This is a genomic window from Micromonospora sp. NPDC049374 (assembly GCF_040677165.1).
Classification (GTDB): domain Bacteria; phylum Actinomycetota; class Actinomycetes; order Mycobacteriales; family Micromonosporaceae; genus Micromonospora.
Genome location: NZ_JBFAQH010000007.1, coordinates 1 through 115,343 on the forward strand (window position 1 = coordinate 1; position 115,343 = coordinate 115,343).

A 115,343-nucleotide genomic window follows, 5' to 3' on the forward strand; every position below is an offset into this window, starting at 1 on the left:
TCGCTGGCGACGATGGGGTGGGCACGGGCCGGAGTCGGGCCGGCGATGGCCACGGTGCCGGCTGTCACGACCAGGAGCAGCGGGGGGTATCGAGCCGCGTGGCGGATGTGGGGCGGTGGTGGTGGGGGGTTACGGTCTGCGCGTCCGTTCCTGCGAGGAGGTTTCCGTGGCGTTCCCCGAAGACGTGCTCACCGAGGATGAGCACGTCGTGCTGCACCTGCATCCGCACTGGAAGGCGCTGATCCGGCCGGTGGCGGTGCTGGTGCTCGCCATCGCCGCAGTGGTGGTCGGCGTGCTGTTCCTGCCCTCGGGCGGGGGCGGTTCCGTGACGCTCGCAGTGATCGGCGGGCTGGCCCTGCTGGCCGTGATGGTGCTCGCGGTGTGGCCGTACGTCTCCTGGCGCACCACGCACTACCTCTTCACCAACGAGCGGGTGCTGCTTCAGCACGGCGTGTTCTCCCGGGAGCGCCGGGACATCCCGTTGAGCCGGGTCAACGACCACTCGATGAGCCAGCAGTTCGCCGGTCGGGTGCTGGGCTACGGCACCCTCACCATCGAGTCCGCCGGTGAGCGTGGGCAGTCCGTGCTGCACGACGTGCCCAAGGTCGACCGGGTCCAGACGAAGCTCTACGAACTCGTGGAGGCGTTCCACGACCGGCACTCGCTCGGTGACGGTGAACTACGCGAGATTCTCGGCGAGCGCGACAAGAGCGCCGGAGCGTAACCGCCGGGGGCTGGTCCGGCACCGCCTGCCCGTACGGGCGACAGGTCAGCGGCGGCGGGGACGGCGGGGGGCCGGGGCAGGCTGCAACTGGGCGGCCAACTCGGCCTCCAGTTCGGCGTCCAACGCCGCCGTCAGTCGGGCCTCGTCGGGCAGCAGTCGGGCCTCGTCGGGCAGCGACGCGGATCTCGGCTGGAGCGGGCGGGGGGTCACGCCGGGCCGGGCGGGTGGTTGCTCCTCCTCCAGTTCCGTCACGGACTCGGCGAGCTCGGCCACCGGGTCCATGCCGGCCATCGTGTCCCACTCGTCGCGGGGCAGGCCGTGCCACCGCTGCGTCGCCTCGACCGGCGCGGCGGGCTGGAAGACGAACGTCCGGTACGACCAGAAGCGGAACAGGGTCGCCAGCACCACGCCGCCGGTCTTTGCGATGTTCAGCGCGAGCAGCCCGGTCACGCCCAGTCCGTACTTGGCCGCGGCGAGCACACCGAGTTCGATCAGCAGCCCGGCTCCGTTGAAAAGGAAAAACAGGGCGTATTCCCGCTGCATCGCGGATTTCGGGCGATCACGGTACGTCCAGTGCCGATTCATCAGATACGACGTGATGGTGGCGACGATGGTGGCGACGACTGTCGCCTTCAGTTGACCGTCGACGAAAACCGTGAGTGCGAGCGCGTTGAACACGGCGTAATTGATGACCGTGTTGATGCCACCGACCAGGCCGAATTTGAGTGCCTCGTGGATGAACTTCTGCCAGCGCTCAGGCAGCAGACGGACGAGAGGCATGCGCAACACCTTAAGACAGTGGGTCGGGGTCGGCTGGCTCCGACCGAACGAGTGGGCGGCAGGTCACGCCCGGCGGTCCTGGTTCGCTTCCGCGACGGTTGGCGTTCCCGCTTCGACGAAGACGAACCGTCGGTACGACCAGAATCGGAACAGCGTGCCAAACCCGGTGCCCACGATGAAGCTGGCGACGTTGTCAGCCAGACGGGTCTGGAAGACGGACGGCCAGATGCTGCCGAGCCCGTAGTGGCTGATGGCGAGGCAGGCCACCGCGATGCCCAGCCCCACTGCGTTGAAGAAGAAGAACAAGGCGTACTCCCGGGCCGGGTGGGAGCGCTTGCGGTGCCGCCAGGTCCAGAACCGGTTGCCCAGGAAAGCGAAGGTCGCGGCGATGACCGTCGCGATCGTCTTCGCGGTGATCTGCTCCACGCCCTGCGGACCGATCAGGTAGTTGAACAGGGCGAAGTCGATGAGGAAGGCGACCCCGCCGACGGTCGCGAACTTGCTCATCTCCCGGACGAGGTGACCAAAACGGTCGATCAAGGATCGAACAAGACCCGGGCGGGTCTGCCGGGAGCCTGGCTCCCCGGTCATCGTGGCGGCCACCGTGCGAGCGTACCGGTTGGCGGCCTTGGGAGCGGGTAGCAACGGGCACCAGGGTGCACCGGTGCGGCGGCACGGACGGGCACGAACGGAGCGTAACCGGATCCGTGCAATCGGGTGTTGTTTTCCGCTTCGGTACTCCCGGTCGCAAAACCCCCGACGCCGTCTTGGCGTGGGTGCCGCCAGCAGGAGGTCCGCCGAAGGATTTGCGTGAAACTGCGCGTGAAAGCGGGTAAAGGCTCGTGATGCCGCAGCGTGACCGCACCTTGTGCAGTTCTTCACAACCAGTCCCACTGACTGGAGAGGTCCCTCGGTTTACGCTGAGGCCAATCCCAGGTTTCCACGAAGGCGACGTGCATCGCGGCGCCGAGACTCGTGCACTCCATAGACCGGTCAGCGTCGACCACAAGGAGATGTGTCATGGTTGCTCCGGCCACCGTTCGGGGTATCGATCAGGCCCCTACGTCCCACCCGAAACTCCTCGCCTGGGTCCGTGAGGTCGCTGAACTGACCACCCCTGACCAGGTCGTCTGGGTGGATGGGTCCGACCAGGAATGGCGTCGCCTCACCGATGAGCTGGTCGAAGCGGGCACGCTCATCCGACTGAACCCCGAGAAGAAGCCCAACTCCTTCTACGCGCGTACCGACCCGACGGACGTCGCCCGGGTCGAGGAGCGCACCTTCATCTGTTCCGTGGACGAAGCCGACGCCGGGCCCACAAACAACTGGATGGCACCGGCCGAGATGAAGCGGACCATGACGGAGCTCTACCGCGGCTCGATGCGCGGCCGGACGATGTACGTCATCCCGTTCTGCATGGGCCCGGTCGAGGCCGAGAACCCCATGTTCGGCGTCGAGATCACCGACAGCCCGTACGTGGTCGCCTCGATGCGGATCATGACCCGGATGGGCGCCGCCGTCCTACAGGCCATGGGCGACGACGCCGACTTCGTGCACGCCCTACACTCGATCGGCGCGCCGCTGGCCCCCGGCCAGCAGGACGTGGTCTGGCCGTGCAACGAAACCAAGTACATCTCCCACTTCCCGGAGACCCGCGAGATCTGGTCCTACGGCTCCGGGTACGGCGGCAACTCGCTGCTCGGCAAGAAGTGCTACTCGCTGCGTATCGCCAGCGTGATGGGCCGTGACGAGGGCTGGCTCGCCGAACACATGCTGATCCTGAAGATCACCTCGCCGGAGGGGCGGGTCTACCACATCGCCGGTGCCTTCCCGTCGGCCTGCGGCAAGACCAACCTGGCCATGCTGGAGCCGACCATCCCCGGTTGGAAGGTCGAGACGATCGGCGACGACATCGCCTGGATGCGGTTCGGCCCGGACGGACGGCTCTACGCGATCAACCCGGAGTACGGCCTGTTCGGCGTCGCCCCGGGGACCGACTGGAAGACCAACGCCAACGCCATGCGTACGTTGGACCGGGGCAACTCCATCTTCACAAACGTCGCCCTCACCGACGACGGTGACATCTGGTGGGAGGGCATGGGCGAACCGCCGGCCCACCTGATCGACTGGAAGGGCAACGACTGGACGCCGGAGAGCGGGAACCTCTCCTCGCACGCGAACAGCCGGTTCTGCACTCCGATCACCCAGTGCCCGATCCTGGCCGAGGACTACTACGACCCCAACGGCGTACCGATCGACGCGATCCTGTTCGGTGGCCGGCGTCGCGACACCGTGCCGCTGGTCACCGAGGCCCGGGACTGGGTGCATGGCGTCTACATGGGTGCCACGCTCTCCTCGGAGACCACGGCCGCCGCCTCCGGCGCGGTCGGTGTGGTCCGTCGCGACCCGATGGCGATGCTGCCGTTCATCGGTTACCACGGTGGCGACTACTTCCGGCACTGGATCGAGATGGGTAAGGGCGCCGACGGCGACGAGTCGAAGTTGCCCAAGGTCTACTACGTCAACTGGTTCCGCAAGGACCCGGAGGGTGGTTTCCTCTGGCCGGGCTTCGGCGAGAACTCGCGGGTACTCAAGTGGATCATCGAGCGGATCGAGGGCCGGGCGGACGCCGTGGAGACCCCGATCGGCATGGTGCCGACCCTGGACTCCCTGGACGTCGAGGGGCTGGACATGACGCCCGAGGACGTCCGGATCGCGCTGAAGGTGGACCCGGACGAGTGGCGGGACGAGCTGCCGCTGGTCACCGAGTGGTTCGAGAAGTTCGGCGACAAGCTGCCCGGTGTCCTCTGGGCCGAGCTGGACGCGCTGCGGGCCCGACTCGACGCGGAGCAACCGCAGCGGGGGGTGTGATCGACGACGGATCCGGGCATCATCGGATCCCATGAGGACGGCCGCCGAGACCGAGGTCCGGCGGCCGTCCGCCGTCCGGACGCTTACCGCACTGTTGGCGGTGACGGCCGCGGCCACCGTCGTGGTCGAGGTGCTCAACTGGTGGTACGCGCCGGAGCAGGGCTTCGGACTCGCCGTACGCACCGGCTGGGCGATGCTGCGTTCGTTCGGTTTCCTGCTGCTCATCGGGCATGTGCGCCGCGGCCGGACGGTGGCCCGCCCGTTCGGCCTGATCCTCGCCGTCACCACGGTCTTCGCGGTCGGTCGGCTGATCGTGCCCCGTCAGGGCGTACCACCGTTGCCTGGCCTGCTCGGCTTCGCCCTGCTCACCGCGCTCTGCGCGACAGTGGTCTGGCTGTTGTACCGGTCGCCGGTGCTCGCCGAGCACCTGGTGCGGCACCGGCCCCGACTGGTGATCGACCGCTCCGGCATCTCCTGGCGGGAAACGCCACCGCGCCGCCCGGAGGCGAGCGCCTGGTTGCTGACCGCCCGGGTAGCGGCCTTCACCTACAGCCCGCTGATGCTGGTCCCGGCCCTGGTCGCCACCGCCGCGATCCTGGACGGCCAACTGCTCGCCGTGCCCGCCGTGCTGCTCTGGCTGGGAGCCGGCATTGCGACCAGCTATCTGGTGCTCTTCTGCACGGCGTTCCTCCTCCGCGGCCGACGTTGGGCGGGCACGCTGCTCATCTTCGTCACGGTCGCCGTGCTCGCCGTCGACCTTCCGTTGTGCTGGTGGCTGCTCGGCCTCGACGGTCTGATCCGCGACGGTGCACCCCTGATCGTCGCCGCCGTGCTCACCGTCTACGGCATCCGCCGCGCCACCCGAGCCACCCCCACCTGATCCCTCCCCGCGCCCGCCGTCCCGCCCCTCCCGTCCCCCCGCGCCCCCGTCCCAAGATCCGGGCAACTTCAGGGTTGCTGCTGCTCAGCCGGGCCTGGGGCAGCAGCAACAGGGGCTTTGCCCGGATCTTGAACGCGACAGGCCCTGCCGGAGCGGCGCATTTGCTCTGCTTCACCTGGCGCACAGGATCCGCGACGATCGCAGTGCGTTGGGTGAAGCAGAGCAAGCGTGGCCGGTGTGAGGCCGGGCGGGTACGTGGTGGTCACCGCGCCCTCGCCGTGCCCGCCGGGTGCGGGGGCGGACGGGTGAGGTCGTCCCACCGGGGCGGTGGTGGGTTGAGCGGGAGGAGGGGGCTGTGCGCGACGAGTTTGACGTGGTGGTGGTCGGGGCGGGACCGGCGGGGGCGGCCGCCGCCCTGGCGGCCCGTCGGGCGGGTGCCGAGGTGTTGCTGTTGGACCGGGCCGAGTTTCCCCGGGACAAGGCCTGCGGTGACGGTATCGCCGCGCACGCGTTGGACGTACTCGCCGAACTGGGTGTGCGCGACGCGGTGGCCGGTTTCGCGCCGGTGCCGGCGCTGCGACTGGTGGCGACGGACGGTGGTGCCGTGGCGCGGGCGTTGCCCAGACCCGCGTACACCGTGCCGCGGCAGGTGTTCGACGCGCGGCTGGTGGCGGCGGCCGTCGGGGGCGGTGTGCCGCTGGGCCGGCGGGCGGTGCGCCGGGTCGAGGTTCGCGCCGACCGGGTCGTGCTGGACGGGGAGATCTCCGCCGGGGTGGTGGTGGGTGCCGATGGCGCCGGGTCCGTCGTGCGTCGGGCGTTGGGTGAGCCGGGCAATCCGGACCGTCACCTGGCGTTGGCCATCCGGGGGTACGCGCCCGCGCCGCCCGGCCCGTCCACGCAGCTCATCGTCACCTCGGCCGCCCGCTGGCCGGCGTACGCCTGGTCGTTTCCGATCGGTGACGGCCGAGCGAACGTCGGGTACGGGGAGGTGCTGCGGGGCGAGTCCCTGACCCGCGGGCACCTGCTTGACCGGCTGGCCGCGTTGCTGCCGGGCACGGATCCGGCGACGGTCAGCTCGCTGCGCGCCCATCATCTGCCGCTGTCCACGTTCCGGCCGGTGCCGGGACGGGGCCGGGTGGTGCTCGCCGGTGACGCGCTCTCGCTGATAAATCCGCTGACCGGCGAGGGGATCTTCTACGCGCTGCGTTCCGGGGCGCTGGCCGGGTACGCCGCGGTCGGTGCTCCGGAGCACGCGGCGCGGCGGTACGGGACCGCCCTGCGCCGCCGGCTCGGCACCCACCTGCGGCACAGTTCGGCGGCGGCCTGGCTGGCCCGACGCCGGTGGGTGGTGGACGCGGCGGTGCGGGCGGCCGGCCGTGACGGACGGGTCTTCGGCAGGGTGACCGAGCTGGGACTGGGCGATGGTCTGCTGGACGGGCGTACGCTCGGCCTGATCGCCCTCGGCCTGTCGGTGCGGCATCGGCCACCGGCACACTGATCCGTACGGCGGCTCGCTACCCTGCTAGGTGATGAGTCTGCGGAAACTTCTCTACTCCGTTTACGAGCGGCGGCTCACGGCCAAGCTCGCGGGTCGGCCGGTGCCTCGCCACGTGGGTGTGATGTGTGACGGCAACCGCAGATGGGCCCGGGAGATGGGCTTCGTCGATCCGAACGACGGGCACCGGATGGGTGCCGAGCGGATAAAGGAACTGCTGCGTTGGTGTGACGCCGCCGGCGTGGGGCACGTGACCCTGTGGCTGCTCTCCACCGACAACCTCACGCGCCCGGCGGCGGAGCTGGATCCGTTGCTCCAGATCATCGAGGACCTCACCACCGAGCTGGCCGAGGAGGGCAATCCCTGGCGGCTGCGGATGGTCGGCGCGCTCGACGTGCTGCCGACGCGCCTCGCGACGGCGCTCAAGGCCGCGGAGGAGCGGACCCGGGAACGCGCCGGCAGCGCTCAGGTCAACATCGCCGTCGGGTACGGCGGGCGGCGGGAGATCGCCGACGCGGTGCGCTCGTTGCTGTTGGAGCACGCGGCGAACGGCGGCACGCTTGAGGAACTGGCCGGGTCGCTCGACGTCGACGACATCTCCGAGCACCTGTACACCAGGGGCCTGCCGGATCCGGATCTGATCATCCGGACCAGCGGTGAACAGCGCCTCTCCGGCTTCATGCTCTGGCAGTCGGCGCACTCGGAGTTCTACTTCTGTGAGCTGAACTGGCCCGATTTCCGCCGCGTCGACTTCCTCCGCGCGTTGCGCTCGTACGCCACCCGCCAGCGCCGCTACGGGGTCTGAGACCCGGCGCGGCGCGGGACGGGAGTCGGTCGCTCAGGCGAGACGGTGGGTGGCCTCGGTGAGGAAATCGCCCAGGTCGGCCGGGGAGTCGATGGTGAGGTCGGCGGCCTCGGCGACCTCGTCGCCGGTCTCCGGGTTGGCGACGGCGACGCAGACACCGAGGAAATCCGGGTCGGCTGCGGCGCGGGCCCGTAGCGCGGCGAAGGCCTTGATGTCGGAGACGTCGTCGCCGAAGTACCAGGCCGCGCGCACTCCCTGGACCAGTTCGTCGATGACCATGCCCTTGTCCCGGTCGACCGGCGGCTTGATCTCCAGGACCATCCGTCCGACCTGCACCCGTAGGCCGAGGCGCTCGGCCTGATCCCGGCCCCACTGCTCGACGGTGGCGGCGAGTTGCGGGGCGGTACGCCAGTGCAGGGCCACCGACAGCCGCTTGTACTCCACGAGGGTGCCGGGTGGCAGTTCGTCGCGGCCACGTTCGGCGAGTTCGGCCATCGTGGGCACCCACGGCAGTGCGGCCGGCTCGGTGACCGTGGCGCCGCCGGAATGGCTGTGTTCCAGGCCGTAGAGGCCGTACAGGTCGACGCCGCTGAGCCCACCGAAGTGTTCGCGCAGGAACTCCACCGGCCGGGCCGAGACGATCGCGATGCGCCGCACGATCGGTGCGAGTGTCTCGATGGCGGCCAGCACCTTCGGCGCGGGCTGTACCTGTGTCGGATCGTCGGCGACCGGCGCGAGGGTGCCGTCGAAGTCGAAGAAGAGGACGGTCTCGGCCGCCCGGTCGGCGGTTGCCCGCCAGGCCTGGTCGGCGTTCAGCGGGGTCTTCGGCTGCTGGTTGCCCAGATTCAACGGCGGCACGCGCGACAGCGTACCCCGGGTTCGACCGGTCAATCCCTGACGTGAATCCGGTGTGGGCGACAGGTGTGATTCAGCGTTCGGCGGCCCCACGTCCCCGGCGTCCGAACGGCACCACCGCCGCCTCCTGGCCGTGGCTCAGCAGGTAGCCCTCCACGAAGCCGGAGTTCCGGTCGCCGGTGTGTGCCTCGATCTCCCGCAGCCGCTCCACCAGGAACTCGGTGAGCGCGGTGAGCCGGTCGTTGAGCCGGTCGTGCAGTTCGGCGACGACGGCCAGGACGATCGCGGTGCCAGCGGTGGCGAGCGCGAAGAGGTTGACGAGCAGCGGAAGCTGCCCGCCGTTAAGGGTCAGGGTCACCGCGTTGCCGGTGATGCACAGCGTCACCGAGACCGTCGCGACCACGACAGCCAACCATTTCAGGGTCATGGAGAGACCCCTTTCTGTCCCGCAGGGCTGGGTTCGGCCTTGTCCCGTCCCCCCGCCGACGACGAGCCCAAGCAGTACGAATACGGACGCTAGCGCGCCCGATCCCGCCCCGTAGCGAAACGAATGAGGCTGACCTGCCGTTCTTTCGCCATCTGAGAACTAGCTGGCTGCGTCGCCTCGTTTTCGGACACCGAGCGGCAGCGTCGGGCGATATGCGAGGTAACGAATGGTTTCTCGGATGTGGAACTTCTCCGCGTCCGAGACGTCAGGGTCGACCAGTCGGCGGAGCAGTGCCTCGACGTCGGGGTCCATCGGTGGTGGCGCCGGTGCGGTTCGGCGGGAGGCCGTCCGGTCCCAGCCCAGCGCCGCGAAGGCCACGGCCGGGTCGAGCCCGAGGCCCTCGCAGAAGGCCACCACCCGCTCGGCTTCCGGGTCGCTGGCCCAGTCGCCGCGTACCCACCGGTTGATGGTCTGCCGCGAGACGCCGGTACGCCGGGAGACCTCGGTGCCGCTCCACGCCCGGGTCGCGCGGGCCTCGTCGAGGGCGCGCCGGACGAAGGTGGCGAAGGCGATCTTCCGCGCGTTGGCCGTCTCGGTCACCTCGTGACCGTACGACCGTTGAGCCTGGGTGACGGCGCCTGCCACGCGTCTGTCACGCTTGCGTGACGCCATTGCGGTGTGGCCGGAAGGGGGTCCGACACTCTTTCTGAGGGGTGTCACCTGGGCAGGATAGATGTACGTAGGTGCGGAGGCAAACGAACGAAAAGCTGATACTGTCACGTTCATGGGACAACCTACGGTGTGTCACGTGCATGAGACGATCAGTGCTCACCTGCGTCACGCGCCCGGTGCGAGGGGGACGCGGTGACCGAACTCGCAACCCGTGCTCAGGCGTTCAGCCTGGTGGCCGAGGGGGTCGCCGCCGGGCTGAGTGCGCCGTGGCGCCTCTACCTCGCCCGCGGCTGCCGCTACCTGTCGCTCAGCGTTGGTGACCGGGCCGAGTGGAACGCCTGGCGGACCCATCTCGGCTGCCCGGAACTGAGCGTGCGGGTCTACGACGCCGGCGGCGAGATCCGCCGCTCCTCGATGGCCGAGGTGGTCATGGACGGCTGCCGGATCAGCGTGGAACTGGTGGAGGAGATCGGCACCGACGACCTCGACCGACTGTTGGTCGCCGACCCCACCACTGTCGAACCGGAGGAACGATGAGGGCCGCGCGGCGCACCGGAGCCGCCGGATGAGCCCGTTCCTGGCGATCTTCCTGGTGCTCGTACTCGCTGCCACGAGCTACGCCGCAGGGCGGCTGCACGGGCAGCTCAGCTACCGGATCGGTTACCGCTTCGGCTACCGGCAGGGCTACTTCGACGGGGACCGTGGGGCATGGAACCGGCGTCGTCGGGAGGCTCAGGCGGCCATCGCCTCAGCCCTCGCCGTCACGGCACCCTCGTCACCTCCCGCTCGGGTCTCGGCCACAGTGAACCCGCTCCAGCCGCGCGGCGCGTGCGCACCAGCTCCAGCCCTGCGCGCCGACGGTCCACCGGGGGAGATCGAGAAGGCTGTCTCAGCTCGCCCCGGCACCACGTACACCGGTTCGTCCTTCGCGGAGCCGGCCGCCTCGGTCACCGGGCGGCACCCGACCGGCACTCTCGTCCGACGGACCGGCTGAACCGGTCGACGGGCTCCGGCCCGTCCACAGGCGCGGCGCACCCCCTCGCGGGTGGCGTCGCCGGGGCCACGTCAGACCGGTGGCGGTGGTCCCACCGGCCGGGATGCGCGCAGGGGGCATGCATCCCGGCCGGTTCATTCCGTGGTCCGCGCAGGTTACGGAACTTCTCGCCCGGTCGGCAGGGCGTTCATGAACGACCACTAGCCGGGACGGGTGCGGGGAGCTAGCGTCTAGGCATGGCGCGGGGTTGTCCCGAGCCAGCCGGCCCGCCCGGCCTGCGACCTCGCGCACGGGGCCCGCATCCGACCCCGTGTCAGCCGGGCATCCGGAGGAGGCGGACCGCGGGTGGCCGGGTGCCCATCCGCCGGAGCAGGCCTGTGACGACTCGCCGTACGACCGCCGGTGCCGACCAGGGCCCGGCCGCGACTACCACGACCCGCCGCAGCACCCGGAGCCGCCGTACGGCGGCCGCCGGTTCGGCCGACCCCAGGGAGCCCCGACCAGCGGGCCAGTCCTTCGTTCTGGACACCTCGGTACTGCTCAGCGACCCGGCGGCGTTCCACCGCTTCGCCGAGCACGAGGTGGTGCTTCCGCTGGTGGTGATCTCCGAGCTGGAGGGCAAGCGGCATCACCCGGAACTGGGCTGGTTCGCCCGCCAGTCGCTGCGCATGCTGGACGAGCTGCGGGTGCGCCACGGCCGGCTCGACCGGCCGGTGCCCGCCAACGATGTCGGCGGGACGCTGCGCGTGGAGCTGAACCACACCGATGACGGGGTGCTGCCGCCGGGCTTCCGCAACGAGTCCAACGACGCTCGGATCCTCTCCGTCGCGCTGAACCTCGCCGCTGAAGGGCGGGAGGTGACCCTGGTCAGCAAGGACATGCCGTTGCGGGTCAAGGCCGCCTCCGTGGGGCTGTGCGCGGACGAGTACCGGCACGGCCAGGCCAGCGACCCGACCTGGACCGGGATGGCCGAGCTGGACCTCGCCGAGGACGAGATCGCCCGGCTCTACGCGGGAGAGGTCATCGACGTGGACGCGGCGGCCGGTCTGCCCTGCCACACCGGACTGGTGCTGCACTCGTCCCGGGGCTCGGCACTCGGCCGGGTGCTGCCGGACAAGACCGTGCGGCTGGTTCGGGGCGACCGGGAGGCGTTCGGTGTGCACGGGCGCTCGGCCGAGCAGCGGGTCGCACTCGACCTGCTGCTCGACGAGTCGATCGGCATCGTCTCGCTCGGTGGCCGGGCCGGCACCGGCAAGTCCGCCCTGGCGCTCTGCGCGGGGCTGGAGGCGGTGATGGAGCGTCGCCGGCACAAGAAGGTGATCGTCTTCCGTCCGCTGTACGCCGTCGGCGGGCAGGAGCTGGGCTACCTGCCCGGCTCGGAGTCGGAGAAGATGTCGCCCTGGGCACAGGCGGTCTTCGACACCCTCGGCGCGGTGGTGCACGAGAACGTGCTGGAGGAGGTCACCTCGCGCGGTCTGCTGGAGGTGCTGCCGCTGACCCACATCCGGGGCCGCAGCCTGCACGACGCCTTCGTCATCGTCGACGAGGCGCAGTCGCTGGAGCGCGGAGTGCTGCTGACCGTGCTCTCCCGGATCGGTCAGGGCTCCCGGGTGGTGCTGACCCACGACGTGGCTCAGCGGGACAATCTGCGGGTCGGACGGCACGACGGTGTCACGGCGGTGATCGAGGCGTTGAAGGGTCATCAGCTCTTCGCGCACGTGACGCTCAGCCGTTCGGAGCGGTCTCCGATCGCCGCGATGGTGACGGACCTCTTGGAGGATGTCCCAACCTGACGGCCGTTTTGGGCGTGTTGCGGCGATATTTTGAGTGACCCACATCACAATTGAGGTTGCCCGTTTCCCATCAGCCTCACTGTGCGCGATGGTGTCCCACGGGCGCCCACGCACCCGACGCATCGTTGGTGATCGTTCGTCACTCCGACACCGGAGGCGGACGACACTGGGAGGCGACGCGGTGCGTCCACGTGGCCGGCATGCCGGCCACGGGCGCCCGTGGCGCGCTACGACCGCAGTGCGGTCGCGGCACGCCGCGTCCCTGAACCCGACGAAGGGATCACTTCGTGAGTCGGCCGTGGAGCCGGTTCGCCGCCCGCACCGCAGCCGTCGCGCTGCTCTCGGTGGGCGTAGCCGGCGGTTTCTACCTCAGTGAGGACCGCCAGTCGCAGCGCTCAGGCCCCGGCGCTCAGGTGGCCGGCAGCGTCAGCGAGATCGACGTCAACGTCGAGTACCGGCAGAAGGAGACGGTCTCCCGCCAGGTCCGCACCGCCCGGCAGCAGGCCACCGAGGTGCGGAAGCAGGCCAAGGCCGCTGCCGAGAAGGCCCGCAAGGCCGAGGAAGCGGCCCGCAAGAAGGCCGAGGAGAAGGCGGCCAAGGAGGCCGCGGCCCGGGCCGCGAAGCCGTACGACGGCCCGATCCCCGAATCCTGCGAGGAGTACAGCGGCAACCGGAAGGTCGGCTGCGCGCTCATGATCGACGCGGGCTTCAAGATCGACCAGTTCCCCTGTCTGGACAAGCTCTGGAACAAGGAGAGCGGCTGGAACCACAAGGCCCGCAACCCGTCCTCCGGGGCGTACGGCATCCCGCAGGCGTACCCGGGGAACAAGATGTCCTCGGTCGGCGCCGACTGGGAGACCAACCCGGTCACCCAGATCAAGTGGGGGCTCGGCTACATCAAGGGCCGCTACAGCACCCCCTGCGCAGCGTGGAACCACTCGCAGGCCAAGGGCTACTACTGAGCTGAACGACAGCGGCGGGGCGCGGACAACCGACCGCACCCCGCCGCTGTGCGTCTCGTGCCCGGAAAAGTGGCGGCTGCCGGCGTTTACTGATAGCTGTTGACGGGTGACCCTGCTCCCCGGGAACGGCGATCCCCACCGGTTCGGCACCGTGGCCTTCTACGCGTCCATCGGCCGGGCCTTCGTCGCCATGTGCGCGGTGGTTCCGGTGCTCTTCCTGATCGAGGGCCTCGACGTCTGGCTCGGCGCCGGCTTCGACTCCGCCGCCGGGATCATCCCGCAGCGCATCGACGGGCTGGACGGCATCTTCTTCTCGCCGTTCCTGCACCATGGCTTCGACCACCTCTACAGCAACAGCATCCCGCTGATCCTCCTCGGCACGTTCGTGCTGGCGGCGGGTGGCCGGCGCTTCCTCTGGTCCACGCTGGTGATCGTCCTGGTCAGCGGGCTCGGCGTGTGGTTCACCGGCTCGTCCAACACGATCGTGGTCGGCGCCAGCGGGGTGATCTTCGGGTACCTCGGCATCCTGCTCACCCGGGGCATCTTCGAGCGGAGCTGGTGGAACTTCGCCGTGTTCCTGCTGGTCGGTCTCCTCTACGGCGGCCAACTGGTCGGCGTCCTGCCCACCGACGAACGGATCTCCTGGCAGGGGCACCTGTTCGGGCTGCTCGGCGGCATCGTGGCGGCGATCATCTTCCGCCGTCGTCGGACCGACCTCGACGGGCCGTACCGCTCCGAGTCGCCGATGACCATGCCCTGACGCGCCCGCCTAGCGCGGCAACCGCCACGGCGACCAGGGTCAGGACGGCACCGAGCAGGGTGGTCGGGTCCGGGCGCGAGGCGGCGGACGGCATCAGCACGTCCAACAGCACCGCACCGACCACCTGACCGGCGACGGTGGCCAGGCCGAGCAGCAACACGCCGGTGAGGCGGACCACCGCAGCGGCCACCGCGATGAACATGACGCCGATCGGCCCGCCGAGGTAGAGCCAGAGATCGGCGGGCAGCCCGCCCGGAGGCCGACCCCGCAGCGCGAGGCTGACGACGAACGCGACCAGCAGCACCGCCGTACCGGCGGCGAAGTTGACAAGCGTGGCGGTCAGCGTGCTCTCGGTGACCACCCGGACCCATCCGTTCACCGCCTGCTGCCAGGCCACCGCCACCCCGGCCAGCAGCGGTAGCACGGCCAGCCCGAGAGTCGCCGGCTCGCGGAACCGGTCGCTGACCGCCAACAGCACCGCGACCACGGTCAGCGCCGCACCGGCCAGCCGGGCGCCGGTCACCGGTCGCCGGCCGCTCGGGCCGATCCCCGCCCGGTCGACGAGCAGGCTGCTGGCGGACTGGCCGGCCACGACCGCCACCGTGAACACCGCGACTCCCAGGGTGCCGACGGTGGCGCCCTGAGTGAACACCAGGAACGCACCGCAGGCGCCGCCGAGGCACTGCCAGGGCCGAAGCGTGCCCCGGCGGAGGGCGGTACGCAGCGTGGTCAGCCCGCGTCGCCCGGCACCGGTGGCGGGGACCAGCACCAACAGCAGCAGCAGGCCCGAACCGAACGAGATGACCGCGGCGGTGAGCCCGTCGCCGAGGCGTACGCCCAACTCACCGTTGATCCGCGACTGGGTCGCCACGGCGACCCCGGCTAGGGTGGCCAGCGCCACCGCGCCGAACCGGCGACCCGCCGACACCGCCGGCCGGGTCGCCGTGGGGGCACTCAAGCCTGTTCGTCCAGCGGCCGGCCGTCGAAGTCCACCGCCGAGTACAGCGCCAGCTTCTCCAACCGGTGGTACGAGTCGATCACCCGGATGGTGCCGCTCTTGGAGCGCATCACGATCGACTGGGTGTACGCCCCGCCGGCCCGGTACCGCACCCCGCGCAGCAGGTCACCGGAGGTGATCCCGGTGGCCACGAAGAAGCAGTTGTCGCCGGTCACGAGGTCGTCGGTGGTGAGCACCCGGTCCAGGTCGTGGCCGGCCGCGACCGCCTTCTCGCGCTCGGCGTCGTCCCGTGGCCAGAGCCTGGCCTGCATCATTCCGCCCATGCACTTCAGCGCGCAGGCGGCGGTGATCCCCTCCGGGGTGCCGCCGATGCCCATCAGCACGTCGACGTCCGACTCGCCGCGGGCGGCGGCGATCGCACCGGCGATGTCGCCGTCGGAGATGAAGCGGATGCCGGCCCCGGCGCGGCGGATCTCGTCGACCAGGCCGTCGTGCCGGGACCGGTCGAGCACACAGACGGTGACCTCGGAGAGGCTGGTGCCCTTGGTCTTGGCGATGCGTCGCAGGTTTTCGACAGTGCCGGCCTCGATGTCCACCACGTCCGCGTACGCCGGGCCGACGGCGAGCTTCTCCATGTAGAAGACCGCGCTCGGGTCGAACATCGCGCCCCGTTCGGCCACCGCCAGCACCGCGAGGGCGTTCGGCATCCCCTTGCTCATCAGGGTGGTGCCGTCGATCGGATCCACCGCGACGTCCACCTCGGGACCGTCGCCGTCGCCGACCTCCTCGCCGTTGAACAGCATTGGGGCGTTGTCCTTCTCGCCCTCGCCGATCACCACGATGCCCTTCATCGGGATCGAGTTGATCAACTTGCGCATCGCGTCGACGGCGGCCCCGTCGCCGCCCTCCTTGTCACCCCGGCCGACCCACCGGCCGGCGGCCATCGCCGCCGCCTCGGTGACCCTGACCAGATCGAGGGCGAGGTTGCGGTCGAGATTCTGTGGAATTCGCGTCCTGATGGTGGTCATGTAAACGGCTCCTCCTCGCGGCGGTGCGGGGCGGGCCGGCGCTGCCGGCTTCGTTCCTGATCCTCACACGATGGCGGACGCGCAGCCGGGTCGGGGCGGTGATGGCACGGATACCGCCGGTCGGGCTGCTGCGAGAATGGTCCGGTGGAACCTGCACAGCCTGCCGACCGCACACCCGCCGACGAGCCCGTGCCGCCGCCCGCCGCCGCCGCGAAGTCCGAGCGGTCGCCGCGGGACATGGCCATCTCGCTGCTGGTGCTGCTGATCCCGATCGCCCTGCTGCTCGCCTTCTACCGGGGCTTCCTCGGCGGGGACGAGCCGAACACGGTCGACCCGGCGCCCGCCTTCGAACAGGCGAAAACGGCGGGCGCGTTTCCGGTGAGCGAACCGGTCGAGCTTGGCGACGGGTGGCGGGCCGTGCGCGCGGCCTACCGCACGGCCGAGGACGGGGCGATCCTCCGGGTGGGATATGTCACCCCGGAGGGGCGGGGCCTGCAACTGGTGCAGAGCAACGTGCCGCCGGAACGGCTGCTGCCGGCCGAGCTGACCGACGAGGGTCGGCCGCAGGGGCAGACCGATCTCGGGTCCGGCACCTGGCAGCGGTACACGGCACGCGGCAACGAGCAGGCGTTGGTGCTGCTCCAGCCGGAGCGCACGGTGATCGTCGTCGGCGACGCCCGGGACAACGAGCTGCGGACGCTCGCCACCGCCGTGGACTGAGCGTCCTCGATCCGGTCGGGAGTCGGTGGCGCCAGCGCACGCCGACCCTCGGTGCGGCGAGCCGGCCGCATCGGATGCCCCCTGCATGTCGGTCCGATCCGCTACGCTCCCCGGGTTCGATGCCTGGCCGGCTGCGGCCGGTCGGGCTTTCCTGCTTGAAGAGAGACGATCTGTGAACATTCGACGGTGGAGCGTGGGCCTCATCGCCGCCACGCTGCTCGTTCCCGGCCTCGCCGCCTGCAACAACTCCAGCGGCGACTCGCCCTCCGCGGGCTCCTCGACCGAGTCGGGCATCCCGGCCGACCCGAAGGCGGCGCTTGTCGCCTCCACCAAGGGGCTGGCCGAGGGCAACTTCACCTTCACCATCGCGGCTGACTCGATGACCGGCAAGGGCACGTTCCACAAGCCCAGCAACAGCGCCCAGATGACGATGACCATGGGTGACGAAGACTTCACCATGGACTTCGACCTCATTCAGATCCAGCCGGACACCTGGGTGAAGGTCGACCTGGGTGACCTGTTCGCCGGCGTCCCGGGGATGGAGGCGATCAAGGACAAGTACCAGCACCTCGACGCCGCCAAGGCCAAGGACGCGAAGAACCTCGACATCTTCAAGGAGGGCACCGACCCGGCCGACGCCGCCGGCATGTTCGAGGGCCTCGCCGAGGTGCAGAAGACCGGTGAGGGCACCTACAGCGGCACCTTCGACCTCACCACGGTGAAGGACTCGGTGGCCGCCGACGAGGACATGCTCAAGGCGCTTGGTGACCAGGCCAAGGCGATCCCGTTCACCGCGAAGCTGGACGCCGAGGGCCGGCTGAGCGAGCTCGTCATGTCCCTCCCGGCGGCAGGCGAGACCAAGGCCCAGGACATCAAGGTCACCTACGGCGACTACGGTGCGGCGACCGCCGTGCAGAAGCCGCCGGCGGACCAGGTCATCGAGGCGAGCGAGCAGACCTACGAGATGTTCAAGTAGGCCGAGCGGCAATGCTGCGGGGGTGGGCTCAGCCCACCCCCGTTCGCGTTCCGGCGCACCGTTCACCGCCGATGCCGGGGGTGTGGCCGGGTTCGGGTGATTGCGGGTGCCGCCGGTAGGGAACAGAAGAGGGGAGCCTCCGGCGCGAGAACGCACCGGATGACCCTGCTGGGAGACACCGATGACCGTTCGACGACTGAGCGCCGGCCTGGTGGCCGTCGCCCTCTTCACGCCCGGAGTCGCCGCCTGCACCACCACCGGCGACGCCGGGCCGAGCGCCACACCGTCCGCCCCCGCCAGCGCCACCGGTGCCGTACACGAGGTCGACACCGACGCGAAGCAGGCGCTGCTGGACTCGACCCGGGAGATCCAAAACGGCAACTTCAGGTTCAGCATGACCGGCGCCGGCTCGGTGGCGGAGGGGCAGGTGCACCAACCGAGCCAGAGCGCCGAGATGCGGGTACGCCTCGGCGAGTCGACCGACGACCTGGCGATCAGCCTCGACCTCATTCACGGGAAGCCGGACAGCTGGGTGAAGCTGGACCTCCAAGGCCAGGCGGCCACCGGCGTGCCCGGGGCGGACCGACTCAACCTCGGCAAGTACCACCACCTCGACCAGAGCCGGATTCAGGGCAACCGCAGCCTCGGCTTCGACTTCGACAAGGTCGACCCCGCCGGCAGCGAGGCGTTGACCCAGGCCGTCACCGAAGTCCGCCGCACCGGCGACGGGGCGTACGCCGGCACTCTCGACCTGTCGAAGGCGGCCGACGCCGGCGCCCTCGACCCGGCCGTGATCACCGCCCTCGGTGCGGAGGCGAAGTCGGTGCCGTTCACCGCGACGACCGACGCCCAGGGGCGACTGACCGAGATGGTCATCCAGTTGCCCGACGGCGGGCGGCCCGCCGGGCAGGAGATCAGGGTGACCTACTCCGACTACGGCAACGCGACCGAGGCGACCAAACCCTCGGCCGACCAGGTCGTCGAGGCACCGCCGGAGCTGTACAACCTGTTCGACTGAGCGCGGGGCGTGGCCGGACGGCGCACACCTTCAGCCTCGCCCGTCAGGAACCGTGCGCGGCGCGGCGGGAACCGACCGGCTCCTGCCGCGCCGCACAAGCGGCCTGGCTCGCGGGCTGGCCGTTGCGCTGGGGCGGCCTGGCTCCGTCACTGCGGTGGCCGGGTCGTTCGCGCTGGTGGGTCGGCCGGCGGCGGGTGCTCGGCTTGCGTCAGGCGGCCGGGTCAGGTCGGGCGGCGTCGATGCGGGCGCGGGCACCGTCGAGCCAGCGCTGGCAGATGACCGCCAGCGCCTCGCCGCGCTCCCACAGGGCCAGCGACTCCTCCAGCGAGGTGCCGCCAGCCTCCAGCCGCTCCACCACCGACGCGAGTTCGGCGCGGGCCTGCTCGTAGCTGAGCCGCTCGTCCGACCCGCTGGTCTTCTCGTCAGTCATCGCACCCATCTCAGCACAACCGCCCGACACCCCCGATCACCGCACCGCCGTCGACCGCGCCCGCGCCGGGGGCACGCCGCCGGAGGCGGTCCGGCGAGGCGACCCCCCCCGAGCCCGGACCGAGTGGTGTCAGGTGGCTCGGAAGCCCTGCGGCGCCGGGCCGAGCCCACCGGGCCCGGGCCGTAGGCGTACGGATCAGGTGCCGACCGTGGCGGACAGTTCGCCGTCGGCGAGGCGTACCCGCAGCGGGTCGCCGGGCGCCACCTCGGTGGCCGCCCGTACGACGTGGCCGTCGGCGCGTTGCACGATGGCGTACCCGCGGTCGAGGGTCGCGGCCGGGGAGAGCGCGCGCAGCCGGGCCAGGGTGTGCCGGAGGTCGTCGCCAGCGGCGGCGAGGCGGTGGTCCAGACAGCGGCCGGCGCGCTGACGCAGGGCGGCCACCTCGGTGGCCCGCTGCTCGACCATCACCTGTGGTCGGGCCAGCACCGGTCGGGAGCGGAGCGCGTCGATGCGGTGGGACTCCCGGTCGACGAGGTTGTGCACGGCCCGATGCAGCCGGTGCCGGGCCTGCTTGATCAGGCGTACCTCCTCGGCCAGGTCGGGCACCACCCGCTTGGCCGCGTCGGTGGGGGTCGACGCCCGGACGTCGGCCACGTAGTCGACAAGCGGTGCGTCCGTCTCGTGGCCGATGGCACTGACCACCGGCGTGCGACAGGCGAAGACGGCCCGGCACAACGCCTCGTCGGAGAAGGGGAGCAGGTCTTCGATGCCACCGCCGCCACGGGCCAGGATGATCACGTCGATGCTCGGGTCCGCGTCCAGCACCTTCAGTGCGTCCACGATCTGGGGGACGGCGCTCGGGCCCTGCACGGCCACGTTGACCGTCCGGAACTCCACCGCCGGCCAGCGTCGGCGGGCGTTTGTCAGCACGTCCCGCTCGGCAGCGCTGGCCCGACCGGTGATGAGCCCGATCCGCTGCGGCAGGAACGGTGGGCGGCGCTTCCGCGCCCGGTCGAACAGCCCCTCGGCGGCCAGCAGCTTCTTGAGTTTCTCCAGCCGGGCGAGCAGTTCACCGAGGCCGACCTGCCGGATCTCGTCGGCGCGCAGGCTAAGCGTGCCCCGGGCGGCGTAGAACTCGGGCTTGGCGTGCAGCACCACGCGGGCACCTTCGCGCAGCTCCGGGGCGCCGGAGTCGAGCACGTCGCGGTTGGTGGTGACCGTGAGACTCAGGTCGGCGGACGGGTCACGCAGCGTCAGGAAGACGGTGCTGGCACCGGGCCGCCGGCTGATCTGCGCCACCTGCCCGTCGACCCACACCCATCCGAGTCGGGCCACCCAGGCACCGATCTTCTGACTGACCACCCGCACCGGCCACGGCTCATCCGAGCTGCTCTTCCCCCCAGCTCCCACCGCTGCCTCACCCGCGCTCACCCGACCACCCTACGGTCTCCGCCCCCGGCAGCGTTGATCATGAGGTTGTTGTTCGCGGTGCGGCGTGTCGCGGGTGACAACTTCATGATCGACGGGCGGTGGGCGTGGCCTCGGGCGCTGCCGGGTGCGGGGGTGGCACGTACGATGAGGGGGTGACTGAGGTTGAGACGACTTCCCGGACCGGCAAGCGCGTGCTCCTGGCCAAGCCCCGCGGCTACTGCGCGGGCGTGGACCGGGCGGTGCAGACCGTCGAGGAGGCGCTCAAGCTCTACGGTGCCCCCATCTACGTCCGCAAGCAGATCGTGCACAACAAGCACGTGGTGCGGACGCTTGAGGCCCAGGGCGCGATCTTCGTGGAGGAGAACGAGGAGGTGCCCGAGGGCGCCACGGTGATCTTTTCCGCGCACGGCGTGGCGCCCGAGGTCTACGAACAGGCGAAGCAGCGGTCGCTGAAGGCGATCGACGCGACCTGCCCGCTGGTGACGAAGGTGCACCACGAGGCGAAGCGGTTCGCCGCCGAGGACTACGACATCCTGCTCATCGGCCACGAGGGGCACGAGGAGGTCATCGGCACCTCGGGCGAGGCACCGGAGCACATCCAGCTGGTGGACGGCCCGGAGGACGCTGACCGGATCACCGTCCGGGACCCGAACAAGGTGGTCTGGCTGTCGCAGACCACCTTGTCGGTGGACGAGACGATGGAGACCGTCGCCCGGCTCAAGAAGCGGCTGCCGATGCTCCAGTCGCCGCCCAGCGACGACATCTGCTACGCCACAAGCAATCGCCAGCACGTGATCAAGGAGATCGCGTCGGAGTGCGACGTGGTGATCGTCGTCGGCTCACGCAACTCGTCCAACTCCGTACGCCTGGTCGAGGTGGCCCTGGACGGCGGTGCCCGTGGCGGCCACCTGGTCGACTTCGCCCACGAGATCGAGGACGCCTGGTTGGCCGACGCGCGGACGGTGGGGCTGACCTCGGGTGCCAGCGTGCCGGAGGAACTGGTGCAGGAGGTGCTGGCGCACCTCGCCGAGCGTGGCTTCACCGACGTGGAGGAGGTGGTGACCGCAAACGAGCGGCTCACCTTCTCCCTGCCGCAGGAGCTCAAGCGCGACATGAAGGCCGCCGCAGCGGCCCGCGACTGAGCCCGCCAGGCAGGCCCGTGAGCACCCCAGGCAGGCCCGATGGAACTGTTCGCCCGCCCGCTGCGTCAGAGCTTGGTATGAGGACCATTCGGATCGCCGCGACCGCGCTGATCGTCTGCACGGCGCTTGCCGCCTGTGCCGGCCAGGATGCGGGGGACGGCACCGCCACCCCGACCCCGACGGGAGCGTCACCGGTGACCGAACTGCCCACCCCGGACCCGACCGGATCCGCGCCCGCGCCCTCGCCCTCCGAGCCGGTGGACCCGACCGTACCCACCACCCGGCCGACGGTCAGGCCGAGCGCCCCGTCGAAGCCACCCGCGACCGGTCAGATCACGTTGACCGGCCGGGTCGAGTCCGGCGTCGAGCCCGGCTGTCTGTTGCTCGATGGCTACCTGCTGCTCGGCGGGCCCCGCGACGTGCTCACCGCGGGTGCGTCGGTGACGGTGACCGGCCGCCCCGACCCCACCATGATGTCCACCTGCCAGCAGGGCACCCCGTTCGTCGTGGCCTCCGCCAAGCGCGGCTGAGCGCGCGGCTCCGGAGGCACCCCCGGCGGCGGCACGGGCCCGCGATGTGGATCAATTGATGGCAGGATGCCCGGGTGCGGTACCGACCGATCCTTCCTGCGGCGGCCGGGGCCCTCGCCGCCGTCCACGTCCTCGGCATTCTCACCGGTGTTCCCCTGCTACGCCAGGCCGAGGTGGCCGCGTTGCTGCTGCTGTTGGCGTACGCGCTGACCGTCCGGCCACCCGGCCGGCCCTGGGCGGTGCCGATGGCGCTCACCGTGCTGGTCGTCGAGGCGTGGACCACGATGCCCGCCGATCCCGCCGACCGGAAATGGCAGGTGCTCCGGCCCGGTGCGGTTGACCCCACCCTGGGATTCGTCACCGGCCTCCGCCTGAGCTGGGCGCCGCTGGTCCTCGTCCTGATCCTGTTGTGGAGCACCCGGTGGCGCGACGCCCGCCCGGGTCGCCCCGCCCTTGCCGGGGCGGTGTTGGCGGCGACGCTGGTGGCCGCGTACGCGGTGGTCCAGCTGGTCGAGATCCACCTTGCGGTACGGGCGGCTCAGCGGCTCAGCCCTGGCAGCGGCGGCCCGTCCGACGTGGAGGTGGCCGCCGCGATGCTGGCACCCCTCGCACTCGCTTTCGGCGCGCTCGTCCTGACTGCCCTGCTGACCGGCCGCCGACACCTGCTCGCCGCCGGTGGTGCCGTCCTGCTGGTGCTGGTCGCCCTGACCCACCTCGACGCGGCACTCGCCTCGTTGTCACTCCCGCCGTACGCCGCACGTGGCGCCCTGCTCACCGCCGCGTTCCATGCCAACGCGAGTCTGCCTGCGTCCGGACCGGCCGTCCTCCTCGCCGTCGAGTTGGCCGCGTACCTGCTGCTCGTGGTGGGTCTGGTCGCCCGCCACGAGCAACGGGTCGAGCCGGCCGGCTGACCGGGCCGGTCAGAGGACCGCATCGGGCAGGTGGACAGACGGAAGCCCGTCTCCGGAGATCCGGAGACGGGCTTCCTGGTGGTGCGGGTGGTGGGGTCAGTTCACCGCGCCGATGGAGACCGCGCCGCGGCCGACGACCGCGCCTTCGGTGGTCACCACGGCCAGCTCACCGTAGAGTGCCCGACCCGCGGACGGGGCGGACTGGGCGGTCACCGTGCCCGAGATGGTGCCGGTGGCACCGTGGGCCAGGGTGAGCGGCGTGCTCGGCGCCGAGAGGGTGCCGAGCGCCGGGGAGGAGAACGAGTCCCGGTAGTCGTACTCGGTGCTGCCACCGGCCCCGTCGACCGAGTACGCCTCGACGACGACGGTGTAGGTGCCAGCCGCCGGGTTGTTCAGGGTGACGAACTCCTCCGAGTCGCCGTCCGCGTTGTACGCGATCAGGGCGCCGCCCCGGTACACGAACAGGTCGAGGTCGGCACCGGCGTCCGAGGTGTTGCCGATGCGGGCGGTGAAGCTGGTGGCGCCCGCCGGCACATCCACGGTGAACTCCTGCGTCGCGTACTCGACGATGGTCGGCCGCTCCGCGTGCGAGCTGGACAGCGCGCCGCCCTGGCCGGTCACCGTGACCGGGCCGAAGGTGTTCTTCAGCGACCAGGTGACCGGGGTCGGGGTGCCGGCGGTGACCGACGGCAGCTCGACCACGGCCGGTTCGACCGCGACGCCCTGCACCCGTGCCTGGATCTGGTACGGGTTGTTCAGCGACGGCGAGGTCCGCCGGGACTCGACCTCGATCTCCCAGACGCCCGGCATCGGGTTCTGGTAGTCACGCTCGAAGGCGTTGCAGACGACCGTGCTGTTGTGGTTGGTGAAGCAGGCCAGGCTGGAGGTGCTCTCCACCGGAACGCCCCACGGGTTGAACGCGATGAAGCGCGTCTGCGACCCGGTGGCGATGCCGGAGAGGTTGACCTGGAGTGCACCGGCACCCGGGGGCACCGTCACGAAGTACGACGTGGTGCTGTTCCGGTCCACCGAGCCCTGCGCCGAGTAGGCGAAGTCGGGCTTGCTGACGTCGTTCGACGCCACCACGACGGCGGAGACCTCGAAGTCGATCGTGTTGGTGGCCGGGTCGTCGACGGTCACGATCGTGCCGTGCGCGCCGACGGTCTTCGGCTTGGCGATGATCGTGATGGTGACGGGCGTGTTCAGCGGCAGCGTGACGTTCTTCGGCGCCGAGAAGGTGCCGTCGTTGCCGCGCAGACCCACCTTGTGCTTGACATTGCCGGTCGGGCCGCTGGTCCGGGTCAGCGTGACCTGGTACGACTTCGACTGGTTGACCTTGTGTCCGCCGTCGGCGGAGCCGCAGCGGTTGTAGATGCCGGTGCCCTGGTTCGGCGTGGCCAGCAGGCCGGAGAGCACCGTGCAGACCGGGGCGTCGGAGGTGTACGAGCGGGTCTGGACGCCCTTCTTCAGCAGCTTCCAGGCCCCCGGCACGTTGAACATGCCGTAGCCCTGCCCGTAGGTCGGGGTGTCGGCGATCGGCTTGGCCGAGGTGTAGATCGCCCGGCGCAGCATCTCGGGGGTGATGCCCTTGTCGGTCGCCCGGGCGGCCGAGAGCAGCAGCGCGGCGGCGCCGGCGGCCTGCGGGGAGGCCATCGACGTGCCGTTGAACATGCCGTAGCCCGGCGGCAGCGCGTAGCCGGCCTCGGCGACCGGGCTGCCGGCCTGCCACACCGGGGTGGTGGAGATGGCCGAACCTGGCGCGGCGATGTTCGGCTTGGCGCCACCGTCCTCACGCGGACCGCGCGAGGAGAAGTTGAACAGGGCGTTCTTCTTCTTGACCACCGAGCCGTAGTTGGCCAGCCAGGTGTCCTTGCTGATGCTGGCCGCGACGCTTACCACGTTGCTCGACGCCGACGGGTCACCGATGGTGTTCACGCCCGGGCCGGAGTTGCCGGCCGAGATGAACATCTGCACCCCGTACGTGTTGATCAGGTTGTTGTAGAGGGTGGCGCGGGCGTTGTTGCCGTCGTTCAGCGCGGGCAGGCCGCCGATCGACATGTTGATGACGTCGACCCCGCGGTTGATCACCAGATCGGCCATGCCGGTGGTGAGCGCGGCGGCCGTGCAGCCACCGCCCCAGGAGCAGGCACGGGAGGAAACGATCTTGGCGCCGGGGGCGGCACCGTCGAACGCGCCGTTGCCGAGCATGTCGTTGGCGGCGGTGATGCCGGCGACGTGCGTGCCGTGGGCGCTCTCGATGATGCCGATGTTGACGTAGTCCACCAGGCCGGGGCCGCCGACCGGAGTGGTGTCGACGTTCTTGCGGTACTCGACGACGAACGACATCCGCTCGGTGATCGCGGTCGCCGGGTTGTCGGTGCCGAAGTGGCCGACGTCGAACTTCTCCTTGTACGGCCGCATCACGGCCTCGTCGGTGAAGTCGCCGTCCTGGTCGGTGTCGACCCAGATGTTGTTGGTGGCCGGGTCGAACAGGATGCCGAACTGGTCGGTGTTGTCGCCGTCGCGGTTGACGTCACCGGCCGGGTCGCTGTTGTTCGTGGTGTTCTCGTTGAACAGGTTGAACCGGTAGGTGCCGGCCGGCGCGGTCCAGGTGCGACCGGCCAGGTTGAACGTCGGCCCGGTCACCTGGTTGAGCATCGGCCGCCAGGTGGCGTCCTCGAACGGGTCGGTCGCGGTCACCCAGTCGACGATCTTGCGCTCGCCGGTGGTGGTCTCCTGCAGCGCCGGGTGCTCCAGGTCCACACCGGAGTCCATGATGCCGATGGTGACGCCGCGGCCATCCCATTTCTTGTGCTGCTTGACGAACTTGACCGCACCGGTCTCGTTCGTCGGCATGTACGGGTTGTCGGCCTTCGTGCTGGCACCCGGCCCGCTGAGCGTGCTGCCCTGCTTGCCGCCCTGCTTGCCGCCGGGGGCGACCTCGGGCTTCGGGTCGGGCAGCTGGATCTTCTCGTCCAGGTCGATGGTGGCCACGCCCGGCAGCTTGGCGGCCTTGACCGCCTTACCGGTCGGCACCTTGGCGAGCACGTAACCGATGGTGTCGTAGCGCTCGGTGACGGCCGCGCCGAGGTCCTTGAGGTCGTCGGCGACGTCCTTCGCCTTGCCCTTGTCGGTGGCGACGATCATCGTGACGGTGGGGGCCTTCTTCGCCTCCGCCTCGGCGAGTAGCTTGGCGTCGTGCTGGTCCAACGCCTCGGCGGGGGTGGCCTGCGCGGCGTCCGGTCCGGCAGGAGCGGCGCTCGCGGTGGCGGCACCGCCCGCCACGGTCACGGCGCTGGCCGCCATCACCGAGGCGAAGAGCGCAGCGGAGGTACGCCGGCTCAGGTTTCGGGGTTTACTCACGTTCTCTTTCCTCCAGAGAACTCAGGCGCCCTCAGATGCAGGGCACGCGTGAGCGAAATACTTCGTGGTGCCGACCGTCGATGTCACTACCGTCGGGTACGTTGTGACCATCTCGTGATATGCGAGACGCTCATTGTCACATCGAAGATGATAGGGGCCAATTTCAGTTAGACCGAGTTCGATCATCTGGAGTGGATTCCACCAGCAGCTCCGGCGCCTGCGGTTGCCGGGGAGCCAGTTCCACCTGCCCCGGCGTGGGCAGTTCCTGATCCGACACGCCCAGCTCGGCCAGTTTGCGGGCACTCACCAGCACCCGTGCCTCCAGCGAGCCCACCGCCCGGTTGTAAGCGGTGACCGCACCACCGAGTGAGGCCCCGAGCTTGCCGACGTGGTCACCGAGCGTCGACAACCGTCCGTACAGTTCCCGCGCCACCGTGTGCACGGCCATCGCGTTGCGGGTCAGCTGCTCCTGCCGCCACGACCAGGCGACCGTACGGAGCAGCGCGACCAGGGTGGCGGGGGTGGCCAGCACCACGTTGCGGGCGAACGCGTGCTCCAACAGCGTCGGATCGCGTTGCAGGGCGACGTCCAGGAACGGATCCGCCGGCACGAACAGCACCACGAACTCCGGAGTGGACTCGAACGCGGACCAGTACGACTTGGCGGCCAACGCGTCGACGTGCGCCCGGAGGTGTCTGGCGTGCGCGTCGAGGTGGGTGTCCCGGCCCCGCTCGTCGCGCGCCTCCATCGCGGTGAGGTACGCGTCGAACGGCGCCTTCGCGTCCACCACCACGCTCCGGCCGCCGTGCAGGCGGACCACCAGGTCGGGGCGTACCGTCTGCTGGTCGGTGGCGGCGGTGACCTGCTCGGCGAAGTCGCAGTGCTCCAACATGCCGGCGGCCTCGACGATGCGGCGCAACTGGTGCTCGCCCCACCGGCCGCGTACCTGCGGCGCGCGCAACGCCGCCACCAGCTGTTTCGTCTCCGTCCGCAGCTCACCGGAGACCGTGCTCATCGCGCGGACCTGCTCGCGCAGCTCGGCGTACGCGTCGACCCGCTCACGTTCGAGGTCGGCGACCCGCTGCTCGTAGCGACGCAGCGTCTCGTGCAGCGGAGCCACCGCCCGGGCGACCGCCTCCTGCGACTGGGCCGTCGCCTCGTAGCTCAGCGCCCGCATCGACTGCTCCAGCCGCCCCTCGCCCTCGCGGGTGGCGCGCAGCGTGGCGTCCAGTCGGGCGATCTCGGTCGCCGAGCGGGCCCGGGCGGCGAACCAGCCGACCGCACCGCCGGCACCGAGACAGACGACGACAACCGCCAGGGTCGAGAGCTCCATCCTCAGCAGCTTGCCAAAGGTGGGCCCGCCGCGCCCGGACGGGTGCACCCGTGATTTCCCGAGCCGGGCTCGTCGCAGCGGGGATCGTTGGCCCAGGCTGGGTACGTTGAGGTGGTGGAACCTCTGCTGCTCGTCCTGCTCGTGGCGCTGCTCGGCGGTGCCCTGCTCTGGTGGCGGCGGGAACGCGCCGCCCGCGAGGCCCGCAATCTCGCCGACGTGCAGGCCGACGCGCGGCGGTGGTACGAACGCCTCGGCGGGCAGGTGATGAACCTCAGCGGCGAGGAGGCGGCGGTACGCCAGGCGCTGGCCGACGCCGCCGAGCGCTACCACGCCGCCGGATCGCAGTTGGAGCAGGCCAGGAGCATCACCCAGTACCGGCTCGCCCGGGAGACCGCGGTGGAGGGCCTCACCTACATCCGGGCGGCCCGGCTGGCGCTCGGCATCGACCCGGGTCCGCCCCTACCGCCGTTGGTCGCCGCCAGCGGTGCCGGGGAGTTGACCGTGCCGCGTCAGGTCGAGGTGCAGGGTCAGACGTTCAAGGCCGGCCCGCAGCCGGGCCAGGACACGCCCTACTACTACCCGGGCGGGCGGGTGCGGGGCCGACCGGTTCCGGCCGGCTGGTACTCCACCCCCTGGTGGCGGACGGCGCTCGGTGCCGGCGTCGGAGTGCTGGGCGGCATGCTGATCGCCGACGCGCTGTTCTCGCCGTCCTTCGGCGATCCCGGCTACGACGCCGCCGCCGCGGGCGGCTTCGACGATCCGGGCGACGTCGGCGCGGACCTCGGTGGCGGTGAGTTCGGTGGTGATTTCGGCGGCGGCGATCTCGGTGGTGACTTCGGCGGCGGGGACTTCTGACACACCCGTTCGCTACGGTCTGCGCAGGAAGAACCACCGGTGGAGACCGGCGACCGTGACCGAGCCCGCGGCGTGACATCCGGGCAGCTCACCAACGGCATGTGCGGTGTCCACCACACGCTCGGTCCTGACGTCGCCGTGTCTACTCAGGAAGGCTCCGAATGGCGCGAATTCTATTGGATGTCACGATGTCACTGGACGGCTTCATGGCCGGCCCCAACGTCAGCGTCGAGCACCCGATGGGCGAAGGCGGCCTTCGTCTGCACAACTGGATTTTCCACACCTCGACAAGTGAGGTGGACGCCGAGATCGAACGGGAAATGTCGGAGACCACCGGCGCGGTGGTGCTCGGCCGGCGGACGTTCGACGTAGGCGTCAACGTCTGGAACGACACCCCCTACCCGGTGCCCTGCTTCGTGCTGACTCACGACCCGCTGGCCGAGCGGGTGGAGAAGAGCGGCACGTTCACATTTGTCACCGACGTGCGCGATGCCTACGACCGCGCCACCGCTGCCGCCGGCGAGCGCGATGTCCGACTGATGGGGGCAGAGGTCGGCCAGCATTTCCTGACCGCCGGTCTGGTCGACGAGATCCGGCTCCAACTCGCACCCGTACTGCTCGGCGCGGGCCGTCGGCTGTTCGAGCACCTGGGCGAGGAGCACATCGAGTTGGAGCGACTGGCCGTCGTCGAATCACCGCACGTGACGCATCTGCGCTACCGGGTCCGCCGGGACGCCGCACCGGAGTCCTGACCCTCCCGCCGCCCGAATCGACGAGCAACGCCCCGGTCACCCGGCCAGGGCCGCTGCGCCGGCGAATTCGACGGCCGCCCGGTGGTTGACGAAGGGCCCCTCCTGCGCCCAGGGCGTGACGAGGGGCCCCTCCGTACACCTCAGCCGGTGTTGCGCATGCCGGCCGCGATGCCGTTGACCGTGGTGAGCAGGGCCCGCTCCAGGGCAGTGCCGTCGCTGGGTGCGCGCCGGCCGCCCGGTGCGGTGGCCACCGCCCGTCCGGCCGCCCCGGAGTCGCGGTACTGCCGCAGCAGCGCCACCTGAAGGTGGTGCAACGGCTCCAGGTAGGTGTCGCGTACGGCGAGGGTGCGTTGCAGCACCGGGGAATTTTCCAGCAGATCCGGTGAGTCGGTGACCGCGAGCACCTCGCGCCGGGTCAGCTCGTACTCCTGCTCGATCTTGTCGAAGATCGGGTGCAGCTTCTTCGGGACCAGGGTCTCCACGTAACGGCGGGCGATGCCGAGGTCGGTCTTGGTCAGCATCATCTCCACGTTGGACAGGAACGTGCGGAAGAAGTGCCAGTTGCGGTGCATCTCGGCAAGCACGTCGGAAAGCCCGGCCTCCCGGGCGGCGGCCAGACCGGAGCCGACCCCGAACCAGCCGGGCACGATCTGCCGGGTCTGGGTCCAGCCGAACACCCACGGGATGGCCCGCAGCCCGGACAGCCCGGCACCGGTGTTCGGCCGCTTCGCCGGCCGGGAGCCGATGTTCAGCGCACCGAGCAGCTCCGTCGGGGTGGAAGCCCAGAAGTACGCGGGCAGGTCCGGATCCTCCACCAGCGAGCGGTACGACCGGTACGCCGACTCGGAGACCACGTCCATCGCCGCGTCCCAGCGTTCCAGCATCTCGGCGGGCTGCCGGGGCCCGGTGTGCAGCAGGGTCGCCTGGAGCACGGCGGCCACGCTCAGTTCCAGGTTCTCCCGGGCCAACGCGGGCAGGGTGTACTTGTCGGAGATGACCTCACCCTGCTCGGTCACCTTGATCGCGCCGTCCAGGGTGCCGTACGGCTGGGCCAGGATCGCGTCGTGCGTGGGGCCACCGCCGCGCCCGACCGTGCCGCCGCGGCCGTGGAAGAGCCGCAGGTGCACCCCGTGCCGGGCGGCCACGTCGCGCAGTGCGCGCTGGGCCCGGTGGATGGACCACTGGCTGGTGGTGATGCCGGCCTCCTTGTTGGAGTCGGAGTAGCCCAGCATCACCTCCTGCACGTCACCTCGGGCCGCCACCAGCGCCCGGTACGCCGGCAGCGACAGCAGCTCGTCGAGCAGTTCGCCGCCGGAGTTCAGCTCGGCCGGGGTCTCCAGCAGCGGCACGATGCCGATCCGGGCCCGGCCGCTGTGCACGTCGACCAGGCCGGCCTCGCGGGCGAGCACCACCGCGGCGAGCACGTCGTCCACGCCGAGGGTCATCGAGATGATGTACGACTCGATCACCTCGGAGCCGAACCGGTCCTGCGCCTCACGAATGGTGCTGAACACGTCGAAGGTCTTGCGGGCCGACTCACTCAGCGGGGTGTCCGCCGTCGACAACGGCCGGCGGCCGGTCAGCTCGTCGGCGAGCAGCTTGGTGCGCTCCAACCGGCTCAGCGACGGGTAGTCCTCGACCTCACCCACCGCCGCGTACAGCTGGGTGAGCACCTCGTGGTGCTTCTCGGCGTGCTCGCGGACGTCCATGGTCGCCAGGTGCAGGCCGAACGCGGAGACGGTACGGATGGTCGAGGCGAGCCGGCCGACGGCGGTGAGCTGACCGGAGTTGCGGGCCAGCGAGGCGCGCAGCAGATCCAGGTCGGCGATCAGCTCGGCTGAACCACGGTAGTCCCGCCCCGGCACGTGCGGGGTGCCCTGGCGCAGTCGGGCCCGGGTGTTGGCGAGCTTGGCGCGTACGCAGCGAGCCTTCAGCCGGTACGGCTCCTCGGCGTTGACCCGGCGGAACCGGGGCGCCACCTCGGGCAGCGCGTCGAGGTCGGCGGCGAGGCTGGCGGACAGGTCGAGTGACACCCCGCGCAGTCGGCGGGAGACCGACACCTCGCTGATCAACTCTTCCATCGCCGCTTCGGTGGCGGTCAGGCCGTGCTCGTGCTGAATGGCCAGCACCTCGCGGGTCACCGTGGGGGTGACGAACGGATTGCCGTCCCGGTCACCGCCGATCCAGGTGCCGAAGGTCAGCGGCCGGGCCGTCGGCGAGGTCTCCACGCCGAGCGTACGAAGCGTCTCGGCGAGGTCGTCGAGCACTTGCGGAGCCGCCTCGGCGTACAGGTCACGCAGGTAGTAGATGGCGTTGCGTGCCTCGTCGGTCGGGTCCGGCCGATCGAGCCGCAGCTCGTCGGTCTGCCACATCAGGTCGAGCAGCTCGGCCAGCCGCCGGTTCGCCGGACCCTCGTCGCTGGCGCCGTAGAGAATCGCGTTGGCCGTCTCGGCGTCCAGCTCGTCGGCGATCGCGCGCAGCTTCGACAGGATCGACCGGCGGGCCGCCTCGGTCGGGTGGGCGGTGAAGACCGGACGTACCGCCAACCGGCGGGCCACCGAGGCGATCTCCTCGGCCGGCACCCCGCGCTCGGCGATCATCTTGGCCGCCTGGTCCAGCCAGCCGCCCTGGACGGCGCGGCGGCGGCGCAGGTCCCGGGCCCGGTGCACCTGTTCGGTGATGTTGGCCAGGTGGAAGTAGGTGGAGAAGGCACGGGCCAGCTTGGTGCCGGTGGTCACATCGAGCCCGCCGAGCCGCCGGGCGGCGGCCGGGGCGTCGGTGCGGACCTGGGCGCGGATCTCCTCCACGAGGTCGAGCAGCGGGCGCCCCTCCTGCCGGGCCAGGGTCTGCCCGAGCAACGTGCCCAACCTGCGGATGTCGGCGCGCAGGGCGGCGTCGGGGCCGTCGTGATCGTGCTGGTCGGTCACCATGCGCTCCTCACGTCAAGTACGAAGGACAGCGCTGTCCGACTCCCCCGATCGTATCCACGTGAACCCGGCTGAAAGGAGGGGCCCCAGGTTGTCGCCTTCATCATGTTCCGGGGACGTTGACGGTGGCGACCGGATGTGAGGCTTGTCGTTCCGAGGCGTGCCGGCGCAGTCGCCCACCGTACCCAGGACCGAAAATCGCTGGTGGCGGGCGATAGCTTCAGCCCGTGACAGCGTTGCGCTACCCCCCGAAACCCCGCCCGGGCGACCGGGTGGCGGTCGTCTCACCCGCCGCCGGCCTGCCGGGTCTCTTCCCCCACGTGTACGAATTGGGGCTGCGCCGGCTACGCGAGGAGTACGGCCTGGAGCCGGTCGAGTACCCGACCACCCGGATCATGGGTGCCGACCCGCGCGACCGCGCCCGGGACCTGACCGCTGCCTTCGCCGATCCGACGATCACCGCCGTGCTGGCCACCGTCGGCGGGGACGATCTGATCACCGTGACGCCGCATCTGGACGACGAGGTGCTGCGGGCCAACCCGAAGCCCTACTTCGGGTACTCCGACAACACCAACCTGCTCAACCACCTGCACCGGCTGGGCATCGTCAGCTACCACGGCGGGTCGGTGCTGGTGCATCTCGGCCGCCCCGGCGCGCTGCACCCGCTGACCGCAGACTCGCTGCGCGCGGCGCTGTTCGGCAGCGACTGGTACGACCTGACTCCGGCGCCCGAGTGGGGCGACGAGCCGAACGACTGGCACGATTCCGGATCCCTCGCGGACGAGCCGGTGATGTTCCCCGGCACGGGCTGGCGTTGGCAGGGCCCGGCGACCGTGGTCGAGGGGCGTACCTGGGGTGGCAACCTGGAGGTGCTGCACTGGCTGCTCGCCGCCGACCGGGTCGCTCCGGCGGCCACGCTTGCCGGTTCGGTCTTCCTGATGGAGACCTCGGAGGAACTGCCGCCGGCCGTGGAGGTCTACCGGATGCTGCGTAACCTCGGTGAGCGCGGCCTGCTCGGTGGCTTCCCCGCCGCGCTTGTCGGTCGGGCCAAGGCGTGGGAGTTCGGCCGCCGGCTCACCCCGGCCGAGAAGCAGACGTACGCCGGGGAGCAGCGGGCCGCCGTCAGCCGGGCCTTCGCCGAGTACGCCCCCGAGGCGGTCCTGGTCTTCGACGTCGACTTCGGTCACACCGACCCGCAACTGATCATCCCGTACGGCGGCGAGGCCCGGGTGGACGCGGTCCAGCGGCGCATCTCGGTGCGCTACTGACGGCCCAGCCAGCCACCGAGGCGCGACATCCACCCGACATGCGGGATGTCGCGGTATCCGCGCCGACGGAAGCCGCGATATCCCGTATCCGGAGTTGACCTTGCCTCTCGGTCCACGACGCCCCTCAGCCCACGACGCCCCTCAGCCCACGGCGGCGAAGGCGCGGACGGGGAAGGTGCCCATGCCGGCCACCCTCGGTGGGGTGGCGGTGAACCGGAAGCCGTCCGGCGGGACGGCGTCCAGCCCGGTCAGGTGCTCCACGATCGGGATGCCGGCGGCCAGCAGGAGGCTGTGCGCGGGCCGCTCACCGCCCGCCGCCGGACCCATGTCGTCAATGTTGATCGAGTCGATGCCGACCAGGGCGGCCCCCGCGTCCACCAGCGCCTTCGCGCCGTCACCGGTCAGGTGGGGTGCCTCCGGAGCACCGTACCCGGCGGTGCCGAAGTGCGTGTCCCAGCCGGTGTGCAGCAGCACCGCCTTGCCGGCGACGTCGTACGGTGCCAGCAGCAGACGGTCCACCGCGCGGGTGCCGGCGGGCAGCCTTACGACGAGTCCGGGCAGGTCGGCGAGACGATCCAGCGGGAAGCCGGACAGGTCGGCACCATCGGCGTACCGGTGGGCGGGGGTGTCCAGGTAGGTGCCGGTGTTGGCGATCATGTCGATCCGGGCCACGTGGAACTCGGTGCCCGACGCGTAGTGCTTCCGCGAAGCCTCGCGGGTGAGCCACTCGGTGATCCGCGGTGCCGGCCAGCCGGGCAGGGTGGTCATCCCATCGGTGACCAGGTGACTCAGCTCGATCAGCCGCCGCCCGGTGGCGCCACCCGGGGCGCCCCCGACGGCGCGACCGCCCTTGTGCGGTTCCTCGATGACCGTCTTGTTGGTGATCCGTACGTCGGACACCATCAGCAGGCCGAGATGCCGGACGAACAGCGCCGCCAGGTCGACGTCGTCGATCCGGTCGCCCTGGATGTCCAGCCGGAACCCCTCGGTGGTCAGGCCGCCGCCGTTGGCGAAGGCGACCTCGGCGTCGAACTGCACTCGATACTCCCCGTTCATCCGGGCAGCCGACCACAGCCGGGTACCGGCGTCAATCCCGATTGGTGCCGAAACCCGCTGCGCCAGCCTCGTGGACGACGTGACGGTGAGCCCGTCTGCGCAGCCAGCTCGACAGGGGCCCGCGAAGCAACGTCGCACCGGCCACGGCCACCGTGCTCGCCCGGGCAGCGATGGCCCTGGGTGGCGGTGATTCGTCGGCCCGGAGAGATAGTGTCAATCGGTAACGACCCCCCCGTCCGGTCCGGACGCGGGGTGATCGTCGTGTCCCCACCTCGGAAGTGATCATGACTGCGCTCACCGGACTGTTCGCCGCTGCCCTGGCCGACCCGGGCCTGGCCCGCGTCCGTGACCTGGCGCGCTCCGGTGCGGCCCAGGTCGACGGGCTCGACCTGACCGCCCCGCCGGCGCTGCGCCCGTTCGCGGTCGCCGCGGTCGCGGCGGATCCCGACGACCGGGCCGGCGGTGCGGGGCGGCCGGTGCTGGCGGTCACCGCCACCAGCCGCGAGGCCGAGGACCTCGTCGCCGCGCTGGGCAGCCTGCTGCCGCCCGACCAGGTGGCGATCTTCCCGAGCTGGGAGACGCTGCCGCACGAGCGGCTCTCCCCGCGCTCCGACACGGTCGGTCGGCGGCTGGCCGTGCTGCGTCGGCTCGCGCATCCGGACTCGGCGGACGCGCACGGGCGCACCGGTCCGCTGCGGGTGGTGGTGGCCCCCGTCCGCTCGGTGCTGCAACCGCAGCTCAAGGGGCTCGGAGACCTGGAACCGGTCCGGTTGGCTGCCGGCGACGAGGCCGACCTGGAGCAGGTCGCCCGCAGGCTGACCGACATGGCGTACGCCCGCGTCGACCTGGTCACCAAGCGGGGCGAGTTCGCCGTGCGCGGCGGCATCCTCGACGTCTTCCCGCCCACCGACGAGCACCCGTCCCGGGTCGAGTTCTGGGGCGACGAGGTGGAGGAGATCCGCACCTTCGCCGTCGCCGACCAGCGCACCATCGAGCAGATCGCCCAGCTCTGGGCACCGCCCTGTCGGGAACTGCTGCTCACCCCCGACATCCGGGAGCGGGCCGCCACGCTCGCGCAGCACCACCCGGAGCTGGCTGAGATCCTGGACAAGCTGGCCGGTGGGATCCCCGTGGAGGGAATGGAGTCCCTGGCACCGGCGCTGATCGGCAACGACTCGATGGAGCTGCTGCTGGACTGCATGCCGGCCGGCACCCACGTATTGCTCTGCGACCCGGAGCGGATCCGCACCCGGGCGCACGACCTGGTGCGTACCTCGGAGGAGTTTCTCCAGGCCAGCTGGGCCGCGGCCGCCGTCGGTGGCCAGGCCCCGGTCGACCTGGGCGCCGCCGCCTTCCACACCCTCGCCGACGTACGCGCACACGCCGCGACCCTGCGTCAGCCCTGGTGGACGCTGTCCCCGTTCGGCCTGGCCGAGCCGGCCGGTCCGGCCGCCACCCGGCAACCGTGGGAGGACGAGCCGGAGACGGTCGACGTCACTCCAGACGACGCCATCGCGGTGGCGCTGACCGCCCAGCCCGCACCGCTCTACCACGGCGAGACCGCCCGGGTGGTCGACGACCTGAAGCGGTGGGCCGGCGAGGGCTGGTCGATCGCGCTTGTCTTCGAGGGCCACGGTCCCGCCCAGCGGGCCGTCGAGGTGCTGCGCGACGGCGGTCTCGGTGCCCGGATGACCGAGGAGGTGCCGGCCGCGCCCGCCCCGGGTGAGCTGCTTGTCACCTGTGGCAGCCTGACCGGCGGCTTCGTCGACGAGGCGGCCCGGTTCGTGCTGCTCACCGGCAACGACGTCACCGGTGGTCGGGGCGTGTCCACCCGGGACATGCGGAAGATGCCGAGCCGGCGGCGCAACACCATCGACCCGCTGGAGCTGCGCGCCGGTGACCACGTGGTGCACGAGCAGCACGGCATCGGCCGGTACGTCGAACTGGTGCAGCGCACCGTAAACGGTGCCTCCCGCGAGTACCTCGTCATCGAGTACGCCCCGAGCAAGCGTGGCCAACCCGGTGACCGGCTCTTCGTCCCCACCGACCAGCTCGACCAGTTGAGCCGCTACGTCGGCGGCGAGCAACCGACCCTGCACAAGATGGGTGGCTCGGACTGGCAGAAGTCCAAGGCCCGGGCCCGCAAGGCGGTCCGCGAGATCGCCGCCCAGCTGATCCAGCTCTACGCCGCCCGCAAGGCGTCCAAGGGGCACAACTTCGGGCCGGACACCCCGTGGCAGCGGGAGTTGGAGGACGCCTTCCCCTGGCAGGAGACGCCCGACCAGCTCGCCGCCATCGAAGAGGTCAAGCGGGACATGGAGCAGAGCATCCCGATGGACCGGCTGATCTGCGGCGACGTCGGCTACGGCAAGACCGAGATCGCGGTACGGGCGGCGTTCAAGGCGGTGCAGGACGGCAAGCAGGTCGCGGTGCTGGTGCCGACCACGCTGCTGGTGCAGCAGCACTACAACACCTTCGCCGAGCGGATGAGTCAGTTCCCGGTGACCATCCGGCAGCTGTCCCGCTTCCAGACGCCGAAGGAGGCCGAGCAGACCCTCACCATGGTCGCCGACGGCACCGCCGACATCGTCATCGGCACCCACCGGCTGCTGGCGTCGGCCACCCGGTTCAAGTCGCTCGGGCTGGTCATCGTCGACGAGGAGCAGCGCTTCGGCGTCGAACACAAGGAACACCTCAAGTCGATGCGGGCGGCGGTCGACGTGCTGAGCATGTCGGCCACCCCGATCCCGCGCACCCTGGAGATGGCGATCACCGGCATCCGGGAGATGTCTACCATCGGCACCCCGCCGGAGGAGCGGCACCCGGTGCTCACCGCCGTCGGCGCCCAGGACGACCGGCAGGTGGCCGCCGCGATCCACCGTGAGCTGCTCCGCGACGGCCAGGTCTTCTACCTGCACAACCGGGTCGAGTCGATCGAGCGGACCGCCCGCCGACTCCGGGAACTGGTGCCCGAGGCGCGGGTGGCGGTGGCGCACGGGCAGATGGGTGAGGACGCCCTGGAGAAGGTGATGGTCGGCTTCTGGGAGAAGGAGTACGACGTCCTCGTCTGCACCACCATCGTGGAGTCCGGCATCGACATCCCGAACGCCAACACGCTGATCGTGGAGCGGGCCGACCTGCTCGGCCTGGCCCAGCTGCATCAGATCCGCGGCCGGGTGGGTCGCGGCCGGGAACGGGCGTACGCGTACTTCCTCTATCCGCCGGACAAGCCGCTCACCGAGCACGCCCACGAGCGGCTGGCCACCATCGCCCAGCACACCGAGCTGGGTGCCGGCATGTACGTGGCGATGAAGGACCTGGAGATCCGGGGCGCCGGCAACCTGCTCGGCGGCGAGCAGTCCGGGCACATCGAGGGCGTCGGGTTCGACCTGTACGTGCGGATGGTCGGTGAGGCGGTGCAGGCGTTCAAGGGCGAGCGCCCCGAGGAGGAGGCCGACATCAAGATCGATCTCCCGGTGGACGCGCACCTGCCGCACGACTACGTGGCGGTGGAGCGGCTGCGTCTGGAGATGTACCGCAAGCTGGCCGAGGCCCGCGACGAGGAGCGGCTGCGGGAGGTGGCCGCCGAGATGACCGACCGGTACGGCGAGCCACCCGCGCCGGTGCAGAACCTGATCGCGGTGGCCCGGTTCCGGCTGCTGGCCCGGTCCTATGGCCTCACCGACGTCAGCCTGCAGGGCAAGCACCTCCGCTTCGGCCCGCTGCCGCTGCCGGATTCCAAGCAGTTGCGGCTCAAGCGCTACCACCCCGACTCGGTCTACAAGGCGGCCCTCGACCAGGTCAGCGTCCCCCGCCCGACCACCCGCCGGGTCGGTGGCGAGCCGCTACGCGACCAGGCCCTGCTGGACTGGTCCGCCCAACTCCTCTCCGACGTCCTCGGCGCACCCACCCTCGCCGCCTCCCCTCGCTGATCATGAAGTTGTTGTCCTGCCACGCCGAGCAGGGTGACCACAACTTCATGATCGACCGGTGGGGTGGCGGGGGCGGGGGACCTGTCAGGGGTGGGTGGGGTGGGGCATGAGAGAGTGACGGGCATGCGTGCTCGCCGTCTTGTCGCCGTCGCCAGCGTGGCGGTCGGCCTCATCGCCCTCGCCGGTTGCCGTTCCGAGCCTGGTGTCGCCGCGTACGTCGGGGACCACCGGATCACCGAGGACGCGGTCACCGAGGTCATCGAGGACGCTCAGGCGAAGAACCCGACCCCGACCGAGGCGGACGAGGTGCCGCCCGGCCAGGAGCCCCAGCTGCCCGGCCAGGAGCCTCAGCTGCCCGGGCGCAGCCAGGTGGTGAGCACCCTGGTGCTCAGCGAGGTCTGCGAGCGGATCTCCGCCGCCGAGGGCTACCGCCCGCAGAGCCAGGTCGACCCCGCGCAGGTGGCGCAGGGCATCGGCCTGAGCCCGGAGACCGGGTACGTGCGGCAGGTCGCCGAGCTGTACACCTGCCTGTCCGGGATCCCGATCGGCGCCCCGGTGGCCCCCACCGAGCAGGAGCTGGTCGACCTGGTCGAGGCGGGCAAGCGGGCCGGCGCGGTGCCACCCGAGGTGACCGTCGAGCAGGCCGCCACCCAGCTCGACGGCGAGCAGCTGCGCCAGGCCCTGGCCAACCGCAACTCCCTGCGGGAGGCCGTCGAGACGTACGACGTGACGGTCAACCCCCGGTACCGGCCGCTGGTGTTCCCGGTGCTGAGCTTCACCGGGCAGGCCATCGCGGTGGGCGTGCCGCTGGGCGAGCCGGCCTCCGACGCGGTCAACAACATCTCCACCCCGAGGCCACGGCCCGAGCCGGCCGTGCCGACCGACGGCTGACATGCCCCGGATCGTCCTGCTGGTGACCTCGCCCCGGTTGCCGGCCGGGCTGTTGACGGCAGCCGCCTGGGATGTCGTACGCGCGGCTCCGGTGCTGGCCGCCGAGGAGAGCGAGCTGACCACGGCGCTGCGGTCGGCGGGCGCCGAGGTGCGGGTGCTCGACGGACCGCCGGTGCCGGCGCTGCTGGACGCCGCGGCGGCGCAGGACACGGTGGTCTGGCTGGCCGGCCCGGCCGGGGACGAGTCGTTGGCCCGGGAGTTGGGGCTGCGCCTGGCCCGCGAGCCGGGGCTGGCGGAGTTGGAGCTGATGTACGGCTCGTGGGATCCACCGGGCGCGCGGCTGCTGGACGCCGTGGCGGTGCTCGACCGGCTGCTCTCGCCCGGCGGGGATCCGTGGAAGCGGGCGCAGACCCACCGCAGCCTGGCCGGGTTCCTGCTGGAGGAGAGCTACGAGGCGTACGACGCGATAAGCGCCGGGGACACCGACGCGCTGCGCGAGGAGTTGGGCGACGTGCTGCTCCAGGTGGTGCTGCACGCCCGGCTGGCCGAGGAGTTGCCCGAGGACGAACGCTGGAGCATCGACCACGTGGCCGGTGGGCTGGTGGACAAGATGATCCGGCGCAACCCGCACGTCTTCGCCGGTGCCGAGGCGGGCACCCTGGAGGAGATCACCGCCAACTGGGAGCGGATCAAGCAGGCGGAGAAGGCCCGTGACTCGGCGCTCGACGGCATCGCGTTGAGCCAGCCGGCGCTCGCCCTGGCGGCGAAGATCCTGGAGCGTGCCGCCCGCGTCGGCATCACCACCCCGCTGCCGCGGCCGGAGGCACAACCCGACCCCGAGTCCACCCTCGGTGCCCAGCTGCTCGCGATGGTCGCCCAGGCCCACGCGGCGGACCTCGACCCCGAAGCCGCCCTCCGCCGTACCGCCCTGGCCCACGCCCAAACCATCCGCACCACCGAGCCCGCACCCCCCACCCAGAGTCAAGTTGATCATGAGGTTGGCGGCACTGAGTCCGACATTTCGCGCCGCTAACCTCATGATCAACGGGGGCAGGGGTGGGGTGGAGGGGGCGAGGCGGGGTGGGTGGAGTGCCGGCGGGCGGGTTCGGGTGGGTGTGGTTAGGGTCGGGGGGTGGAGCGGTTTCAGGTGGTGGGGGAGCGGGTTGTCGAGGCGTTGCTGGGGAGTCGACCGACGCTGGCGGCAACCGCGGGGGACCATCGGGTTGACGACCGGCTGCCGGATTTCTCGGCCGACGCGGTCGCGGCGGACCGGGCGATGCTTGTCGACGCGGCGAGCGCGCTCGTCGAGATCGACCCCGACGATCTCGACGTCGAGGAGCGGGTCGACCACGCCCTGCTCTCCGCCCTGGTCGACCGGGAACTGTTCGAGCTGACCGAGATCCGTGGGCACGAGTGGGACCCGCTCGCGCACAACCCCGGTCCACTGCTGCACGCCCTGCTGTCTCGCCCGTACGCGCCGGTGGAGGTGCGGTTGACCGCCCTCGCCGGCCGCCTCGCCGCCGTACCGGACGCGCTGGCCACCGCGCGCGCGACGCTGCGTGACATGCCCCGGGTCCACGCCGAGACGGCGGTCGGGCAGTTCACCGGTGTGGCGGCGCTGATCCGCGACGAAGTCCCCGCGCTGCTCGCGCAGGCTCCCGCCGCCATCGACCGGATCGAGCCGGCCGCCACCGCCGCGCTGGCCGCGCTCGACGAGTTCGTCGCCTGGCTGCGCATCGGCCTGGCGGCCGACGTCGGCCCGGGCCGCGATCCCCGGCTGGGTCGGCGGCGCTGGGAGGCACGCCTGTGGCACACGCTCGACACCGAGCTGGGTGCCGCCGAGATCCAGCGCCGGGCCTGGGCGAACCTCGACCGGGTCACCGACGAGATCCGCGCGGCGGCGGTCGAGCTGGTCGGTGGTCCGGCCGACGACGAGACCGTACGCCGGGCCCTCGACCTGCTCGCCGCCGAACATCCCGACGACCACACCATCGTCGACCTGGCCTCGATCACCCTGGACGAGTCGAGTGACTTCGTCCGGGCGCACGACCTGGTGACGGTGCCGGAAGACCCGTGCGTCATCCAGGTGATGCCGCAGTTCGCCCGGGGTGTGGCGGTGGCCTACTGCGATGCGCCCGGAGGTCTGGAGACCGCCGCCGTGCCGACGTTCTACTGCATCGCGCCGACTCCCGCGGACTGGCCCGCGCGCCGGGTGGAGTCGTTCTACCGCGAGTACAACGACCACATGATTCGCAACCTCACCGTGCACGAGGCGATGCCGGGTCACTTCCTCCAGCTCGCCCACGCGCGGCGCTACGCCGGCTCCACCCGGGTACGGGCGTTGATCCGCTCCGGTCCGTTCGTCGAGGGTTGGGCGGTCTACGCCGAGGAGCTGATGGTCGGCCGCGACTTCGGTGGTCTGCCGGTGCGGTTGCAGCAGCTGAAGATGCAGCTACGGATGACCCTCAACGCGCTGCTCGACCAACTGACGCACGCCGAGGACGTGCCCGAGGCCGAGGCGATGGCGCTGCTGACCGGACGCGGCTTCCAGGAGGAGGGCGAGGCGGCGGGCAAGTGGCGCCGTGCGCTGCTGACCTCGGCGCAGCTGTCGACCTACTTCGTCGGCTACAGCGAGATGGCCGAGATCGCCGCCGCTCGGCCGCACCACGTGCCGCTGCGCGACTGGCACGACCAGATGCTCGCCCACGGCAGCCCACCGCCGCGCCACCTGCGTACCCTGCTCGACCTGTAGGCGGCGTCCCGCCAGACCCTGCCCGGCCGCCGAGTGGATCAGGTGCCCTCGGTTCGCCGGTCCACCACGTCGGCGCCCGCCGGCAGGTCGAAGGCGCCGCCGTCGACCTGATCGCGGAAGCGGCTCAGCGCCAGCTCGACCGGCTGCCCGTCGAGCTGCCCGGTGAAGCTGCCCAGCGCGCCCTCCCCGGTCACGCAGGCGGTGAAGCTCTCCGCGTTCTGACGTACGTCGACACAGGTCGCGTGGTGACCGACGACCGTGCTGCTGCGCTCGGTGATGACCGCGTCCGGATCCAACGCCGCGGCGGTCAGCCGGCCCATCACCATCGGGGGAGTGACCAGCCCCTGTAGCTCGGCCTCGGCGAAGACCACGACCGAGGGCTTGCTGTTGGGAGCCGGCGGTTCTTCCATGGTGCAGACGGGCCGGTCGCCGTCGGTGTCGCACCGGGTGGTCGCCTCGTCGGTGACGGTCAGCTTTCCGCCGGGCCAGGTGTAGCTGGACCGGGCCGGGTCCTGCGACTGGACGAACGAGGCGCTCCGCCCGCCGGGAAGCTGGTACTCCGCCGAGTAGGTCAGCTCCAGTGCCCGGTCCATCCGGGCGGCGAGATCGTTGACGATGTCGGAGCGAGCCATGGTCCGTCCGGCGTCGTCCAGGGCCTGACAGCCGGTGACGGTGAGCAACGCGATGACCGACACAGCGAGCGTACGGAGAGTGGTCGAGGCGGCGGGCATGGCGACCAGCCTTGTCGATCGGGTCCTGCTCGTGCAAACCGGTTGCCGGTTGAGGCACGAGAATCCGGGAATGTCCGACCCGTCGGGTACCGGAGCGTGGTCGTTGACCCGCCCGGTCGCCGTGCCGGAGAGCGGGGACCGATACGCTGCGTTCAACACCTGCCGCTGCCGCACCGTCGCGGCCCAAACCGGACGAGACCACACGAACGAGGAGCGACTCAGTGGCAACCATCGAGGTAATCGAGGCTCGGGAGATCCTGGACTCGCGGGGCAACCCGACGGTCGAGGTCGAGGTCGGGCTCGACGACGGCACGATCTCCCGGGCGGCGGTGCCCTCCGGCGCCTCGACCGGCGCCTTCGAGGCGATCGAGCTGCGCGACGGTGACAAGGGCCGCTACCTGGGCAAGGGAGTGGAGAAGGCGGTCGCCAACATCGAGGACCGGATCGTCGACCAGCTCATCGGCTACGAAGCCAGCGAGCAGCGGGCGATCGACCAGAAGATGCTCGACATCGACGGCACCGACAACAAGGCCGAGTTGGGCGCCAACGCGATCCTCGGGGTGTCCCTGGCGGTGGCCAAGGCCGCGGCCGGCAGCGCCGACCTGAGCCTCTTCCGCTACCTGGGTGGGCCGAACGCGCACCTGCTGCCGGTGCCGATGATGAACATCCTCAACGGTGGGGCACACGCCGACAGCAACGTCGACATCCAGGAGTTCATGATCGCGCCGATCGGCGCGCCGAGCTTCCGGGAGGCGCTGCGCTCCGGTGCCGAGGTGTACCACGCGCTCAAGTCGGTGCTGAAGAAGAAGGACCTGTCCACCGGGCTCGGCGACGAGGGCGGCTTCGCGCCGAACCTGCCGACCAACGCCGCCGCGCTGGACCTGATCGCCGAGGCGGTGGAGAAGGCCGGCTACCGGCTCGGCACCGACATCGTCTTCGCCCTCGACGTCGCCGCCACCGAGTTCTTCGCCGACGGCAGCTACACCTTCGAGGGCGCAGCCAAGAGCGCCGCGGAGATGAGCGAGTACTACACCAAGCTGGCTGACGCGTACCCGATCGTCTCCATCGAGGACCCGCTGGCCGAGGACGACTGGACCGGCTGGCAGACCCTGACCGCGGCGATCGGCGACCGGGTCCAGATCGTCGGCGACGACCTGTTCGTCACCAACCCGCAGCGCATCGCCCGGGGCATCGCCGAGAAGGCCGCGAACGCGGTGCTGGTCAAGGTGAACCAGATCGGTTCGCTCACCGAGACGCTGGACGCGGTGGACCTGGCCCACCGGGCCGGCTTCAAGTGCATGATGAGCCACCGCTCCGGCGAGACCGAGGACACCACCATCGCCGACCTGGCGGTGGCCACCGGTTGCGGCCAGATCAAGACCGGTGCGCCGGCGCGGTCGGACCGGGTCGCGAAGTACAACCAGCTCCTGCGGATCGAGGAGGAGTTGGCCGACGCGGCGCGGTACGCCGGGGCGGGCGCCTTCCCGCGCTACCGTTCCGCCTGACGGGTGCCGTACCTCGGGGGAGGGGTGTGATGCAGCAGCGCCGCACGCCAGGTGGTCAGCGTCCGGTCCGCCGCCCGGCCCGCGCCGGCCGGCCCGGCACGGCCCGCGACGGCGGTGTCCGCGCCGAATCGCGGTCCGCCGCCGGCCGGGCGCCGTCGGCCACCCGCGGTGCCGAGGGCGTACGCTCCGCCAAGCGCCCCGCAGCCGCCCGGCGTACTGCTGCCGGTGGCGCGGTGACGCGGCTGTCCGCACCCCGATCCCGAGGTCTCACCGGCCGGGCCACCGTGCTGTTCGCGGTGCTCATCGCGCTCGCCCTCGCCTACACCTATCCGGTCCGGGTCTACCTCGATCAGCAGGCCGACATCGAGCGGATGGAGGCTTCGCAGGCGGCTCAGCGGAGGCTGATCGCCGAGCTGACCACCCAGGCGGAGAAGTGGCAGGACGAGGCGTACATCGAGACCCAGGCCCGGGAGCGGTTCTTCATGCGGCGGCCCGGTGAGAAGATGCTGATCCTGCTCGACGACCCGGCCGGCGCGGCCCGCGAGGCGGGCACCGGCGACGACCCGGCGAACCCGGTCACCCCTGATCCCTGGTACGACACTCTCTGGTCCAGCGTGCGGGCCGCCGACGCCCACCAGACCGAAGACTGAGCACCGACGAGAGATGGCATCGTGACTGTCGTACCACCGCAGGAGCCGGCGGCGGCTTCCATATCCCCGCCGAAGCGGGAGCCGGCCACGGAGGCCGACCTGGCCGCGGTGGCCGCGCAGCTCGGACGCCCGCCCCGCGGCACCCGGGCGGTGGCCCACCGTTGCCCGTGCGGCCTACCCGACGTGGTGGAGACGACCCCCCGGCTGGCCGACGGCACTCCCTTTCCGACGCTGTTCTACCTGACCTGTCCCCGGGCGACCGCGGCGTGCAGCCGGCTGGAGTCGGCCGGCCTGATGAAGGAGATGGCGGAGCGACTGGCCGCCGACCCGGAGCTGGCCGCCCGGTACCGCGCGGCCCACGAGGACTACCTGACCCGCCGGGACGCCATCGCCGAGGTGCCCGAGATCGCCGACATCTCGGCCGGCGGGATGCCCGGCCGGGTGAAGTGCCTGCACGTCCAGCTCGGCCACGCGCTCGCCGCCGGGCCGGGGGTGAACCCGTTCGGCGACGAGACGCTCGATCTGGTCGAACCGTGGTGGACGACCGGACGCTGCGTCGACGTGCCGGAGGCCGGGTGAGCGAGGGCGACGTCGTGGTCCGGCGGGCCCGGACCGCCGATGTGCGGGCGATCCGACGGCTGGTCGACACCTACACCGACGATCGCCGCCTGCTCAGCAAGGCCACGGTCACCCTGTACGAGGACGTGCAGGAGTTCCGGGTCGCCAGCCGGCTCTCCGACGGTGCGGTGGTGGGCTGCGGCGCGCTGCACGTGATGTGGGAGGACCTGGCCGAGATCCGTACCGTGGCGGTCGATCCCCGTTGCCGGGGCCAGCGAATCGGGCACCGGATCGTCGCGGAGCTGATCGACGCGGCACGGGAGCTGGGGGTGGCCCGTATCTTCGTGCTGACCTTCGAGACCCAGTTCTTCGGTTCGTTCGGCTTCACCGAGATCGACGGCGCCCCGGTGCCGCACCCGGTCTACGAGCAGCTGCTGCGCTCGTACGACGAGGGTGTCGCCGAGTTCCTCGACCTGGAACGGGTCAAGCCGAACACCCTGGGCAACACCCGCATGCTGCTACGCCTCTGACCGCCCCTGGCCCACCCGCGCCTCGCCCGCCCACGCCGACTCATGCCCTCACTCGCTGTGGCGGCCTGCGCCGGGTCCACTCACTACCTCGCCGCCTTTGCTCTGCTTACTTATACGCACAGCTTTACTCTCGGTGATTGCTGGACCGGAGCGGACCGGATCGGAAGCACGGACAACCCCTGCTCATTACGGTTGTGCGTATAGGTAAGCAGAGCAAAGGACGGTAAGGGCAAGGTGGGTGGCTCGGCTGCTCAACTTCGGAGAGTCACCCCGGGCTTGGCTACTGTCCGTGGCCGGAGAGGTGGGGCGGGGGTGGCGGTAGGGTTTTCGTCGTGACGACGCGTGTGGCGGCCATCGACTGTGGCACCAACTCGATCCGGTTGCTGGTGGCCGACCTGCCCGACCCGTCGGCCGGACCGGCCGCACCACTCGTCGACAAGTGCCGGCGGATGGAGATCGTCCGGCTCGGCCAGGGCGTGGACGCCACCGGCCGGCTCGCTCCGGAGGCGATCGAGCGAACCCGCGTCGCGCTCGCCGAATACGCCGCCGAGATCGAGAAGCTGGGTGCCGAGCGGGTACGGATGTGCGCCACGTCGGCCAGCCGGGACGCGGAGAACGCGGCTGACTTCCGCAGCATGGTCGAGCAGACGCTCGGCGTCGCGCCGGAGGTGGTCAGCGGCGACGAGGAGGCGCGGCTGTCGTTCACCGGAGCCGTGCGCGGCCTGCCCGCCGCCGCGCCGTCGCCGTACCTGGTGCTGGACATCGGTGGCGGCTCGACCGAGTTCGTCGTCGGTACCCGGGACGGTGGTGTCGACGCCGCTATCTCCATGGACGTCGGCTGCGTCCGGATGACCGAGCGGCACCTGCACGGTGACCCGCCGGGCCTGGACGAGATCGCCGCCGCACAGGCCGACATCGCGGTCGCGGTCGATCGGGCGCTGGCGGCCGTGCCGGGGCGGGAGGCCGCCACCCTGGTCGGGCTCGCCGGCTCGGTCACCACCGTGGTCGCGATCGCCGAGGGTCTCACCGGGTACGACCCGGCCCGCATCCACCACGCCCGGGTGTCGTACGACCGGGTGGCCGAGGTGACCGCTGACCTGCTGGCGATGACCCGCGAGCAGCGGCTGGCCATCCCGGTGATGCATCCCGGCCGCGCGGACGTGATCGGTGCCGGCGCGTTGGTGCTCCGGGTGGCCATGGAGCGGGCCGGCATGGCCGCTGTGATCGCCTCCGAGCACGACATCCTCGACGGCATCGCCTGGAGTCTCGCAAACGCGAACGGGAGGTATCGGCGCTAGCGCGAACAGGAGGTGAATGCCACTGTTCCGGCATCTTCCCGGCGGTGGTCACCGCGTGGCAGGCTACCCGCACGTAGGACCACTGGGCGACCAGCCAACGATGACTGACCGCTAGGAGGACGGGCCGATGGGCGAGATGGTGACCTACCGTGGTGATGGCGGCACGGGTGAGGGATATCTCGCGATACCTGCCACCGGCGCGGCAAGCCCGGCAGTGATCGTGATCCAGGACTGGTGGGGCCTCGTGCCGCACATCAGGTCGGTGGTGGACCGCTTCGCCGAGGCGGGCTTCGTCGCCCTAGCCCCCGATTTCCGGCATGGCGAGCCGGCTGGCAGGCCGAGTGAGCCGCGGCGGCTGCTCAACGGGCCGCAGATGGACGAGACGGCGCGGGAGATCGCCGCCGCCGCCGACTACCTCGCCGGCCGCGCCGAGGTCACCGGCAAGGTGGGTTGCGCCGGCTTCTGCGCCGGGGCCAGTCTGGCGCTGTGGGCGGCGAACTTCTCCGAGCGGATCGTCGCCACCGCCGCCTTCTACCCCCGGTTGCCCTGGGAGGGCATGCGTACCGAGTGGACCGACTACGCGGGCAAGGACGCGCTGGTGCACTGCTCCGAGGCGGACGGCACCTCCGCGGACCCGGGTGTGCAGGCGGTACGCCGGGCCATCGAGAACTCCGGCGGCACCTGCCAGCTGCACGACTACCCGGGCACCGCGCACGCCTTCTTCAACGAGGACCGGCCGGAGAAGTTCGACCAGCGGGCCGCCACCAGCGCCTGGGCGCGCACCCTGGAACTCTTCCGGGCCAAGCTTGGCTGAGACGCGTACCCCCGTCGAAGTTGTCGCCCGCGCCGCGCGGGCGACGGATCTGGCCGACCTGGACGCGGGCGTCGCCGACTGTTTCGCCTGCCCCCGGCTGGTCGACTGGCGGGAGGAGGTCGCCCGCACGAAGCGGGCGGCCTTCCGCGATCAGGAGTACTGGGGACGGCCGGTGCCCGGCCTCGGCGATCCGGCGGCCCGGATCGCCATCCTCGGGCTGGCCCCGGCCGCGCACGGCGGCAACCGCACCGGCCGGATCTTCACCGGCGACCGCTCCGGTGACGTGCTCTTCGCCGCCCTGCACCGGGCCGGCCTGGCCAACCAGCCGACGAGTGTGGCCGCCGACGACGGGCTGGCGTTGCGCGAGACGAGGATCTTCGCCGCCGTACGCTGCGCCCCACCGGACAACAAGCCGACCCCGGGAGAGCGGGACACCTGCGCGCCCTGGCTGCATCGGGAGGTCGAACTGATCCGGCCGACGCTGCGGGTGGTGGTGGCGCTGGGCGCCTTCGCCTGGGCTGCGTGGTGGCCGGCGTTACGTGCCGGGTACGGCGTCCCTCCGCCCAGCCCGCGACCGTCGTTCGGGCATGGGGCACACTGGTCCGGCACGGCCGGACCGGAACTGCTCGGCTGCTACCACGTCAGCCAGCAGAACACCTTCACCGGTCGGCTGACACCAGAGATGCTGGACGATGTGTTCGCCCGGGCGAAACTGCTGGCCGGGGTGGACTGAGGCGGCGGGGCGATGACGATGGCGGACGGTACGTGTGCCGTCCCGCCGTACGCCCCGATGGCCCGGAGGTAACCGATGGACGTGCTCCGCAGTTGGTGGCCGGTGACGGCGGTGATCGCCCTGCTCGCCGCCGTGACCCTGGCCACCGCGCACTCGTCGATCGGCGCGAGCCGGATACCGCCCGCCGTCAAGGATGCGCCCTTCGTGTTGGAGTACCCGAGCGGGGAGCCGCGTCCGTCGATCCCGGCCGAGCCCCGCGAGGCCGCCGAGGAGACCCGTACCCGAATCCCGTCCTGGCTCGGCACCGTGGCGGTGGCGGTGCTCGGGCTGGCGCTGCTCGCCGCCCTCAGCTATCTGCTCTGGACCGTGGCGCGGGGGGTGGCGCGTCGGGTCACCCGGGCACTGCCCGCGCAGCCGACCCGGCGCACCGCCGAGGGCACCGCCGCGGAGGTGGTGGCGGCCGTCGACGCCGGCCTGGTCGACCTGGACGACCGCGCCACCGACCCGCGGACCGCGGTGATCGCCTGCTGGGTACGCCTCGAAGAGGCCGCGGCCGTCGCCGGGGTGTCCCGGCTGACCGGCGACACCCCCACCGACCTGGTCACCCGGCTGCTCCGCGGTGATCCCTCCACCGGCGTGCCGGCGATCGTGAGTGCCGACGTGCTGGCCGACTTCGCGAACGTCTACCGCGAGGCCCGGTACGCCACCCGCCCGGTGGACGAACGGACCAGGGACCAGGCCCGGGTGGCCCTGCGCCGGTTGCGCGGCGAACTGACCGCACTGGCCGAGCGGGAGCCGGCGTGAGCAGCACGAGTATCGACGACCTGCTCAGCTTCTCCGAGGAGCGGCCGATCCAGTCCGAGCCGCGCCAGGGCGGGCGGCTGCGCACCGTCGCCGGGATGCTCGGTGTCACCGTGGCGGTGACGGTGGTGGCCGTCGCCGGGCTGCGCGCGGTCGGGCTGCGGGTGTCGTTGCTGGTGCTGGTCGCCGCCGTGATCGCGCTGCTTGTGGTACGCCGGATCGTCGCCACCCTCGCCCCACCACCGAAGTCCGGCCAGGGCGGTTCGTCGTCGCGGGGCGGCGAGGAGCCCGGCACCTACAACTGGGACGCCCGGGACGCGCTGCGAGTCGCGATCAACGGCTGGGCGACTCCACTGGAGTGGTCGAAGACGCGCCCCGAACGGTTCACCACCGTGATCCTGCCCCGCCTGGCCGAGTTGGCGGACGAGCGGATGCGCCTGAAGCACGGCGTCACCCGCGAGTCGGATCCGGCCCGGGCCCGCGCCCTGCTGGGCGACCGCCTGTCGACGTTCCTGGAAACCCCACCCCGCCGCACCCCTTCGCCGCGCGACCTCGCGGCGATCGTCGCCGAACTGGAGAAGATCTGATGAACGACGCCGGCCGGACGATGCCCCCCGCCGAGGTAGGTCGCCTCGCCCGGGCCGTACTGGACGCGGTGGGCCAGGTCGTGGTCGGCAAACGGGACGCCCTGGAGCTGGTGCTGGCCGGCATCCTCGCCGGCGGTCACGTGCTGCTCGAGGACCTCCCGGGGTTGGGCAAGACGCTCACCGCGCGGTCCTTCGCCCAGGCGCTGGGCCTGGATTTCCGGCGTCTGCAGTTCACCCCCGACCTGCTGCCCGCCGACGTCACCGGCTCGTTCCTCTACGACCAGCGCAGCGGTGACTTCACCTTCCGGGCCGGGCCGGTCTTCACCAACCTGCTGCTCGCCGACGAGATCAACCGGACCCCACCGAAGACCCAGTCGGCCCTGCTGGAGGCGATGCAGGAGAAGCAGGTCTCGGTGGAGGGCGTGACGTACCGGCTGGACGAGCCGTTCCATGTGCTCGCCACCGCAAACCCCATCGAGTACGAGGGCACCTATCCGTTGCCGGAGGCGCAGCTGGACCGGTTCCTGCTGCGGGTGTCGTTCGGCTATCCGGCACAGGACGAGGAGTGGGAGGTGCTGCGTCGGCGGATGGCGCGCCGCCGGGAGGAGGCCGACATCAAGCCGGTGGTCGACGCCGGCACGCTGCGCGCCATGCAGGCGGCGTTGGAGGACGTCGTGGTGGAGGACTCGGTGGGCCGGTACATCGTGGCGCTGACCGCGGCCACCCGCGAGCACCCGTCGGTGCTGGTCGGCGCCTCGCCCCGCGGTTCACTGGCACTGTTGCTGCTGTCCCGGGTACGGGCGGTGCTCTCCGGGCGGGACTACGTCGTTCCCGAGGATGTCAAGGACGTCGCGGCCCCGGCGCTGGCGCACCGGATCACGTTGCGACCGGAGATGTGGCTGCGTCGGGTCGATCCGTCCTTCGTGGTCGGTGAGGTCCTCGACGGCACCCCGGCGCCGGCCAGTGGCGCGCTGCCCAGCTACGCCGCCGGCCGGCCGGGAGACTGACCCGGCGTGAGCGAGCGGAGCGAGCGAACGGCACCGACCATCTGGACGCCCACCTGGGCGTTCGGCCGGGCGGTGCTGCTCACCGGCCTGCTGCTGGTCGCCGCGGTGCTGCTGGGACGGGTGGACCTGATCGTGCTGGCCGTCCCGTTCGCGCTCGGTACCGCGTACGCGTTGCGACGCCGCCCCGTCGAGCTGCCCCGGGTGTGGCTCAGCGCCGACGAGGATCACCTGGTCGAGGGCGGTGAGATGGCCGGGACGGTCACCGTCGGCAACCCGGGCGCGGTCTCCTACGACGTGGCGGTGCTGCGTACCCGGGTCTCACCGTGGCTGCGGATCGAACGCGCGGGTCTCGCCGGCAGCGCGGTCGTCGGCACCGGTCGACCCGCGGGTGCCGGTCGACCGACCGTGGCGGACCGACCGTTCGTCACGTCGGTCGCTCCGGACACCGCCGTCGACCTGGAACTGGCCGGCACCGCGCTGCGGTGGGGTCGGCATCCGCTGGGCCCGGCGGGTGCCCGGGTCGCTGCCGCGCAGGGCCTGCTGGTCTCGCGTGCGGTGATCGTCGAACCGGTCCGGTCGAAGGTGTACCCGAAGACCGAGCCGTTCGAGGCGGTCGAGGTGATGCCCCGGGCCGCCGGTCTGGTCGGGGCCCACCATTCGCGCCGTCCCGGTGAGGGCGGCGAACTCGCCGGGGTGCGGGTCTTCGCCCCCGGTGACCGGTTGCGCCGCATCGACTGGCGGGTGTCGCTGCGGGCCCGGCAACTGCACGTGGCGGCCACTCTCTCCGACCGGGACGCCGAAGTGGTCGTGCTGCTCGACGTGCTGGCCGAGGCGGGCCGCTCCGGTGGGGTCGCCGGTACGGCATCGGTGTTGGACACCACGGTCCGGGCGGCCGCCGCCATCGCCGAGCACTACCTGCACCGGGGTGACCGGGTGGCGCTGCTTGAGTACGGCCCGAGTGCCCGGCGGCTGCGCCCCGCGACCGGACGACGGCAGTACCTGACCGTGCTGGAGTGGCTGTTGGACGTCAAGGCCCAGTCCTCCCCGCACGAGCCGTACGACCACGTGTTCGGCCCGCAACTGCTCTCCGCGGACGCGCTGGTGGTGGTGCTCACCCCGCTGCTGGAGGAGCGGTCGGCGCAGATGTTGGCCCGGTTAGCCCGTTCGGGACGGTTCGTGGTGGCCGTCGACACGCTCCCGGTGGACCTGTCACCACCGAAGGATCGGGGCTGGGCCGAGGTGGCGTACCGGCTGTGGAGACTGGACCGGGACACGATGATCGCGCAGTTGCGTGAGCACGGGGTGCCGGTGGTGCCGTGGGCCGGCGCCGGCAGTCTCGACCAGGTGCTACGCGACGTGGCAAGGCTGGCCACCGCCCCTCGGGTGGGTGGCCGGTGATGGGGTCGGTCATCGGGCGGGTTCGGGCGTTGCGGACCGTCGCGGCGCGGGTCTCCCTGGCACCCGTGCTGGTCCGGTTGGGGATCTTTCTCAGCGCACTGGTGGGGTTGCTGCTGGCGTACCCCGCTGAGGTCGTGGTCGGTGAGGCGCTGGGCCCGCTGGTGGCGGTCGCGGTGCTGCCGGCCCTGATGCCGCGCCGGCTCTGGCCGACCTTCGCCGCGTTGGTCACGGTCGGCGGCTGGCTGCTCGCCACCGACGGGTACGGCCGGCCGATCGCGTTGTGGCGGCTGATGGCGGTGGCCGTGGCGCTCTACCTGACCCACACGCTCTGCGCGCTGGTGGCGGTGCTGCCGTACGACGCCGTGGTGGACCCGGACGTGATAGTGCGTTGGCTCACCCGGGCCGCCGGAGTGTTGCTCGCCACGTCGGTGCTCGGTGTGCTGCTGCTCGAATTCTCCGGCGCCCAGGCCGGTGGCGGCGGCTGGCAGGCGGTCACGGTGGCCGGTCTGCTGCTGGCCATCGGGGTGACCGCGTTGCTGGCTGGGCTGCTGCGACGCAGGTGATCGAGGGGTCGTCGGGGTCCGAGTGACCGGCGGTGTAGTCGCGCCAAGCGTGGTTACCGTGGCCGGCGTTAGCGGCGTCACAGCCGCCTTGTGCTCGGTCACAGAAGGGGGCCGCACGCGGGATTACCGCCGTCGGTGGGGGAAAGATGGTAGGCGTGAATCCGAAGCGGATCCTTGTGGTGGGCGCCGGGCACGTCGGTCTCTACGCGGCGCTGCGCCTGTCGAAGAAGCTGAGTTCCCGTGAGGCTGAGGTCGTCGTCGTCGACCCCCAGCCGCACATGACGTACCAGCCGTTCCTGCCCGAGGCCTCGGCGGGAAACATCTCCCCACGGCACTCCGTGGTACCGCTGCGTCGCGAGTTGCGTCGGTGCAAGGTGGTGGCCGGTGCGGTCACCCGGATCGACCACGCGAGCAGGACCGCCACGGTGCAGCCGATCATCGGCCCGCCGCGCGAGATCACCTACGACCACGTGGTGGTTGCCCCCGGCTCGGTCTCCCGCACACTGCCGATCCCCGGCCTGCACGAGCACGGCATTGGCTTCAAGACCATCGGTGAGGCCATCTACCTGCGTAACCACGTGCTCGAACAGCTCGACGTGGCCGCCGCCACGACCGATCCGGAGGTACGCCGTCGGGCGCTGACCTTCGTCTTCGTCGGCGGCGGGTACGCCGGTATCGAGGCGCTGGCCGAGATGGAGGACATGGCCCGCCACGCGCTGAAGTACTACCCGGAGCTGAACACGTCGGACATGCGGTGGGTGCTTGTCGAGGCCACCCAGCGGGTGCTGCCGGAGGTCGACCGGGACATGGGCGCCTACACGGTGCAGCAGTTGCTGAAGCGGGACATGGACATCCGACTCGACACCCGGCTGGAGTCCTGCGTCGACGGGGTGGTCAAGCTCTCCGACGGGGACAGCTTCAGCGCGGACACCATCGTCTGGACAGCCGGGGTGAAGCCGTCACCGATGCTGGACGCGACCGACTTCCCCCGCGAGGAGCGGCGCCGGGTCACCTGCCTGCCGACGTTGCAGGTGGTCGACGGTGACCGCGTGGTCGAGGGCGCGTGGAGCGCCGGTGACTGTGCCGCCGTACCGGACCTGACCAAGCCGCCGGGCAACTACTGCTCGCCGAGCGCACAGCACGCGGTACGCCAGGCCCAGCGGATGGCCGACAACATCGTCGCCGTGATCCGGGGTCGCGCGCCGGTGCCCTACAAGCACAAGCACGCCGGCAGCGTGGCCAGCCTCGGCTTGCACAAGGGCGTGGCCCAGGTCTACGGCATCAAGATGACCGGCTGGCCGGCCTGGTTCATGCACCGGACGTACCACATGAGCCGGATCCCGTCGCTGAACCGGAAGGTCCGGGTCGTGGTGGACTGGACGCTGGCGTTCGTCCTCAAGCGTGAGGTGGTGGCCCTCGGCCAACTGCACGACCCGCGCGAGGAGTTCGCCGAGGCGTCCCAGCCACCGTCGAAGGTGTGAGTGAGCGGTAGCCCTCTTCCCGGAAGGGGGCTACCGCGTCTCTCGGACCCGCCAGAACCAGGCGTCGGCCATCCTGGTCGACGGGCCGTAGAGCCCCTCCAACGTCAGGCGCAGACTGTCGGCGTGCGCGGTGTCGGCCGCCAGCACCACGCACGAGGCACCCCAGTGCTCGACATCCGCCGCGGCGCGGCGACGCTGCTCGTCCCCGACAACCGGCCGGAGACCGCTGCGGGCCACGTCGGCCAGGAGCGCGGAGGTGGGTCGCGGGGCGACGCCCATCGCCGCGCTGCCGCCCCGGCCATGCGGGCCGATGAAGAAGCCCTGCGGCATGCTGAACTCGGCGTTGGCTGCGGCCGCCCACCGCATCGGCCAGGGCTCCTTCGGTGTGGCCAGTGGTACCGGTACCAGGACGCCGCCCGGCTCGACACACGTTCGCCAGTGGCCGGCGGTGATGAACTCCGGGACCGGCGGTCTCTGGGTGGTGGGCAGCGGTGCCGGGACCAGCGGCACCACCGCCACGGCCACCGCGACCAGCGTCAGCCGACGGGCACGGTTCGCGCCGCGCAGCGCCCGGTCGACCGCCAGCACCAGCAGCGTCGCCATCAGCGGCGGTACGGCCAGGGCGAACCGCATCGGTAGCGCGCCGTCGACCACCGGCACCCCGCCGAGCAGGGCGTACGGCCCGGGCAGGCCAGTGCCTGCGCCGTCGAAGACCACCTCGGGGCCGAGCGACAGCCCACCCATCACGAGAATGCCGGCGGTGCAGGCCAGCACCAGCGGGCGGCGTCCCAGCCAGCCGGCGCAGCCGACGGTGACCACCAGCAGCGGCCAGCCCAGGAAGGTGTTGTACTCGGCCGGGCCGGTACTCAGCCGGGCGGAACTGTCGTCCCCGACCAGGGAGAGCGGTGAGATCGCCCACCAGCTACCCAGGTCGGCCGAGAAGTAGTGCGGGCTGAACATGCCGTCGGCTACGCCGAGGGGCCCGGCGAACTGGAACCACAGCGGGCGGGCGAGCACCAGCAGGGCCGCACCGGTGGCGAGGGCCACCGCGCCGGCGAAGGCGGGCAGCGCGCGGCGGGCGAGGTCGCGGTCCGCGAGGACCATCGTCACCGCCATCACCAGGAGGGTGAGTGCGGCGAGGAACAGCACCTCTTCGCCGATGAACACCTGGACGGAGACGGCAGCGGCGAGCCCCATCGCGGAGGTGGTCAGCCGCCGCCGGTCCGGAGCGCCGGTCGGCAGGCCGGCGGCCGGCGTGGGCCGGGCGGCAGGGTCGGCGGCCCGCAGCAGGCGTACCACCAGCCAGACGATGACCGGCAGCAGCCACTGCGCCGTCATGTGCAGGTGGCTGTTGCTCTGGGACACCATGCCGGGGGCGAAGCCGCACAGCGCGCCACCCAGCGTCGCGGCGGCCCGGTGGGCCCGCAGCGTACGGCTGAACAGGAGGTACCAGGCGGTCGCGGTGCCGGCGAGGTTGACCGTCATCAGCAGGGCGAAGGTGACCGGAGCGCCGAACAGCAGGGTGACCGGGGCGAACACCACACCGAGGGCGATGACCGACGTGTTGGCCATCAGATTGACGCCGTCGGGGGCGTTGAGCCGGTCGGTGGTCAGGCCGAAGTCGCCCAGCAGCGCCCGCGCGTCCACAGCCAGGAACCACTCGTAGAGCACCTGGTCCTCGGGGTTGAGGGCGAGCACCAGTCCGGCCGGGTCGGCCCAGAGCCGGTGGGTGAGCGTGCCGGCGAGCGCCGCGAAGAACAGCCCTGCCAGCAGGTCTGTCCGGTACCGGGCGGCGGTCCGCGCCAACCGGGTGAGCTGCCGCCGGCGTACCCGGGCGAGGGGGTGATCCGCCTGCGTCGCCACGTCGTCGGTGGGGGCGATGGGTGCGCGGCTGCTCACGGCCTCGACCCTAGTGGCGGTGCCCGACGGGGGACGCCGCAGTGGCGACGAACCCGCTACCGTGGCACTGCACCGTGCGTGCCGGCGCGCAGGTGTCACCCGCCCGGGTGGTGGAACGGCAGACACGGCCGCCTTAAAAGCGGCTGCCGCAAGGCGTGCGGGTTCGACCCCCGCCCCGGGCACTCCCGCCGCCCGCAGAGCCCGTGGTGACGAACCGCACCGGGCACTCTCAGCGTTCGCTCAGCCTTCCGATCACCACGGGGCAGTGCTGGGCGTTTACTCTTGTAGCGCGCGTTGACGTGCCACGACCCCCTTAGGGAGGCCAGACAGTGAAGACTTCGAACCCGGTGCTCGCCCGGCTCGGTCAGGCGGCCGAGCGGGAGCGGGCCGCCGGGTACGCCCCGTCCGGGCCGTACGGACAGCCCGGCTATCCCCAGCAGGTCCCGCCGCAGGCCGGTTACCCCGGCGCGCCGGGCTTCCCGTCGGCCCCGCCGGCGGTCACCCCCATGTCGATCGACGACGTGGTGGTCAAGACGGTCACCCTCCTGGCCATCCTCGGCGTCGCCGCCGCAGCGGCGTGGGCGCTGGTGCCCGACGCGCTGCTCGGCGTCGCGTGGATCGGTGCGGCCGTCGTCGGCCTGGTGCTCGGCATGATCATTTCGTTCTCCCGGATGGCGAATCCGGCGCTCGTCGTCGCGTACGCCGTCGTCGAGGGTGTGCTCGTCGGAGCGTTGAGCAAGTTCTTCGAATCGCTGTACGACGGCATCGTGCTCCAGGCGGTCACCGCCACCTTCGGTGTCTTCTTCGTGATGGCCATGCTCTACAAGGCGCGGGTCATCCGGGCGACGCCGAAGTTCGTCAAGGGCATGATCGCGGTGATGGCGGGCCTGTTCGCCGTCATGCTGATCAACCTGGTGCTGGCGCTCTTCGGCGTCAACACCGGCCTGCGTGACGGCAGCCCGCTGGCCATCGGATTCAGCATCGTCTGCATCGTGGTGGCCTCGCTGAGCTTCGTGCTCAGCTTCAAGGAGGTCGAGGACGGCGTCCGGATGGGCCTGCCGCAGCGCTACTCCTGGGTTGCCGCGTTCGGCATCCTGGTCAGCCTGATCTGGCTCTACATCGAGATGCTCCGCCTGCTGAGCTACTTCCAGGGCGACGACTGACCTCGCCGCCCGACATCCCGACCGGCGCCCGCCCCACCCGGGGCGGGCGCCGTCGTCTTTCCCCACCCTCGTCCCCACCCACCCACCCTGCGTGGATCTTGCACTTGTTGCCGCGGCATAACGGGCCACAAGGGGTGTTTCGGCGACCGCATGTGCAAGATCGGCAAGCTAGAGGGCGGGGTGCGTAGAGTGCGGGACGTGGTGGGTGGAGGTGGGACCGAGCGGGGGGTGGAGGTCGTGCGGGGGGTGGAGCTGTTGGTGGGGCAGGTCAGCCACTGGCAGCAGCCACGGTGGTCGGCCCCCGCATCGGTCGGCAACGTGTCCCGGGCGGATCTGGTGCACCGGCTGGTGCAGGAGATCGCCAACCTCGCCGCGGACGCGGAGGGGCAGCCACGTCGAGCCGTACCTCGGCTCGACAACGACCTCGCCCTGCCCGACCAGCTCCGGGTGGTCGCCGCCGATCTGCTCGCCGCGGATCCGAGCGAGGAGGCCCTGAGCCGGGCCGCCACCGAAGTGGCCGCGACCCGCACCGCGCTCTAGCGACCCGACCGCGCCGCACTGGGCTGACCCCGCCCTCCCGGGCCTCGACCGCGTCGTGCCGGGCCTCGACCGCGTCGTGCCGGGCCCCGACCGCGCCGGCCGTGCCGGGTCGACCGTGCCAGCCCGATCGGCCTGACCGGGCCTCAGGAACCGCGGTCTGCCCAACGACCCCCCATGCGGTCGCGACATGCGGCAAGCCGGGGTCTACCGCCGACTTGATGGCCCGAGTTGCCGCATCTCGCGACCGCGATCGGCGGTCGGGATCGGCGACCGCGATCGACGGTCGGGATCGGCGACCGCGATCGGGGGTCGGGATCGGCGATGGACGATGCCGCCCAGTCGCGTCGTCAGCTCAGGCGCTCGACGACCATCGCCATGCCCTGGCCGCCACCGACGCACATGGTTTCCAGGCCGATGGTCGCGTCGTGCCATTGCAGGGCGTTGAGCAGCGTGCCGGTGATCCGGGCGCCGGTCATCCCGAACGGGTGACCGACGGCGATCGCGCCGCCCATCACATTCAGTTTCTCCTCCGGGATGCCGAGCTGACGGTACGAGGGGATCACCTGGGCGGCGAACGCCTCGTTGATCTCGACTAGGTCGACGTCGTCGATGGTCATGCCGGCGCGTTCGAGTGCCTGCCGGCTCGCCTCCACCGGGCCGAGGCCCATGATCTCGGGCGACAGTGCGGTGACACCTGTGGAGACGATCCGCGCCAGCGGAGTGATGCCGAGTTCCTCGGCCCGCTGGGCGCTCATCACGACCACGGCGGCGGCCCCGTCGTTGAGCGGGCAGCAGTTGCCGGCGGTGATCCGGCCGTCCGGGCGGAAGACCGGCTTCAGCTGGGAGACCGCCTCCAGGGTGACTCCGGCTCGGGGGCCGTCGTCGGTGCTGACCACCGTGCCGTCGGGCGTGGTGACCGGGGTGATCTCACGGGCCCAGAAGCCGTCGGCGATCGCCTTCTCGGCCAGGTTCTGGCTGCGTACGCCGAACGCGTCCATGTCCGCGCGGCTCACGTCGTACACCTGGGCGAGGTTCTCGGCGGTCTGCCCCATGGCCAGGTAGACGTCGGGTAGGGCGTCCTTCTCGCGCGGGTCGGTCCAGACCGGCGCGCCGGCCTCGGCGCGGGACTGGGACCGCTCGCGTGCGGGCGCGAAGCGGGGGTTCTCCCAGCCGCCGAGCAGGGCCTGTGCCTCGGGCGGCAGGCCGTCGGAGCTGCCGCGCGCGTACCGGGAGACCAGTTCGACGCCGGCGGAGATGAAGACGTCGCCCTCGCCGGCCCGGATCGCGTGCATGGCCATCCGCGTCGTCTGCAACGAGGAGGCGCAGTAGCGGGTGAGGGTTGCGCCGGGCAGGCCGTCGAGGCCCATCAGTACGGCGACCACGCGAGCCATGTTGAAGCCCTGTTCGCCGCCGGGCAGGCCGCACCCGAGATAGAGATCATCGATCTGTCGCGGGTCGAGCTGCGGCACCTTGTCCAGGGCAGCCTGCACGATGGTGGCGGCCAGATCGTCCGGGCGGAGGTCACGTAGGGACCCCTTGTGGGCCCGGCCGATGGGGGAGCGGGCGGTGGCGACGATGACGGCGTCGCGGGACGACTCAATCGGCATACCGTCACGTTAACTCGCCGGTAACTTGCGGCGGAAGTTTTCCGTCGGCCGGGAAATGTCACCCCGCCAACCGGACGAGCAGACCTGTCAGTGTCGTGGGGTGACGGCCGCGGCGGCGACCACCGCGGGCAGCAGGGCGTGGGCCCAGACCCGGTAACCGTCGGCGGAGGGGTGGTAGCCGTCGTGGCAGAAGGTGCCGGCGTCGGCCCGGAACACCGGGCCCGTCTCGGTGGCCAGGTCCACCACCGTCCCTCCGGCGTCGAGCACCGCACCGGTTTGCGCCCGGGCGACGCGGTGCCCCATCCAGCCGACGACCTGCCGCAGCGGCGACGCGATCGCGCGTACGGCGCCGAGATCCGGGCAGGTGCCGACCACGACCTCGACACCGGCATGACGCAGCCGGTGCACGGCCGCGCCGAGATAGGCGGCGGCCTCGGTCGGCCGGCGCATGCTGGTGACGTCGTTGGCTCCGACCAGGATGACCGCTACGTCCGGTCGCTCGCCGAGCAACGCCCGCGCCACCTGGGTGGCCAGGTCGGTGGAGCGCGAACCGGAGACACCGACGCTGGACAGGTGAACCTGACGCCCGCCCGGCCCTTCGGCGAGCAACTCCGCCAACTGCCCGCCGATGGTGTCGCCGAGCCGGTCCACCCCGACGCCGAGGGCGGAGGAGTCACCGAGCAGCACCAGGCGCAGCGGTGGGGCACCAGCCCGACCGACGGTCGCCCGCAGGGCCAGGCCGAGTTCCGGCTGGGCGTAGCGGCGGTTTCGCGCCACCACGGCCTCACCGGCGAGCACCGCGGCCCCGCCGAGAGCGCCCGCGAGCAGGGAAAAGGCGGCGGTACGGGCGACCCGCGCGGCGGCCCGGGTGCCCGGAGGGAGACTGGTCATGCCGCCACCCTCGCGCCGGAGCCGGACCGGCTCCTGATCCGCTCGGTCATGAGAATCCTTCCACTGCGGGTGAGTCGACGGTGGGGGCTGACTGCGGCGCCGGACCGACACCGAAGAATCCCCGCCGGCGCAACTGCGCCCAACGGCCGGCCGGACCGCTCTCGCTGCCCCGGACCTGCGTACCGCTGACCTCCGTCCCCGGGTGCCGAGCCGCCTCCTGCGCGGCCTTCGGCAACGACCGTACGCCTTCGAGCCGCGTTGGCGAAGGCCTGCGTTCGGCACCGTGGCCCAGTGCGGAGAGCACCGTCGGCAACAGGGCGGCGGCCGCCGCCGCATATCCCTCGGCGGAGGGATGGAACCGGTCCCAGCCGAACATTCGCCCCGGCTCGGCGGTGAACCGGGGACCGAGCAGGTCGCCGAGGGAGACCGTCCAACCACCGGCCGACACCACGGCGACCGTCTGCGCCGCCGCGAGTTGCCGGCTCCACCGGCGGGCCAACCAGCGCAACGGCGGCTGGATGGGGCGGATCGCCCCCAGGTCCGGGCAGGTCCCGACGACCACCTCGGCGCCGCTCGCGCGCAGTGCCCGGACCCCCTCGACGAGGTACCGCACGGCCAGGGCCGGCGGGGTGCGGTTGGTGACGTCGTTGCCGCCGATGAGGATGACCGCGACCTCGGGGTCGCACTCCAGGGCCGCCTCCACCTGGAACTTCAAGCCGGCCGAGATGGCACCCACCACCGCGAAGCGGTGCAACCGGACGGGACGCTGGAGACGCCGGGACAGCCCGGTGGCCAACAACGCACCCGGCGTCTCTCGGCGTCGGTGCACCCCGTAACCGGCGGCCGACGAGTCGCCGAGAACGACCATGGTGATCGCGGGTCCGGGGAACTTCGCGCCGTAGACGCCGTCGCAGCGTGGTGGCGGTGCCTCGGCCATCGGAATGGTGCGCCGGGCCTGCCGGGCCTGACCGAGGAGCACACCTGTCGTCGCCGCCGCGGCCGCCACCGTGGCGCCCGTGCCGATGGCCGCCACACGGGCCACCCGCAGGGCACGCTGCCAGCGCGGACGATCCGGTACGACGGAACCAGCGACCCCCATACCGTGACACTAGCGCGGCTGTCTGACGCCCTGCTGTCATCGTCGCGGCGCTCCGGTGCCTGGAAAACGACCGCATTGGGTACTTGGATGGACGTTGTTGCGGCGGCGCGTCACGCTGCACGTGGAGAGGAGCACGACGATGGCTAAGACGTTGAAGCGAGGTGCCGCGTTCGTGGCCCTGGCACGGGCGATGACCGCCGGTGCCCGGGGTGGGCCGTCCCTCGGCGCCCGGATCGGGGCGCTGCCCAGGATGATCGCGGCCACCACGCGTGGCCAGTACGACGGCGGGCTGCGGCTGGCCATGATGACCGCCGCCACGGCGTACATCGTCTCGCCGATCGACGCGGTGCCGGAAATGTTCCTCACCGTGTTCGGGCTGATCGACGACGCGGTGATGGTCACCTGGCTGGCCGGTGCGGTGCTCGCCGAGACCGAGCGCTTCCTGGAGTGGGAGGCACGTCGCAGCACCGTGGTCCCCGGCCACGTGGTGCCCTGACCGACGTACCCTGGGCGGGAATTCCACCTGGTTCACCCGCCCGGCCTGGCGTGCCGGTGCCGGAGCGAAAGGGCACAACGAGGTGCAGTACTACGACAACGTCGTCGAAATGATCGGCAACACGCCGCTGGTACGGCTACGCAACGTCGCCGAGGGCATCCGGGCGACGGTGCTGGCGAAGGTGGAGTACCTCAACCCCGGCGGGTCGGTGAAGGACCGGATCGCGCTGCGCATGGTGGAGGACGCCGAGGCGGCGGGGATCCTCCGCCCGGGCGGCACCATCGTCGAGCCGACCAGCGGCAACACCGGCGTCGGGCTGGCCCTGGTGGCCCAGCTCAAGGGCTACCGCTGCGTGTTCGTCTGCCCGGACAAGGTCAGTCAGGACAAGCAGGACGTGCTGCGGGCGTACGGCGCCGAGGTGGTGGTCTGCCCGACCGCCGTCGCGCCGGAGGACCCCCGCTCGTACTACAACGTCTCCGACCGGCTGGCCCGGGAGATCCCTGGCGCGTGGAAGCCGAACCAGTACGCCAACCCGGCGAACCCGCGCTCGCACTACGAGACCACCGGCCCGGAGCTGTGGAAGCAGACCGAGGGGCGGATCACCCACTTCGTGGCCGGAGTGGGCACCGGCGGCACCATTTCCGGCATCGGGCGTTACCTGAAGGAGGCCTCCAACGGCACCGTCAAGGTCATCGGTGCCGATCCGGAGGGTTCGGTCTACTCCGGCGGCACCGGCCGGCCGTACCTGGTCGAGGGGGTCGGCGAGGATTTCTGGCCGGAGACGTACGACCGAGACGTGGCCGACCAGATCATCGAGGTCTCGGACAAGCAGTCCTTCGAGATGACCCGGCGACTGGCCCGCGAGGAGGGGCTGCTGGTCGGTGGCTCCTGCGGGATGGCGGCGGTCGCGGCGTTGGAGGTGGCGCGCGCCGCCGGCCCGGACGACGTGATCGTGGTGCTGCTGCCGGACGGCGGTCGGGGCTACCTGTCCAAGATCTTCAACGACGCCTGGATGGCCCGCTACGGCTTTCTCGACGCCTCCGGTTCGGAGCCCACCGTGTCGGAGGCGCTGGCCGGCAAGCCGGGCGGCCTACCCGAACTGGTCCACGTGCACCCGACCGAGACGGTCCGCGACGCCATCGACTACATGCGCGAGTACGGCGTCTCGCAGCTGCCGGTGCTCAAGGCCGAACCGCCGGTGGTGACCGGCGAGGTGGCCGGCTCGATCGCCGAGAAGGACCTGCTCGACGCGCTCTTCACCGGCCAGGCGCACCTGCACGACACGATCGAGCGGCACATGGGGGCGCCGCTGCCGATGATCGGCGGCGGCCAGCCGGTCAGTGAGGCGGTGAACCTGCTGGAGAAGTCCGACGCCGCGCTGGTCCTGATCGACGGCAAGCCCAAGGGCGTCCTAACCCGCCAGGACCTCCTAGCCCACCTAGGCGCCCGCTGACCCCCAAACCCCCACCCCACCCCACCCCACCCCCAACACCCGCGTTGATCATGAGGTTAGCGGCACCGTGGAGATCGAATACTGCCGCTAACCTCATGATCAACACAGCTATAGGTGGGAGAGGGGGCGGGTGTAGCGGAGTTGGGGGGTGCGGGTGGTGCCGATTGTGTCGTCGCGCTTCTGGCCGGTGGGGTGCCAGCCGCCGCGTTCGTAGAAGCGGCGGGCGTGGCCGTTGTCGCGCAGCACCCAGAGGACCGCGCGGTGACAGCCGCGGGCTCGCATGGCGTCCAGCGCGTCGATCATCAGCGCTCGGCCGATACCCCGACCACGCTCGGCCGGTGCCAGGTGGATGGCGTTGAGCAGGCCGGTCGCCGGGTCGCCCTCGTCGTCGGGGCCCAGGTAGCTGAAGCCGGCGAGGGTGCCGTCCCGCTCGGCCACGGTCATCCGGTGGTCGGCCCGCTCCCAGGTCCAACGCAGCACCCAGTACTCACCCATCGCCTCCGGCGTCGGGTCGGCCAGCGCCTCGGGCGGCAGGAACGACGAGTAGGCGGCGACCCGGGAACGCTGGTGGAGCCGGCCCACCGCCATCAGATCGTCGGCGGTCGCGGGACGCAGCGTGACGGTCACTCAGCCGAGGGTACCCGTCGGGGTGGTACCTGAACCGTGGTCAGATCCTCGGCGATCACCAGGTCCCCGTCGAAGTGCCGGCGGGCCTCGTCGGCGAAGCGGGCCGGATCGGCGTACCGCTGGGAGAAGTGGGTGAGCACGAGTCGGCGTACCCCTGACTCGGCCGCCACCCGCGCGGCCTGGCCGGCGGTGAGGTGCCCGACCTCGGCGGCGAGCGCGGCCTCCGACTCCAGGAACGTCGACTCGATGACCAGCAGATCGGCCTGCTCGGCCAGCGCGTACACCCCGTCGCAGAGGCCGGTGTCCATCACGAAGGCGAACCGCTGCCCCGGCCGTGGCGTGCTCACCTCCTCCCGGGTGACGCGACGCCCGTCGAGGTCGAGGTGGCCGGTGCGTTGCAGCTCACCGACCGCTGGCCCGGCGATGCCGTACGCGGCCAGCTTCTCCGGCAGCATCCGGCACCCGTCCGGCTCCAGCAGCCGATAGCCGTACGTCTCGATGGGGTGCCGCAGCCGGCGCGCCTCCAACATCCCGTGGCGCAGCTCGATCCGCTGCCCGTCTGCCTCGATCGACTCCACGGCCAGTTCGGCGGTCTCGTGGAAGGAACTGGCGTGCCGCAGCCGGTCGAAGTAGACGGCACCTCCGGCCGGGAAGTGCACCGCCACCGGATGCGGCACCCGGTCCAGCGACAGGCGCTGGATGGTGCCGGGCAGGCCGAGACAGTGGTCGCCGTGGAAGTGGGTGACGCAGATCCGGGTCAGGTCGGTGGCGGTGACGCCGGTGTGCAGCAGTTGCCGCTGGCTGCCCTCGCCGGGGTCGAAGAGGATCACTTCGTCGTCCCAGCGCAGCACGTACCCGTTGTGGTTGCGGGCCCGGGTGGGTGCCTGGCTCGCCGTGCCGAGCACCACCAGCTCGCGCATGGACACGGCCGCCTCCGGTGCGAATGAAGCGACCCCCGGGGCTTCCGCGCTCAGCGCGGGCCGGCTGGACTGGGCCGGCACCCCGGGGGTCGGGTGGCTGTCGTGGTTTCGCCGCACCGCTGCCACACGGTCTCGACGATTCTTACCGTGCCCGTCCCGAGGGACGAGCTGTCACTGTCGAGGACAGCGGCTAGCGGACAGCCACCTCACGAGTCCGATTGCTATACAAGTCTGGACCACCTCCTTTCCCGTGTACCGCCACGCTATCCAGCCGCCGGCCCACCGGCAACGGATTTCGATCACACTGCCGTCGGCCCCGCTGTCAGGCGCTCTGGGCGATGCCGATCGGGCCCTCGCGGGGGCCGTCCGCGCTGGCCGGCTGCACCGCCAGCGACGGGAAGTCGGCCAGGTCGCCCTCCGGCTCGGCGTCCCATTCGGGGAAAACCAGGTCGCTCTGGAGGTAGAGGCAGATCAACTGGGCCAGGTGGCGCAGCCCCTCCAGGTGGGTGCGCTCGTGGCCGTGGGTGGCGTCGACGCCGAAGCCGAGCAGCGCCACCCGGGCATGCGCCCCCGCCTCCACCGCCGCCGCCACGTCCGAGCGGTAGTAGTCGAAGACGTCCCGGACGAGATCCACGTCGTGTTCCCGGGCGATCGACGCCAGGTTTCGGGTGAGGTGGTAGTCGAACGGCCCCACGCCGTCCCCCATCGCCAGGGTGGCCGAGTGCTCCCGGGACTGCTGCCCGGGGGCGACCACCGCCGCGTCCACCGACACGATCTCGGCCACGTCGGGGTCGAGGCCGTGGGACGCGCCGTGGCCGATCTCCTCGGTCACGGTGACCAGCAGGTGCGCGGTCACGGCCGGCTTCACCCCGGCGTCGACCATCGCCTTCAGGGCGGCGAGCACCGCAGCCACGCCGGCCTTGTCGTCCAGGTGACGGGACTTGACGTACCCGCTGGGGGTGACACTCGGGTTGGGCAGGAACGCCACGAAGTCGCCCGCGTCGATGCCGAGCGCCTGCAGCCCGGCGATGTCCTCGACCGGCTCGTCGACGCGTACCTCCACCTGCTCCCAGCCGAAGCCCTGCAGGTCGACGCCCTCGTTGTAGCGGTGACCGCTGGCCTTGAGCGGCAGCACCTGACCGGTGACCACCCGATCCAGGTCGTCGGTGAAGATCCGTACGTGGGCGCCCTCGGCGAACCGGGCACTGTGCGTACCGATCGGCTTCAGTTCCAGCCGGCCGTTCTCCTTGAGCCGCTTGACCATTCCGCCGATGGTGTCGGTGTGTACCACGATGGCCCGGTCCGCACCGGTCTCGCGGGGTCCGGGCAGGCAGGCGCTCAGCGCGCCCCGGCGGGTAAGCGTCGACGGGATGCCGAGCGCCGACAGGCGCTCGCCCACGTACTGCTGCACATGGTCGGTGCGCCCGGACGGGCTCGGAATGTCGAGCAGCTCGACCAGCACCTGACGGAGATAATCCAGGTCAATGGGGAGCGGAGTGGTCTTGCGTACGGTCATGCCCCAGATGGTGCCGCACCCGCCGGGGTCCACAGCTTCTGCGGTGCCCGAGTCCCGGGAAAGAGCAGATCCACGAAGCGTTCGGCGGTGGGCTGCGGCTCGTGGTTGGCCAGCCCGGGCCGCTCGTTGGCCTCGATGAAGACGTGCTCGGGCCGGTCCGGCGCCGGCACCAGCAGGTCGAGCCCGGTGACCGGGATGTCGATGGCGCGGCTGGCGGCGACGCACGCCTCGGCGATCACCGGGTGCAGCTCTCCGGTCACGTCGTGGATGGTCCCGCCGGTGTGCAGGTTCGCGGTGCGCCGCACCGCCAGCACCTCCCCCTCGGGCAGCACGTCGTGCAGTTGGTGACCGGCCTCGGTGACCACGTCCCGGGTCATGTCGTCCAGCGGGATGCGCGACTCGCCACCGGTGGCGGCGGCCCGGCGCCGACTCTGCCGCTCGATCAGCTCGGCGATGTCGTGCACACCGTCGCCGGTGATCGAGGCGGGCCGGCGTACGGCGGCGGCCACCACCTCGTGATCGATCATGACGACCCGCAGGTCCTCACCGGTGCACAGCTCCTCCAGCAGCACCTCCGGGCAGAACCGGGCGGCCAGCTCGACGGCGGCGGCCAGCGCCTCGGGGGTGCGTACGCCGACGGTGATGCCGTTGCCCTGCTCGCCGCGGGCCGGCTTGACCACCAACTGACCCACCTCGGCCAGGAACTCCGCGTCGGCGGCGTCGCCGGTGGCGGTGCGCCCGCGCGGTACCGACAGACCCGCCTCGGTCAGGATCCGGCGGGTGACCCGCTTGTCGTCGCAACGGCTCATCGCCACCGCCGAGGTCAGCTCGGACAGCGACTCCCGGGTGAGGATGGTCCGGCCGCCGCTGGTCAGCCGCAGCTCGCCCCACTCCGGGTCGGTCACCTCCACCCGGATGCCCCGCCGCATCGCCTCGTCGGCGACGATCCGGGCGTACGGGTTGAGCCCGTCGTAGCCGATCGGCATGGCCGGCAGGAACAACCGCTCGTTGATCGGGTTCTTGCGCTTCACGCAGAGCGTGGCGGTGCGGTAGAAACCGAGCCGCTCGTACAGCCGGATCGCCCCGGCGTTCTCGGCGAGCACCGACAGGTCGACGTACGCGCGGCCCCGGGCGACCAGCCGGCTGGCCAGCTCGGTGATCAGTGCCTGCCCGGTGCCGGGCGGGGCCTGGTTGAAGTCGACGGTCAGGCACCACAGGCTGGCGCCGTTGTCCGGGTCGTCGAAGACCGCCACGTGGTCGATGCCGGTGATGGTGCCGACGATCTCGCCGGTGACCGCCTCGGCCACCAGGTGCAGGAACCGGTCGGTGCCGGCGTTGTCGACAAGCACGTCGACCGGGGCGGTGACCATGCCGTTGGCCGCGTAGATCCGGTTGACCGCGTCGGCGTCCGCGGCGTCGCGCAACCGACGGATGCGTACCCCGGGCAGCTCGTTGCGGCCGTCGAGCGGCGCCGGCGTCTCGGCGCTGCCGGCCTCCTCGGTGGTACCGGCACCGGGACGGGGCCCGCGGCGATCCCCGCCGAGCGGCAACCGGAACGTCAGCGACGGGTCGATGAACAACTCGTCGGGCAGCCGGGAGACCAGCACGTGCGGATCGCGCAGGTAGATGCAGATGTCCCGGGCACCGGCCGCCTCGGAGCGCAGCACGTCGGCGACCGCGGACTGGTCGGCGAAGGTCTGGCCGAAGACCAGCCGCCCCCAACCGCAGTCGACGATGACATCCGCACCGGTGCTCGGGCGTTCGTCGACGGTCGGGTCGCCGCCGCCTGTGGCGATCGGATCACCGCCCGGCCCGACCCGCTCGTACCGTCTGCCCGCGCCGCGGCCCCGGTCTGTCCGGGCAACGCCGGTGGCCAGGGTGTCGGTCACGGTCAGACGATTCCGTGGCTCTGGAGCCACATTTCCAGGAGTCCGAGTTGCCACAGCTTGTTTCCGTTCAACGGGGTCAGTTCGGCGTTGGGCGCGTCGAGCAGGGCGTTGACGTAATCGGTGCGGAACAGGTCGCGGCGACGGGCCTCGGGAGCGGACAGCGCGTCGCGTACCCGGTCGAGGAGCTTGCCCTCCAGGTGTGTCAGGCCCGGCACCGGGAAGTAACCCTTGGGCCGGTCGATGACCTCGTGCGGCAGCACACGACGGCCGATCTCCTTCAGCACACCCTTACCGCCCTGCGCCAGCTTCAGCTCCGGCGGGCAGGCGGCGGCCAGTTCCACGAACTCGTGATCCAGGAACGGCACCCGGGCCTCCAGCCCGTGCGCCATGGTCATGTTGTCGACCCGCTTGACCGGGTCGTCGGTGAGCATGATCTGCGTGTCGATGCGCAGGCCGGCGTCGACCGCGGTCTGCGCGCCCGGCCGCGCCAGGTGCGCGGCGACGAACTCCCGCGCGGGATCGCCGTCGGCGAGCCAGTCGGGGTTGAGCACCCGGGCCAGGCCGGCGCCGTCCCGGTCGAAGAAGGCCCGGGCGTACGTGTCGAGGGCCTGTTCCCGGCCGACCTGGGCCAGCGGTGGGTACCAGTGGTAGCCGCCCAGGATCTCGTCGGCGCCCTGGCCGGACTGCACCACCTTGACGTGCCGGGACACCTCCTGGCTGAGCAGGTAGAAGGCGACGCAGTCGTGGCTGACCATCGGTTCGCTCATGGCCGCGACGGCCGCCTCCAGCGGCGGGACCAGATCCTGTGCGGCGACCCGGATCTGGTGGTGGTCGGTGTCGAAGGTCTTGGCGACCACGTCGGAGTAGCGGAACTCGTCACCCTCCCGGCCACCGACGGCGTCGAAGCCGATGGAGAAGGTGGAGAGCCCGCGCTGCCCCTCCCCGGCCAGCAGAGCCACCACGAGGCTGGAATCCAGGCCACCGGAGAGCAGCACGCCGACCGGCACGTCGGCCACCATCCGCCGGCGTACGGCGGTGGTGAGCGACTCGTGCAGCGCGTCCTGCCACTCCCGCTCGGACCATCCGGCGTGCTCGTCGCGGCGGAGGAACGGCGGGTCCCAGTAGACCCGCTCGTGGCTGCGGCCGTCGGCCTCGTAGACCCGGACGGTGGCCGGGGGCAGCTTGGTGGCCCCGCGCAGGATGGTGCGCGGCGGCGGCACGATGCTGTGGAAGCTCAGGTAGTGGCCCAGCGCGACCGGGTCGATGGTGGTGTCCACCCCGCCGCCGGCCAGCAGCGCCGGCAGGGTGCTGGCGAAGCGCACCACGCCCGGGGACTCGGCGAGGTAGAGCGGTTTGATGCCGAGCCGGTCCCGGGCCAGCACCAGGCGGCCGGTGTCCCGTTCGCTGATCGCCACGGCGAACATGCCGATCAGGTGGTCGACGAAGTCCAGCCCCCACTCGGCGTACGCCTTGACGACGACCTCGCTGTCCCCGGTGGAGAAGAAGTGGTGGCCCTTGGCCTGCAGTTCGGCGCGCAACTCGCGGTAGTTGTAAATGCAGCCGTTGAAGACGCCGGTGAGGCCGGCGGCGGAGTCGACGATCGGCTGGCCGCTGGCCGCCGACAGGTCGATGATCTTCAGGCGACGGTGGCCGAGGGCGACCGACCCCTGTGACCACACTCCGCTGCCGTCAGGCCCCCGATCGCACATGGTGGCGGCCATCCGTTCCACCGCTGCGACGTCGGCACGCGTCGCGTCCCGTCGGAACTCCCCAGCCAGTCCGCACATGTGAGCCCATGCTGCCAGAGGATGTTGCGATTAGCCTGTTGAGACCATGACGGTCGTGTAACAGCATTGCTAGAATCCGCGCCCCGCGATCAAGAAATTGTCATTCGGGGTCGAGCGGCGTGCTGTTTCGTGCCCGCCTCGTAGCCCTTGTGGCGTTTGTGAAGCAGCGTTGAGTGTGACGAATGCCGCAATACGTGCCGCATCGGTTCGATCACAGGCTGGCCGTCCCACGCACACACGGCGGCCGGCCCGCCGAAATCGGCGGGCCGGCCGGCAAAGCGTGCTTGCCTGTGTTGTCGTTCAGCCTGCGGTACGCGCCACGCCGACCGGGCAGCTCAGCCCGTTCGGCCCGTGGTTGCAGTAGCCGTTCGGGTTCTTTGTCGGTGCGAGGTACTGCTGGTGATAGTCCTCGGCCAGGTAGTAGTCGCCGAGGCGGGTGATCTCCGTGGTGATCTCGCCCTTGCCGGCGCGGGCCACGATCGGCGCGAACGCCTCCCGCGACGCCTCGGCGATCGCCAGTTGCTCGTCAGTGCTGGCGTAGATCGCGGATCGGTACTGGGTGCCCACGTCGTTGCCCTGGCGCATGCCCTGGGTCGGGTCGTGGTTCTCCCAGAAGACCTTGAGCAGATCCTCGTAGCTGATCTTCGTAGGGTCGTACACCACCTCGACCACCTCGGCGTGCCCGGTCATCCCGGAGCAGACCTCCTCGTAGGTCGGGTTGGGGCTGTAACCACCCGCGTAACCCGCGGAGGTGGTGAAGACCCCGGGCAGGGTCCAGAACAGGCGCTCGGCTCCCCAGAAACAGCCCATACCGAACACGGCGACCTGGTAGCCCTCGGGGAACGGGCCCTTCAGCGGGGTCCCGAGCACCTCGTGCCGGTCGGCCACCGGCATCGCGATGGGACGGCCGGGCAGGGCCCGGTCGGGTGAGATCATCTCGGCCTTCATGCGGCGGAGGAACACGTTGGGACTCCTTTCGTACCCTTCCCCGCGTGCAACACCGGCGGACCCCGCTTCCTTACCCGCCCCGCCGCCGCTCAGGCCGGCTCACCCCGGCAGGGCCGTGTGGATCCGTTCGGCGTAGGACGTGGCCTCGGCGTCGTCGGCGTAACGGGTACGCGGCCAGAAGAAGCCACGTAGTCCGTCGCCCTTCGTCCTGGGCACCACATGGGTGTGCAGGTGCGGCACCGACTGGGACACCCTGTTGTTCATCGCCACGAACGTGCCGCCGGCCCCCAGACCGGACTCGACAGCCACCGCGATCCGGCGCACCAACCCGAAGTAGCCGGCGAGAGATGTCGGCGGCAGGTCGGCGAGGGTGACCAGATGGGTACGGGGCACCACCAGCACATGGCCCTTGAACACCGGCCGGGTGTCCAGGAACGTCACCCCGTCCGGCTCGTCGGTCACCCGGAACGCCGGCACCTCACCAGCCACGATCCCGCAGAACACGCACCCCGCCACCCGGCCAGATTAAGCCGGCGCGGGTGCCGCCGCCGTCCGCGCCGCTCCGCCCGTTCATGTGCGCCGAGGGCGTACCCGCCAGCTAGGACGAGCCCGAGATCGTCGCCGGCAGTGAAGCCGACCCGCAGCAACCGAAGGTGTAGGTCATCCACGCTCAGGAAACGAGTTCGGGAAGCTGACGTTCCCAGATCGCGACCAGGCGCCGTGACGTGAGCCGCCTGATGCGGGGCCAGTCGTGGCGGAGCAGCGTCGCGTTGACGTAGCGGACGATGTCGTCCCGCTGGCCGCAGTCCAGCAGTGTCCGGTACAGAGTCAGTCGTTGCCGCGGGTCGGAAATCTCGAACTCGCTGAGGCCCGACCAGGCCAGCCGCAGGGGCAGCACGACGTGGCCGCAGTCCGGCCCGGTGAGCTGCTCCAGTGACGTCGGGATGCGGTCCGCCGCGCCGGCCAGGCGAGACGGCAGCGTTTCCGTCGGGCTCATCGGCCACTTATGACCCAGCCCGCCGCCAGGGTGGGTTTCCTCCGGTGGGACGGGCAGGGCGACTAACGTCTGCGGGATGACCCACGGCTTCGAGACGCTCGCCATCCACGCCGGCCAGGACCCCGAGGCCCGCACCGGCGCGGTGATCCCACCGATCTACCAGACCAGCACGTACGCCCAGGACGCCGTCGGCGCGCCGCGGCTCGGCTACGAGTACAGCCGCTCCGGCAACCCCACCCGGGATGCGCTCCAGGAGTGCCTGGCCGCGCTGGAGGCGGGCCAGGTCGGCCTGGCCTTCGCCAGCGGCCTCGCCGCCGAGGACACGCTGCTGCGTACCGTCTGCGGACCGGGTGACCACGTGGTGATCCCCGACGACGCCTACGGCGGCACGTACCGACTCTTCGCCAAGGTCGCCGAGCGGTGGGGGTTGGCGTACACCCCGGCCAAGGTCTCCGACACCGACGCCGTGCGGGCCGCGATCCGGCCCGGTGTCACGAAGGTGGTCTGGGTGGAGACCCCGACCAACCCGCTGCTCGGCATCGCCGACATCGCCACCCTCGCCGCCGTGGCGCACGACGCCGGGGCGCTGCTGGTGGTCGACAACACGTTCGCCTCGCCGTACCTGCAACAGCCGATCACCCTCGGCGCGGACGTGGTGGTGCACTCGACCACCAAGTACGTCGGTGGGCACTCCGACGTGGTCGGCGGTGCGCTGGTGGCGGCCGACGCCGACCTCGGCGAGCAGTTGCGCTACCACCAGAACGCGATGGGCGCGGTCAACGGCCCGTTCGACGCCTGGCTGACCCTGCGCGGCATCAAGACGCTCGGGGTACGCATGGACCGGCACTGCGACAACGCCGAACGGATCGTCGCGTACCTGGACGGGCACGCCAAGGTCGGTCAGGTGCTCTACCCGGGGCTGCCGACGCACCCCGGGCACGAGGTGGCGGCCAAGCAGATGCGCCGGTTCGGCGGCATGATCTCCTTCCGCGCCGCCGGGGGCGAGGAGCACGCCGTCGAGATCTGCAACCGGGCCCGACTCTTCGTGCTCGCCGAGTCCCTCGGCGGGGTGGAATCCCTGATCGAGCACCCGGGTCGGATGACACACGCGAGTGCTGCCGGCTCGCCGCTTGAAGTTCCCTCCGATCTCGTGCGACTGTCTGTCGGCATCGAGACGGTCGAAGACCTGCTCGCCGATCTGGAGCAGGCGCTGGGCTGACCGCTGGCTTGGGAGGGTGGCCGTGCAGGACATCATGCCGACCTGGGTCGGGGCGACCGCCAAACAGATCGCCCGGGGCGTACGCCGGGGCGACGTCTCCGCCACCCAGGTGCTTGCCGACCACCTCGACCACGTCGCCAAGGCCGACGTCGACCTCGCCGCGTTCCGCGCGGTACGCGGCGGGGAGGCGGTCACCGAGGCGGAGAAGGTCGACGAGCAGGAGGACCTGGCGAACCTGCCGCTGGCCGGGGTGCCGGTGGCGGTCAAGGAGAACACCCCGGTGGCCGGGGTGCCCACCTGGAACGGCTCCGCCGCCGTCCGTACCGGCGTGGCGGAGGCCGACCACGAGGTGGTCCGCCGGCTGCGCGGAGCCGGTGCGGTGATCCTCGGCGTCACCCGGATGCCCGAGCTGGGCCTGTGGGGCATCACCGACGACGAGACCGCGGTCACCCGCAACCCGTGGGACCTGTCCCGGACTCCCGGTGGTTCCTCAGGTGGTGCGGCCGCGGCGGTGGCCGCCGGCCTGGTACCGATCGCCCACGGCAACGACGGACTCGGCTCGATCCGCATTCCCGCCGCCTGCTGCGGGCTGGTCGGCCTGAAACCCGGTCGCGGCGTGGTGCCCTGTCAGCTCGGCGCGGAGGACTGGTTCGGCCTGGTCGAGCACGGCATGCTCAGCACCACCGTCGCCGACGCGGCGGTCGGCTTCCAGGTGCTCGCCGGTCGGGCCCAGAGCAAACTCGTTCCGCCGCAGCGGCTGCGGGTCGGCGTGTCGCTGCGGTCGCCCGTGCGGGGCGTCTCGCCCGACGCGCCGAACCGGGACGCGGTCGCCGCCGCCGGTCGGCTCCTCGCCGGTGCCGGGCACGACACGGTGCCGGCCGACCCGGTGTACCCGACCGCGTTGGGACTGAAGGGCATCGCCACCTGGTTCGCCGCCGCTGCGGCGGACGTGCGCGCCGCCGGGGTCGACCGGCGTGCCCTGCAACGCCGCAGCCGCCGACACGTCGCCCTCGGCGAGTGGGCGTGGCGGCGCGGGTACGTCCGGGAGGCCGACCGGCTGGCCTGGCGCGAACGGTCGATCGGTTTCTTCACCGACCACTCGGTGGACCTGCTGCTCACCCCGGCGCTGGCCAGCGCGCCGCCGCCGGCGACCAGCTGGTCGACCCGTTCCTGGCAGGCCAACATGCTGGCCAGCATCCGGTACGCCCCGTACGCCGCGCCGTGGAACATCGCCGGCCTGCCCGCCCTGGTGGTGCCGGTGGGCCGCCGCCCGGACGGGCTGCCGCTCGCCGTGCAACTGGTCGGGCCACCCGGCTCGGAACTGCTGCTGCTCGGCGTCGCCGGTCAGTTCGAGATGGCCAGCCCGTGGCCTCGGCACGCTCCCGGTTACCCGCGCGTCGGAACGGGGTCGCCCGCCAACGCGTGATCATCTACGCTCCCGGTGCCATCACACGGGAGGGCCGACGACCATGCGCTGCCACACCTGCGACACCGAAAACGACGTACGCACCAGGGAGTGCCCGACCTGCCGCACGCCGGTCGGTTCGCCGGCCCTGTACCCGGGTGCCCGGGTTCGCCCGGTCCGGGGTGTCGGTCGGGCCGCGTCGGTCGCCGTGGCCGCGACCACCGTGTTCCTGCTGCTGACGGTGGCGGTGCAGCCGATCAACGCGGTGCTCGCCGGGCGGGCGGCCGACTCCCGTGACACCGAGACGTTCCTGCTCACTGCAGGCGTGCTGGAACTGTCGGCGGCGTTGCTCTACCAGGTCGCATTCCTGGTCGCGATCGTGCTCGTGATCGTCTGGACCTGGCGGGCCCGGACGAACCTGGACGCCTTCCCGGGCGCCGGGCCCACCAACTCCGACGGGTGGGCGATCGCCGGGTGGCTGGTGCCGTTCGTCAACTTCGTGATGCCGCACCGGGTGGTGGGCAACATCGCCCGGGAGAGTCTCTGGCGGCTCAGTACTCCTCCACTGGTACATCTGTGGTGGGGGAGCTGGCTGGTGTTCCTCTTCTCGGAGCGGATGTTCACGCGCTCCTCCGCCGCCGAGTACGAGGCGTTGCCGTACCCGCAGACCTCGTCCGATTTTCAGGCGTACGCCGACCACTACCTGACCGCAACCGGCGAGTACCTGGTGCCGGCGGTGTTCTGCACGGTGGCGGGAGGTTCGTTGATCGTCCTGATCCAGAGCATCTCCGCCGCCCAGACCGCCCGAATCGTACGGTCGATGCCCGCCGGCCCGATCCTGCCCGGCATGACCATGGCGGCACCGGCGGGGACGTCAGGCAACGTCGGTGGTCTGCCGCCGCACGGGTCGTCGGAGCAGGCCGACGCGCCGTCACCGGCCGCGTCGAGCCCGGCGCCGGCCGTCTCGGCACCGGTACCGTCGGCCGGTCCGCTGCCGGCTGTTCCGGGTCAGGCGGCGCCGACGCCGGACGGGGCGGGTGGCACGATCTAGGCATGACGGAACTGGTCAGCCTGGACGAGGTGCGCGCGGCGCGGGAACTGCTCGACGGGGTCGTCCGTACCACTCCGCTGGAGCCGTCCCGTCCGCTCAGCGCCGCGCTCGGCGGGCCGGTCTGGCTCAAGTGCGAGAACCTTCAGCGGGCGGGGTCGTACAAGGTACGCGGAGCGTACGTGCGGATCTCGCGGTTGTCGGCGCAGGAGCGTGCCCGGGGCGTGGTCGCGGCCAGCGCCGGTAACCACGCGCAGGGCGTGGCGCTCGCTGCCGGCCTGGTCGGCACCCACGCCACCGTCTTCATGCCGGTCAACGCGCCCCTGCCGAAGGTGGCGGCCACGAAGGGGTACGGCGCGCAGGTCGAGCTGGTCGGTGCCACGGTCGACGAGTCGCTGATCGCGGCGCAGACGTTCGCGGAGCGCACCGGGGCGGTGCTGATCCATCCGTTCGACCACCGGGACGTGATCGCCGGGCAGGGCACGGTGGCGCTGGAGATCCTGGAGCAGTGCCCGGAGGTCACGACGATCGTCACCGGTGTCGGCGGGGGAGGACTGATCTCCGGGCTGGCGGTGGCCGCCAAGGCGCTCCGGCCGGACGTTCGGGTGATCGGGGTGCAGGCGGCCGGCGCGGCGGCCTTCCCGCCGTCACTTGTCGCGGGCGAGCCGGTCCGGCTGCCGGCCTTCACCACCATCGCGGACGGCATCGCCGTCGGTCGGCCGGGCGACGTCACCTTCAGCCACGTCCGCAAGCTGGTCGACGACATGGTCACGGTCTCCGAGGAGGACATTTCCCGGGCGCTGCTCATGCTGCTCGAACGCGGCAAGCAGGTGGTGGAGCCGGCCGGGGCGGTCGGCGTGGCCGCCCTGCTGGCCGGCGCTGTCGAGGTGACCCCGCCAGCGGTGGTGGTGCTCTCCGGTGGCAACATCGACCCGCTGCTGATGTTGCGCGTGATCGAGCACGGACTGGCGGCGGCGGGGCGCTACCTGCGGGTGACGGTGCGCTGCTCGGACCGGCCGGGGCAGTTGGCCTCGCTGTTGAGCGAGATCGCCGAGCACCGGGCGAACGTGGTGGACGTGGTGCACCAGCGGGCCCACCCGCACCTGCGCCTCGGCGAGGTCGAGGTGGCGCTGTCGGTGGAGACCCGTGGTGTCGAACACTCCGACATGCTGATCAGCGCCCTGCGGGCCAGCGGCTACCAGGTGACGATCGCACCAGAGGCGTGACGCCGCAGCGTCACGCCTCTGGTGCGAACAGACTTGCCGGCTCGGGTGGCGAAATGACCCTCGATCGGATTGCCGGCCCGGGTGACGGAATGGCGGTCGATCGGATCGCCGGCCCGCCCGGCGGGCGACGTCAGCCGGAGAACGGCTCGAAGCTGACCACGGTCACCTTGATGTCGGCGCCGCTCGGAGCGGTGTAGGTGCAGGCCTGGCCTGCCTTGCCGCCCAGGATCGCCTGGCCGAGGGCCGACTCGGGGCTGTAGACCGTCAAATCCGTGGTCGAGGCGATCTCACGCGAGCCGAGCAGGAACGTCTCTGTGTCGTCGGCGTCGTCGTCGAAGTAGATCGTCACGACCATCCCGGGCGCCACGGCGTCGACGGTCGGCGCCTCGCCGACCTGGGCCGTGCGGAGCAGCTCCTTCAAGTAGAGGATGCGCCCCTCGGCCTTGCCCTGCTCCTCGCGGGCGGCGTGGTAGCCGCCGTTCTCGCGCAGGTCGCCTTCCTCACGCCGGGCGTTGATCTCGGCGGCGATGACCGGCCGGTTGGCGATCAACTCGTCGAGCTCGCCCTTCAGACGGTCGTACGCGTCCTGGGACAGCCAGGTGGCGGGCGCCTCGTTGCCATTGGACACAGGCGGTCCTCCTCCGTTGTGCGTGCTGGCTGACAGGTGAACCTCCAAGTTACCAGTGCCCTACGACAAGGAGTGTCGGCGATCACGCCGGCTGAGCCGACGGGCGGTCCGCGCCGGATGCCGGGTTCGTCGACCGGGCAGTCGGCGGTCGGATGTCGGAGCCGCCGACGATCTCGGTGATCCGCTCCAGCACCAGCCTGCCCGCTGCGGGGAACGGACGCTCCGCGCCTCAGGCGGGCGGTCGGCAGCGGACGACCTCACCGATGAACGGCCGCGCCGTGGTGGCGAGGAGGTGCCGGACGGTGACGTGACGCTGCCCGGCGGCGGCGGTCACCGGCACCTCCTCACGGGCCACCTCGGCGCCGGCGTGGTCCCGGGCGCGCAGCACGCACACCGCTGCGCCGCCATCCGGCAGGTTGACCCGGAAGTCGACCACCACCTGGTTGTCCGTGATGTCGCCATAGCTGATCACCTGGGCGTCGTAGGCCGGATCGCCGTACTGCCGGTAGAGCCGGACCGAGACGACGGTGAGCGTCGCGACCACGAGGATGGCCAGCAGCGCGGCCAGCACCGGGCGGCGGCGCCGGGGCGCGCGACGGTGGCCGTACCGACCGGGCGGGAAGACCGGCGCGTTCGGTCCAAGTGTGGCGTGCGTCTCGGTCACCGTCGGGTATCTCCCTGGCGTTGTTGTCAGCGGTATCGGCAAGAATGGCAGAGTCCGCCATTCCTGTTCGACTCGGTCGCCAGATCTGGCTCAGCGTCGCGTACGGCTGGGGTCAAATATGACAGGCCGGCGCGGTCCGGTGCCGCTACGGGGAGGAATTCGGCAGGTCAACGGGGGCCCGGGGTGGGTCGCCGGTGGGCAGAGACGAGGAGCGCCGACCTTGGCAGAGCAACTTCGACTCATGGCCGTTCACGCGCACCCCGACGACGAGTCGAGCAAGGGCGCCGCGACGATGGCGAAGTACGTCGCCGAGGGGGTGGACGTACTGGTCGTGACGTGTACGGGCGGTGAGCGGGGCAGCGTGCTCAACCCCAAGCTGGACCGGCCCGACATCTGGGCGAACATCGCCGAGATCCGTCGCGCCGAGATGGACGCGGCGCGAGCCATTCTCGGCATCGAGCAGGCGTGGCTGGGTTTCGTCGACTCCGGCCTGCCCGAGGGCGACCCGCTGCCGCCGCTGCCCGAGGGCTGCTTCGCCCTCCAGGACGTGGACGTGGCCGCCGGTCCGCTGGTGCGGCTGATGCGCGAGTTCCGTCCGCACGTGGTCACCACGTACGACGAGGAGGGTGGTTACCCGCACCCGGACCACATCATGTGTCACAAGATCAGCGTGGCGGCCTTCGACGCGGCCGGCGACGCCGAGCGCTACCCGGAGCTGGGTGCGCCGTGGCAGCCGCTCAAGCTCTACTACGACATCGGCTTCTCCAAGGGCAAGATCCTGGCGTTGCACGAGGCCGTCCTCGCCAGCGGCGTCGAGTCGCCGTACGCGGAGTGGCTGACCCGCTGGGAGGACCGGCCGGACAAGGGGCCCCGGATCACCACCCGGGTTCCGTGCGCCGAGTACTTCCCGGTCCGTGACGACGCGCTGCGGGCGCACGCCACCCAGGTGGATCCGGACGGCTTCTGGTTCCAGGTGCCGATGGAGCTGCAGCAGCGTGCCTGGCCGACGGAGGATTTCGAGTTGGTCCGGTCGTCGGTCGACAGTCCCATGCCGGAGTCCGACCTGTTCGCCGGCGTACGGGGGACGGCTCATGCCCGCTGAGCGGGCGGCGGGCTACCCTGGTCGCACACCGCGAACCGGAGGAATCCCATGCTGACCGCTGCCCAGGTGCTCGCCCAGAACAACTTCGGTGACACCCGCACGGGTGGGCTGGCCGGGCCGATGGGCCTGTTCCTCATCCTCGTCCTCGGTGCCGCCACCGTGCTGTTGATCCGGAACATGAACGCCCGGCTGCACCGGCTTCCGGACCGGTTCCCCGATGAGGGGCCGACAGCACCCGGTACGGAGTCGATGGACCGTTCGGTCGGTGATCCGACAGGTGGGACCGTGACGGAGGATTCATCCACGGATGCTCCCAACGGGCACCAGCAGCGCCGCGACGGCTGATCGGAGCATGATTCACGTCGAACCGGATGGTCGACCCCTGTTGCGACCATCGGGTTTGGCTTAGCCTTCCGCCGGGGGGACCAGAAGTCCTCAAGCTGCGCGGGAGGGGGCGCCGATGACCACCGCAGTCATGTCCGCCCGCCGCGTGGCCTTTTTCAGGTCGGCGGGAGGGGGTCGGTGACCTCCGGCAGGGCCGGTCAACCGCTCGACCGGCCCACGGCCCGTGGTACGCCGATGGGGCTGCACCTGCTCACCGCCGCCGTCGTGGCCACCGCGCTGGTTGCCGCGGTGGTGGGGCTGAGCCTGCCGGTGGGGCTGCCGGCCGACGACCCGCTTGGCGGGCCGGCCCGCTTCGGCTTCGCGGTCGCCCTCTTCGCCCTGTCCCAGCTGGCTCGGCTCCGGTTCCGCGCCGCGGCCGGCGTGGTAAGTGTCACCTGGGCCGAAGCCGCACTGATCATCTGCCTCTACCTCGTACCACCCGGCTGGCTGCCGGGGGCCGCGCTGCTCGGCGTCACGCTCGCCTGGACGGCGCTCTCGGTGGTGGACGACGGCCGCACCACCTGGGACGTGATCCGCGTCGCGGGCGCGCACACCGCCGCCACCGCGCTGGCGGTGGCGGTCACCACCGCCCTGGGGCAGCCGACGCTGGCCGTTCCGACCCCGTCACTCACGCTCGCGATGGCCGCCGGCGCCGTCGCCTACCTACTGGCCAGCGCCTGGCTGGGTGGGGTGATGCTGGCGCTGCGGCACGGTATGCCGATCGGGCGCCCGTTGCTCGCCGCGCTGCGCGGCAAGCTGCTGATGTTCGTCGGCAACGTGGTGGTCGGCCTGTTGGTGGTGGTGCTGATCGAGATCGACCCACGCTGGCTTTTGTTGCTGCCAGCTCCGCTGTGGCTGCTGCAGCAGACCTATCGACAGCGACTGCTCCAGGACCGCGACCGGCGTACCTGGCGGTCGTTCGCCGAGGCCACGAAGACGCTCAACCAACTCGACGAGCGGGGTGTGGCCACGGCCGGTGTCACCGGGGCGCTGGCGCTGTTCGAGGCGGAACTGGTCGACGTGGAGGTGGCCCGGGGCGACGGACGGTGGCGCCGCTACCGGGGTGACCCGGGCGGTCAGGTGGTCGACCGGGAGATCGCCCCGCCAGGCGGCGACGAACCCGAGCCGGGGGAACTGGTCCGCGACCTGTCGGTCGGCGAGACCCGGGTGGGCCGCTTGCGCGTGCGATTCCCCCGCACGGCGCCGGCCACCGGTCGGGAACGCGACGCCCACGAGGCCTTCGCCGACACCCTCGCCGCGGCACTGCACGATGCCGCCACCCACCGGGAACTGCGCCTGGTCACGGCTCGCTCGTCGTACGAGGCGGTGCACGATCCGTTGACCGGCCTGGCCAACCGGGCGGCGATGCTCGGCAAGGGCGACCAGGCGTTGCGGCAGTTGTCCCATGATCATCCGGTCGCCCTGCTGCTGCTGGACATCGACCAGTTCAAGGAGGTCAACGACACTCTCGGGCACGCCGCCGGTGACCAGCTGCTGCGGTTGACCGCGAACCGGCTGGGTGCCCTGGCCCGCTCGGGCGATCTGCTGGCCCGGCTCGGCGGCGACGAGTTCGCCCTGCTGCTGAGCTCGGTCCCGGTGGTCGGCGACCGCGCGGCACCGATGGCGTACGCGCTGCGTCAGGCCCGGGACATCGCCGAGCGGCTGGCCGCGCCCACCGAGGTGGCCGGGGTGCGGATGTCCGTCGAGGTCTCCGTCGGGGTGGTGGTGGCCCCGGCCGGCACCGCCGACCTGACCGAGCTGCTGCGCCGCGCCGACATCGCGATGTACCAGGCCAAGTCGGGTGGCGTCAGCGTGGCCGCGTACGACACCTCGCGTGACGCGGCCAGCACCGACCAGCTCGCCCTGCTCGCGGAGCTGCGGGAGGCGTTGCAGGCCGACGACCAGTTGGTGCTCGTGTTGCAGCCGGCCGTGGACCTGGTCACCGGGGCACCGACCGGCGTGGAGGCGTTGATTCGGTGGCGGCACCCGAGGCGGGGCTGGTTGGGGCCCGCGGACTTCATCCGGCCGGTGGAGAACAGCGAGCAGCTCGGCGCCTTCACCCGCTACGTGCTCGACAAGGCGCTCGCCGTGGCTGCCGACTGGGCCCGGGAGGGCCTGGACGTACCCATCTCGGTCAACCTGTCCGCGCGTAGCCTGCTGAATCCGAGATTGCCGGCGGAGATCGCCGAGGCGCTGCGTCGGCACCAGCTGCCGGCGGACCGGCTGGTCCTGGAGATCACCGAAACGGTGGTGATGAGCGAGCTGGAGGTCATCGACCAGGTGCTCACCACGTTGCGGTCGATGGGTGTGCAGCTCGCGGTGGACGACTTCGGCACCGGCTTCTCGTCGCTGGCGTTCCTCACCCGGGTCGCGGTGGACGAGCTGAAGGTGGACCGCTCCTTCGTGCTTCAGATGGCGGATTCACCGCAGGCGGCGGCCATCGTGCGCAGCACCGTCGGGTTGGCCCATCAGTTGGGCCTGCGGGTGGTGGCCGAGGGGGTGGAGACGGCCGCGCAGCGTTCCGCGCTGGTCGAGCTGGGCTGCACCGCCGCCCAGGGCTACCACTTCTTCAAGCCGATGCCGGCCGACAAGATCGCCGCCGTCCTCAACTCCCTCGCCGCCCAACCCCCCACCAACGTCCTCCCCCTTCGCGCCGACGGCGCCTCCTGACCCTCCCGTTCTCGTGTTGACCAAGAAGTTCTGGTCGGCGGGGGGCCCGGCACCGACGCAAACTTCTTGATCAACACCGGTGGGGTGGGTGTGGCTGGATATGGTCGGTGGGTGAATCGACTTGCGGAGGCGACCAGCCCGTATCTGCTCCAGCACGCCGACAACCCGGTGGACTGGTGGCCCTGGTGCGACGAGGCGTTTGCCGAGGCGAAACGGCGGGACGTGCCGGTGCTGATCTCGGTCGGGTACTCGGCCTGCCACTGGTGTCATGTGATGGCGCACGAGTCGTTCGAGGACGACGGCGTCGGCAAGCTGCTCAACGAGGGCTTCGTCTCGATCAAGGTGGACCGCGAGGAACGGCCCGACGTCGACGCGGTCTACATGACGGCGACGCAGGCCATGACCGGTCAGGGCGGCTGGCCGATGACGGTCTTCGCCACGCCGGATGGCACCCCGTTCTTCTGCGGCACGTACTTTCCCCGCCCGAACTTCGTCCGGCTGCTGGAGTCGGTCGGCACCGCGTGGCGGGACCAGCGCGAGGCCGTGCTGCGCCAGGGCGCCGCGGTGGTCGAGGCGATCGGTGGCGCCCAGGCCGTCGGCGGGCCCACCGCCCCGCTCACCGCCGAGCTGCTCGACGCCGCCGCAGATCAGCTGGCCAGCGAGTACGACGAGGTCAACGGCGGGTTCGGCGGGGCGCCGAAGTTCCCCCCGCACATGAACCTGCTCTTCCTGCTGCGCCACCACCAGCGCGCCGGCTCGGCCCGGAGCCTGGAGATCGTCCGGCACACCTGCGAGGCGATGGCCCGGGGCGGCATCCACGACCAGCTTGCCGGCGGCTTCGCCCGGTATTCGGTGGACGGGCACTGGACCGTGCCGCACTTCGAGAAGATGCTCTACGACAACGCCCTGCTGCTGCGGGTCTACACCCAGCTGTGGCGACTCACCGGCGACGCCCTGGCGCTGCGGGTCGCCCGGGACACCGCGCGGTTCCTCGCCGACGAGTTGCACCGGCCCGGGCAGGGCTTCGCCTCCGCACTTGACGCGGACACCGAGGGCGTCGAGGGTCTCACCTACGTCTGGACGCCGACCGAGCTGGTCCAGGTGCTGGGCGAGGAGGACGGTCGCTGGGCCGCCGACCTCTTCGCGGTGACCGACGCCGGCAGCTTCGAGAAGGGCACGAGCGTGCTGCGGCTGGCCCGCGACGTCGACGACGCGGACCCGGCGGTGCGGGAACGCTGGCAGGTGGTGGTCCGACGACTGCTGGCCGCCCGGGACGCCCGTCCTCAACCGGCGCGTGACGACAAGGTGGTGGCCGCCTGGAACGGCCTGGCGATCACCGCGCTGGCCGAGTTCGTCCGGCTGGTCGAGACCACCGGCCGGATCGGCACCGAGGGCGAGGCGAACCTGCTGGAGGGGGTCACGATCGTCGCCGACGGGGCGATGCGGGACGCCGCCGAGTACCTGGCCCGGGTACATGTCGTCGACGGCCGGCTGCGCCGCGCCTCCCGCGACGGTCGGGCCGGCGATCCGGCCGGGGTACTGGAGGACTACGGCTGCGTGGCCGAGGCGTTCTGCGCCATGCACCAGGTCACCGGCGAGGGGCGGTGGCTGGAACTGGCGGGCCAACTGGTCGACGCCGCGCTGGCGCACTTCGCCGCGCCCGGCGGGGCGTTCCACGACACCGCCGACGACGCGGAACAGCTGGTCGCCCGGCCGGCCGATCCGACGGACAACGCCACCCCTTCCGGCCGGTCCGCCATCGTCGCCGCCCTTGTCGCGTACGCGGCGTTGACCGGGGAGAACCGCTACCGCGAGGCCGCCGAGGCGGCCCTGTCCACCGTTGCGCCGATCGTCGGGCGACACGCCCGCTTCACCGGGTACGCGGCGACCGTGGGCGAGGCGCTGCTCTCCGGGCCGTACGAGATCGCGGTGGCGACCGAGGATCCGGCGGGCGACCCGCTGGTGGCCGCGGCGTACCGGCACGCCCCGCCCGGCGCGGTGATCGTGGCGGGCTCCCCGGACCAGCCGGGGATTCCGCTGCTGGCCGGCCGTCCGCTGGTCGACGGGCGGGCCGCCGCGTACGTCTGTCGGGGTTTCGTCTGCCAGCGGCCGGTGACCGGCGTCGAGGAGCTGGTGGGGCAGTTGCGGTGAGCCGGATCCGCCGGTCGGTGCCGGGTCCGGCCCGGATAGGCTGACGCCGCTATGGATTCCCGTACCGGTCTGCCCGTTGTCGGCATGGTGGGCGGCGGCCAGCTGGCCCGGATGACCCACCAGGCTGCCATCTCCCTCGGCCAGTCGCTGCGTGTGCTCGCGCTCACCCCGGACGACGGGGCGGCCCTGGTCGCCGCCGACGTCCAGTACGGCGACCACACCGACCTCGCCGCGCTGCGCACCTTCGCCAAGGGCTGCGAGGTGGTCACCTTCGACCACGAGCACGTCCCGACCGAACACATCCGCACCCTGGCCGACGAGGGGGTGAAGCTGTTCCCGCCCGCCGACGCCCTGGTGCACGCCCAGGACAAGCAGGTGCTGCGGGAACGGCTCGGCACCCTCGACGCGCCGAATCCGCGCTGGCGACCGGTCGCGTCCCCCGCCGATCTGGTCGCCTTCGGCGACGAGGTCGGCTGGCCGGTCGTGCTCAAGGCCGCCCGTGGTGGGTACGACGGGCGGGGTGTCTGGCTGGCCACCGACCCGGCCGTCGCGACCGAGTTGGCGGAGACGCTGCTGGCCGGTGGCACGAAGCTGATCGTCGAGGAACGGGTGGCGCTGCGCCGGGAACTGGCCGTGCAGGTGGCGCGTTCGCCGTTCGGGCAGGTCGCGGTCTACCCGGTCGTCGAGACGGTCCAGCGTGACGGGATCTGCGTCGAGGTGCTGGCCCCGGCACCCGGCCTGGCCGAGGACCTGGCGGTCGCCGCGCAGCAGCTCGCCATCGACCTGGCCACCGCGCTCGGCGTGGTGGGCCTGCTCGCGGTGGAGCTGTTCGAGGTGGCCGATTCGGCGGCACCGGGCGGTAGTCGGCTCGTGGTGAACGAGCTGGCCATGCGCCCGCACAACTCGGGGCACTGGACCATCGAGGGTGCCCGCACGTCGCAGTTCGAGCAGCACCTGCGGGCGGTGCTTGACTACCCGATGGGCGACACCTCGTTGACCGCCCCGGTGGTGGTGATGGCGAACGTGCTCGGCGGGCAGCCGGGCGGCATGTCGGTCGACGAGCGGTTGCACCACCTCTTCGCCGCCGAGCCGAGCGCCCGGGTGCACCTGTACGGCAAGCAGGTCCGTCCCGGCCGAAAGATCGGTCATGTCACGGTGCTCGGCGACGATCTGGACGAGGTACGCGCCCGGGCCGCCCGGGCCGCCAGCTGGTTGCGGGACGGAACATCGGAGGAATGAGCAGCGTGAGCACGGTCGGTGTGATCATGGGGAGCGACTCGGACTGGCCGACGATGAAGGCCGCCGCAGAGGTGCTCACCGAGTTCGAGGTGCCGTACGAGGTCGAGGTGGTCTCGGCGCACCGCACCCCGGTCAAGATGATCGACTATGGTCGGGCCGCCGCCGACCGTGGGCTCAAAGTGATCATTGCGGGGGCCGGTGGCGCGGCGGCGCTGCCCGGCATGGTCGCGTCGGTGACCCCGTTGCCGGTGATCGGCGTACCGGTGCCGCTGAAGCACCTCGACGGCATCGACTCGCTGTTGTCCATCGTGCAGATGCCGGCCGGGGTGCCGGTGGCGACCGTGTCGATCGGCAACGCCCGCAACGCCGGGTTGCTCGCCGTCCGTATCCTCGCCACTGCTGACCGTGCCCTGCTCGACCGGATGTCGGCGTACCAGGCCGACCTGGAGCAGTTGGTCGCCGAGAAGGACGCCGCGCTCCGCGCCTCCCTGGCTTGACCCGGATGGTCCGCTACCGGTTGCGGCATCCAGCGGCCTCCCCGAGCGGGCAGGGGCCGGGACGCCGCAAGCGGAGCGGACCACCGTCGGCGCCGGCTCGCTCTGCTGCACCGCGACGGCGGCTGCGTTGACCCTCCGGTCTCACCGCATGCCGCGTAGCGCCGTCTGCAGGCGTTCCTGGGCGCGGCGGCGGCGTTCGTTGCTGGCGCCGAGAATCAGCAGCAGGAAGCCGACCGGGATCAGCGCCAGCCATGGTCCGAGGCTGAACAGCGCGTGCACGGCCGCGATGGCGGTGACCACCGCACCGACGATGACCGGTGCCTGCTGCTGGGTCATCGAGCCGAAGACCAGCACGGCGACCGCGCCGAGCAGCAGCAGCACCTGGCGCATCGTGCTCGAATCGGTGGCCAGCACGATCGCCAGGGTCGGCACGAAGGCGGCGAGCAGTGCCGGACCGTACGCCACCCAACTGCTCAGGTCGGTGCGCTGGCGTAGCTCCAGCACCCCGACCAGCAGGGCCAGCGCGGCGAACGGCAGCGTGTACGCCTCGGGCAGGGCCACGTCGGCGACCCGCATCAGGATCCACCAGGCGGTGATCTCGCAGAGCACCACCGCCCAGAACAGGACCCTTCGCTCCGTCGGCCGGCGGCCGGGCCGGGTCGCCGCGACGCCGAGGACCGCACCCCAGGCGGCGAGCAGCGCGGCGATGTGCCGAGGTGAGTCGAAGGCCAGCGCCAGCGCGATCAGCGCGGCGGCGTGTCCGCTCCACTCCACCGTCGCCGCCTCGCGACGTGCCTCCGGGCGGCGAAGTCGGGGCAGGGTGGCCGAGAAGACCTGCAACGCCGCGCCGACCGCCAGCACCCCGAACGCCGACCAGACCGGGGCGAGTCCGGCCACGAGCCCGGCGGTGAGCACGAACAGTTGCGCCATCAGCGAGGCGAACAGCCAGCCGAGCAGGCGGGCCCGGGAGGTCAGGCCGTAGAGGGCGGCCACCAACCCGACCCCGACCGCACCGCCGAGGGTGAACAGGGTCAGCTCCCGGGTGGCGAGGCTGCCGGCGAGGCCGGCCCCACCCGCCGCCAACCCGATCACGAAGACCAGGACCCGGGCCAGCCGCAACGAGCGGGCCGGCTCCACCAGGGCCGGCGGTGGCGTCAGCGCCAGCCCCAGCATCGAGATGGTGAACACGGCCAGGGCAGACAGGGTGCTCGCCGGCCAGCCGCCGCCCAGCGCGATCGGGGCGATGAGCAGGGTGACGGCGGCGCCGGGCAGCACCACCGGCACGGCCCGGGACCGGCGACCGCCACTGAACCCGGTGGCGGCCAGGGCCGCCGTCACGGTGAGCAGCAACGCGGTCAGCACATGGGTCGGGTTGACCGCTGCCGGCGGCGGGTCGAGCAGGGCCGCCGGTGGCCCCTGCCAGATCCGGCCGACGGTGCGATGCGGGTCGACGAGGGCCGCGATCAGCGCCGGGGCGATGGAGACCAGGGCCAGGACGGTCGGCAGGGCGGCGGCGGCCAGCGCACCGGCGGCCGGGCTCACCCGCCACCGGCGCCGGTTGTCATCGGGCAGCCGGCGCAGCGCCCCGTCGAGCAGCACGGTCCAGCGCCGCACCGGTTGGGCCGCGCCAACCGGCGGCTCGGTCGCCCCTCGCACGAGTTCGGCAAGCACACCGAGCAGTGCCGCCGCTGCGGCGTAGACCCCGACGGGCAGGGCGATCGGTACGGCGGCGAGCGCGGTAACGCTCGCTCCGCCGACCACCCCGGCGCTGGCCCAGGGCAGGTACTGGGGAACCTGCCGACGGACCGCAGCCACCGCGGCCAAGCCGAGACTGGATGCGGCCAGGCCGGCGGTGAGCACCACCTGCGGGGCGTGGCCGAACTCGACGGCGAGGGCGGCGGTGGCACCCGGCAGCGCCAACAGTGCCGCGCACAAACCCGCACCACCGACCTGCGCCAGGTGCGGCGGCATGCCCTCCGCCTCGATGTCCTCGACGAGTGGCTCGGCCATGTTGCGGGCCAGCGCGGCCACCACCGCGCCGATCAGCACGATGCTGCCCAGGGCCAGCGCGGTCGTCCACGGCCGCACCAGGCCGGCGCCGGCCGCATGCAGCGCGACCACCCCGGCCACCGTGATCCGGGACAGCGCCGCCCGGGGATCGATAGTGGCGACCGCGGCCATCCCGAAAACGGTGGCGACCATGCCGCCGATCAGGACCGGCGACCACCAGGAGAGCTCGAACGCGGCGGGAGCACCGATGGTGGCGAGCACCACCGCCACGCCGGCCACGTCATAGCGCCAGGGCGGCGGCAGCAGGATGCCTGCCGCGACCGCGAGCAGCACCAGGGCGATCGGGCCCTGCCAGGTCGTACCGCCGGTCGGCGCCGCCGGCCAACCACTCAGGTCACCGTTCCAGATCGGGCCGGGTGTGGCCAGCACGCCGACGCCGCCGCGCAGCGCCATCCAGCCCGCCAACAGCCCGATCAGCACGCCACCGACGGTGAGGCCGAGCACCGGCCCTCGTCGCCACTCCTCGGGCATCGCCCGGGCTGCCACGGCGACCACCAGGACCAGCGCGGCGGCGACGGCGAGTTGCCCGTTCGGCGCGAGCACGGTGCCGATCCGCAGCAGGGTGGCGACCAGCGTGGCGGTCACCGCGGCGGCCGCCAGGTCGGAACCGTCCAGGGTGAGATCGGAGCGGCGGCCGGTGTCGATCGAGGGAGCCAGGAAGAGCAGCACCGCGGAGACCAGCAGCAGCGCGCCGACCCAGGCGTCCGCCACGGTGGCGCCCGGTGAACCGAAACCGGCCGCGGCGACCACCAACGCGCCCAGACCGGTGCCCACCGACAGCGGTACCGGGATCTGGCGTTGCGACACCTGGACGAGGGCCGCGTAGCCGAGCGTCACACAGCAGGCGAGGAAACTGGCCGCGAGCACCGGTACGGTCGCCTCGCGCAGGCTCGCCGGGGTCGGCGTGGTGTCCACCGGCAGGGTGGCGGCCACGAAGGCGGCCACCGCTCCGGGCAGGGCGAAGGCGGCACCTCCAGCGGCCCAGGCCGAGACGGTGTCCGCCGCCGCTGGGGCGAGCCGGATCCGGGGGGCGGCGGCGATCAGCGCACCGGCCACGACGAGGGCGATCAGCACGGCGGCGGTCGACGCCGGCCGGGTGAGGGCCGCGCCCGCGCCGGCCAGCCCGACCACCGCGGCGGCCACCGCGTGCGCCAGGGCGGCGCGGGGCGTACGCGCGGAGAGGCCGGCCGCCCCGATACCGATCGCGGCCAGCACCATCGGCCACGGTGCCAACGTCCAGGCCAGGCCGAAGGAAGCCGGTACGGCCAGCGCGGTGAGCGCCGCACCGGTCACCGCGAACTCGCGGCGGATCTCCGGCGGTAGGGCCAGCACCGCGGCCACGGTCAGCAGGAAGGCGCTGGCGGCGAGTTGCCAGGCGGCCGGTCCCACGGCGGCGGCCAGCTCGGCCGGATAGCGGTCGAGGTCCGCCGCCCAGGCCGGCAGCGCCGCCTGGACCGGCGCGATTCCGGCACGCAGCGCGCTGCCGGCGACCACCACCCCGCTGACCGTGAGCGCCACCGCGGAGGCCAGTTGCGGGCCACGGCGGGCCGACTCGGGTACCGCCCGCACCGCGAGACCGGTGACCGTGATGACCAATGCGATCAACAGCAGGGCCCGGCCGGGCAGCGCCACCGAGGCGATCCGCCCCAGGGCGCCGATGACAGCGAGCGTGAACACGCCCGCGCCCAGGTCGGGCAGGGGTGGGCGGCGGAGCACCAGTGTCCCGGCCAGGCAGACGGCGGCGGCGAGGAGGAGTACCAGGCCGACGCCGGTCGCGCCCGGCACGGTGGTGGTCCGCAGCAGGGCGGTCACCGCGTACGCCAGGGCGAGGGCGACCGCCACCCCGTGCAGCACCCAGGTCAGTTCCCGCAGCCCGGGCACCGGTCGGGTCGGTGCGGTCGCGGTGCCGCCGACGGTGAGGTCCAGCAGTTCGCCGCCCTCCTCGGGCGCCGCCTCCGGCCTCCGGTCGGCGTGACCCTCCTCGGCCGACCGCTGCCGGGGCGCTTTCGACCGGCCGGAGTCGGTCGCGGCGTCGGTGAGGGGCTGCTCCACGGTGACCGGGGAACGGGCCAGCCACAGGTCGAGCAGCGCCACCACGGTCAGCACCAGCGCCCAGCCCGCCGGCCCGGTGATCCGGTCGTACGCGAGCAGCGGCACCACCGGCTGGGCGGCCAGCACGGCGGCGAACCGGGGCGCGCGCAGCCTGGTCCACCCGGCGTAGCCGACGGAGACGGCAGCGGTGACCGCGAAGATCACTCCAGCGAAGACGGCGCCGGAGGCGCCGCCGTTGCCGATCCGGTCCACGGCCCACAACGCGTACCCGGCGAGGGGCACCAGGAGCAGACCAACAGCGGCGATGGTCTCGGCCGTCGAGGTCAACCCGCGCCGGATCAGCACCGGCGGGGCGAGCAGCATCAGGACCGTCGCGAGCAGCAGGATGCCGAGGCGGGCCAATGCGTCCATCGAGCTGGTGGCGACCACGGCGAACACCACGGCGGCGACGCCGAGCAGCAGCGCGCCGAGGCCGAGCGGGATGTTCTGGACCTCCCGCGAGGAAGCTTCCGGCGGGTGCTCAGGGTCGTCGGCGTCCAGCCAGACAGCTTCGGTCGGTGGCGGCGGCCCCTGGGTGCCGCCGGCGGCACCCTGGCGGGGCACCCGGGGCGGCGGAGCCGCACCGTCGCGAGGTGGCGAGGCATCCTCGGACGTGGGGCGGCGGGGCGGCCGACGACGTAGCACCCGGCGGGGGCGGGTGGCCTGCCGGAGCCGCTCGTCACCTTGACTGCCGGCGTGCGAGAGGATGTCCCGCTGGAAGAGCGCGGCCTGCATCTTCGCGGCGAGCTGCCGTTGTTCACGGGCGATGGCGGCCTCGCGGGCCTTCAACTCCGCGATTGATCGTTCGATCTCCGCCAGGTGCTCGGCCCACTGTGGCTGGTGCGCGCCGCAGTGCGGGCAGCGCACCGCCGGCTTGATATCCCGGCCGCACGAAGGGCACTGAAAGTTCGCCACGACACCCCTCCAGCCGCACTGTGGATTCCCACTGTCGCAGCATGCCCAAAGCGGGCCGGGAATTCGACAGTTGTCGGCGGGTCAAGCGCCAACATCACCAAACGGCGAGATCAGGGTCGTCCCATGCCCCGGTACTCCCAGCCGGCCTGGGTCCACAGTGCGGGGTCGAGGCAGTTGCGGGCGTCGACGACGCGGCGGCCGGCGACCAGGTCACCGAGGTGGCTGGGGTCGGCGTTGCGGAAGTCGGCCCATTCGGTGAGGACGCAGACCAGGTCGGCGCCGGTGACCGCCTCGGCCATGTCGGGCTCGTAGGTCAGTTCCGGTACGGCCCGGCGGGCGTTCTCCATGCCCTGGGGGTCGTAGACGTGCACGTCGGCGCCGGCCTTGTGGAGCAGGGCGGCGACGGCGAGGGCGGGGGCGTCGCGTACGTCGTCGGTGTTGGGTTTGAAGGTGGCGCCGAGCACGGCGATGCGGGTGCCGGACAGGTCGGGGCCGGCGGGGCCGGAGCGGCGGCCGAGCAGGTCGGCGGCGAGTTGCAGGACGCGGGTGCGGCGGCGCAGGTTGATCAGGTCGACCTCGTGCAGGAAGCGCAGTGCTTCGCCGGCGCCGAGTTCCTGGGCGCGGGCCTGGAAGGCGCGGATGTCCTTCGGTAGGCAGGCGCCGCCGAAGCCGAGGCCGGCCTGGAGGAAGCGGTTGCCGATGCGGGGGTCGTAGCCGATGGCCTTGGCGAGCTGGGTGACGTCGCCGCCGGAGGCTTCGCAGACCTCGGCCATGGCGTTGATGAAGGAGATCTTGGTGGCGAGGAAGGCGTTCGCGGCGACCTTGACCAGTTCGGCGGTGGCGAAGTCGGTGACCACCAGGGGTACTTCGCGGTCCTCGGTGGCGGCGAGGTCGAACACGCCCTTGTGGGCGGCGTAGAGCATGCCGTTGGCCCATTCGCTCTTCACGCCGACCACGATGCGGTTGGGGCGCAGCACGTCGTCGACGGCGAAGCCCTCCTGGAGGAACTCGGGGCTCCAGGCGACCTCGACGCCGAGGTCGGTGGGGGTGTGTTTGCCGACGAGTTGTTCCACCCATTCGGCGGTGCCGACCGGGACGGTGGACTTGCCGACGATCAGCGCCTTGCGGGTCAGGTGTTGGGCGAGGCCGGTGACCGACGCTTCGACGTAGGACAGGTCGGCGCCCATGCCGTCGGCCCGCTGCGGGGTGCCGACGCAGATGAAGTGCACGTCACCGAAGTCGGCGGTCTCGGCGATGTCGGTGCTGAATCGCAGCCGACCGGCGGCCAGGTTACGGCGCAGCAGCTCGTCCAGCCCGGGCTCGTGGATCGGCACCTCGCCCGCGTTCAGTTTGGCGATCTTGTCCGCGTCGACGTCGAAGCCGAGCACCTCGTAGCCGAGTTCGGCGTAACAGATGGCGTAGGTCGCGCCGAGGTAGCCGGTGCCCAGGAAGGTCACCCGAGGCCGGGAGGCGCCCGAGGGGGGCGTGACCGCCGCGATGGCGGGCACCGGCTGGGTGTTCGGGTACGGGATGGTCACGCCTGTCTTCTCCGCTCGCACTGGCGCCGCGTGGCTGCGTCGCGTTCCTTTGCGGCGCCAAGGCGGGGCGCCGGAGAGGTGGTTCGTCTGCTGGGTTCCATCATCGCCGAGCGGTGTCAGGGCTTCGTCGTGACCCAGCCTACGCGCCGGTAACATCACCTGAACTGTGGTCGTTATCCTTCAGTCTGCGCGGTGGGTGTCCAGGTGACGCTACAGACTGCGCATGATAGCGGTGAAGGGGAGGGGCCGACATGGCCGCAGAGCAGTCGTTCGACGCGTACCGCCTGCCGGAGGAGCACGAGGCGATCCGGGAAGCGGTCCGTGAGGTCTGTGCGGCCAAGGTGGCTCCGCACGCCGCCGAGGCCGATGAGACCGGTGAGTTCCCGAAGGCGTCGTACGACGCACTACGTGCCGCCGACTTCCACGCACCGCACATCCCGGTCGAGTACGGCGGGGCCGGTGCGGACGCGCTGGCCACGGCAATCGTGATCGAGGAGGTCGCGCGGGCCTGCGCCTCCTCCTCACTGATCCCGGCGGTGAACAAGCTGGGCACCATGCCGCTGCTGCTGGCGGGCTCCGACGAACTCAAGAGCCGCTACCTGACACCTGTCGCCGGCGGCGAGGCGATGTTCTCGTACTGCCTCTCCGAGCCGGAGGCGGGTAGCGATGCGGCCGCGATGACCACCCGGGCGGTACGTGACGGCGATCACTGGGTGCTCAACGGTGTGAAGCGCTGGATCACCAACGCAGGTGTTTCGGAGTTCTACAGCGTCTTCGCGGCGACCGACCCCGCCGCCCGGTCCCGGGGCATCTCCGCCTTCGTGGTCGAGAAGTCCGATCCGGGGGTCAGCTTCGGTGCACCCGAGAAGAAGCTGGGCATCAAAGGTTCGCCGACCCGAGAGGTCTACCTGGACAACGTGCGGATCCCGGCGGACCGGATGATCGGCGCCGAGGGCACCGGCTTCGCCACCGCGATGAAGACCCTGGACCACACCCGGGTCACAATCGCCGCGCAGGCGGTGGGCATCGCGCAGGGTGCGCTCGACTACGCCAAGGGGTACGTCGCCGAGCGCCGGCAGTTCGGCAAGGCGATCGCCGAGTTCCAGGGCGTGCAGTTCATGCTCGCCGACATGGGCATGAAGCTGGAGGCGGCCCGGCAGTTGACGTACGCGGCGGCCGGCCGGTCCGAGCGGGGCGACGCCGATCTGACCTACTTCGGCGCGGCGGCCAAGTGCTTCGCCTCGGACGCCGCGATGGAGATCACCACCGACGCGGTCCAACTGCTCGGCGGCTACGGCTACACCCGTGACTACCCCGTCGAGCGGATGATGCGGGACGCCAAGATCACCCAGATCTACGAGGGTACGAACCAGGTGCAGCGCATCGTGATGGCCCGCCAACTGCTCAAGGACTGACGGTCCGGGGGAGACCACCGCCACCTCCGCCCGCGCGGTTGCCGGGCGGAGGTGACGTTCGGTGATCAGCTGGTGGCGTCGTCGCGTCGGGGCAGGTTGCCCGGCGGTGCCGACCAGGGCGACCCACCTCCGGTACGCCGGGGCAGCGGCTCGGTCGGCGTCGGATCCGGATCCGGATCCGGATAGCCCAGGCTCAGCGGCACGGTGTCCCGTTCCGCCGACGGGGTCGGCGACCAGTCGGTCGACGTCGGGTCCGGTGCTGGCGCGTCGGGCGTCGTCGACGCTGGCTGCGGCACCGGGGTCGGCCATTGTCGCCACCGCTGCCCGCTGAACGTCGCGATCAGCAGCAGCATGCCGATCAGGAAGAGCGTCCCGTTCTCCACCGGTAGCCCCAGTGGCAGCGGGTCGCCGAGAAACTCCCAGTCGGACGGGATGCGCTCGCGTACCCGGAAGGGCGTGATGAACAGTCCGACGTACGGGGTGACCAGCAGCAGCCCGGCCGCCAACGGGCCGAGCGGTGAGATGCGCAGCGTGCCGAGCAGACCCAGCACGATGCCGCCGACAGCGAGGTACACGGCTGGTTCGATGAGGTTGGCCGTGTTGGAGGTGCCGATCTCCACCCACCGGTTGACGGTGTCGGCCGACCCGTCCTGACCGAGGGTGATCAGCACCCAGGTGACCGGCACCACCACCAGCCCTGCGAGGAAGCTCCACAGATGTCGCATCCGCGCACCGTACCGTTTCCGACATGACCGAGCACCCCGCCGCCACCCTGCCGGGCAAGCCGACCTCGTACTCCCGGGTAACCCTCAGTCGGATCATGACCGCAGTGGACGTGAACCTGTACGGAACGGTGCACGGCGGGGTGCTTATGAAGTTCGTCGACGACGTGGCCGGCGCAGCGGCGGCGCGGCACAGTGGCGGTACGGCGGTGACCGCCGCGATCGACGAGATCGTCTTCTCGGAGGCGGTCCGGGTGGGCGACCTGGTGCACGCGTACGCCCAGGTCAACTGGACCGGGCAGACCTCGATGGAGGTCGGCGTACGGGTGATGGCCGAGCGCTGGGACTCGGCCGACGAGTTGCCGGTGCGGGTGGCCACCGCGTACCTCGTCTTCGTCGGGGTCGAGGTGGGCGGCGCGCCCCGGCCGGTGCGTCCGGTGTTGCCGGAGACGCCGGAGGACGAGCGGCGCTGGCGCGAGGCGGAGATCCGCCGCGCCCACCGACTGGCCCGCCGCCAGGCCATCCAGGCGGCCCGCAGCGCACCCTGAAGCCCGGCGAACCCCCCGCTCCGGTGGCGATCGGTAACCCCTCCCCGGTGGCATGGCCACACCGAGCGGACCCGGGGGGTGTGGGGCGGGCACATGCGCCCACGGGGCGCGGGTGCGGAGAATGACGCTTCGAGGTAGGGCAAGATGGCGCCACGGCCCACCGCACAGCGTCGTGCCGGGCCAGGGGAGGAGTGGACCAGTGACGGACGTGCTGTGGACGCCACCGGCGGACGTGCTCCAGCGGTCACGGATCGGGGCTTACCTGCGTTGGCTCGCCGAGCGCCGGGGGCTGACGTTCGCCGACTACGACGCCCTGTGGCGGTGGTCGGTCACCGATCTGGATGCCTTCTGGCGGTCGATCTGGGACCACTTCGGCGTCGTCGCGCACACCCCGCCGACCGCCACCCTGGCCGACCGGGACATGCCGGGCACCCGGTGGTTTCCCGGCGCCACCCTCAACTACGCCGAGAACGTGCTGCGGATGCCGGGCCGGGCCGACGACGAGCCGGTCGTCGTGGCACACGGGCAGACCCGGCCGCCGGTCACCCTCACCGCCGGGCAACTGCGCGAGCAGGTCCGCCGGGTCGCCGCCGGACTGCGCCGGCTCGGCGTCACCACCGGCGACCGGGTGGCCGCGTACGCCCCGAACATCCCCGAGACGTACGTGCTGATGCTGGCCACCGCCAGCCTGGGTGCGATCTTCTCGTCGTGCGCGCCGGAGTTCGGCACCCGTAGTGTCACCGATCGGTGGCAGCAGATCGAGCCGAGGATCCTGGTCGCCGTGGACGGCTACCGCTACGGCGACAAGCCGGTGGACCGGCGCGCCGAGGTGGCCGCGATCCGGGCGGCGCTGCCGTCGCTGCGGCACACCGTCTCGATCCCCTACCTCGACCCCGACGGTTCGCCGGCGAACGGAGCACTGGCCTGGGCGGAGCTGGCGGCTGAGACCGACGAACCGCTGGCCTTCACCCCGGTGCCGTTCGACCATCCGCTGTACGTGCTCTACTCCTCCGGCACCACCGGGCTGCCCAAGCCGATCGTGCACGGACACGGCGGCATTCTGCTGGAACACCTGAAGATGCTCGCCCTGCATCACGACCTCGGTCCGGCGGACCGGTTCTTCTGGTTCACCACCACCGGCTGGATGATGTGGAACTTCCTGGTCTCCGGACCGGCGGTGGGCGCGGCGATCGTGCTGTTCGACGGCAACCCCGGCCACCCCGACCTGGGCGCGATGTGGCGGCTGGCCGAGCAGACCGGCACCACGTACTTCGGCACCTCCGCGCCCTTCCTGCTGGCCTGCCGCAAGGCCGGGCTGGTCCCGCGCGAGATCGCCGACCTCTCCGCGCTGCGCGGCCTCGGCTCCACCGGCGCGCCACTGCCCGCCGAGGGCTTCACCTGGGTGTACGACACGGTCGGTAGCGACCTTCAGCTCCAGTCCCTCTCCGGCGGCACCGACGTCTGCACCGGTTTCGTCGGCGGTGTGCCGCTGCTGCCGGTACACGCCGGTGAGATCGCCTGCCGGGCCCTGGGCGCCAAGGTGGAGGCCCGCTCGCCGGACGGCACCCCGGTCCTCGGGGAACTGGGCGAGTTGGTGATCACCGAGCCGATGCCGAGCATGCCGGTGGGATTCTGGAACGACCCGGACGGGGTCCGCTACCGGGAGGCATACTTCGACGTCTATCCCGGAGTGTGGCGGCACGGGGACTGGATCACCATCAACTCCCGGGGCGGCTGCGTCATCACCGGTCGCTCCGACGCCACCCTCAACCGGGGCGGCGTACGGCTCGGCACCGCCGAGTTCTACTCCGTCGTGGAAGGGCTGGACGAGGTCGTCGACTCGGTCGTGGTGCACCTGGAGGACGACGAGGGTGGCGCCGGTGAGCTGCTGCTGTTCGTGGTGCTCGCCGAGGGGGTTGCGCTCGACGACGAGTTGCGTCGGACGATCTGCCGCGAGCTGCGTACCGCGTTGTCCCCCCGACACGTACCCGATGAGATCCACCAGGTCCGCGCGGTGCCACGCACCCTGTCGGCGAAGAAGCTCGAGGTGCCGGTCAAGAAGATCCTCACCGGTACCCCGGTCGACCAGGCCGCCGCCAAGGGCGCCCTGGTCAATCCCGAGTCCCTGGCCGCCTTCGCCACCCTGGCCCAACACCGCGCCCCGGACCGCCCCACCACCTGACCCGCCCCCAGTTGCCGAGCCCCCAACCCCGCGCGCCCAGCGCCGCCCACCCGGCCTCGGCCCCAGCTCCGGCCGGGCCCCGGCTCGGCCCCGGGTTCCGGCTCGGCTCCGAAGGAACATGGCTCGGGTGCTGGTGGCCATGACCCCGCCTCGGCGGTGGCGGGTTTCATATGAGCTGGGATCAGCCTTCACTCAGCGTGCTGTCGCGGCTCGCCCAACCATCATCCCTCTCCACCCTTTGCTCTGCTTCAACCCACGCAACAGTTACTCTCCGCAGCGTCTGGCGCGTGAGTGGCCCTGGACCATCAGCGCGTCGTCGCAGCTCAGCCAGTTGTGCGTTGGTTGAAGCAGAGCAAAGGGCGGGAGGGAAACATCTCCCGGCGCTGGCGCAGCAACGGTGGGTGAACCTCACGGAGAGCGAGGCTCGGGTGCTGACTGGTGGATTGGCGGCTGGCCTCGGTGGAGCGTCCTGGTCAGGGTCGGGCGGGCCAGCCGGGTCGGGCGGGCCAACCGGGTCGGGCGGGCAGTAAGACCGGGCGGGCCGGGGGCAGTCAGATCAGGGTGTGGGTGACCCGTTCCGTCGATTGACGGTCGGCCAGGCGGGCCTGGTCCGGGTGGGCGCAGAGCACCAGGGTGGCGGCCGCGCTGAGCGGAGCCAGCAGCCAGTCGAGCGGGTCCGGGTGCCGGTCGACGTCCACGAGGAGCCGGTCGCCCGGGGAGATGCCGAGTTCGGCGGCGCGGGCGGTGGCCCGGGCGCGCAGCGCGGTGTGGTCCGGCCCGCCCGGCGGGTACGCCGTGAAGTGGTCGCCGTGCGCGCGTACCTCGGTGACGTAGTCGGCGAAGCCCGCCGGCACCTCCCGCAGCGGCAGCGCGAACGGGTGCAGCGCCAGCGCGTACCGGTCGGGTGCCGACCAGGCGTCGGCCTCGGCGATGCGGTCGGTGGCGGCGAAGAGCACGTCCACCTCGCCCGGCGGGTCGGCTTCCGGCGGGCCGGCCGACCGAACCGTCAACCCGGCCGACCAGCAGCCGAGCAGCACGGCGGCACTCTGCCAGTGCGGCGGCAGCAGCACCGCCGCGGTGCCGCCCGGTCCGAGGGCCAGTTCGTCGACGAGCAGGTTGGCCGTCTTGGCCACCCAGTTTGCCAGTGTCGCCCCGGAAAGCTCGGTGCGCTCGCCGGACGTGTCGTCGTACCAGGTCAGCAGCGGGCGGTTCGGGTCGGTCGCGATCGCGTCGGCGAAGACCCGGGCAATGTTGTCGGCCATCGGCGCGAACGATACGCGTCCGGCGGCCGTACTCGATGACAGCGACAAGTCGGCGTACCGTCGGGTCGCAGTCAGCGTCCGTGCCCGGCTCCGGCGTAGGCTTGCCGGAGTGTCGTTCCCCACAGTCCCGCCACCGCAAGGAGTCGCCCCGTGACCGCCGGTCGCCCGCCCCGCGTGCTCATCGACGCCACGAGTGTTCCCGCCGATCGCGGCGGCGTCGGTAGATACGTCGATGGCCTGCTCGGCGCCCTCGGCAAGGTGTGCGGATCGGCGGTGGACCTGGTGGTGGTCAGCCTCCGCACCGATCTGGAGCGTTACCGCCGGAAGCTGCCCGGCGCGGAGATCATCCCGGCGCCGGCCGCGGTCGCGCACCGGCCGGCCCGGCTCGCCTGGGAGCAGACCGGTCTGCCCCTGCTCGCCCAACAGGTCGGCGCGGAGGTGCTGCACTCGCCCTTCTACACCTGCCCGCTGCGGGCCGGCTGTCCGGTCACCGTGACGGTGCACGATGCGACGTTCTTCACCGAGCCGGAGCACTACGACAAGTCCCGCCGGACGTTCTTCCGCAGCGCGATCAAGACCTCACTGCGGCGTGCGGACCGGGTGATCGTGCCCAGCAAGGCCACCCGCGACGAGTTGATCCGGCTGCTGGACGCCGACCCGACCCGGATCGACGTGGCCTACCACGGCGTGGACCAGGACGCCTTTCATGCGCCCGGCGACGAGGAGAAGGCCCGGGTGCGTGCCCGCCTGGGCCTCGGCGGCAGCAGCTATGTCGCCTTCCTCGGCGCCAAGGAGCCGCGCAAGAACGTGCCGAATCTGATCCGTGGCTGGGCCCGGGCGGTCGCCGACCGGCAGGACCCGCCCGCGCTGGTGGTGGCCGGCGGGCAGGGGCATGACGACGACATCGACCGAGCGGTGGCCGAGGTGCCCTCGCATCTGCGGCTGTTGCGTCCCGGGTACCTGCGCTACGGAGACCTGCCCGGCTTCCTCGGCGGGGCCCTGGTGGCCGCGTACCCCTCCTACGGCGAGGGGTTCGGGTTGCCCATCCTGGAGGCGATGGCGTGCGCCGCCCCGGTGCTCACCACCCCCCGGCTGTCGCTGCCAGAGGTCGGCGGTGACGCGGTGGCGTACACCAGCGAGGATCCGGACCAGATCGCCACCGACCTGGCCGCGCTGCTCGACGACGAGCCGCGCCGGTTGTCGCTGGCCAAGGCCGGCTTCGATCGGGCGAAGGAGTTCACCTGGGGGTCCAGCGCCGAGGTGCACATCGCGGCGTGGACCAGGGCGCGGGCCTGAGGCCGGCAACCGAGGCGCCCGGTCCGGGCGGTTCGGGCATGATGTCCTGGTGATCTATGTCGTCATTCCGGCCGGTGGCAGCGGCACAAGGTTGTGGCCGCTGTCCCGCGCCGGCCATCCCAAATTCCTCCACCCGTTCACCGGTACGTCCGCGTCGCTGCTCCAGGCGACGGTCGATCGGCTGGGGCCGCTGACCACCCCCGAGCGCACCATGGTGGTCACCGGGGTCGCGCACGCCGCGGCCGTGGCCCGCCAGCTGACCGGTCTGCCGGAGGAAAACATCCTGGTCGAACCGTCACCACGGGACTCCTGCGCCGCCATCGCGCTGGCCGCGGCGGTGATCGCCGTACGCGATCCGGACGCCGTCATGGGGTCGTTCGCCGCCGACCACCTGATCGGCGACCCACAGCGATGGGTGGACACCGTCCGGGAGGCGGTCCGGGGTGCGGAGCAGGGGCTGCTGATGACGGTCGGGATCACCCCGACCCGGCCGGAGACCGGCTACGGATACCTGCGGACCGGCGAACCCGTCGGTGGCGGCCCGATGCGTCCGGTGGTCGAGTTCAAAGAGAAGCCGAGCGCGGAGGTGGCCGAGACGTACGTGCGGTCGGGCCACTATCTCTGGAACGCCGGCATGTTCGTCTGGCGGGTGTCGGCGTTCCTCGCCGAACTGGCACGGCAGCAGCCGGACCTGCACGCCGGGGTCACCGCGATCGCGGTGGCGTGGGGCACCGACGAACAGGACGACGTGCTCGGAGCGGTCTGGCCCACGCTGACGAAGATCTCCGTGGACTACGCGGTGATGGAGGGTGCGGCCGCGGCTGGCCGGGTGGCGACCGTACCCGGTGACTTCCGGTGGAACGACGTGGGTGACTTCCACACCCTCGGTGAGGTACTGCCGGCGGACACCGCCGGCAACGTGGTGCTCACCGGCGACGCCAAGACCGAGGTGCTGCTGCACGACAGCAGCGGCATGGTGGTGGTGCCGCAGGCCGGCCGGCTGGTGGCCGCCGTCGGCGTACGGGACCTGATCGTGGTCGACACCGAGGACGCGTTGCTGGTCTGCCCGCGCGACCGCGCTCAGGACGTGAAGTCGATCGTGGACGAGCTCAAGAGACGGGGTGAGGACAAGCTCGTCTGAAGGCTGCCAGGCCCGGTGTGACGAGCCGGGCCGTGCCGCCGGCCAGCGGATGCGGTAGGCGCTCCGGTGGGAACCAGCCGAGCGCCTCGGATTCCGCGCTGACCCGTTCCGTCGCTCCGGCCGGGGCGAACACGGCGAAGCGCACGTCGTGGTGCAGCGACCCGCCCTGGCAGGCCACCGGGTGCACGTCCACGTCGATCGGCATCGGATCGATCCGCAGACCGGTGACGCCCGACTCCTCGGTGGCCTCCCGCAACGCCGCACCGGCCAGGGTGCGGTCGCCGGGCTCGCAGTGCCCGCCCAACTGCACCCACTTGTGGAACTTTCCGTGCAGGCAGAGCAGCACCTGGGTGCCGGTCGCGTCGAACACCAACGCGCTGGCGGTGACGTGACCGGCCCGGTGTTCGCGGCTCATCGCGATCGGTCCGGCGTCGAGCAGACCGAGGGTGCGGTCCCGGGCCACCGCCGCGTCCGGGCTGGTCGGCGTCCAGCCACTGAGCACCGCTACCGCGTCGGCGTGCAGCGCCGTCCAGCCGTCCGCGTCGCCGCGCGGGGATTCGTCCACAATTCGGGGCGTCGACAACGGCCGCTCCTCTCGTCCGTGCCAGCGTACGGGGTGCTGGTGGACCGCCGATGCGGTGTGCGGGAGCTGGGCGGATGTGCCTGGGCTGGACCAGCGAGATCGGGCGGCACCCCCTGCGGAATCTGAGCCGCAGACCCTCGAATGGTGCCGCCCGCTCTCGGGCACCCAGCGGGGCAAACACGTTCGACGTGCGTCGCCCCCTGTGGCACCGGAAGCATGGCGGATTCATATGACGGGCGTCGAGGTCTTTTAGCTGAGGCTTAACTGCCCGAGGCCGACGCGGCCGGGTAGAGTTCGAAGGTCGCCGGGCGCCCCCTTCGCCGGGCGATGGGAGTACCCATGCTGAAGATCCATTTCTCCGGCGAGGACATCCTCCGGACCAGGGTGGCTCCGGCGGCCGATCCGGTCTGGGAAGTGGTGCTGAGCCTGCACCTGCTGCCCGGGCGTAGCCGTGACCCGTTGCTCGCCGGTTGGCGCCGCGAGGTCTCGCGAGGGTTCCGTCGACAGGTGGACTCCGAGGCGCTGCGACTGCTGTCCACGTTGAGCCCGCCGCGCGGCTACTTTCCGGACTTCCTCACCCCGTACGAGAGCGTGCGCGGTTTCGAGGCGGGGATGGAGGCGCTGCGGCGTACCCCCGTGGCGTTGCTGCAACGCGACCTGACGCTGCTCGCCAACAGCAACCGGAACCTGCCCGCCGGTGTCGCCGCCATCGCCCGGGGTGAGCCGGAGGCGCTGACCCACCTGACGGAGACGATGGGCCGCTACCGGGAGCTCGCCCTCGGCCCGTACTGGGCGCGGGTCCAGGGGGCGGTGGAGGCCGATCGTGCCCGTCGCGCTCGGGCCATGCTCGACGGCGGTGTCGAAGGGCTGCTGACCACGCTGCGGCCGGGCCTGCGCTGGGAGTCGGGCGTGCTGGAGATCCCCGCCTACCCGAGGAGCCGGGAACTTCACCTGGAGGGCCGAGGGCTGCTGCTGGTGCCGTCGTTCTTCTGTGCGAACACGCCCGTCGCGCTGCTCGACCCGGAACTACCGCCGGTGCTGGTCTACCCGGTGGACAAGCTGGGTGGGTTGACCGCGGACGCAGGCGGGGCGGACGGTACCGGCCGGGAGGCGCTGGCCGCGTTGCTCGGTCGTACCCGCGCGGCGGTGCTAGCCGCAAGCGACGACGGCTGTACCACCGGCGAGTTGGCGCGCCGGCTGCGCATCTCGGCAGCCGCGGCCAGCCAGCACACCACCGTGCTGCGGAACGCCGGCCTGCTGGTCAGCCACCGTGACCGCAACACCGTCCTGCACACCCTCACCCCACTAGGCCGCGCCGTCCTCAACCCCTGACCCCCACCCCAACCCCCAACCCCCAACCCCCACCCCCACCCCCACCCCAACCCCCACCCCCACCCACCGCCGGTCCGTTGATCATGAGGTTATTGCTTGTGAGAGCGCTTTCCGAAGCGAATAACTTCATGATCAGCCTGGGCGGGGGCCTGGTATCGCCATCCTGGAGATGCCCGACCGGTCTTGGCGTGGGTGCGCGACGGGCCGCCCTCCACCAGGGCAGGGCAGGGCAGGGCAGGAGAGGGTGGGGTGGGGTGGGGGGTTAGAGGGCGAGGGTGGCGGCGGCGGTGGTGCCGCTGGGTGGGGGGAGGAGTTGGGTGGGGACGCCGGCTGCCGCGAGGGCGGTGCGCAGGCGTTGCACGTCGGTGCCGAAGCGGACCAGTTGGACCGGGCCCACCGGGGTGGGTGGGGAACAGAGCACCAGGCCGGTCGCCTGGGCCGGCCAACCCGGCACGATGGGGACCAGCGCAGCGCGTACCTCGTCGTCGGTCACCTGGGTGAAGACCGTGCCGGGCGCGATCACGTCGGCGACCGAGGCGATCGCCCGGTCGACGGCGGCCGGGTCGGGCGCGGCGTCGCCCGGGTGGTCCGGCAGGGTGGCGGCGGCGGCCAGGCCGGCGGCGGTCGCCTCGGCGGTGCCGAGCGAGAACAGGTCCATCGAGGCGTCCCGGACCAGGACCCCGGCGCCCTCGCCGTCAACCGACAGCGGTGGCGTCAGGTAACCGCGGATCACCGCGACCGGCATCTGATCACACTTGCCCTTGATCAGTTCGCCCGCCGCGGCCAGCTCGTCGACCACCGCCATCTGGGTCAGCACCAGCTCGTTGCCGTACGGGTCGACCTCGCCCCGGTGGTCACGGATGGCGTCCATCCCGGCGACGCCGAGGGCCACGTCGGTCAGCCCGTTGCGCCAGGGGCGACCCATGGTGTCGCTGACGACGACCGCGACGTCCACGCCGTACCGGTCGCGCAGGCCGGAGCGGAGTGCGCGGGCCGAGGCGTCCGGGTCTTCCGGCAGCAGCACCAGCCGGGTCTTGTCGACGTTCGACGCGTCGATTCCGGCGGCGGCCATCACGAAGCCGTGGCGGGTCTGCACGATCCGGGTCGGGCCGCGCGACGCCACCACCCGTACCGTCTCCGCCGCCAGCACCTCGTCCCGGACGGCCTGCCGATCCGGACCGTCGGCGGGTACGTCGACCAGCCGTCCCTCGGCCTTGGAGATGATCTTGCTGGTCACCACCAGCACATCGCCGTCGCGCAGCCAGGGCGCCGCGCTTCCGATCAGGACCGCGAGGTCGTCGCCCTCGGTCACGTGCCCGATGCCGGGCACCGGCATGATCTCCAGTCTCACGTCAGCTCCACCGCGGCGCGGACCATCGCCGCCGTCGCCGTCTCGTCGGTCATCCGCAGCGGAACCGCGCGGACCGTCACGTCCGGCACCACCGTTTCGGCATCCTCCTCGGCCACCAACCAGCCGTCGAGCAGCCCTCCGGTGGCCCGGCCTCCGTACAGCCCACCGACGCCGCCGGCGGAGCACTCCACGCCGACGACCGCCAGGCAGCGGTCGGCCATGCCGCGTACCGGCGCGTCACCGATGATCGGCGAAACGCCCACCACCGGGGCGGGACCGTCCGTCAGCGCCTCGCGCAGGCCCGGTACGGCCAGGATCGGCGCGATGCTGACCACCGGGTTGCTCGGCGCCACGAGCACCACGTCGGCTCCGGTGATCGCCTCCGTCACGCCGGGTGCCGGCTGCGCCGACTCCGCTCCCACGAAGACGAACCGGTGGGTCGGAATCTGAGCCCGGTACCGCACCCACCATTCCTGGAAGTGGATCGCCCGCTGGCCACCGTCGAGGTCCGCGACCGCGTGCGTCTCCAGGCGGTCGTCGGTCGCCGGCAGCAGGCGTACGCCGGGCTGCCAGCGGGTCGCCAGTGCCTCGGTGACCTGGTGCAGCGGATAGCCGGCGTCGAGCATTGTGGTGCGGACCAGGTGGGTGGCGATGTCCCGGTCACCCAGCCCGAACCAGCTCGGCTCGGCGCCGTACGCCGCCAGCTCGTCCTTGACCGTCCAGCTCTCGTCGACGCGCCCCCAGCCCCGCTGCGGGTCGGCACCGCCGCCGAGGGTGTACAGCACGCTGTCCAGGTCCGGGCAGATCCGGAGCCCGTGCAGCCGTAGGTCGTCGCCGACGTTGACCACGGCGGTCACCTCGGCACCCACCTCGCGGGCGTACGCCCGCACCCCCAGCAGGAACCGGGCACCGCCGATTCCGCCGGTCAGAACCACGATGCGCATCCGCCCATCCTCGCCTACGTGACGCCTCCGGCAGCCAGGTGCCCCGGGAGACTAGGCTCACGTCGGCATCTGTCCGCTTTCGCCCCAGGGAGAGTTCGTGACCAGCCCCGCCGAGCCCCCGCCCAACGATCCGACCCCGGCCCGCCAGGTGACCGGGCCGCTGCGTGAACTCGTCGCCCTCGTGCTCCTGGGCGCGAACGCCGTCTTCCTCTTCGTGGGCCTGATCCGGCTGCTGACCCCGCAGGGCGCCTACAGCACGGTGACCGGCCGTGCCGCCAGCTCGTTCTTCGCCTTCATCGGCGTCGAGGCGGTCGTCCTGCCGGTGCTGGCGGTACTGCTGGCCACGCATCTCGCCCCGGCCGTCGGACGGGCGAAACTGATCACGCAGGTGGCGCTGATCGAGTACGCGGTCAGTGCCGTGCTCGGCGGTCTGACCCTGCTGATCTGGGTGGTCGGCCGGCTGGCCGAGGCGCAGCTCTTCGACGCCATGACCGGCCTGCTCACCCGGGTCGCCTGGGTGGCGCTGTTCGCGGCGGCGGCCTATGTGGTCTGGAGCGTGTGGCAGCGGCTTTACCACGTGCCCCGGCCCAAGCCCGAGCCCGGCCTGTACGGCACGCCGCAGCAGGGCTGGCCGCAGCCGGGAGGCCCGGGTCAGTTCGGTGGCCAGCCCGGTCAGCAGGGCGGCGGTTGGGTGCCGCCCGGCCAGTCGGGCAGTTGGCCGGGTGCCGACCGGCCCGCCGGCTATCCGGCCGGCTACCCCGGCACCGGACACCCCGGGGCGGGGCAGCCGAATCAGTCCGGTCCCGGCCAGTTCGGCGGCTACCCGGCGGGCGGCACGACCCAGGGCCACCCCGGCGGTCAGGGCCACCCCGGCGGTCAGGGCCACCCCGGCGGTCAGGGGCACCCCGGCGGTCAGGGCCAGGCCGGCAGCCAGGGCCACGCCGGCGGTCAGCCGGGCTGGCCGGTCGCCGGCCAGGCACCCTCCGCCGGCGGGCCGGCGGAGTCCCCGCACACCTGGCCGCCGCACGGTCAGCCGGCGGTGCCACCGCAGTCGGCGGCACCGTCCTCGCCGGCCGCACCGCCGTTCGGGCAGCCGGCCTCGGCCGACCCGACCCAGAGCATCCCGCGTCAGGGCGACCCGGCCGGGAGCATGCCGCGTCAGGGTGGCGTGGCTGGGAGCGTCGAACGCCAGGGTGCCGAGCCGACCCAGGCGATCCCGCATCCGAGTGCTGAGCCGACCCAGGCGATCCCGCATCAGAGTGCCGAGCCGACCCAGGCGATCCGGCGGCCGGGCGATGGTGAGGCCGGCCCGTCGGTTTCCCGGCCGGGCGACGGAGATGCCGACCGTACCCAGCGGATCGATCCGGGCGACCAGCCCGGCTGAGCGACCGCAGGCATCGGGCCGAGCCAGGTTCGCTGTCTGTGGGAGTACGTGCGGTTGCCCACGGGCGGGGGGCCGGACCGGGCCGCAGCGCATAGGCTGAGCGGATGGTTGATCAGAGCGAGCGCGGGCCGGGTGACGGGGGCGTACGGCGGGCACTGCGCCGCGCCGCCACCGGGCGGGCGCTCGACGTCGACGAGGCGTCGACCCTGCTGACCGCCCGGGGCGCGGCCCTGGAGGAACTGCTCGGCATCGCCGGTGCGATCCGTGACGCGGGTCTGCGGGACGCCGGCCGGCCCGGCGTGGTGACGTACTCGAAGAAGGTCTTCATTCCGCTGACCCGGCTCTGCCGGGACCGCTGCCACTACTGCACGTTCGCCACGGTGCCGCACCGGCTGCCGGCGGCCTTCCTCGACCGCGACGAGGTGCTGGCCATCGCCCGGGCCGGTGCGGCACAGGGCTGCAAGGAGGCCCTGTTCACCCTCGGTGACCGACCGGAGGAGCGCTGGCCGGCCGCCCGGCAGTGGCTGGAGGAACGCGGCTACGGGTCCACTCTGGATTACGTACGGGCCTGCGCCGTGGCGGTGCTGGAGGAGACCGGCCTGCTGCCGCACCTGAACCCGGGCGTGCTCTCCTGGGCGGAACTGCAACGGCTCAAACCGGTGGCGCCGAGCATGGGGATGATGCTGGAGACCACGGCCACCCGGCTGTGGTCCGAGCCCGGCGGCCCGCACTACGGCTCACCGGACAAGGAACCGGCGGTGCGGTTGCGGGTGCTCGACGACGCCGGACGGGTCGGCGTCCCGTTCACCACCGGCATCCTGATCGGCATCGGCGAGACCCTCGCGGAGCGGGTCGATGCGATCTTCGCGATGCGGCGTACCCACCGCGAGTACGGCCATCTCCAGGAGGTGATCGTGCAGAATTTCCGGGCGAAGCCGGACACGGCGATGCGTGGGATGCCCGACGCCGAGCTGCACGACCTCGCGGCCACCGTGGCGGTGGCCCGGGTGCTGCTGGGCCCGAAAGCCCGCATCCAGGCGCCACCGAACCTGATCGCCGGCGAGTACGACCTGCTGCTGCGGGCCGGCATCGACGACTGGGGCGGTGTCTCACCGGTGACCCCGGATCACGTCAACCCGGAGCGCCCCTGGCCGCAGCTCGACGAACTGGCTTCCCGTACCGCGGCAGCCGGCTTCACCCTGCGGGAACGGTTGACCGTCTACCCGGAGTACGTCCAGGCCGGTGAGCCGTGGCTGGACGCACGACTGCTGCCGCACGTGACCGCGTTGGCCGATCCGGCGACCGGGCTGGCGGTTGAGACGGCTCGTCCGGTCGGCCGGCCGTGGCAGGAGCCCGACGAGACCTTCGGCGGACGGACCGACCTGCACGCCACCATCGACACCGCGGGGCGTACGGACGACCGGCGGGGCGACTTCGACCACGTCTATGGTGACTGGGCCGAGGTGGCCGCGAAGGCGGCGGTGCCTCCGGCGCGGGCGGGTGTCGAGGATGGTCCGGCACCGGAGGCGGGGTCCGCTGTCCGGGCCGGCCGGCAGGCCACCGCCGGCTCCGGCGACGCCGACCTGCGGGTCGGGTTGCGGTTGGCCGCCGAGGATCCGGCGGCGCTGCTGGAGCCCCGGCACACCGACGCCGCACTGGCGCTGTTCGGCGCGGACGGTCAGGCGCTGGACGAGCTGTGCCGCACCGCCGACGAGCTGCGCCGCTCCGCCGTGGGTGACGACGTGACCTACGTGGTCAACCGCAACATCAACTTCTCCAACGTCTGCTACGTGGGCTGCCGATTCTGCGCCTTCGCCCAGCGGGAACGGGACGCCGACGCGTACCGGCTCTCGGTGGAGCAGGTCGCGGACCGGGCGCAGGAGGCGTGGGAGGCCGGTGCCGGCGAGGTCTGCCTCCAGGGTGGCATCGACCCGAAGCTGCCGGTGACGATCTACGCCGACCTGGTCCGGGCGATCAAGGCCCGGGTACCGCAGATGCACGTGCACGCCTTCTCGCCGATGGAGATCGTCACCGCTGCCGCCAAGGCCGGTGTGTCCGTGCGGGAGTGGCTGGCCGGGCTGCGCGAGGCGGGACTGGACACCATCCCGGGCACCGCGGCGGAGATCCTCGACGACGAGGTGCGTTGGGTGCTCACCAAGGGCAAGCTGCCGACCGCCGCCTGGGTGGAGGTGGTAAGCACGGCCCACGAGCTGGGCATCCGGTCCAGCTCGACGATGATGTACGGCCATGTCGACCATCCCGCACACTGGCTGGCGCACTTCCGGGTGCTGGCCGGGGTGCAGGACCGTACCGGCGGGTTCACCGAGTTCGTGGCGCTGCCGTTCGTGCACACCAACGCCCCGATCTACCTCGCCGGCATCGCCCGGCCCGGCCCGACGTGGCGGGAGAACCGGGTGGTGCACGCGATGGCGCGGGTGCTGTTGCACGGCCGGATCGACAACATCCAGTGCTCCTGGGTGAAGCTGGGCGACGCCGGCACCGCGGAGCTGCTGCGCAGCGGCTGCAACGACCTGGGCGGCACGCTGATGGAGGAGACCATCTCGCGGATGGCCGGCTCCGGCAACGGGTCGGCGCGCACCGAGGAACAGTTGCGGGCCATCGCGGCGGCGGCGGGCCGACCGGCGCGTAGGCGTACGACCGCGTACGGTCACATCACGGCCTAGCGTCGAACCTTCGCCCGCCGCCGGACGTACCTGTCGATGCCGGCGGCGGCACGGCGAGGACCGCCGCCGGCACCCCTCTCGGGGGCCCGGCGTGGTCTGTCGTGACCCCCGTCCGTCATCGCGGGCGCCTGCGCGCCGCCGCCGGAAAGGTTGGTCATGATCACTGAGAAGCGTAAGCGGCGTTGGCCGAAACTGACCCGCCGCCAGACGATCACCGCCGCGGCCAGTGCCACCCTCGGCGCCGCCGCGCTCGCGGTGCCGGGGCTGTCCCTGGCCGGTGACGGCGACGACAAGGCGGCGGCCGGCCCCGACGAGACGATCGTCGTACATCTGCGTGACGCCCGGTCCGGCACCATGGACGTGTTCGTCGGCCAGTCCCGCATCGAGGTGCGTGACCGTGGCCTGGCGGACCGGCTGCGTCGCGCCGCCGCCCGGCGCTGAGCCCGTGCCCGTCCGACCCTGCGTCGCAGCGCTAGCCGACTCGCCCGCCGTCCTGCGTGCCGTCGCCGTGCGTGCCGTCTCGGAAGTCGCGCCCTGCGCGCCGAGGCGGAGCCGGTTGCCGCGTTCCAGCCATCAGCGTTGAGCGCTTCCGCCGCCCCGCCGTAGCGAGCGGTCCGGCGTCCTCGGTGCGGGCCCGGTGCCCGGCCGACCATCCCGATTGACTCTTTCGCCCAGTGAGGTGGGTCCGTCATGTCTTCACACCGCGAGGCACCGGAGATCGCCAAGGATCCGGTCGCCGATTCATCCGACCTGTACGCCTTCGTCACCCCGGACCGCCCGGAAACGGTGACGCTGATCGCCAACTACGTGCCGTTGCAGCTACCCTCCGGCGGCCCGAACTTCTTCGAGTTTGGCGACGACGTGCGGTACGAGATCCACATCGACAACGACGGTGACGGGCGGCCGGACGTCACCTACCGCTTCGAATTCACCACCGAGATCACCAACCCGAACAGTTTTCTCTACAACACCGGGCCGATCGACGCGCTGGACAGCGAGAACTGGAACCGCCGGCAGTTCTACAGCCTGACCCGGATCGTCGGCGGCCGAGAGCAGCGGCTGGCCCGTAAGCTGCCCTGCCCGCCGTGCAACGTGGGCCCACTGTCCACACCGGACTACGGCGACCTGGTCCGTCAGGCGACCTTCTCGCTCTCCACCGGCGAGAAGGTCTTCGCCGGTCAGCGTGCCGACGGCTTCTTCGTGGACCTGGGTGCGATCTTCGACCTCGGTACGCTGCGGCCGTTCCAGCAGTTGCACGTCGCCGGCAAGAAGATCTTCAAAGAGGCCGGTGAGCCGGTCAACGCGACCGACCGGTTGAACGTGCACAGCCTGGCGTTGCAGGTGCCGATGGAGCGGCTGCGCCGCCGCGTCGACCGGTACCACTGGCAGGAACCCGCCTCGGTCATCGGGGTGTGGACCTCGGCGTCCCGCCGGCAGGTGCGGGTGCTCGGCGACCGGGTGGCGGCGGACACCAACGCCGGGCCGTTCACGCAGGTGTCCAGGTTGGGCAACCCGTTGTTCAACGAGGTCATCGTGCCGATGGCGCAGAAGGATCTGTGGAACACCCTGCCGCCGTCGGAGGACAAGCGGTTCGCGCAGTTCGTCGAGCGGCCGGAACTTGCCGCCCTGCTGCCGGTGCTCTACCCGGACGTCTTCCCCAACCTGGACAAGCTGAACAGGTCGAAGAAGGCCCGAGCCGACCTGGTCGCCATTCTGCTGACCGGCATCCCGGAGGGGCTGATCGACGGCTTCACCAACAGCACCGGGGACGTGCAGGCCGACATGCTCCGACTGAACACCGCGATCCCGCCGGCCCGCCGGCCGAACCGGTTCGGTGTGCTCGGCGGCGATCTCGCGGGCTTCCCGAACGGCCGGCGGGTGACCGACGACGTGGTGACCATCGCGCTGCGCGCCATCGCGGGGCTGACCGTGCCGCTGGTGGACCGGAAGTTCCAGCCGGACGAGGCGGCGGGAGCGGTGACGCCGGGACTGAGCGCAGCGGACGTGACCGCGCCGTTCCTGCGCAAGTTCCCGTTCCTCGGTACGCCCTACGACGGGTTCAACAACCCGTCGGCGGAATCCTGAGCCGAAGGTGGTGGAGATGAGCGGACACGAGCATGCACACACGTACGGCCCCTCGGGAACCGGGACGGTCGTCCTCGACCTGGGCGGAGACACCGGTGCCTTGATCATCTACACCGGACGACAACTGCTCGGCCGGGAGATCGAGGTGAGTCGGGCCGACCGGGACGGTGACCCCCGGACGCACTCCGCCGTACGCGAGCGTCGGGTCCGGGACGGTACGTTCCACAGTGCTGTCTACCCGGACCTCCCGGCGGGTGTCTATACCGTTTGGTGGGACAGCGACACGCCCGTCGGGTCGGTCACCGTGACCGGTGGCGTGGTCGCTGAATTCGCCTTGCCTACCAGCCTGACCCCGTCAGCCGACTGAACCGCCAGAGCCTCCGTCTACCGCGTTCCGTCCACTATGTGGGCGGGACGCGGTCGTCGTTCACCCGCTCGGCGGGCAGGGTTGGCGAAGTCGGGATAACCTTGCCCATCAAGATCAACGGATCTTGATGGGCGGCTTCCTCGGCGTCGACGCGAGGCCCGATCGCTCCGGCGGCGCTCGGCGCGCCACGGGAGAAAACCCGGGCAACTCGCCGGGGAGGGCGTTACTCGGCCGGGGTCTGAATCGATAGGGCAGGGCGAGACCGGGTGGTACCGACGGCCGTCCGGGACGCGTGTCGGGAGGGCGACTCCATTATCAAGTTTGGCTTGACGGCGCACGCATTACACGCGTGTAATTTGAATGGGGTTGTTCGCACGGAACGCACGATAACGGGACCGGACGGACAAAAGCACGCCTTTCGCGTGGGGGGTTGCAGCGGCGACGACGCCGGTGCGCGACAAGGAGGCAACTGAATGGACGGCCAGCTCGAGGCGGCCGACCTGCTCGGAAACGCGCCGGAGTGGCAGGAGCGGGCCCTGTGCTCGCAGACCGATCCGGAGGCGTTCTTCCCCGAGAAGGGCGGCTCGACCCGCGAGGCGAAGCGCATCTGCTCGCGGTGCGAGGTGAAGACGGAATGCCTCGAATACGCTCTCGGCCACGACGAGCGGTTCGGGATCTGGGGTGGGCTCTCCGAACGGGAGCGGCGCAAGCTCAAGCGCCGGGCGGCCTGATCCGACGTGGGGCGGGGCGGTTGGGGGCCGTCCCACCCGGCGCGGGTCCTGGCCGGGCGTCCGGATTTCAGCGTGGGTCGGGGCGGTTGGGGGGCCACCCCCTCCCGGCGCGGCGGCTTGGCTCGGCGCGCGGACGGCCGGCGGAGATTTCCGGGGGGCCGTGTTGAACGGTCGGCGGTCGCTCCGGCCGCGATCAGGCCAACTCGTCCGGGTCGACGCCGAGCAGGTTCGCCACCTGCTCGATGATGACATCGTGGACCAGATCGGCGAGATCCTCCCGGTCCATCGCCCGAAATTCCAGGGGTCGCCGGTACAACACGATCCGCGGCGGGACCTCCTGGCGGCCGGGTCGCCCGGGCAGCAGCCGGGCCAGCGGCACCTCGCCGTCTTCCAGCACGTCGGAGTCGTAGACGTTCAGATCGGGCGGGACGTCCTCGACGGCGAACTCGACCCCGGCCAGTTCCTTGGCGAACCGGCGCTCCAGCGTCTCGACAGTGTCCAGCACCAGGTCGTCGAAGATCTCCGCCTTGGTCCGCGCCAGCGGCACGGTGGCCGGCACCAGCCGCCCACGCAGACCGCGTCCGTGCCGGTCGCGGTGCGCCCGCCGGCCGGTGCCGGGGCGGCGGTTCTCCGGGCTCGTCATGAGCCAAAGAGTAGCTTCCGGTCAGCTCCTGGCCGCGTCAGCGGCGACCACGTGGCGCGTTGCGGCACCGGACGAGAAATGTGATCACCAAGACGGGCGTGTCGTAACGCGAAGCGGTGCGCCGGAGCCGGTAATGGAGATACCCTGCGCCGGTGAGGTCACCACGGCGCTGCTCCCGCAACGGCTGCCCCCGGCAAGCGGTCGCCACGCTGACCTATGTCTACAACGAGTCGACCGCCGTGGTGGGCCCGCTGGCCGCCTTCGCCGAGCCGCACACGTACGACCTCTGTGAGCCGCACGCCCGCAGTCTGACCGCACCGCGCGGTTGGGAGGTCGTCCGGCACGAGGGCGAGTTCGAGCCTCCGCCGCCCACCACGGACGACCTGGTGGCCCTGGCCGAGGCGGTCCGCGAGGCCGCCCGCCCCGCCCCCCGCCCGCCCCAGGACGACCAGAACCACCCCACCGCACCCCCCGCCGGCTCTCCTACCTCCCGCCGCGGCCACCTCCGCGTAATCCCCCCCACCCACTGACCCACCCCACGGCCCCCGTGCGCCCCCGCGCCCTCCTGCCGCGCCCCCGCGCCCTCCTGCCGTGCGTTGATCATGAGGTTAGCGGCGTTCTCGATCTCTAGAACTGCCGCTAACCTCATGATCAACGCGGGTGGTTGGGTGTGGGGTAAGGGTTAGAGGCGGGACCAGGCGTCGGTGAGTACGGTTCGCAGGATCTGTTCGATCTCGTCGAACTGGTGCTGGTCGGCGATCAGCGGCGGGGCGAGCTGGATCACCGGGTCGCCCCGGTCGTCGGCGCGGCAGTAGAGGCCGGCGTCGAACAGGGCGTTGGAGAGGAAGCCGCGCAGCAGCCGCTCCGACTCGGCCCCGTCGAACGTCTCCCGGGTCGTCTTGTCCTTGACCAGCTCGATGCCGTAGAAGTAGCCGTCGCCCCGGACATCGCCGACGATCGGCAGGTCGTGCAGCTTCTCCAGGGTGGCGCGGAACGCCGACTCGTTGGCGCGTACGTGCCCGATCAGGTCCTCCCGGTCGAAGACCT

General features: G+C 71.6%; 100 protein-coding genes and 1 tRNA gene (1 of these 101 running past the window's edge). 64 read left to right on the forward strand and 37 right to left on the reverse strand.

Annotated features, from left to right (window positions below):
- Positions 1-166: 166 nt before the first annotated feature.
- Positions 167-724 carry a PH domain-containing protein gene (locus AB0J93_RS13750; protein ID WP_363921568.1) on the forward strand — a complete coding sequence of 186 codons (558 nt, stop codon included), beginning with the start codon at positions 167-169 and terminating at the stop codon, positions 722-724.
- 45 nt (positions 725-769) lie between these two features.
- On the opposite strand, the gene AB0J93_RS13755 is transcribed toward AB0J93_RS13750, so the two are convergent.
- Both AB0J93_RS13755 and AB0J93_RS13760 read right to left on the reverse strand, forming a co-directional pair.
- Positions 770-1,504 (reverse strand): GtrA family protein, encoded by a 735-nt coding sequence (locus AB0J93_RS13755; RefSeq protein WP_363921570.1) that lies wholly within the window; start codon positions 1,502-1,504, stop codon positions 770-772.
- 63 nt (positions 1,505-1,567) lie between these two features.
- Positions 1,568-2,095 carry a GtrA family protein gene (locus AB0J93_RS13760; RefSeq protein WP_363922041.1) on the reverse strand — a complete coding sequence of 176 codons (528 nt, stop codon included), beginning with the start codon at positions 2,093-2,095 and terminating at the stop codon, positions 1,568-1,570.
- Positions 2,096-2,524: 429 nt separating this feature from the next.
- Between AB0J93_RS13760 and AB0J93_RS13765 the strand changes: the two genes are divergently transcribed.
- The 4 genes from AB0J93_RS13765 to AB0J93_RS13780 all read left to right on the forward strand — a co-directional run bounded on the left by AB0J93_RS13765 (position 2,525) and on the right by AB0J93_RS13780 (position 7,555).
- On the forward strand, positions 2,525-4,375 hold the full coding sequence (locus AB0J93_RS13765) for a phosphoenolpyruvate carboxykinase (GTP) (protein ID WP_363921572.1): 1,851 nt from the start codon (positions 2,525-2,527) through the stop codon (positions 4,373-4,375).
- A 31-nt stretch (positions 4,376-4,406) separates the two neighbouring features.
- Positions 4,407-5,255, forward strand: coding sequence for a hypothetical protein (locus tag AB0J93_RS13770; RefSeq protein WP_363921574.1), 849 nt, complete (start codon positions 4,407-4,409; stop codon positions 5,253-5,255).
- A gap of 355 nt (positions 5,256-5,610) precedes the next feature.
- Complete coding sequence (locus AB0J93_RS13775; protein ID WP_363921576.1) at positions 5,611-6,753, forward strand: geranylgeranyl reductase family protein; 1,143 nt, start codon at positions 5,611-5,613, stop codon at positions 6,751-6,753.
- Between the two features lie 31 nt (positions 6,754-6,784).
- Complete coding sequence (locus AB0J93_RS13780) at positions 6,785-7,555, forward strand: isoprenyl transferase (RefSeq protein ID WP_363921578.1); 771 nt, start codon at positions 6,785-6,787, stop codon at positions 7,553-7,555.
- 33 nt (positions 7,556-7,588) lie between these two features.
- Here AB0J93_RS13780 and otsB read toward each other — a convergent pair whose 3' ends face one another.
- The 3 genes from otsB to AB0J93_RS13795 form a co-directional block, all read right to left on the reverse strand.
- On the reverse strand, positions 7,589-8,413 hold the full coding sequence (gene otsB, locus AB0J93_RS13785) for a trehalose-phosphatase (RefSeq protein WP_363921580.1): 825 nt from the start codon (positions 8,411-8,413) through the stop codon (positions 7,589-7,591).
- Positions 8,414-8,483: 70 nt separating this feature from the next.
- Positions 8,484-8,837, reverse strand: a complete 354-nt coding sequence (locus tag AB0J93_RS13790; protein ID WP_164446118.1) for a hypothetical protein — start codon at positions 8,835-8,837, stop codon at positions 8,484-8,486.
- A gap of 159 nt (positions 8,838-8,996) precedes the next feature.
- The gene (locus AB0J93_RS13795) at positions 8,997-9,437 is read right to left on the reverse strand and encodes a helix-turn-helix transcriptional regulator (RefSeq protein WP_363921583.1); all 441 of its coding nucleotides are present in this window, start codon (positions 9,435-9,437) and stop codon (positions 8,997-8,999) included.
- Between the two features lie 264 nt (positions 9,438-9,701).
- On the opposite strand from AB0J93_RS13795, the gene AB0J93_RS13800 reads away from it, so the two are divergent.
- The 5 genes from AB0J93_RS13800 to AB0J93_RS13820 all read left to right on the forward strand — a co-directional run bounded on the left by AB0J93_RS13800 (position 9,702) and on the right by AB0J93_RS13820 (position 14,018).
- The gene (locus AB0J93_RS13800) at positions 9,702-10,046 is read left to right on the forward strand and encodes a hypothetical protein (RefSeq protein ID WP_093406661.1); all 345 of its coding nucleotides are present in this window, start codon (positions 9,702-9,704) and stop codon (positions 10,044-10,046) included.
- A gap of 28 nt (positions 10,047-10,074) precedes the next feature.
- A complete protein-coding gene (locus tag AB0J93_RS13805; protein ID WP_363921585.1) occupies positions 10,075-10,503 on the forward strand; it encodes a hypothetical protein in 429 nt (142 codons plus the stop codon).
- 377 nt (positions 10,504-10,880) lie between these two features.
- Complete coding sequence (locus tag AB0J93_RS13810; protein WP_363921587.1) at positions 10,881-12,296, forward strand: PhoH family protein; 1,416 nt, start codon at positions 10,881-10,883, stop codon at positions 12,294-12,296.
- Between the two features lie 287 nt (positions 12,297-12,583).
- A complete protein-coding gene (locus AB0J93_RS13815; RefSeq protein ID WP_363921590.1) occupies positions 12,584-13,258 on the forward strand; it encodes a lytic transglycosylase domain-containing protein in 675 nt (224 codons plus the stop codon).
- Between the two features lie 106 nt (positions 13,259-13,364).
- On the forward strand, positions 13,365-14,018 hold the full coding sequence (locus tag AB0J93_RS13820) for a rhomboid family intramembrane serine protease (protein ID WP_363921592.1): 654 nt from the start codon (positions 13,365-13,367) through the stop codon (positions 14,016-14,018).
- On the opposite strand, the gene AB0J93_RS13825 is transcribed toward AB0J93_RS13820, so the two are convergent.
- Positions 13,948-14,946: a DMT family transporter gene (locus AB0J93_RS13825; protein ID WP_363922043.1), complete on the reverse strand. Its 999-nt coding sequence runs from the start codon at positions 14,944-14,946 to the stop codon at positions 13,948-13,950. The two genes, AB0J93_RS13820 and AB0J93_RS13825, sit on opposite strands and share 71 nt — an antisense overlap.
- A 26-nt stretch (positions 14,947-14,972) precedes the next feature.
- Positions 14,973-16,004: a class II fructose-bisphosphatase gene (gene glpX, locus AB0J93_RS13830; protein ID WP_363921594.1), complete on the reverse strand. Its 1,032-nt coding sequence runs from the start codon at positions 16,002-16,004 to the stop codon at positions 14,973-14,975.
- A gap of 144 nt (positions 16,005-16,148) precedes the next feature.
- Here glpX and AB0J93_RS13835 point away from each other — a divergent pair, with 144 nt between their 5' ends.
- From AB0J93_RS13835 to AB0J93_RS13845, 3 genes are all read left to right on the forward strand, one after another.
- Positions 16,149-16,724: a DUF4245 domain-containing protein gene (locus AB0J93_RS13835; protein ID WP_363921596.1), complete on the forward strand. Its 576-nt coding sequence runs from the start codon at positions 16,149-16,151 to the stop codon at positions 16,722-16,724.
- A gap of 172 nt (positions 16,725-16,896) precedes the next feature.
- Entirely contained in the window at positions 16,897-17,700 is an 804-nt protein-coding gene (locus AB0J93_RS13840; protein ID WP_363921598.1) for a hypothetical protein, read from the forward strand.
- 181 nt (positions 17,701-17,881) lie between these two features.
- On the forward strand, positions 17,882-18,718 hold the full coding sequence (locus tag AB0J93_RS13845) for a hypothetical protein (RefSeq protein WP_363921600.1): 837 nt from the start codon (positions 17,882-17,884) through the stop codon (positions 18,716-18,718).
- 208 nt (positions 18,719-18,926) lie between these two features.
- Here AB0J93_RS13845 and AB0J93_RS13850 read toward each other — a convergent pair whose 3' ends face one another.
- Both AB0J93_RS13850 and xseA read right to left on the reverse strand, forming a co-directional pair.
- Positions 18,927-19,148, reverse strand: a complete 222-nt coding sequence (locus AB0J93_RS13850; protein WP_363921602.1) for an exodeoxyribonuclease VII small subunit — start codon at positions 19,146-19,148, stop codon at positions 18,927-18,929.
- A 195-nt stretch (positions 19,149-19,343) separates the two neighbouring features.
- Positions 19,344-20,579, reverse strand: a complete 1,236-nt coding sequence (gene xseA / locus AB0J93_RS13855; protein ID WP_363921604.1) for an exodeoxyribonuclease VII large subunit — start codon at positions 20,577-20,579, stop codon at positions 19,344-19,346.
- A gap of 152 nt (positions 20,580-20,731) precedes the next feature.
- Here xseA and AB0J93_RS13860 point away from each other — a divergent pair, with 152 nt between their 5' ends.
- From AB0J93_RS13860 to AB0J93_RS13870, 3 genes are all read left to right on the forward strand, one after another.
- Positions 20,732-21,721: a 4-hydroxy-3-methylbut-2-enyl diphosphate reductase gene (locus AB0J93_RS13860; RefSeq protein WP_363921606.1), complete on the forward strand. Its 990-nt coding sequence runs from the start codon at positions 20,732-20,734 to the stop codon at positions 21,719-21,721.
- Positions 21,722-21,798: 77 nt separating this feature from the next.
- Positions 21,799-22,251: a hypothetical protein gene (locus AB0J93_RS13865; RefSeq protein ID WP_363921608.1), complete on the forward strand. Its 453-nt coding sequence runs from the start codon at positions 21,799-21,801 to the stop codon at positions 22,249-22,251.
- A 74-nt stretch (positions 22,252-22,325) separates the two neighbouring features.
- Positions 22,326-23,162 carry a hypothetical protein gene (locus AB0J93_RS13870; protein ID WP_363921610.1) on the forward strand — a complete coding sequence of 279 codons (837 nt, stop codon included), beginning with the start codon at positions 22,326-22,328 and terminating at the stop codon, positions 23,160-23,162.
- Between the two features lie 96 nt (positions 23,163-23,258).
- Here the strand turns inward: AB0J93_RS13870 and AB0J93_RS13875 are convergent, their stop codons facing one another.
- Both AB0J93_RS13875 and AB0J93_RS13880 read right to left on the reverse strand, forming a co-directional pair.
- The gene (locus tag AB0J93_RS13875) at positions 23,259-26,525 is read right to left on the reverse strand and encodes a S8 family serine peptidase (protein WP_363921612.1); all 3,267 of its coding nucleotides are present in this window, start codon (positions 26,523-26,525) and stop codon (positions 23,259-23,261) included.
- Between the two features lie 163 nt (positions 26,526-26,688).
- Positions 26,689-27,858 carry a DNA recombination protein RmuC gene (locus AB0J93_RS13880; protein WP_363921614.1) on the reverse strand — a complete coding sequence of 390 codons (1,170 nt, stop codon included), beginning with the start codon at positions 27,856-27,858 and terminating at the stop codon, positions 26,689-26,691.
- 114 nt (positions 27,859-27,972) lie between these two features.
- On the opposite strand from AB0J93_RS13880, the gene AB0J93_RS13885 reads away from it, so the two are divergent.
- Positions 27,973-28,713: a hypothetical protein gene (locus AB0J93_RS13885; protein ID WP_363921616.1), complete on the forward strand. Its 741-nt coding sequence runs from the start codon at positions 27,973-27,975 to the stop codon at positions 28,711-28,713.
- A 161-nt stretch (positions 28,714-28,874) separates the two neighbouring features.
- Positions 28,875-29,465, forward strand: coding sequence for a dihydrofolate reductase family protein (locus AB0J93_RS13890; RefSeq protein WP_363921618.1), 591 nt, complete (start codon positions 28,875-28,877; stop codon positions 29,463-29,465).
- A gap of 140 nt (positions 29,466-29,605) precedes the next feature.
- Here AB0J93_RS13890 and ppc read toward each other — a convergent pair whose 3' ends face one another.
- Positions 29,606-32,392, reverse strand: a complete 2,787-nt coding sequence (ppc, locus tag AB0J93_RS13895) for a phosphoenolpyruvate carboxylase (RefSeq protein WP_363921620.1) — start codon at positions 32,390-32,392, stop codon at positions 29,606-29,608.
- Between the two features lie 227 nt (positions 32,393-32,619).
- Between ppc and AB0J93_RS13900 the strand changes: the two genes are divergently transcribed.
- Positions 32,620-33,660 (forward strand): S66 peptidase family protein, encoded by a 1,041-nt coding sequence (locus AB0J93_RS13900; RefSeq protein WP_363921622.1) that lies wholly within the window; start codon positions 32,620-32,622, stop codon positions 33,658-33,660.
- Positions 33,661-33,801: 141 nt separating this feature from the next.
- Here the strand turns inward: AB0J93_RS13900 and AB0J93_RS13905 are convergent, their stop codons facing one another.
- Entirely contained in the window at positions 33,802-34,716 is a 915-nt protein-coding gene (locus tag AB0J93_RS13905) for a cyclase family protein (RefSeq protein WP_363921624.1), read from the reverse strand.
- Positions 34,717-35,000: 284 nt separating this feature from the next.
- On the opposite strand from AB0J93_RS13905, the gene mfd reads away from it, so the two are divergent.
- The 4 genes from mfd (at position 35,001) to AB0J93_RS13925 (ending at position 42,291) form a co-directional block, all read left to right on the forward strand.
- Entirely contained in the window at positions 35,001-38,648 is a 3,648-nt protein-coding gene (gene mfd / locus AB0J93_RS13910; RefSeq protein ID WP_363921626.1) for a transcription-repair coupling factor, read from the forward strand.
- Positions 38,649-38,771: 123 nt separating this feature from the next.
- Positions 38,772-39,539, forward strand: coding sequence for a hypothetical protein (locus AB0J93_RS13915; protein WP_363921628.1), 768 nt, complete (start codon positions 38,772-38,774; stop codon positions 39,537-39,539).
- A gap of 1 nt (position 39,540) precedes the next feature.
- The gene (locus tag AB0J93_RS13920; RefSeq protein ID WP_363921630.1) at positions 39,541-40,572 is read left to right on the forward strand and encodes a nucleoside triphosphate pyrophosphohydrolase; all 1,032 of its coding nucleotides are present in this window, start codon (positions 39,541-39,543) and stop codon (positions 40,570-40,572) included.
- A gap of 99 nt (positions 40,573-40,671) precedes the next feature.
- On the forward strand, positions 40,672-42,291 hold the full coding sequence (locus AB0J93_RS13925; RefSeq protein ID WP_363921632.1) for a DUF885 domain-containing protein: 1,620 nt from the start codon (positions 40,672-40,674) through the stop codon (positions 42,289-42,291).
- Between the two features lie 38 nt (positions 42,292-42,329).
- Here the strand turns inward: AB0J93_RS13925 and AB0J93_RS13930 are convergent, their stop codons facing one another.
- Entirely contained in the window at positions 42,330-43,022 is a 693-nt protein-coding gene (locus tag AB0J93_RS13930) for a hypothetical protein (protein WP_363921634.1), read from the reverse strand.
- 221 nt (positions 43,023-43,243) lie between these two features.
- Here AB0J93_RS13930 and eno point away from each other — a divergent pair, with 221 nt between their 5' ends.
- The 13 genes from eno to AB0J93_RS13995 all read left to right on the forward strand — a co-directional run bounded on the left by eno (position 43,244) and on the right by AB0J93_RS13995 (position 54,947).
- Positions 43,244-44,527: a phosphopyruvate hydratase gene (eno, locus tag AB0J93_RS13935; RefSeq protein WP_093406354.1), complete on the forward strand. Its 1,284-nt coding sequence runs from the start codon at positions 43,244-43,246 to the stop codon at positions 44,525-44,527.
- Between the two features lie 29 nt (positions 44,528-44,556).
- Positions 44,557-45,177: a septum formation initiator family protein gene (locus AB0J93_RS13940; RefSeq protein WP_363921637.1), complete on the forward strand. Its 621-nt coding sequence runs from the start codon at positions 44,557-44,559 to the stop codon at positions 45,175-45,177.
- 21 nt (positions 45,178-45,198) lie between these two features.
- A complete protein-coding gene (locus tag AB0J93_RS13945) occupies positions 45,199-45,756 on the forward strand; it encodes a DUF501 domain-containing protein (protein ID WP_363921639.1) in 558 nt (185 codons plus the stop codon).
- Entirely contained in the window at positions 45,753-46,265 is a 513-nt protein-coding gene (locus AB0J93_RS13950) for an amino-acid N-acetyltransferase (protein WP_363921641.1), read from the forward strand. The genes AB0J93_RS13945 and AB0J93_RS13950 overlap by 4 nt, the downstream gene beginning before the upstream one ends.
- A gap of 344 nt (positions 46,266-46,609) precedes the next feature.
- Positions 46,610-47,563, forward strand: coding sequence for a Ppx/GppA phosphatase family protein (locus AB0J93_RS13955; RefSeq protein WP_363922045.1), 954 nt, complete (start codon positions 46,610-46,612; stop codon positions 47,561-47,563).
- Between the two features lie 127 nt (positions 47,564-47,690).
- Positions 47,691-48,377: a dienelactone hydrolase family protein gene (locus AB0J93_RS13960; protein ID WP_363921643.1), complete on the forward strand. Its 687-nt coding sequence runs from the start codon at positions 47,691-47,693 to the stop codon at positions 48,375-48,377.
- A complete protein-coding gene (locus AB0J93_RS13965; protein WP_363921645.1) occupies positions 48,370-49,110 on the forward strand; it encodes a uracil-DNA glycosylase in 741 nt (246 codons plus the stop codon). The genes AB0J93_RS13960 and AB0J93_RS13965 overlap by 8 nt, the downstream gene beginning before the upstream one ends.
- 75 nt (positions 49,111-49,185) lie before the next feature.
- A complete protein-coding gene (locus tag AB0J93_RS13970) occupies positions 49,186-49,914 on the forward strand; it encodes a DUF4129 domain-containing protein (protein WP_363921647.1) in 729 nt (242 codons plus the stop codon).
- Entirely contained in the window at positions 49,911-50,498 is a 588-nt protein-coding gene (locus AB0J93_RS13975; protein WP_363921649.1) for a hypothetical protein, read from the forward strand. The genes AB0J93_RS13970 and AB0J93_RS13975 overlap by 4 nt, the downstream gene beginning before the upstream one ends.
- Positions 50,498-51,505 carry a MoxR family ATPase gene (locus AB0J93_RS13980; RefSeq protein WP_363921651.1) on the forward strand — a complete coding sequence of 336 codons (1,008 nt, stop codon included), beginning with the start codon at positions 50,498-50,500 and terminating at the stop codon, positions 51,503-51,505. Before AB0J93_RS13975 ends, AB0J93_RS13980 begins: the two co-directional genes overlap by 1 nt.
- A gap of 6 nt (positions 51,506-51,511) precedes the next feature.
- The gene (locus tag AB0J93_RS13985) at positions 51,512-52,903 is read left to right on the forward strand and encodes a DUF58 domain-containing protein (protein WP_363921653.1); all 1,392 of its coding nucleotides are present in this window, start codon (positions 51,512-51,514) and stop codon (positions 52,901-52,903) included.
- Positions 52,903-53,466: a hypothetical protein gene (locus tag AB0J93_RS13990; protein ID WP_363921655.1), complete on the forward strand. Its 564-nt coding sequence runs from the start codon at positions 52,903-52,905 to the stop codon at positions 53,464-53,466. Before AB0J93_RS13985 ends, AB0J93_RS13990 begins: the two co-directional genes overlap by 1 nt.
- Positions 53,467-53,621: 155 nt before the next feature.
- Complete coding sequence (locus AB0J93_RS13995; RefSeq protein ID WP_363921657.1) at positions 53,622-54,947, forward strand: NAD(P)/FAD-dependent oxidoreductase; 1,326 nt, start codon at positions 53,622-53,624, stop codon at positions 54,945-54,947.
- A gap of 30 nt (positions 54,948-54,977) precedes the next feature.
- Here AB0J93_RS13995 and AB0J93_RS14000 read toward each other — a convergent pair whose 3' ends face one another.
- A complete protein-coding gene (locus AB0J93_RS14000) occupies positions 54,978-56,846 on the reverse strand; it encodes a hypothetical protein (RefSeq protein WP_363921659.1) in 1,869 nt (622 codons plus the stop codon).
- Between the two features lie 101 nt (positions 56,847-56,947).
- Here AB0J93_RS14000 and AB0J93_RS14005 point away from each other — a divergent pair.
- From AB0J93_RS14005 to AB0J93_RS14015, 3 genes are all read left to right on the forward strand, one after another.
- Positions 56,948-57,028, forward strand: a tRNA-Leu gene (locus tag AB0J93_RS14005).
- 147 nt (positions 57,029-57,175) lie between these two features.
- A complete protein-coding gene (locus AB0J93_RS14010; RefSeq protein ID WP_363921661.1) occupies positions 57,176-58,009 on the forward strand; it encodes a Bax inhibitor-1/YccA family protein in 834 nt (277 codons plus the stop codon).
- A 150-nt stretch (positions 58,010-58,159) separates the two neighbouring features.
- A complete protein-coding gene (locus tag AB0J93_RS14015; RefSeq protein ID WP_363921663.1) occupies positions 58,160-58,549 on the forward strand; it encodes a hypothetical protein in 390 nt (129 codons plus the stop codon).
- Between the two features lie 347 nt (positions 58,550-58,896).
- On the opposite strand, the gene AB0J93_RS14020 is transcribed toward AB0J93_RS14015, so the two are convergent.
- From AB0J93_RS14020 to AB0J93_RS14030, 3 genes are all read right to left on the reverse strand, one after another.
- Positions 58,897-60,156 (reverse strand): acetyl-CoA C-acetyltransferase, encoded by a 1,260-nt coding sequence (locus AB0J93_RS14020; RefSeq protein WP_363921665.1) that lies wholly within the window; start codon positions 60,154-60,156, stop codon positions 58,897-58,899.
- An 87-nt stretch (positions 60,157-60,243) separates the two neighbouring features.
- Positions 60,244-61,047 (reverse strand): SGNH/GDSL hydrolase family protein, encoded by an 804-nt coding sequence (locus AB0J93_RS14025; RefSeq protein WP_363921667.1) that lies wholly within the window; start codon positions 61,045-61,047, stop codon positions 60,244-60,246.
- 46 nt (positions 61,048-61,093) lie between these two features.
- A complete protein-coding gene (locus AB0J93_RS14030) occupies positions 61,094-62,146 on the reverse strand; it encodes an SGNH/GDSL hydrolase family protein (protein WP_363921669.1) in 1,053 nt (350 codons plus the stop codon).
- 139 nt (positions 62,147-62,285) lie between these two features.
- Between AB0J93_RS14030 and AB0J93_RS14035 the strand changes: the two genes are divergently transcribed.
- Positions 62,286-62,642, forward strand: a complete 357-nt coding sequence (locus AB0J93_RS14035; RefSeq protein ID WP_363921671.1) for a YkvA family protein — start codon at positions 62,286-62,288, stop codon at positions 62,640-62,642.
- 82 nt (positions 62,643-62,724) lie between these two features.
- Entirely contained in the window at positions 62,725-64,095 is a 1,371-nt protein-coding gene (locus AB0J93_RS14040; RefSeq protein ID WP_363921673.1) for a cystathionine beta-synthase, read from the forward strand.
- A 108-nt stretch (positions 64,096-64,203) separates the two neighbouring features.
- On the opposite strand, the gene AB0J93_RS14045 is transcribed toward AB0J93_RS14040, so the two are convergent.
- From AB0J93_RS14045 to AB0J93_RS14080, 8 genes are all read right to left on the reverse strand, one after another.
- Positions 64,204-64,722 (reverse strand): GNAT family N-acetyltransferase, encoded by a 519-nt coding sequence (locus AB0J93_RS14045; RefSeq protein WP_363921675.1) that lies wholly within the window; start codon positions 64,720-64,722, stop codon positions 64,204-64,206.
- Complete coding sequence (locus AB0J93_RS14050; RefSeq protein ID WP_363921677.1) at positions 64,719-65,648, reverse strand: ribonuclease Z; 930 nt, start codon at positions 65,646-65,648, stop codon at positions 64,719-64,721. The genes AB0J93_RS14045 and AB0J93_RS14050 overlap by 4 nt, the downstream gene beginning before the upstream one ends.
- A gap of 316 nt (positions 65,649-65,964) precedes the next feature.
- Positions 65,965-67,158 (reverse strand): osmoprotectant NAGGN system M42 family peptidase, encoded by a 1,194-nt coding sequence (locus AB0J93_RS14055; RefSeq protein WP_363921679.1) that lies wholly within the window; start codon positions 67,156-67,158, stop codon positions 65,965-65,967.
- Complete coding sequence (gene ngg, locus AB0J93_RS14060; protein WP_363921681.1) at positions 67,155-69,047, reverse strand: N-acetylglutaminylglutamine synthetase; 1,893 nt, start codon at positions 69,045-69,047, stop codon at positions 67,155-67,157. Before ngg ends, AB0J93_RS14055 begins: the two co-directional genes overlap by 4 nt.
- A 2-nt stretch (positions 69,048-69,049) precedes the next feature.
- Entirely contained in the window at positions 69,050-70,834 is a 1,785-nt protein-coding gene (locus tag AB0J93_RS14065) for an N-acetylglutaminylglutamine amidotransferase (RefSeq protein WP_363921683.1), read from the reverse strand.
- Between the two features lie 300 nt (positions 70,835-71,134).
- A complete protein-coding gene (gene msrA, locus AB0J93_RS14070) occupies positions 71,135-71,797 on the reverse strand; it encodes a peptide-methionine (S)-S-oxide reductase MsrA (protein WP_093406412.1) in 663 nt (220 codons plus the stop codon).
- A gap of 84 nt (positions 71,798-71,881) precedes the next feature.
- On the reverse strand, positions 71,882-72,298 hold the full coding sequence (locus AB0J93_RS14075; RefSeq protein ID WP_363921685.1) for an HIT family protein: 417 nt from the start codon (positions 72,296-72,298) through the stop codon (positions 71,882-71,884).
- Positions 72,299-72,452: 154 nt separating this feature from the next.
- Positions 72,453-72,779: a hypothetical protein gene (locus AB0J93_RS14080; protein ID WP_363921687.1), complete on the reverse strand. Its 327-nt coding sequence runs from the start codon at positions 72,777-72,779 to the stop codon at positions 72,453-72,455.
- Positions 72,780-72,855: 76 nt separating this feature from the next.
- On the opposite strand from AB0J93_RS14080, the gene AB0J93_RS14085 reads away from it, so the two are divergent.
- The 4 genes from AB0J93_RS14085 to ilvA all read left to right on the forward strand — a co-directional run bounded on the left by AB0J93_RS14085 (position 72,856) and on the right by ilvA (position 77,677).
- Positions 72,856-73,998 carry a cystathionine gamma-synthase gene (locus AB0J93_RS14085; RefSeq protein WP_363921689.1) on the forward strand — a complete coding sequence of 381 codons (1,143 nt, stop codon included), beginning with the start codon at positions 72,856-72,858 and terminating at the stop codon, positions 73,996-73,998.
- 16 nt (positions 73,999-74,014) lie between these two features.
- Positions 74,015-75,424 (forward strand): amidase family protein, encoded by a 1,410-nt coding sequence (locus AB0J93_RS14090; RefSeq protein WP_363921691.1) that lies wholly within the window; start codon positions 74,015-74,017, stop codon positions 75,422-75,424.
- Positions 75,425-75,611: 187 nt separating this feature from the next.
- Positions 75,612-76,454, forward strand: a complete 843-nt coding sequence (locus AB0J93_RS14095) for a DUF4328 domain-containing protein (RefSeq protein ID WP_363921693.1) — start codon at positions 75,612-75,614, stop codon at positions 76,452-76,454.
- A gap of 2 nt (positions 76,455-76,456) precedes the next feature.
- Positions 76,457-77,677: a threonine ammonia-lyase gene (gene ilvA / locus AB0J93_RS14100; protein ID WP_363921695.1), complete on the forward strand. Its 1,221-nt coding sequence runs from the start codon at positions 76,457-76,459 to the stop codon at positions 77,675-77,677.
- 130 nt (positions 77,678-77,807) lie between these two features.
- Here the strand turns inward: ilvA and greA are convergent, their stop codons facing one another.
- Positions 77,808-78,305, reverse strand: coding sequence for a transcription elongation factor GreA (gene greA, locus AB0J93_RS14105; protein ID WP_164446063.1), 498 nt, complete (start codon positions 78,303-78,305; stop codon positions 77,808-77,810).
- A 229-nt stretch (positions 78,306-78,534) separates the two neighbouring features.
- Positions 78,535-78,969 carry a DUF4307 domain-containing protein gene (locus AB0J93_RS14110; protein ID WP_363921697.1) on the reverse strand — a complete coding sequence of 145 codons (435 nt, stop codon included), beginning with the start codon at positions 78,967-78,969 and terminating at the stop codon, positions 78,535-78,537.
- 220 nt (positions 78,970-79,189) lie between these two features.
- Between AB0J93_RS14110 and mca the strand changes: the two genes are divergently transcribed.
- From mca to purE, 6 genes are all read left to right on the forward strand, one after another.
- A complete protein-coding gene (gene mca / locus AB0J93_RS14115; protein ID WP_363921699.1) occupies positions 79,190-80,071 on the forward strand; it encodes a mycothiol conjugate amidase Mca in 882 nt (293 codons plus the stop codon).
- Positions 80,072-80,119: 48 nt separating this feature from the next.
- On the forward strand, positions 80,120-80,416 hold the full coding sequence (locus AB0J93_RS14120) for a hypothetical protein (RefSeq protein ID WP_363921701.1): 297 nt from the start codon (positions 80,120-80,122) through the stop codon (positions 80,414-80,416).
- 234 nt (positions 80,417-80,650) lie between these two features.
- Positions 80,651-83,125, forward strand: a complete 2,475-nt coding sequence (locus AB0J93_RS14125; protein WP_363922047.1) for a bifunctional diguanylate cyclase/phosphodiesterase — start codon at positions 80,651-80,653, stop codon at positions 83,123-83,125.
- Positions 83,126-83,236: 111 nt separating this feature from the next.
- Complete coding sequence (locus AB0J93_RS14130) at positions 83,237-85,276, forward strand: thioredoxin domain-containing protein (RefSeq protein ID WP_363921703.1); 2,040 nt, start codon at positions 83,237-83,239, stop codon at positions 85,274-85,276.
- A gap of 51 nt (positions 85,277-85,327) precedes the next feature.
- A complete protein-coding gene (locus AB0J93_RS14135) occupies positions 85,328-86,515 on the forward strand; it encodes a 5-(carboxyamino)imidazole ribonucleotide synthase (protein WP_363921705.1) in 1,188 nt (395 codons plus the stop codon).
- Between the two features lie 5 nt (positions 86,516-86,520).
- Entirely contained in the window at positions 86,521-87,012 is a 492-nt protein-coding gene (gene purE / locus AB0J93_RS14140) for a 5-(carboxyamino)imidazole ribonucleotide mutase (protein ID WP_093406682.1), read from the forward strand.
- A 141-nt stretch (positions 87,013-87,153) separates the two neighbouring features.
- Here purE and AB0J93_RS14145 read toward each other — a convergent pair whose 3' ends face one another.
- Positions 87,154-92,088, reverse strand: a complete 4,935-nt coding sequence (locus tag AB0J93_RS14145) for a permease (protein ID WP_363921707.1) — start codon at positions 92,086-92,088, stop codon at positions 87,154-87,156.
- Positions 92,089-92,198: 110 nt separating this feature from the next.
- Complete coding sequence (locus tag AB0J93_RS14150) at positions 92,199-93,626, reverse strand: UDP-glucose/GDP-mannose dehydrogenase family protein (RefSeq protein ID WP_363921709.1); 1,428 nt, start codon at positions 93,624-93,626, stop codon at positions 92,199-92,201.
- A 251-nt stretch (positions 93,627-93,877) separates the two neighbouring features.
- On the opposite strand from AB0J93_RS14150, the gene AB0J93_RS14155 reads away from it, so the two are divergent.
- Positions 93,878-95,041: an acyl-CoA dehydrogenase family protein gene (locus tag AB0J93_RS14155; RefSeq protein WP_363921711.1), complete on the forward strand. Its 1,164-nt coding sequence runs from the start codon at positions 93,878-93,880 to the stop codon at positions 95,039-95,041.
- Between the two features lie 65 nt (positions 95,042-95,106).
- On the opposite strand, the gene AB0J93_RS14160 is transcribed toward AB0J93_RS14155, so the two are convergent.
- On the reverse strand, positions 95,107-95,766 hold the full coding sequence (locus AB0J93_RS14160; RefSeq protein ID WP_363921713.1) for a hypothetical protein: 660 nt from the start codon (positions 95,764-95,766) through the stop codon (positions 95,107-95,109).
- A gap of 23 nt (positions 95,767-95,789) precedes the next feature.
- Between AB0J93_RS14160 and AB0J93_RS14165 the strand changes: the two genes are divergently transcribed.
- Both AB0J93_RS14165 and AB0J93_RS14170 read left to right on the forward strand, forming a co-directional pair.
- Positions 95,790-96,311 (forward strand): hotdog domain-containing protein, encoded by a 522-nt coding sequence (locus AB0J93_RS14165; RefSeq protein ID WP_363921715.1) that lies wholly within the window; start codon positions 95,790-95,792, stop codon positions 96,309-96,311.
- A gap of 199 nt (positions 96,312-96,510) precedes the next feature.
- Positions 96,511-98,493, forward strand: coding sequence for an acetoacetate--CoA ligase (locus AB0J93_RS14170; RefSeq protein ID WP_363921717.1), 1,983 nt, complete (start codon positions 96,511-96,513; stop codon positions 98,491-98,493).
- A 551-nt stretch (positions 98,494-99,044) separates the two neighbouring features.
- Here AB0J93_RS14170 and AB0J93_RS14175 read toward each other — a convergent pair.
- Positions 99,045-99,755 carry a TIGR03089 family protein gene (locus tag AB0J93_RS14175; protein WP_363921719.1) on the reverse strand — a complete coding sequence of 237 codons (711 nt, stop codon included), beginning with the start codon at positions 99,753-99,755 and terminating at the stop codon, positions 99,045-99,047.
- 150 nt (positions 99,756-99,905) lie between these two features.
- On the opposite strand from AB0J93_RS14175, the gene AB0J93_RS14180 reads away from it, so the two are divergent.
- A complete protein-coding gene (locus AB0J93_RS14180; protein WP_363921721.1) occupies positions 99,906-101,051 on the forward strand; it encodes a glycosyltransferase family 1 protein in 1,146 nt (381 codons plus the stop codon).
- Positions 101,052-101,100: 49 nt separating this feature from the next.
- Positions 101,101-102,192, forward strand: coding sequence for a sugar phosphate nucleotidyltransferase (locus AB0J93_RS14185; RefSeq protein ID WP_363921723.1), 1,092 nt, complete (start codon positions 101,101-101,103; stop codon positions 102,190-102,192).
- On the opposite strand, the gene AB0J93_RS14190 is transcribed toward AB0J93_RS14185, so the two are convergent.
- Positions 102,161-102,760, reverse strand: a complete 600-nt coding sequence (locus AB0J93_RS14190; RefSeq protein ID WP_363922049.1) for an NUDIX domain-containing protein — start codon at positions 102,758-102,760, stop codon at positions 102,161-102,163. The genes AB0J93_RS14185 and AB0J93_RS14190 overlap by 32 nt on opposite strands.
- A gap of 354 nt (positions 102,761-103,114) precedes the next feature.
- On the opposite strand from AB0J93_RS14190, the gene AB0J93_RS14195 reads away from it, so the two are divergent.
- A complete protein-coding gene (locus AB0J93_RS14195; RefSeq protein ID WP_363921725.1) occupies positions 103,115-104,107 on the forward strand; it encodes a winged helix-turn-helix domain-containing protein in 993 nt (330 codons plus the stop codon).
- Between the two features lie 262 nt (positions 104,108-104,369).
- Here AB0J93_RS14195 and AB0J93_RS14200 read toward each other — a convergent pair whose 3' ends face one another.
- Positions 104,370-105,458 (reverse strand): coenzyme F420-0:L-glutamate ligase, encoded by a 1,089-nt coding sequence (locus AB0J93_RS14200; protein ID WP_363921727.1) that lies wholly within the window; start codon positions 105,456-105,458, stop codon positions 104,370-104,372.
- Positions 105,455-106,402 (reverse strand): 2-phospho-L-lactate transferase, encoded by a 948-nt coding sequence (gene cofD, locus AB0J93_RS14205; RefSeq protein WP_363921729.1) that lies wholly within the window; start codon positions 106,400-106,402, stop codon positions 105,455-105,457. The genes AB0J93_RS14200 and cofD overlap by 4 nt, the downstream gene beginning before the upstream one ends.
- Before the next feature lie 97 nt (positions 106,403-106,499).
- On the opposite strand from cofD, the gene AB0J93_RS14210 reads away from it, so the two are divergent.
- The 6 genes from AB0J93_RS14210 (at position 106,500) to AB0J93_RS14235 (ending at position 113,653) form a co-directional block, all read left to right on the forward strand.
- A complete protein-coding gene (locus AB0J93_RS14210) occupies positions 106,500-107,786 on the forward strand; it encodes a hypothetical protein (protein WP_363921731.1) in 1,287 nt (428 codons plus the stop codon).
- Positions 107,787-107,890: 104 nt separating this feature from the next.
- A complete protein-coding gene (locus AB0J93_RS14215) occupies positions 107,891-110,470 on the forward strand; it encodes a bifunctional FO biosynthesis protein CofGH (RefSeq protein WP_363921733.1) in 2,580 nt (859 codons plus the stop codon).
- Between the two features lie 156 nt (positions 110,471-110,626).
- Positions 110,627-110,911 (forward strand): hypothetical protein, encoded by a 285-nt coding sequence (locus AB0J93_RS14220; protein WP_363921735.1) that lies wholly within the window; start codon positions 110,627-110,629, stop codon positions 110,909-110,911.
- 249 nt (positions 110,912-111,160) lie between these two features.
- On the forward strand, positions 111,161-112,555 hold the full coding sequence (locus tag AB0J93_RS14225) for a DUF4331 domain-containing protein (protein ID WP_363921737.1): 1,395 nt from the start codon (positions 111,161-111,163) through the stop codon (positions 112,553-112,555).
- Positions 112,556-112,571: 16 nt separating this feature from the next.
- Positions 112,572-112,922 (forward strand): phospholipase, encoded by a 351-nt coding sequence (locus tag AB0J93_RS14230; RefSeq protein WP_363921739.1) that lies wholly within the window; start codon positions 112,572-112,574, stop codon positions 112,920-112,922.
- 473 nt (positions 112,923-113,395) lie between these two features.
- Positions 113,396-113,653 carry a WhiB family transcriptional regulator gene (locus AB0J93_RS14235; protein WP_013731688.1) on the forward strand — a complete coding sequence of 86 codons (258 nt, stop codon included), beginning with the start codon at positions 113,396-113,398 and terminating at the stop codon, positions 113,651-113,653.
- A 193-nt stretch (positions 113,654-113,846) separates the two neighbouring features.
- On the opposite strand, the gene AB0J93_RS14240 is transcribed toward AB0J93_RS14235, so the two are convergent.
- Positions 113,847-114,296, reverse strand: coding sequence for a metallopeptidase family protein (locus tag AB0J93_RS14240; RefSeq protein WP_093406503.1), 450 nt, complete (start codon positions 114,294-114,296; stop codon positions 113,847-113,849).
- A 152-nt stretch (positions 114,297-114,448) separates the two neighbouring features.
- On the opposite strand from AB0J93_RS14240, the gene AB0J93_RS14245 reads away from it, so the two are divergent.
- Entirely contained in the window at positions 114,449-114,826 is a 378-nt protein-coding gene (locus AB0J93_RS14245; RefSeq protein WP_204011217.1) for a DUF3499 domain-containing protein, read from the forward strand.
- A gap of 152 nt (positions 114,827-114,978) precedes the next feature.
- On the opposite strand, the gene AB0J93_RS14250 is transcribed toward AB0J93_RS14245, so the two are convergent.
- Positions 114,979-115,343 carry the final stretch of an aspartate aminotransferase family protein gene (locus AB0J93_RS14250; protein ID WP_363921742.1) on the reverse strand. Its footprint extends 982 nt past the window's final position, so the window shows 365 of its 1,347 coding nt (coding positions 983-1,347); its start codon lies off the right edge, out of view; it ends in the stop codon at positions 114,979-114,981.

Bases quoted from the DNA above. Each gene is read 5' to 3' on its own strand.
- AB0J93_RS13755 (WP_363921570.1), bottom strand. From the start codon at position 1,504: ATGCCTCTCGTCCGTCTGCTGCCTGAGCGCTGGCAGAAGTTCATCCAC.
- AB0J93_RS13760 (WP_363922041.1), bottom strand. From the start codon at position 2,095: ATGACCGGGGAGCCAGGCTCCCGGCAGACCCGCCCGGGTCTTGTTCGA.
- AB0J93_RS13765 (WP_363921572.1), top strand. From the start codon at position 2,525: ATGGTTGCTCCGGCCACCGTTCGGGGTATCGATCAGGCCCCTACGTCC.
- AB0J93_RS13770 (WP_363921574.1), top strand. From the start codon at position 4,407: ATGAGGACGGCCGCCGAGACCGAGGTCCGGCGGCCGTCCGCCGTCCGG.
- AB0J93_RS13780 (WP_363921578.1), top strand. From the start codon at position 6,785: ATGAGTCTGCGGAAACTTCTCTACTCCGTTTACGAGCGGCGGCTCACG.
- AB0J93_RS13790 (WP_164446118.1), bottom strand. From the start codon at position 8,837: ATGACCCTGAAATGGTTGGCTGTCGTGGTCGCGACGGTCTCGGTGACG.
- AB0J93_RS13805 (WP_363921585.1), top strand. From the start codon at position 10,075: ATGAGCCCGTTCCTGGCGATCTTCCTGGTGCTCGTACTCGCTGCCACG.
- glpX (WP_363921594.1), bottom strand. From the start codon at position 16,004: ATGACCACCATCAGGACGCGAATTCCACAGAATCTCGACCGCAACCTC.
- AB0J93_RS13845 (WP_363921600.1), top strand. From the start codon at position 17,882: ATGACCGTTCGACGACTGAGCGCCGGCCTGGTGGCCGTCGCCCTCTTC.
- AB0J93_RS13850 (WP_363921602.1), bottom strand. From the start codon at position 19,148: ATGACTGACGAGAAGACCAGCGGGTCGGACGAGCGGCTCAGCTACGAG.
- AB0J93_RS13865 (WP_363921608.1), top strand. From the start codon at position 21,799: ATGAGGACCATTCGGATCGCCGCGACCGCGCTGATCGTCTGCACGGCG.
- AB0J93_RS13880 (WP_363921614.1), bottom strand. From the start codon at position 27,858: ATGGAGCTCTCGACCCTGGCGGTTGTCGTCGTCTGTCTCGGTGCCGGC.
- AB0J93_RS13890 (WP_363921618.1), top strand. From the start codon at position 28,875: ATGGCGCGAATTCTATTGGATGTCACGATGTCACTGGACGGCTTCATG.
- AB0J93_RS13905 (WP_363921624.1), bottom strand. From the start codon at position 34,716: ATGAACGGGGAGTATCGAGTGCAGTTCGACGCCGAGGTCGCCTTCGCC.
- mfd (WP_363921626.1), top strand. From the start codon at position 35,001: ATGACTGCGCTCACCGGACTGTTCGCCGCTGCCCTGGCCGACCCGGGC.
- AB0J93_RS13915 (WP_363921628.1), top strand. From the start codon at position 38,772: ATGCGTGCTCGCCGTCTTGTCGCCGTCGCCAGCGTGGCGGTCGGCCTC.
- AB0J93_RS13920 (WP_363921630.1), top strand. From the start codon at position 39,541: ATGCCCCGGATCGTCCTGCTGGTGACCTCGCCCCGGTTGCCGGCCGGG.
- AB0J93_RS13930 (WP_363921634.1), bottom strand. From the start codon at position 43,022: ATGCCCGCCGCCTCGACCACTCTCCGTACGCTCGCTGTGTCGGTCATC.
- AB0J93_RS13940 (WP_363921637.1), top strand. From the start codon at position 44,557: ATGCAGCAGCGCCGCACGCCAGGTGGTCAGCGTCCGGTCCGCCGCCCG.
- AB0J93_RS13960 (WP_363921643.1), top strand. From the start codon at position 47,691: ATGGGCGAGATGGTGACCTACCGTGGTGATGGCGGCACGGGTGAGGGA.
- AB0J93_RS13970 (WP_363921647.1), top strand. From the start codon at position 49,186: ATGGACGTGCTCCGCAGTTGGTGGCCGGTGACGGCGGTGATCGCCCTG.
- AB0J93_RS13980 (WP_363921651.1), top strand. From the start codon at position 50,498: ATGAACGACGCCGGCCGGACGATGCCCCCCGCCGAGGTAGGTCGCCTC.
- AB0J93_RS13990 (WP_363921655.1), top strand. From the start codon at position 52,903: ATGGGGTCGGTCATCGGGCGGGTTCGGGCGTTGCGGACCGTCGCGGCG.
- AB0J93_RS14015 (WP_363921663.1), top strand. From the start codon at position 58,160: ATGTGCAAGATCGGCAAGCTAGAGGGCGGGGTGCGTAGAGTGCGGGAC.
- AB0J93_RS14020 (WP_363921665.1), bottom strand. From the start codon at position 60,156: ATGCCGATTGAGTCGTCCCGCGACGCCGTCATCGTCGCCACCGCCCGC.
- AB0J93_RS14025 (WP_363921667.1), bottom strand. From the start codon at position 61,047: ATGACCAGTCTCCCTCCGGGCACCCGGGCCGCCGCGCGGGTCGCCCGT.
- AB0J93_RS14030 (WP_363921669.1), bottom strand. From the start codon at position 62,146: ATGGGGGTCGCTGGTTCCGTCGTACCGGATCGTCCGCGCTGGCAGCGT.
- AB0J93_RS14035 (WP_363921671.1), top strand. From the start codon at position 62,286: ATGGCTAAGACGTTGAAGCGAGGTGCCGCGTTCGTGGCCCTGGCACGG.
- AB0J93_RS14055 (WP_363921679.1), bottom strand. From the start codon at position 67,158: ATGACCGTACGCAAGACCACTCCGCTCCCCATTGACCTGGATTATCTC.
- AB0J93_RS14065 (WP_363921683.1), bottom strand. From the start codon at position 70,834: ATGTGCGGACTGGCTGGGGAGTTCCGACGGGACGCGACGCGTGCCGAC.
- AB0J93_RS14080 (WP_363921687.1), bottom strand. From the start codon at position 72,779: ATGAGCCCGACGGAAACGCTGCCGTCTCGCCTGGCCGGCGCGGCGGAC.
- AB0J93_RS14085 (WP_363921689.1), top strand. From the start codon at position 72,856: ATGACCCACGGCTTCGAGACGCTCGCCATCCACGCCGGCCAGGACCCC.
- ilvA (WP_363921695.1), top strand. From the start codon at position 76,457: ATGACGGAACTGGTCAGCCTGGACGAGGTGCGCGCGGCGCGGGAACTG.
- AB0J93_RS14120 (WP_363921701.1), top strand. From the start codon at position 80,120: ATGCTGACCGCTGCCCAGGTGCTCGCCCAGAACAACTTCGGTGACACC.
- AB0J93_RS14125 (WP_363922047.1), top strand. From the start codon at position 80,651: ATGGGGCTGCACCTGCTCACCGCCGCCGTCGTGGCCACCGCGCTGGTT.
- AB0J93_RS14135 (WP_363921705.1), top strand. From the start codon at position 85,328: ATGGATTCCCGTACCGGTCTGCCCGTTGTCGGCATGGTGGGCGGCGGC.
- AB0J93_RS14155 (WP_363921711.1), top strand. From the start codon at position 93,878: ATGGCCGCAGAGCAGTCGTTCGACGCGTACCGCCTGCCGGAGGAGCAC.
- AB0J93_RS14160 (WP_363921713.1), bottom strand. From the start codon at position 95,766: ATGCGACATCTGTGGAGCTTCCTCGCAGGGCTGGTGGTGGTGCCGGTC.
- AB0J93_RS14165 (WP_363921715.1), top strand. From the start codon at position 95,790: ATGACCGAGCACCCCGCCGCCACCCTGCCGGGCAAGCCGACCTCGTAC.
- AB0J93_RS14175 (WP_363921719.1), bottom strand. From the start codon at position 99,755: ATGGCCGACAACATTGCCCGGGTCTTCGCCGACGCGATCGCGACCGAC.
- AB0J93_RS14195 (WP_363921725.1), top strand. From the start codon at position 103,115: ATGCTGAAGATCCATTTCTCCGGCGAGGACATCCTCCGGACCAGGGTG.
- cofD (WP_363921729.1), bottom strand. From the start codon at position 106,402: ATGCGCATCGTGGTTCTGACCGGCGGAATCGGCGGTGCCCGGTTCCTG.
- AB0J93_RS14215 (WP_363921733.1), top strand. From the start codon at position 107,891: ATGGTTGATCAGAGCGAGCGCGGGCCGGGTGACGGGGGCGTACGGCGG.
- AB0J93_RS14220 (WP_363921735.1), top strand. From the start codon at position 110,627: ATGATCACTGAGAAGCGTAAGCGGCGTTGGCCGAAACTGACCCGCCGC.
- AB0J93_RS14225 (WP_363921737.1), top strand. From the start codon at position 111,161: ATGTCTTCACACCGCGAGGCACCGGAGATCGCCAAGGATCCGGTCGCC.
- AB0J93_RS14230 (WP_363921739.1), top strand. From the start codon at position 112,572: ATGAGCGGACACGAGCATGCACACACGTACGGCCCCTCGGGAACCGGG.
- AB0J93_RS14235 (WP_013731688.1), top strand. From the start codon at position 113,396: ATGGACGGCCAGCTCGAGGCGGCCGACCTGCTCGGAAACGCGCCGGAG.
- AB0J93_RS14240 (WP_093406503.1), bottom strand. From the start codon at position 114,296: ATGACGAGCCCGGAGAACCGCCGCCCCGGCACCGGCCGGCGGGCGCAC.